This is a genomic window from Cupriavidus phytohabitans, from assembly GCF_000426345.1.
Taxonomy (GTDB): domain Bacteria; phylum Pseudomonadota; class Gammaproteobacteria; order Burkholderiales; family Burkholderiaceae; genus Cupriavidus.
In genome coordinates, this window is record NZ_AUFE01000001.1 from 110947 (window position 1) to 223992 (window position 113046).

General features: G+C 66.6%; 103 protein-coding genes and 5 pseudogenes (2 of these 108 cut by a window edge). 48 read left to right on the forward strand and 60 right to left on the reverse strand.

Annotated features, from left to right (window positions below):
* Positions 1-74 carry the 3' portion of a cupin domain-containing protein gene (locus K309_RS0100550; protein WP_029044593.1) on the forward strand. It extends 379 nt beyond the left edge of the window, so only the last 74 of its 453 coding nucleotides appear in the window; the start codon falls outside the window, past its left edge; it ends in the stop codon at positions 72-74.
* 326 nt (positions 75-400) lie between these two features.
* Here K309_RS0100550 and K309_RS0100560 read toward each other — a convergent pair whose 3' ends face one another.
* Together K309_RS0100560 and K309_RS0100565 are read right to left on the reverse strand one after the other, a co-directional pair.
* Positions 401-1702, reverse strand: a complete 1302-nt coding sequence (locus tag K309_RS0100560; RefSeq protein WP_029044594.1) for a UDP-N-acetylglucosamine 1-carboxyvinyltransferase — start codon at positions 1700-1702, stop codon at positions 401-403.
* A 188-nt stretch (positions 1703-1890) separates the two neighbouring features.
* A complete protein-coding gene (locus K309_RS0100565) occupies positions 1891-2955 on the reverse strand; it encodes a VWA domain-containing protein (protein ID WP_029044595.1) in 1065 nt (354 codons plus the stop codon).
* Between the two features lie 74 nt (positions 2956-3029).
* Here K309_RS0100565 and K309_RS0100570 point away from each other — a divergent pair, with 74 nt between their 5' ends.
* Genes K309_RS0100570 through K309_RS0100585 form a run of 4 tightly spaced genes read left to right on the forward strand, consistent with a single transcriptional unit; the run spans position 3030 to position 7042 of the window.
* Entirely contained in the window at positions 3030-3953 is a 924-nt protein-coding gene (locus tag K309_RS0100570; RefSeq protein ID WP_029044596.1) for a S1C family serine protease, read from the forward strand.
* Positions 3954-3976: 23 nt separating this feature from the next.
* A complete protein-coding gene (locus K309_RS0100575) occupies positions 3977-4990 on the forward strand; it encodes an AAA family ATPase (RefSeq protein WP_029044597.1) in 1014 nt (337 codons plus the stop codon).
* Positions 4968-5966 carry a DUF58 domain-containing protein gene (locus K309_RS0100580; RefSeq protein ID WP_029044598.1) on the forward strand — a complete coding sequence of 333 codons (999 nt, stop codon included), beginning with the start codon at positions 4968-4970 and terminating at the stop codon, positions 5964-5966. Before K309_RS0100575 ends, K309_RS0100580 begins: the two co-directional genes overlap by 23 nt.
* Positions 5963-7042 (forward strand): VWA domain-containing protein, encoded by a 1080-nt coding sequence (locus tag K309_RS0100585; RefSeq protein WP_029044599.1) that lies wholly within the window; start codon positions 5963-5965, stop codon positions 7040-7042. The genes K309_RS0100580 and K309_RS0100585 overlap by 4 nt, the downstream gene beginning before the upstream one ends.
* Before the next feature lie 28 nt (positions 7043-7070).
* Here the strand turns inward: K309_RS0100585 and K309_RS0100590 are convergent, their stop codons facing one another.
* The 3 genes from K309_RS0100590 to K309_RS0100600 are packed head-to-tail and all read right to left on the reverse strand — an operon-like array spanning position 7071 to position 10638.
* A complete protein-coding gene (locus K309_RS0100590) occupies positions 7071-8072 on the reverse strand; it encodes an NAD(P)H-dependent flavin oxidoreductase (protein ID WP_084402319.1) in 1002 nt (333 codons plus the stop codon).
* A 28-nt stretch (positions 8073-8100) separates the two neighbouring features.
* Positions 8101-9651 (reverse strand): AMP-binding protein, encoded by a 1551-nt coding sequence (locus K309_RS0100595; RefSeq protein WP_232232283.1) that lies wholly within the window; start codon positions 9649-9651, stop codon positions 8101-8103.
* A 27-nt stretch (positions 9652-9678) separates the two neighbouring features.
* The gene (locus K309_RS0100600) at positions 9679-10638 is read right to left on the reverse strand and encodes a Bug family tripartite tricarboxylate transporter substrate binding protein (RefSeq protein ID WP_029044602.1); all 960 of its coding nucleotides are present in this window, start codon (positions 10636-10638) and stop codon (positions 9679-9681) included.
* Positions 10639-10868: 230 nt separating this feature from the next.
* Between K309_RS0100600 and K309_RS35660 the strand changes: the two genes are divergently transcribed.
* The 4 genes from K309_RS35660 (at position 10869) to K309_RS0100620 (ending at position 15357) form a co-directional block, all read left to right on the forward strand.
* A complete protein-coding gene (locus tag K309_RS35660) occupies positions 10869-11516 on the forward strand; it encodes a TetR/AcrR family transcriptional regulator (protein WP_051320267.1) in 648 nt (215 codons plus the stop codon).
* Between the two features lie 343 nt (positions 11517-11859).
* Entirely contained in the window at positions 11860-13161 is a 1302-nt protein-coding gene (locus K309_RS0100610) for an MFS transporter (RefSeq protein ID WP_029044603.1), read from the forward strand.
* Positions 13162-13163: 2 nt separating this feature from the next.
* Complete coding sequence (locus K309_RS0100615) at positions 13164-14396, forward strand: metal-dependent hydrolase family protein (RefSeq protein WP_029044604.1); 1233 nt, start codon at positions 13164-13166, stop codon at positions 14394-14396.
* Positions 14397-14454: 58 nt separating this feature from the next.
* Complete coding sequence (locus K309_RS0100620; RefSeq protein ID WP_029044605.1) at positions 14455-15357, forward strand: LysR substrate-binding domain-containing protein; 903 nt, start codon at positions 14455-14457, stop codon at positions 15355-15357.
* On the opposite strand, the gene K309_RS35665 is transcribed toward K309_RS0100620, so the two are convergent.
* Both K309_RS35665 and K309_RS0100630 read right to left on the reverse strand, forming a co-directional pair.
* Positions 15354-16574: a M20 aminoacylase family protein gene (locus K309_RS35665; protein ID WP_051320280.1), complete on the reverse strand. Its 1221-nt coding sequence runs from the start codon at positions 16572-16574 to the stop codon at positions 15354-15356. The genes K309_RS0100620 and K309_RS35665 overlap by 4 nt on opposite strands.
* Before the next feature lie 8 nt (positions 16575-16582).
* Positions 16583-17587, reverse strand: a complete 1005-nt coding sequence (locus tag K309_RS0100630; RefSeq protein WP_029044606.1) for a Bug family tripartite tricarboxylate transporter substrate binding protein — start codon at positions 17585-17587, stop codon at positions 16583-16585.
* A 126-nt stretch (positions 17588-17713) separates the two neighbouring features.
* Between K309_RS0100630 and K309_RS0100635 the strand changes: the two genes are divergently transcribed.
* Positions 17714-18625, forward strand: a complete 912-nt coding sequence (locus tag K309_RS0100635; protein ID WP_029044607.1) for a LysR family transcriptional regulator — start codon at positions 17714-17716, stop codon at positions 18623-18625.
* 32 nt (positions 18626-18657) lie between these two features.
* On the opposite strand, the gene K309_RS0100640 is transcribed toward K309_RS0100635, so the two are convergent.
* Positions 18658-19554, reverse strand: coding sequence for a LysR family transcriptional regulator ArgP (locus K309_RS0100640; protein WP_029044608.1), 897 nt, complete (start codon positions 19552-19554; stop codon positions 18658-18660).
* Positions 19555-19628: 74 nt separating this feature from the next.
* Between K309_RS0100640 and K309_RS0100645 the strand changes: the two genes are divergently transcribed.
* A complete protein-coding gene (locus tag K309_RS0100645) occupies positions 19629-20288 on the forward strand; it encodes a LysE/ArgO family amino acid transporter (RefSeq protein WP_029044609.1) in 660 nt (219 codons plus the stop codon).
* Between the two features lie 67 nt (positions 20289-20355).
* Here the strand turns inward: K309_RS0100645 and K309_RS0100650 are convergent, their stop codons facing one another.
* The 10 genes from K309_RS0100650 to K309_RS0100695 form a co-directional block, all read right to left on the reverse strand.
* Entirely contained in the window at positions 20356-21366 is a 1011-nt protein-coding gene (locus K309_RS0100650; RefSeq protein ID WP_156914270.1) for a transketolase family protein, read from the reverse strand.
* Positions 21363-22208 carry a transketolase gene (locus K309_RS0100655; RefSeq protein ID WP_029044611.1) on the reverse strand — a complete coding sequence of 282 codons (846 nt, stop codon included), beginning with the start codon at positions 22206-22208 and terminating at the stop codon, positions 21363-21365. Before K309_RS0100655 ends, K309_RS0100650 begins: the two co-directional genes overlap by 4 nt.
* A gap of 83 nt (positions 22209-22291) precedes the next feature.
* Complete coding sequence (locus tag K309_RS0100660; RefSeq protein ID WP_029044612.1) at positions 22292-23620, reverse strand: MFS transporter; 1329 nt, start codon at positions 23618-23620, stop codon at positions 22292-22294.
* A gap of 83 nt (positions 23621-23703) precedes the next feature.
* Entirely contained in the window at positions 23704-24453 is a 750-nt protein-coding gene (locus tag K309_RS0100665) for an SDR family NAD(P)-dependent oxidoreductase (protein ID WP_029044613.1), read from the reverse strand.
* 172 nt (positions 24454-24625) lie between these two features.
* The gene (locus K309_RS0100670; protein WP_029044614.1) at positions 24626-25513 is read right to left on the reverse strand and encodes a LysR substrate-binding domain-containing protein; all 888 of its coding nucleotides are present in this window, start codon (positions 25511-25513) and stop codon (positions 24626-24628) included.
* 89 nt (positions 25514-25602) lie between these two features.
* Positions 25603-25941 (reverse strand): copper-binding protein, encoded by a 339-nt coding sequence (locus tag K309_RS0100675; RefSeq protein WP_029044615.1) that lies wholly within the window; start codon positions 25939-25941, stop codon positions 25603-25605.
* Positions 25938-29108: an efflux RND transporter permease subunit gene (locus K309_RS0100680; RefSeq protein WP_029044616.1), complete on the reverse strand. Its 3171-nt coding sequence runs from the start codon at positions 29106-29108 to the stop codon at positions 25938-25940. The genes K309_RS0100675 and K309_RS0100680 overlap by 4 nt, the downstream gene beginning before the upstream one ends.
* A complete protein-coding gene (locus K309_RS0100685) occupies positions 29105-30652 on the reverse strand; it encodes an efflux RND transporter periplasmic adaptor subunit (protein ID WP_029044617.1) in 1548 nt (515 codons plus the stop codon). The genes K309_RS0100680 and K309_RS0100685 overlap by 4 nt, the downstream gene beginning before the upstream one ends.
* Positions 30649-31950, reverse strand: coding sequence for a TolC family protein (locus K309_RS0100690; protein ID WP_029044618.1), 1302 nt, complete (start codon positions 31948-31950; stop codon positions 30649-30651). The genes K309_RS0100685 and K309_RS0100690 overlap by 4 nt, the downstream gene beginning before the upstream one ends.
* Positions 31951-32018: 68 nt before the next feature.
* Positions 32019-32282, reverse strand: coding sequence for a hypothetical protein (locus K309_RS0100695; RefSeq protein ID WP_369796384.1), 264 nt, complete (start codon positions 32280-32282; stop codon positions 32019-32021).
* Positions 32283-32749: 467 nt separating this feature from the next.
* Here K309_RS0100695 and phaP point away from each other — a divergent pair, with 467 nt between their 5' ends.
* The gene (gene phaP, locus K309_RS35670) at positions 32750-33145 is read left to right on the forward strand and encodes a TIGR01841 family phasin (protein WP_051320268.1); all 396 of its coding nucleotides are present in this window, start codon (positions 32750-32752) and stop codon (positions 33143-33145) included.
* A gap of 172 nt (positions 33146-33317) precedes the next feature.
* Here phaP and K309_RS0100705 read toward each other — a convergent pair whose 3' ends face one another.
* Both K309_RS0100705 and K309_RS0100710 read right to left on the reverse strand, forming a co-directional pair.
* On the reverse strand, positions 33318-34304 hold the full coding sequence (locus K309_RS0100705) for a Bug family tripartite tricarboxylate transporter substrate binding protein (protein ID WP_029044620.1): 987 nt from the start codon (positions 34302-34304) through the stop codon (positions 33318-33320).
* Positions 34305-34409: 105 nt separating this feature from the next.
* Positions 34410-35318: a LysR family transcriptional regulator gene (locus K309_RS0100710; RefSeq protein WP_029044621.1), complete on the reverse strand. Its 909-nt coding sequence runs from the start codon at positions 35316-35318 to the stop codon at positions 34410-34412.
* A 196-nt stretch (positions 35319-35514) separates the two neighbouring features.
* Between K309_RS0100710 and K309_RS0100715 the strand changes: the two genes are divergently transcribed.
* The gene (locus K309_RS0100715) at positions 35515-37500 is read left to right on the forward strand and encodes an aconitase family protein (protein WP_029044622.1); all 1986 of its coding nucleotides are present in this window, start codon (positions 35515-35517) and stop codon (positions 37498-37500) included.
* An 8-nt stretch (positions 37501-37508) separates the two neighbouring features.
* On the opposite strand, the gene K309_RS0100720 is transcribed toward K309_RS0100715, so the two are convergent.
* Complete coding sequence (locus tag K309_RS0100720) at positions 37509-38039, reverse strand: hypothetical protein (protein ID WP_029044623.1); 531 nt, start codon at positions 38037-38039, stop codon at positions 37509-37511.
* A 28-nt stretch (positions 38040-38067) separates the two neighbouring features.
* Positions 38068-38883, reverse strand: a complete 816-nt coding sequence (locus K309_RS0100725) for a DUF2092 domain-containing protein (protein WP_029044624.1) — start codon at positions 38881-38883, stop codon at positions 38068-38070.
* A 285-nt stretch (positions 38884-39168) separates the two neighbouring features.
* On the opposite strand from K309_RS0100725, the pseudogene K309_RS0100730 reads away from it, so the two are divergent.
* The 5 genes and pseudogenes from K309_RS0100730 to K309_RS0100755 form a co-directional block, all read left to right on the forward strand.
* A pseudogene (locus tag K309_RS0100730) lies at positions 39169-39382 on the forward strand (chromate resistance protein ChrB domain-containing protein); the annotation flags it as partial.
* A gap of 19 nt (positions 39383-39401) precedes the next feature.
* Positions 39402-40060, forward strand: a pseudogene (locus K309_RS39665) (chromate transporter); the annotation flags it as partial.
* A 217-nt stretch (positions 40061-40277) separates the two neighbouring features.
* Positions 40278-41567 carry an MFS transporter gene (locus K309_RS0100745; RefSeq protein WP_051320269.1) on the forward strand — a complete coding sequence of 430 codons (1290 nt, stop codon included), beginning with the start codon at positions 40278-40280 and terminating at the stop codon, positions 41565-41567.
* 178 nt (positions 41568-41745) lie between these two features.
* Positions 41746-42015 (forward strand): metal-sensing transcriptional repressor, encoded by a 270-nt coding sequence (locus K309_RS0100750; protein ID WP_029044629.1) that lies wholly within the window; start codon positions 41746-41748, stop codon positions 42013-42015.
* 11 nt (positions 42016-42026) lie between these two features.
* Complete coding sequence (locus tag K309_RS0100755) at positions 42027-43367, forward strand: MFS transporter (protein WP_029044630.1); 1341 nt, start codon at positions 42027-42029, stop codon at positions 43365-43367.
* A gap of 90 nt (positions 43368-43457) precedes the next feature.
* Here K309_RS0100755 and K309_RS0100760 read toward each other — a convergent pair whose 3' ends face one another.
* The 8 genes from K309_RS0100760 to K309_RS41485 form a co-directional block, all read right to left on the reverse strand.
* Positions 43458-43844 carry a hypothetical protein gene (locus K309_RS0100760; RefSeq protein ID WP_029044631.1) on the reverse strand — a complete coding sequence of 129 codons (387 nt, stop codon included), beginning with the start codon at positions 43842-43844 and terminating at the stop codon, positions 43458-43460.
* A gap of 52 nt (positions 43845-43896) precedes the next feature.
* Entirely contained in the window at positions 43897-47001 is a 3105-nt protein-coding gene (locus K309_RS0100765) for an efflux RND transporter permease subunit (protein WP_029044632.1), read from the reverse strand.
* 9 nt (positions 47002-47010) lie between these two features.
* Positions 47011-48135: an efflux RND transporter periplasmic adaptor subunit gene (locus K309_RS0100770; RefSeq protein WP_035876462.1), complete on the reverse strand. Its 1125-nt coding sequence runs from the start codon at positions 48133-48135 to the stop codon at positions 47011-47013.
* Between the two features lie 8 nt (positions 48136-48143).
* Positions 48144-48701, reverse strand: coding sequence for a hypothetical protein (locus tag K309_RS0100775; protein WP_029044634.1), 558 nt, complete (start codon positions 48699-48701; stop codon positions 48144-48146).
* Positions 48698-49921: a TolC family protein gene (locus K309_RS0100780; protein WP_051320270.1), complete on the reverse strand. Its 1224-nt coding sequence runs from the start codon at positions 49919-49921 to the stop codon at positions 48698-48700. Before K309_RS0100780 ends, K309_RS0100775 begins: the two co-directional genes overlap by 4 nt.
* Positions 49922-50020: 99 nt before the next feature.
* A complete protein-coding gene (locus K309_RS0100785; protein WP_029044636.1) occupies positions 50021-50374 on the reverse strand; it encodes a hypothetical protein in 354 nt (117 codons plus the stop codon).
* Positions 50375-50675: 301 nt separating this feature from the next.
* Positions 50676-51164 carry a GNAT family N-acetyltransferase gene (locus K309_RS0100790; protein WP_029044637.1) on the reverse strand — a complete coding sequence of 163 codons (489 nt, stop codon included), beginning with the start codon at positions 51162-51164 and terminating at the stop codon, positions 50676-50678.
* Between the two features lie 165 nt (positions 51165-51329).
* Complete coding sequence (locus K309_RS41485) at positions 51330-51521, reverse strand: hypothetical protein (RefSeq protein WP_156914271.1); 192 nt, start codon at positions 51519-51521, stop codon at positions 51330-51332.
* A gap of 259 nt (positions 51522-51780) precedes the next feature.
* Here K309_RS41485 and K309_RS0100795 point away from each other — a divergent pair, with 259 nt between their 5' ends.
* From K309_RS0100795 to K309_RS39675, 5 genes and pseudogenes are all read left to right on the forward strand, one after another.
* Positions 51781-52758, forward strand: a complete 978-nt coding sequence (locus K309_RS0100795) for a tripartite tricarboxylate transporter substrate binding protein (protein WP_029044638.1) — start codon at positions 51781-51783, stop codon at positions 52756-52758.
* Positions 52759-53038: 280 nt separating this feature from the next.
* Positions 53039-54286 carry a serine hydrolase domain-containing protein gene (locus tag K309_RS0100800; RefSeq protein WP_029044639.1) on the forward strand — a complete coding sequence of 416 codons (1248 nt, stop codon included), beginning with the start codon at positions 53039-53041 and terminating at the stop codon, positions 54284-54286.
* Between the two features lie 76 nt (positions 54287-54362).
* Positions 54363-55382, forward strand: a complete 1020-nt coding sequence (locus tag K309_RS0100805) for an NADP-dependent oxidoreductase (protein WP_029044640.1) — start codon at positions 54363-54365, stop codon at positions 55380-55382.
* Positions 55383-55426: 44 nt separating this feature from the next.
* Entirely contained in the window at positions 55427-56287 is an 861-nt protein-coding gene (locus K309_RS0100810; RefSeq protein WP_029044641.1) for an SDR family NAD(P)-dependent oxidoreductase, read from the forward strand.
* Between the two features lie 36 nt (positions 56288-56323).
* Positions 56324-56533: pseudogene (locus K309_RS39675) on the forward strand (EthD family reductase); the annotation flags it as partial.
* A 77-nt stretch (positions 56534-56610) separates the two neighbouring features.
* Here the strand turns inward: K309_RS39675 and K309_RS0100820 are convergent.
* The 3 genes from K309_RS0100820 to K309_RS0100830 all read right to left on the reverse strand — a co-directional run bounded on the left by K309_RS0100820 (position 56611) and on the right by K309_RS0100830 (position 59393).
* The gene (locus K309_RS0100820; RefSeq protein ID WP_029044643.1) at positions 56611-57669 is read right to left on the reverse strand and encodes an AraC family transcriptional regulator; all 1059 of its coding nucleotides are present in this window, start codon (positions 57667-57669) and stop codon (positions 56611-56613) included.
* A 72-nt stretch (positions 57670-57741) separates the two neighbouring features.
* Positions 57742-58470 (reverse strand): SDR family NAD(P)-dependent oxidoreductase, encoded by a 729-nt coding sequence (locus tag K309_RS0100825; protein WP_029044644.1) that lies wholly within the window; start codon positions 58468-58470, stop codon positions 57742-57744.
* Positions 58471-58544: 74 nt separating this feature from the next.
* Positions 58545-59393: a TauD/TfdA dioxygenase family protein gene (locus K309_RS0100830; protein ID WP_029044645.1), complete on the reverse strand. Its 849-nt coding sequence runs from the start codon at positions 59391-59393 to the stop codon at positions 58545-58547.
* Positions 59394-59522: 129 nt separating this feature from the next.
* Here K309_RS0100830 and K309_RS0100835 point away from each other — a divergent pair, with 129 nt between their 5' ends.
* Positions 59523-60539, forward strand: a complete 1017-nt coding sequence (locus tag K309_RS0100835; protein ID WP_029044646.1) for an AraC family transcriptional regulator — start codon at positions 59523-59525, stop codon at positions 60537-60539.
* Positions 60540-60701: 162 nt separating this feature from the next.
* Here the strand turns inward: K309_RS0100835 and K309_RS0100840 are convergent, their stop codons facing one another.
* Positions 60702-63401 carry a winged helix-turn-helix domain-containing protein gene (locus K309_RS0100840; RefSeq protein WP_029044647.1) on the reverse strand — a complete coding sequence of 900 codons (2700 nt, stop codon included), beginning with the start codon at positions 63399-63401 and terminating at the stop codon, positions 60702-60704.
* Between the two features lie 382 nt (positions 63402-63783).
* Between K309_RS0100840 and K309_RS0100845 the strand changes: the two genes are divergently transcribed.
* From K309_RS0100845 to K309_RS0100855, 3 genes are all read left to right on the forward strand, one after another.
* A complete protein-coding gene (locus tag K309_RS0100845) occupies positions 63784-64728 on the forward strand; it encodes a hemerythrin domain-containing protein (protein ID WP_232232284.1) in 945 nt (314 codons plus the stop codon).
* Between the two features lie 92 nt (positions 64729-64820).
* Positions 64821-65876, forward strand: coding sequence for a beta-keto acid cleavage family enzyme (locus K309_RS0100850; protein WP_029044649.1), 1056 nt, complete (start codon positions 64821-64823; stop codon positions 65874-65876).
* Between the two features lie 188 nt (positions 65877-66064).
* Complete coding sequence (locus K309_RS0100855) at positions 66065-66823, forward strand: SDR family NAD(P)-dependent oxidoreductase (protein ID WP_029044650.1); 759 nt, start codon at positions 66065-66067, stop codon at positions 66821-66823.
* A gap of 86 nt (positions 66824-66909) precedes the next feature.
* Here K309_RS0100855 and K309_RS0100860 read toward each other — a convergent pair whose 3' ends face one another.
* From K309_RS0100860 to K309_RS0100880, 5 genes and pseudogenes are all read right to left on the reverse strand, one after another.
* A complete protein-coding gene (locus K309_RS0100860) occupies positions 66910-67722 on the reverse strand; it encodes an SDR family NAD(P)-dependent oxidoreductase (RefSeq protein WP_035876468.1) in 813 nt (270 codons plus the stop codon).
* Between the two features lie 204 nt (positions 67723-67926).
* Positions 67927-68418 (reverse strand): annotated as a pseudogene (kdpC, locus tag K309_RS35680) (potassium-transporting ATPase subunit KdpC); the annotation flags it as partial.
* A gap of 17 nt (positions 68419-68435) precedes the next feature.
* Positions 68436-70256, reverse strand: a complete 1821-nt coding sequence (kdpB, locus tag K309_RS0100870) for a potassium-transporting ATPase subunit KdpB (RefSeq protein WP_029044652.1) — start codon at positions 70254-70256, stop codon at positions 68436-68438.
* 379 nt (positions 70257-70635) lie between these two features.
* On the reverse strand, positions 70636-71334 hold the full coding sequence (locus tag K309_RS0100875) for a potassium channel family protein (protein WP_029044653.1): 699 nt from the start codon (positions 71332-71334) through the stop codon (positions 70636-70638).
* Positions 71324-72712, reverse strand: coding sequence for a TrkH family potassium uptake protein (locus K309_RS0100880; RefSeq protein ID WP_255360094.1), 1389 nt, complete (start codon positions 72710-72712; stop codon positions 71324-71326). The genes K309_RS0100875 and K309_RS0100880 overlap by 11 nt, the downstream gene beginning before the upstream one ends.
* 249 nt (positions 72713-72961) lie before the next feature.
* On the opposite strand from K309_RS0100880, the gene K309_RS0100885 reads away from it, so the two are divergent.
* Entirely contained in the window at positions 72962-74353 is a 1392-nt protein-coding gene (locus K309_RS0100885) for a hypothetical protein (protein WP_029044655.1), read from the forward strand.
* A gap of 33 nt (positions 74354-74386) precedes the next feature.
* On the opposite strand, the gene K309_RS0100890 is transcribed toward K309_RS0100885, so the two are convergent.
* The 7 genes and pseudogenes from K309_RS0100890 to K309_RS0100925 all read right to left on the reverse strand — a co-directional run bounded on the left by K309_RS0100890 (position 74387) and on the right by K309_RS0100925 (position 82835).
* Positions 74387-76753 carry a DNA polymerase II gene (locus tag K309_RS0100890; protein ID WP_029044656.1) on the reverse strand — a complete coding sequence of 789 codons (2367 nt, stop codon included), beginning with the start codon at positions 76751-76753 and terminating at the stop codon, positions 74387-74389.
* A gap of 41 nt (positions 76754-76794) precedes the next feature.
* Positions 76795-77832 (reverse strand): hypothetical protein, encoded by a 1038-nt coding sequence (locus K309_RS0100895; protein WP_029044657.1) that lies wholly within the window; start codon positions 77830-77832, stop codon positions 76795-76797.
* Positions 77833-77885: 53 nt separating this feature from the next.
* Positions 77886-79073 carry a monovalent cation:proton antiporter-2 (CPA2) family protein gene (locus K309_RS0100900; RefSeq protein WP_029044658.1) on the reverse strand — a complete coding sequence of 396 codons (1188 nt, stop codon included), beginning with the start codon at positions 79071-79073 and terminating at the stop codon, positions 77886-77888.
* A gap of 368 nt (positions 79074-79441) precedes the next feature.
* A pseudogene (locus tag K309_RS41490) lies at positions 79442-79558 on the reverse strand (CoA-transferase); the annotation flags it as partial.
* Between the two features lie 46 nt (positions 79559-79604).
* Complete coding sequence (locus K309_RS0100915; protein WP_051320281.1) at positions 79605-80555, reverse strand: tripartite tricarboxylate transporter substrate binding protein; 951 nt, start codon at positions 80553-80555, stop codon at positions 79605-79607.
* 329 nt (positions 80556-80884) lie between these two features.
* On the reverse strand, positions 80885-81427 hold the full coding sequence (locus K309_RS0100920) for an SRPBCC family protein (protein WP_051320271.1): 543 nt from the start codon (positions 81425-81427) through the stop codon (positions 80885-80887).
* Between the two features lie 196 nt (positions 81428-81623).
* Entirely contained in the window at positions 81624-82835 is a 1212-nt protein-coding gene (locus K309_RS0100925; RefSeq protein WP_029044662.1) for an NAD(P)/FAD-dependent oxidoreductase, read from the reverse strand.
* A gap of 226 nt (positions 82836-83061) precedes the next feature.
* On the opposite strand from K309_RS0100925, the gene K309_RS0100930 reads away from it, so the two are divergent.
* Genes K309_RS0100930 through K309_RS0100940 form a run of 3 tightly spaced genes read left to right on the forward strand, consistent with a single transcriptional unit; the run spans position 83062 to position 84971 of the window.
* Entirely contained in the window at positions 83062-83712 is a 651-nt protein-coding gene (locus K309_RS0100930; RefSeq protein ID WP_232232285.1) for a TetR/AcrR family transcriptional regulator, read from the forward strand.
* Between the two features lie 56 nt (positions 83713-83768).
* A complete protein-coding gene (locus tag K309_RS0100935; RefSeq protein ID WP_029044664.1) occupies positions 83769-83990 on the forward strand; it encodes a DUF2798 domain-containing protein in 222 nt (73 codons plus the stop codon).
* A 30-nt stretch (positions 83991-84020) separates the two neighbouring features.
* Positions 84021-84971 carry an alpha/beta fold hydrolase gene (locus K309_RS0100940; protein ID WP_064737417.1) on the forward strand — a complete coding sequence of 317 codons (951 nt, stop codon included), beginning with the start codon at positions 84021-84023 and terminating at the stop codon, positions 84969-84971.
* Positions 84972-85047: 76 nt separating this feature from the next.
* Here K309_RS0100940 and K309_RS0100945 read toward each other — a convergent pair whose 3' ends face one another.
* Positions 85048-85620 (reverse strand): DUF2939 domain-containing protein, encoded by a 573-nt coding sequence (locus K309_RS0100945; RefSeq protein ID WP_035876525.1) that lies wholly within the window; start codon positions 85618-85620, stop codon positions 85048-85050.
* A 241-nt stretch (positions 85621-85861) separates the two neighbouring features.
* Here K309_RS0100945 and K309_RS0100950 point away from each other — a divergent pair, with 241 nt between their 5' ends.
* Complete coding sequence (locus K309_RS0100950) at positions 85862-86263, forward strand: hypothetical protein (protein ID WP_369796385.1); 402 nt, start codon at positions 85862-85864, stop codon at positions 86261-86263.
* A gap of 60 nt (positions 86264-86323) precedes the next feature.
* On the opposite strand, the gene K309_RS0100955 is transcribed toward K309_RS0100950, so the two are convergent.
* Positions 86324-86692, reverse strand: a complete 369-nt coding sequence (locus tag K309_RS0100955; protein WP_029044668.1) for a VOC family protein — start codon at positions 86690-86692, stop codon at positions 86324-86326.
* A gap of 327 nt (positions 86693-87019) precedes the next feature.
* Here K309_RS0100955 and K309_RS0100960 point away from each other — a divergent pair, with 327 nt between their 5' ends.
* Positions 87020-87208 (forward strand): hypothetical protein, encoded by a 189-nt coding sequence (locus K309_RS0100960; RefSeq protein WP_029044669.1) that lies wholly within the window; start codon positions 87020-87022, stop codon positions 87206-87208.
* 66 nt (positions 87209-87274) lie between these two features.
* Here K309_RS0100960 and cyoD read toward each other — a convergent pair whose 3' ends face one another.
* The 4 genes from cyoD to cyoA all read right to left on the reverse strand — a co-directional run bounded on the left by cyoD (position 87275) and on the right by cyoA (position 91490).
* Positions 87275-87700: a cytochrome o ubiquinol oxidase subunit IV gene (gene cyoD, locus K309_RS0100965; protein ID WP_029044670.1), complete on the reverse strand. Its 426-nt coding sequence runs from the start codon at positions 87698-87700 to the stop codon at positions 87275-87277.
* Positions 87697-88353 carry a cytochrome o ubiquinol oxidase subunit III gene (gene cyoC / locus K309_RS0100970; RefSeq protein ID WP_029044671.1) on the reverse strand — a complete coding sequence of 219 codons (657 nt, stop codon included), beginning with the start codon at positions 88351-88353 and terminating at the stop codon, positions 87697-87699. The genes cyoD and cyoC overlap by 4 nt, the downstream gene beginning before the upstream one ends.
* Entirely contained in the window at positions 88346-90349 is a 2004-nt protein-coding gene (gene cyoB, locus K309_RS0100975; RefSeq protein ID WP_029044672.1) for a cytochrome o ubiquinol oxidase subunit I, read from the reverse strand. The genes cyoC and cyoB overlap by 8 nt, the downstream gene beginning before the upstream one ends.
* 91 nt (positions 90350-90440) lie before the next feature.
* Positions 90441-91490: a ubiquinol oxidase subunit II gene (cyoA, locus tag K309_RS0100980; protein WP_029044673.1), complete on the reverse strand. Its 1050-nt coding sequence runs from the start codon at positions 91488-91490 to the stop codon at positions 90441-90443.
* A gap of 143 nt (positions 91491-91633) precedes the next feature.
* On the opposite strand from cyoA, the gene K309_RS0100985 reads away from it, so the two are divergent.
* Entirely contained in the window at positions 91634-92953 is a 1320-nt protein-coding gene (locus tag K309_RS0100985; RefSeq protein WP_029044674.1) for an MFS transporter, read from the forward strand.
* A gap of 485 nt (positions 92954-93438) precedes the next feature.
* Here K309_RS0100985 and K309_RS0100990 read toward each other — a convergent pair whose 3' ends face one another.
* Positions 93439-94389, reverse strand: coding sequence for a GlxA family transcriptional regulator (locus tag K309_RS0100990; RefSeq protein ID WP_029044675.1), 951 nt, complete (start codon positions 94387-94389; stop codon positions 93439-93441).
* A gap of 434 nt (positions 94390-94823) precedes the next feature.
* On the opposite strand from K309_RS0100990, the gene K309_RS0100995 reads away from it, so the two are divergent.
* Positions 94824-95174: a hypothetical protein gene (locus K309_RS0100995; protein WP_029044676.1), complete on the forward strand. Its 351-nt coding sequence runs from the start codon at positions 94824-94826 to the stop codon at positions 95172-95174.
* A gap of 129 nt (positions 95175-95303) precedes the next feature.
* On the opposite strand, the gene K309_RS0101000 is transcribed toward K309_RS0100995, so the two are convergent.
* On the reverse strand, positions 95304-96212 hold the full coding sequence (locus tag K309_RS0101000) for a LysR family transcriptional regulator (protein WP_029044677.1): 909 nt from the start codon (positions 96210-96212) through the stop codon (positions 95304-95306).
* A 154-nt stretch (positions 96213-96366) separates the two neighbouring features.
* Here K309_RS0101000 and K309_RS0101005 point away from each other — a divergent pair, with 154 nt between their 5' ends.
* The 4 genes from K309_RS0101005 to K309_RS0101020 all read left to right on the forward strand — a co-directional run bounded on the left by K309_RS0101005 (position 96367) and on the right by K309_RS0101020 (position 100300).
* Positions 96367-97548, forward strand: a complete 1182-nt coding sequence (locus K309_RS0101005) for a M20 aminoacylase family protein (RefSeq protein WP_029044678.1) — start codon at positions 96367-96369, stop codon at positions 97546-97548.
* 24 nt (positions 97549-97572) lie between these two features.
* A complete protein-coding gene (locus K309_RS0101010; protein WP_029044679.1) occupies positions 97573-98589 on the forward strand; it encodes a tripartite tricarboxylate transporter substrate binding protein in 1017 nt (338 codons plus the stop codon).
* Between the two features lie 73 nt (positions 98590-98662).
* Entirely contained in the window at positions 98663-99571 is a 909-nt protein-coding gene (locus K309_RS0101015; RefSeq protein ID WP_029044680.1) for a DMT family transporter, read from the forward strand.
* A 156-nt stretch (positions 99572-99727) separates the two neighbouring features.
* Positions 99728-100300: a hypothetical protein gene (locus K309_RS0101020; RefSeq protein ID WP_369796387.1), complete on the forward strand. Its 573-nt coding sequence runs from the start codon at positions 99728-99730 to the stop codon at positions 100298-100300.
* A 19-nt stretch (positions 100301-100319) separates the two neighbouring features.
* Here K309_RS0101020 and K309_RS0101025 read toward each other — a convergent pair whose 3' ends face one another.
* The gene (locus K309_RS0101025) at positions 100320-101249 is read right to left on the reverse strand and encodes a 2-hydroxyacid dehydrogenase (RefSeq protein WP_029044682.1); all 930 of its coding nucleotides are present in this window, start codon (positions 101247-101249) and stop codon (positions 100320-100322) included.
* 24 nt (positions 101250-101273) lie between these two features.
* Positions 101274-102044 (reverse strand): class II aldolase/adducin family protein, encoded by a 771-nt coding sequence (locus K309_RS0101030; RefSeq protein ID WP_029044683.1) that lies wholly within the window; start codon positions 102042-102044, stop codon positions 101274-101276.
* Between the two features lie 121 nt (positions 102045-102165).
* Between K309_RS0101030 and K309_RS0101035 the strand changes: the two genes are divergently transcribed.
* Complete coding sequence (locus K309_RS0101035; RefSeq protein ID WP_232232287.1) at positions 102166-102858, forward strand: Crp/Fnr family transcriptional regulator; 693 nt, start codon at positions 102166-102168, stop codon at positions 102856-102858.
* 212 nt (positions 102859-103070) lie between these two features.
* Here K309_RS0101035 and K309_RS0101040 read toward each other — a convergent pair whose 3' ends face one another.
* The 4 genes from K309_RS0101040 to K309_RS0101055 are packed head-to-tail and all read right to left on the reverse strand — an operon-like array spanning position 103071 to position 106980.
* Positions 103071-104027: a Bug family tripartite tricarboxylate transporter substrate binding protein gene (locus tag K309_RS0101040; RefSeq protein WP_029044685.1), complete on the reverse strand. Its 957-nt coding sequence runs from the start codon at positions 104025-104027 to the stop codon at positions 103071-103073.
* Positions 104028-104072: 45 nt separating this feature from the next.
* Complete coding sequence (locus K309_RS0101045; protein ID WP_035876473.1) at positions 104073-105227, reverse strand: L-talarate/galactarate dehydratase; 1155 nt, start codon at positions 105225-105227, stop codon at positions 104073-104075.
* A gap of 2 nt (positions 105228-105229) precedes the next feature.
* Positions 105230-106174 (reverse strand): 2-hydroxy-3-oxopropionate reductase, encoded by a 945-nt coding sequence (gene glxR, locus K309_RS0101050; RefSeq protein WP_156914272.1) that lies wholly within the window; start codon positions 106172-106174, stop codon positions 105230-105232.
* Entirely contained in the window at positions 106174-106980 is an 807-nt protein-coding gene (locus K309_RS0101055; RefSeq protein WP_035876482.1) for an HpcH/HpaI aldolase family protein, read from the reverse strand. The genes glxR and K309_RS0101055 overlap by 1 nt, the downstream gene beginning before the upstream one ends.
* 824 nt (positions 106981-107804) lie before the next feature.
* Here K309_RS0101055 and K309_RS0101065 point away from each other — a divergent pair.
* The 8 genes from K309_RS0101065 to napA form a co-directional block, all read left to right on the forward strand.
* On the forward strand, positions 107805-107999 hold the full coding sequence (locus K309_RS0101065) for a hypothetical protein (RefSeq protein WP_029044690.1): 195 nt from the start codon (positions 107805-107807) through the stop codon (positions 107997-107999).
* Between the two features lie 117 nt (positions 108000-108116).
* Positions 108117-108638 (forward strand): hypothetical protein, encoded by a 522-nt coding sequence (locus K309_RS0101070; RefSeq protein WP_029044691.1) that lies wholly within the window; start codon positions 108117-108119, stop codon positions 108636-108638.
* A gap of 153 nt (positions 108639-108791) precedes the next feature.
* Positions 108792-110015, forward strand: a complete 1224-nt coding sequence (serA, locus tag K309_RS0101075) for a phosphoglycerate dehydrogenase (protein WP_029044692.1) — start codon at positions 108792-108794, stop codon at positions 110013-110015.
* A gap of 201 nt (positions 110016-110216) precedes the next feature.
* Positions 110217-110543: a hypothetical protein gene (locus K309_RS0101080; protein ID WP_232232288.1), complete on the forward strand. Its 327-nt coding sequence runs from the start codon at positions 110217-110219 to the stop codon at positions 110541-110543.
* 97 nt (positions 110544-110640) lie between these two features.
* On the forward strand, positions 110641-110889 hold the full coding sequence (locus K309_RS43755) for a response regulator transcription factor (RefSeq protein ID WP_255360095.1): 249 nt from the start codon (positions 110641-110643) through the stop codon (positions 110887-110889).
* 102 nt (positions 110890-110991) lie between these two features.
* Positions 110992-111156 (forward strand): periplasmic nitrate reductase, NapE protein, encoded by a 165-nt coding sequence (gene napE / locus K309_RS0101090; protein WP_029044694.1) that lies wholly within the window; start codon positions 110992-110994, stop codon positions 111154-111156.
* Positions 111157-111240: 84 nt separating this feature from the next.
* Positions 111241-111567, forward strand: coding sequence for a chaperone NapD (locus K309_RS0101095; protein WP_029044695.1), 327 nt, complete (start codon positions 111241-111243; stop codon positions 111565-111567).
* Positions 111564-113046, forward strand: the 5' portion of a protein-coding gene (napA, locus tag K309_RS0101100; protein WP_029044696.1) for a periplasmic nitrate reductase subunit alpha. Its footprint extends 1013 nt past the window's final position; the window shows 1483 of its 2496 coding nt (coding positions 1-1483); its start codon is at positions 111564-111566; its stop codon lies beyond the right edge, outside the window. Before K309_RS0101095 ends, napA begins: the two co-directional genes overlap by 4 nt.

Consider the following 113046-nt stretch of genomic DNA (forward strand, 5'->3'; position numbering starts at 1 on the left):
GCGCGCCGGATTTCGACAAGCTGCTGGCCGTGGCGCAAGCGTGCGGCGTCACCGTGCCGCCCCCGGAGCGCTGATGCCGCTGATCCCGCTGCTGCGTTGCACCGTTCCCGAGTCCATCACAGCCGGCATATAGTTCCGCGCAAACCTTGGTTCCTGTGCCGCCATGGCTGGACTATGGTGGAAGCGTTCCCCCGCGCATGCCAGTTGCCGGGGGCCGCAAGGAGGGTTATGGACCTGCTCGACTGGATCACCGCCGTGGCAACCGTGGTCCTGGTGTATGCCGCGCTGCGTCATCCGCTTTATCCGCCCGGCTGGAACCGCCGGAAAGACGACCGCTCGTGACGGGGCCGCCGCCAGGCGATCCCTTAGTTCGTCGCCGGGAATGGCGCGCCCAGGAGGATCATTCCTCGCTGGTCCACTCCACATGGACGCCGAGGCTGCGCAGGTTCTCGACAAAGCGCGGATGCGCGCGCCGGATCGGCGTGGCGTTGCGGATTTCAGAGCGCCCTTCGATGCTGGCCGCGACCATGAACAGCGCGATCGCGACGCGGATGATGTACGGGCTTTCCACCACCGCGGGCGTCAGCGGATTGCCGCCGAAGGTGATCAGCCGGTGCGGGTCCGACTGGAACACATGCGCGCCGAACTTCGACAGCTCGCCGGTCCAGCCGAGCGCGCCGTCGTAGATCTTGTTCCAGAACATCGCATTGCCCTGCGCACGCACGCCCAGCGCGATAAAGATCGGCAGCAGGTCGACCGGGAAGTACGGCCACGGCGCGGCCTCCACCTTGGTCAGCACATTGCTGGTGAAAGGCGTCTGCACCTTCAGCGGCCCCTGCAGCAGCGCGCGCGACCAACCGTCTTCATGCACCACCTGCACGCCAAACTTGGCAAAGGTGCGGTCGATCAACGGGAAATTGCCCGGCGTGCTGTTGCGCACCACCACGTCGCCGCCGGTGATCGCGCCCAGCGCGAGGAAAGTGGTGATCTCGTGGAAATCTTCCTCGAAGGTGAACTCGCCCCCACGCAGCCGGCCGCCGCCGCGCACGGTCAGCCGCGAGGTGCCGATGCCGTCGATGTCGGCGCCGATCCTCTGCATGAAGCGGCAGAACTCCTGCACATGCGGCTCGGACGCGGCATTGGTCAGCGTCGATTCGCCTTCGGCGGCGGCGGCGCACAGCACGAAGTTCTCGGTGGTGGTCACCGAGGCATAGTCGAGCCAGTGGTGCGTGGGCTTCAGCGGGCCGCCGCTGCGCACCAGCAGCGAGCCACTGGCGCGCTCCACCTCGCCGCCGAACGAGCGGAAGATGTCGACGTGCGGGTCGATCTCGCGCACGCCCAGCGTGCAGCCCTTGACGTTGTCTTCCAGCCGCGCCACGCCGAAGCGGGCCAGCAGCGGCGGCACCAGCATGATCGACGAGCGCATTTCTTCGGGCAGCCGGTGCGTGGCCGCGTCGAAGGTGGTGTCGCGGTGGTGCAGGTCGAGCGTGCCGGTCGCTTCATCGAGACGGACGTCGCTGCCCAGCATGCGGAAAATATCGAGGATCTTGCGGACATCGGTGATGTCCGGCACGCCGTGCAGGCGCAGCGGCTGGTCGGTCAGCAGCGTGGCGCAAAGCACCGGCAGCACTGCATTCTTGTTGGCCGAGGGGATGATGCGGCCGCGCAGGGGCGTGCCACCGTGGACGATGAGATTGGACATGGGCGATGCGTGGCAGTCGGATGGCGGTTCGGGTGCCGAAAAAGGCAGATCCGGTATATCGAGCGTCCGGCATTGTACTGTCCCTGCGCGCCGCGCCGGCTCGCGCGGAGCAACGCGCCCGATCCACAGGCCATGAAGTGACCGGTACGCCGCCACGGCGTGACGCGGCCTGCGCTTGCCGGCGCCAGTCAGCGCCGGAACCACAGTATCGACAACCCGGATGCCAGTACCAGCAGCACCGCCGCTGCCGCCGACAACAGCGCGCTCACCTCGGTCTCGCGGCGCTCCAGCGCGAAACGGGCACTGAGCTGGCGATAGACCTTGGTCAGGTCGGCGGCCGATCCGGCCTGGAAGTACTCGCCGCCGGTCAGCGTCGCCACCGCGCGCAGGACTGGTTCGTCGAGCTGCATGAAGTACGCCAGGCTCGACTCCGGCTCGCCCCCGCCCTGGGGCGAGCCGAAGCCCACGGTATAGACGCGCACGCCGCGCTCGGCCGCCATGCGCGCGGCGTCGATCGGGTCCGGACCGGTGGTGCGGCGGCCGTCGCTGAGCAGGATCACCGCGCCATGCCGGTATGCGCCCGGCTGCATCGGCTGGCGCTGCTGCTCGCGCTTGCGGGCGGCCTCGGCGGCGGCGGCCTCGTCAAGCGACGGCGCGCGCCCGCCGAAAAGCGTCGCGCTGTCGCCGAAGAGAATCGCCTCCAGGTCGATGCCGTCGTCGGGGAACAGCACCGCCAGCGCCTGGATCAGCCCGCTGCCGGTGGCGGTCGCGCGCTGCAGCTGCATGCGATCCAGCGCGTCGAGCATGTCCTGGCGATTACTGGTCGGCGGCAGCACCACGGTCGCGGTGGCGGCGAAGGTCACGATGCCGAGCCGCACGCTGGCCGGAAGTCCCACGATCAGGTCACGTGCGGCCTGCTTGGCAGCGGCGAGCCGCGTGGGCGGCACGTCGGTGGCGTCCATGCTGCGCGAGGTGTCCATGGCCAGCACCAGCGTGACGGTGTCGGACGGCAGGGTGACGGTGGCGGTGGGCCGCGCGCACGCCAGCAGCGCCGCGCCCAGCGCGACCAGGAACAGCAATGGAGGGATGTGGCGCCGCAGGCGTTGGCGCCGGCCCAGCGCGGCGCGGGGCAGCGCAAGGCTGGCGTACAGCAGGGCGGATTTCTTGCGCCGCGCGAGCAGGTACAGGTAGGCGGCTGCCAGCACAGGAAGCGCCAGCAGCAACCAGAGCATCTGCGGCCAGAGAAACTGCATGCCCTGCTCCTTGGCGCGTGGTTAAGGGGATGGTACTGTATTTTTTAAGGCGGGACGGGACCTGGGGGGCTGCGATGAAACGGGTGACGATCTACGGGCTGGTCTCGGCGGCGGTGGTCGTGGTCATCGCAGCGGGCGCGGCCATCGCCTGGTGGTCGCAGCCGCCACCCCGCGTGCTCAAGCAGGCAGACATCGACGCCGCGGTACTGCACACGCTGCAGACCAAGAGCCTGCCGTCGCGCACGGCCAGGGCTGCGGAGGCGGTGCGCGAATCAGTGGTGGAGGTCCGCAGCTATACGCCGGAAGAGAAACCCGTGGAAGCCGCCTCGGCGCCGAAGGCCAAGCGTGATCCCCCTGCCACACGGCGCAAATCTACGCCGCCCGCCCAGCCCGCGCCACAGGACGAACTCGCCAGGCGCGACCCGGCCGACGGCAAGGATCCGGCCGGCGGCACGCGCGAAGCGCGCCACGTCGGCTCTGGCGTGGTCGTGACCGAAAGCGGCATGGTGCTGACCAGCTATCACGTCGTCGCCGATGCCAAGCGGGTGGAGGTCAGGTTCCACGACGGTCACATGGCCGAAGCCACCGTGGTGCAGGCCTTCCCCGAAAAAGACCTCGCCGTGCTCCGGCCCAAATCGATTCCCGACGACCTGCCGGCGGCGACACTCGGCTCCAGCCGTGAACTGGCGCCCGGCAGCGAAGTCGTGGCGGTCGGCTTCCCCTTCGGCATCGGCCCGTCGGTGTCGGCCGGCGTGGTCTCCGGGCTCGACCGCCATTTCGTCTCGCCGGACCGCAAGCAGAGCCTGGACAAGCTTATCCAGTTCGACGCCGCCGCCAACCCGGGCAATTCGGGCGGGCCGCTGGTGAACATGGACGGCGAAGTCGTCGGTATCGTCACCGCCATCCTCAACCCTAACCAGAGCGGCACTTTCCTCGGTATCGGCTTTGCCGTCACCATCGAGAGCGCCGGCGTTGCCATCGGATCTTCTCCTTTCTGAAACTTCCTGAAACGTGGGGGCCTATGAACGACCAAGCCAGGGGCGCTGCCGACAGCGCAGACTTGATGGAACGCCTGCTGTACGAGGTAAAGCGCGTGGTCGTGGGCCAGGACCACTTTCTCGAACGTGTGCTGGTGGCGATGCTCGCCGGCGGGCACCTGCTGGTCGAAGGGGTGCCGGGGCTGGCCAAGACGCTCACGGTCAACACGCTGGCGCGGACCATGAGCGGCACGTTCAAGCGCATCCAGTTCACGCCCGACCTGCTGCCCGCCGACCTGATCGGCACGCGCATGTATAACCAGGGCACCGGCGAGTTCTCCACCGTGCGCGGCCCGGTGTTCGCCAACCTGCTGCTGGCCGACGAGATCAACCGCGCGCCGGCCAAGGTGCAGAGTGCGCTGCTCGAAGTCATGCAGGAGAAGCAGGTCACCATCGCCGGCGAGACCCACCGCGTGCCCGCGCCCTTCCTGGTCATGGCCACGCAGAACCCGATCGAGACCGAAGGCACCTACCCGCTGCCCGAGGCGCAGGTCGACCGTTTCATGATGAAGGTGCTGGTGGGCTACCCGAGCGAGGAAGAAGAGGTCGTGATCGTCAACCGCGTCACCGGCCCGCGCATCAACGTGGGCGCGGTGGCCACGCCCGAGCACCTGGCCGAGCTGCAGGAGGCGTGCCGCAAGGTCTATGTCGATCCCGCGCTGATCCAGTACGCGGTGCGCGTGGTCGCGGCCACGCGCAAGCCCGGCAGCTACGGCGTTGAAGACATGGACCGCTACATCGCCTTCGGGGCCAGCCCGCGCGCCACCATCGGCCTGATCGAAGGCGCGCGCGCGCTGGCCTTCCTGCGCGGCCGGCACTATGCGCTGCCGGAAGACGTGACCGACCTGGTGCCTGACGTCTTGCGCCACCGCCTGGCGCTGTCCTACGAGGCCATGTCCGACGGCGTCACCGCCGACCAGCTGATCGGCCGCATCCTGCAGGCACAGCCGGTCCCCGAGCGGCCGCTGGAATCCCATGTTCGGGCGGCTGAGCGCTAGGCGCCGCCGACAGGCGGAGGCCGCGGCACCTGCCCCCGCAGCCGCCAGCGCGGCAGTGGCCGCGGTCGGGTCGAAGCAGACCGAAGCGCTGCTGCGCCGGCTGGAATGGACGGTAGTGCGCCGCCTCGACGGGCTGCTGCAGGGCGATTACCGCACGCTGTTCCGCGGCTTCGGGCTTGACCTGGCCGACCTGCGCGAATACCGCCCCGGCGACGACGTGCGCCATATCGACTGGAACGTGACCGCGCGGCTGCAGACCCCGCACGTGCGCGAGTTCCAGGAAGACCGCGACGTCTCGGCGTGGTTCGTGCTAGACCTGAGCGGGTCGGTCGAGTTCGGCTCGGGCACCGTGCGCAAGCGCGACCTGCTCACCGACTTCACCACCGTGATGGCGCTGCTGCTGACGCGCTACGGCAACCGCGCCGGCGCGGTGCTCTATGGCGGCGCCACCGACAAGGCGGCGACCGTGATCCCGGCGCGCTCGGGCCGGCGCCAGCTGCTGCACTTGCTCGACCGCATGCATGCCACGCCGGCGGCCTGCCCGGGCGATACCCGCCTGCGCGACCTGCTGGAGCAGGCGCGCCTGGTCGCCAGGCGGCGCTCGGTGGTGTTCGTCGTGTCCGACTTCATCAGCGCAACGGGCTGGCAGGCATCGCTCGGCATGCTGGCGCGGCGCCATGAAGTGGTCGCGGTGCGGCTGGTCGATCCACTCGAACTGGCCCTGCCCGACCTGGGCCTGGTCGTGCTGCAGGACGCCGAGACCGCCGAGCAGATCTTTGTCGACACGCATGACCCGGCCTTCCGCAAGCGCTTCGCCGCCGCGGCCGAGGCGCGCGAGGCCGAGCTGCACCAGGCCTTCGCGCGTGCCGGGGTGCAGTGCCTGACGCTGTCGACCTACGCCCGGCTGGACCTGGCGCTGCTGAATTTCACGCGCCAGCGGCGCCACCGGCAAGGAACCGCCAGGGGGGCCGCATGACCGATGCGATCAGCCGCTTGCCCGTCTTCAGCTTCCTGTGGCCGAGCATGCTGTGGGGGCTCGCGACCGTGCTGGTGCTGGCGGGGGGTTACCTGTGGCTGGATGCGCGCCGCCGGCGCGCGACCGTGCACACCCCCGCGCTGAAGCCTGTCGGCGTGCCCGTCCGTGGCGGTCCGGGCTGGCGCCGCCACGTGGCGCCGGCACTGACGCTGCTGGCGCTGACGGCGCTGATCGTCGCCATCGCCCGGCCCCAGGCCCTGCTGACGCTGCCCTCGCGCATCAAGACCGTGATCCTGGTCATCGACCTGTCCGGCAGCATGCGCGCGCAGGATATCAAGCCCAGCCGCATCCGCGCCGCGCAGCAGGCCGCCCGGGTCTTGCTCGCAGACCAGCCCGCCAGCGTCAGCGTCGGCGTGGTGGCGATGGCGGGCACCGCGGCCGTGGCGCAGGCTCCCAGCCGCAGCAAGGACGACGTGGCTGCCGCCATCGAGCGCCTGAAGCCGCAAGGCGGCACGGCGCTGGGCAATGGCGTGCTGATCGCGCTGACTGCGCTGCTGCCGGAGGCTACCAACGAAGCCGAGCGCCTGATGAACGACGACATCCCGCAGTCTAGGAAGCCGCCGGGCAGCGCCTCCTCGTCCTCCGGCGACAGCGACACGGATGCCGTCACGCCCGGCTCGTACGGCGCGGGCGCGATCGTCTTGTTCTCCGACGGCGAGAGCAACGCCGGCCCCGGCGCGCTGCAGGCCGCGCAGCTTGCCGCCACCTACGGCGTGCGCATCTATACCGTGGGCGTCGGCACGCCTGAGGGCGTGGTGCTGTCGGTCGACGGCATGTCCTCCCGCGTCCGGCTGGATGAGAAGGTGCTGAAGCAGGTGGCCGACGCAACCGGCGCCGAGTATTTCCGGCTGGAAGATACGGCCCAGCTGAAGAAGGTGTACAGCGCGCTCAGCGCAAAGCTGTCCCTCGACAAGCGCGACCAGGTGGAGGTCACCGCGTTCTTCGCCGCGCTGGGCGCGCTGCTGGCGGCGATGGCGGGGCTGCTGTCGCTGTGGTGGTTCGGCCGGGTGATGTAGTGCGGCGGCTTGCGCCAGGCGTAGCTGGTCAGGCGCAAGCCTCCGGTGCCAGTGCCCGGCATGCCGCGGCGCGCGCCGCATCAAATTCGCGCCGCGTGCGCGCGACCAGTTCCGCCACCGGCTCCACCTGCGCGACACCCGACACCGAGTGCCCCGCGCTCCAGATATCGCGCCAGCGTCTGATGCCGGCCGAGCCCTGGCTGCCGTAGAGCGCATTGGCGCGCTCCTGCGTCATGTCGGTGGGCAGGTTGGCCGGGTCGAGGCCGCTGGCGATGATCGACGGGCGCAGTGTGTTGGTCTCGAGCCCGGTGAAGGCGCGCGACAGCATCACGTCGTCCAGCTCGCTGCTGACCAGCATGTCCTTGTACCCGTCGACGGCCATGCTTTCACGCGTGGCGATGAAGCGCGTTCCCATGTAGGCAAGGTCGCAGCCGAGCACCTGTGCCGACAGCAGGCCCACGCCGTCGGAGATGCCGCCCGCCAGCACCACCGGCCCGTCGAAGAAACTCCGCACCGCGCGCACGAAGGCAAAGCCATTGGCCCACCCGGTCTGTCCGCCCGCGCCGGCGGTCAGCAGGATCAGGCCGTCGGCGCCGGCCGCCACCGCCTTGCGCGCATGCCGCACCGATGCCACGTCGGCCAGCACCAGGCAGCCGATCTCGTGCAGCGGGCCGACCACGGCATCGGGCGCGCCCACGCTGGTGATGACCATCTCGACCCGGTGCCGCAGCAGGCAGTCCAGCTCCTGCTGCAAGGCCTCGCGGCGCATGATCAGGTTGGGACAGACCGGCGCGTCGTCGCGGGTCAGCTCAGCGCCGAAGCGCGTCATCCACGCGTCGAGTTCTTCGGTCGAGCGGCAGTTCGCAGTGGGGAACGATCCGATCACGCCGGCACGGCACGCGGCCAGCACGAGCTCCGGTCCCGAGACGCGGAACATCGGCGCGGCAATCAGCGGCAGCGACAGGCGGCGGGTGATCGATTGCGGCAGGCGCCGGCCGGCAGCAGCGGCGTTCACAGGGATGGCGTTCATATCGATGCAGGCAGAAGAGTTTGCGGGGTCAGGCAACGTTGCGGCCTTGGCCGTTCCAGTGGCGCGCGCGCAGCGCCTTCTTGTCGAGCTTGCCCAGCGCCGTCAGCGGCAGGGCCGCGACGATCTCCACGCGCTTGGGCGTATTGACGCTGCCCTTGAGCGCCTTGACATGGCCAATCAGCTCGTCCGCCGTCGCCGACTTGCCGGCGCGCAGCACCACGTAGGCGGTCACGGCCTCGCCCCATTTGGCATCCGGCACGCCGATCACCGCGCCCAGGCTGACCGCGGGGTGGGTGGCCAGCGCGTCTTCCACCTCGCGCGGATACACGTTGAAGCCGCCGCTGACGATCATGTCCTTCTTGCGGTCCACGATGTAAAGCCTTCCGCATTCATCGGCCACGGCAACGTCGCCGGTATGGAGCCAGCCGCCGGCAAAGGCCTGCTCCGTCAGTTCCGGGTCGCGCCAGTAGCCGCTCATCGCGGCGGGGCTGCGCACGCAGATCTCGCCGTGCTGGCCCGGCGCCACCTCGCGGTTGTCGTCGTCGAGCAGGCGCACTTCGCAGCCGGCCAGCGGAAAGCCGCAGGCATCCATCAGCGCCGGTTGCGACAGGTCGTGGTCTTCCTTGCGCAGCGCGGTCATGGGCGAGCATTCGGACTGGCCATAAAGCTGGCAGAACACCGGCCCGATGCGCTCGATGCCCTCGATCAGGCGCTGGCGCGAGATGGGCGCGCCAGCGTACAGCAGCGTTTCCAGTGAAGACAGGTCGAAGGCACCCAAGCGCGGATGGTCGAGCAAGCCATACACCATGGTCGGCACCATCATGGTCGCGTTGATGCGCTCGCGCGCGATGGTGGCGGCCATCTCCTCCGGGTCGAAGCGCGCCATCAGATGGACCGTGCCGCCGCGCAGCAGCGTCGGCACGACATTGGTGCCGGTGACGTGGGTGATGGGCGCCACCGCCAGGAAGCGCGGCGCCCGCGGCATGTCGAAATGGGCCAGCATCTGCAGCGCGACATGGCCGTTGGCGCCACCCGACTTCATCACACCCTTGGGCCGGCCGGTGGTGCCGCCGGTATAGGAGAGCGTGGCCATGGCGCTGGCCGACGACTGGTCGACCGGGGCGGGATCGCCTATCGCCTCCGCCAGCGCCGCCAGGTCGGTGCCGGTATCGCAGGCGCCCAGCGTCAGGATGCGGCTGCCCGGCAGGCGCGCGGCAATCTCGCCGGCGCGGTGGCCGTAACCGGCGGCGTCGACGATGACCGCCGCGACGTCGGCATCCTCGACCTGGAAGCAATGCGCGTCGAGCGAGCCCATCGGATGCAGCCAGCTGGCGGCGGCGCCCAGGCCCTGCACCGCGATGCCGGCGCACCAGCTGTCGGCGCGGTTGGCGCTGAGCAGGGCCACGCGCGTGCCGGCGCCGATGCCATGCCGCGCCAGCACGGACTGGTAGCGGCCGATCAGGCTGGTGGCCTGCCGGTAAGTCAGCCGGCCGCCGGCCCACTGGAACGCGATGCGATCGGGATAGCGGCGCAGTGCCGCCAGCGCCAGCGAGAAGAATGAAGGCGAAGCGTGGATCATGGTCATGGTTCCGAAGCAGTCGGCGCCTCAGTCGGCGCGGATGGCGGCATTGGTAATGACGGTGCGCCACTTCTCTTCGTCGCGCCGCAGCTTGGCGGCGAACTCGTCGGGGCTGTTGCCGACCACGGTCACGCCCAGCTCTTCCATGCGCCGGGACACATCGGGGTCGCGCAACGACTTGCCCACGGCCGCCGACAGCTTCTGCACGATGGCCGGATCGGTCTTGCCCGGCGCCAGGATGCCGAACCAGCCTTCGAGGTCGAGCCCGCGGATGCCGAGTTCGCCGAAGGTCGGCGTCGACTTGAAGTGCGGCGAGCGCTCGCTGCTGGTGATCGCCAGCATCTTCATGCGCTCGTTGCCGGCATTGGCGCGCGCGCTGGCGAAATCGAGGAATGCCACCGGGATATGGCCCGCCTGCAGGTCCGACAGCAGCGGCGCGCCGCCGCGGTACGGCACATGGACCATGCTGACGCCGGCGCTCTGCTTGAACAGCTCGCCGAGGATATGCGACGAGGTGCCGTTGCCGTACGAGCCATAGCTGTACTGGCCGGGGCGCTGCTTCGCCGTCGCGATGAAATCCTTGACGCTGCCGGTCTGCGCCGACGCGGCGCCGATCAGCACGAAGCTGGAGCGGGCCACTTCCGCGACCGGCGCCAGGTCGGTAAAGACGTCGTATGGCGGTTTGGCCTTCTGCACCGACGACTGGATCAGCGCGGTCCAGGTGAACAGGATCGTGTAGCCGTCCGGCTGGGCGCGCGCCACCGCCGTGGTGCCGATCACGCTGCTGGCGCCGGGCTTGTTCTCCACCACCACGGGCTGGCCCAGCGTCTTGCCGAGCTTGTCGGCGACCAGCCGCGCGAGGATGTCGGCGCCGGCTCCGGCGGTCGACGGCACCACCATGTGGATCGGCTTCTTCGGGTAGTCGCCCGCCTCGGCCGAGGTGGCCAGCGCCGGGTTGGTGCCCCATCCGAGCGCGCATGCCGTCATCGCCACGGCACAGGTTTTCCTGCTTGAAACGCTAACGGTCACGGCTGTCTCCTGGTGTTCTTGTCATGACGGGCTGGTCTGTCCGTGGGTCGGGCATGCCCGCCGGAGAAGCTTATAACTTGCTTGTTGATAAGCAAGTAAGTGAAATCCCGAGGCGTCGCGGCAGGGTTATGCCCGCGTCACTGCGTTACCATCGGCGTGTCCACGGCGGATTCCCACGGAGAACCCAGATGACGACCGAAGTCGGGGCCGCGCCGGCCCCCGCCCGGCGCCGCACGCAAAAGGAGCGGCGCGACGAGGCCGCGCGCCGGATCATGGACAGCGCCATGGCGCTGGTGTGCGAGAAAGGCATCGCCGGCCTGACGCTGGGCGAGGTGGGCGAACGCGCCGGCTATAGCCGCGGCCTTGCCGCGCACCACTACGGCCACAAGGAAGGGCTGCTGGTGGCGCTGGTCGAGCAGATCGGCAAGGATGTGCGAGACGTGCGCCAGCAGGTGGCCAACTGGGCCCCGGGGCTGGAAAGCGTGCTGGGGATCGTCGGCTTCTACGTCGGCCGCCACCCGTCGCTCGACACCGCGCTGCGCGCGCTGCACGTGCTGCTGTCGGAAAGCGTGGTCACCCGCGGGGCGGTGGCGGACGCGCTGGACCGGCTCAACCGCGAGTCGGTCTCGATCCTGGAAGGGCATATCCGGCGCGGCGTCGAAGCGGGCAATATCCGCGCCGATGTCGACCCGCTGGCCGAATCGGTGGCCATCATCGGCGCCATGCGCGGGGTGTCGGCGCAGTACCTGTTCGGCATGAGCGATGCCAGTGCCAGGGCGGTACGCAATGCGCTGGTGGAGACGTTGCGGCGAGGACTGCGGCGCGAGCCCGGCTGACCGCCTGCGTCCCGGGCCGAGGCATGCGCGGCGCGCATGCCCTGCGCCGGCATCAGGGCAAACCCTGATATTCCCTGTTTCGTCCATGCCGGCGGCGTGGCACAAGGCTTCCGGCCTGCTCCCCGCCAGCCCTGCGCCAGCGCGGCCGGGCCGTGGTCCACCGCAGGCCTCGGCCGCTCCGCCATGCGCTACGCGCATGGCTCCATGCGCAGATATCGTTTTTTTCATCATCGGGCCGACACCTATCATCGGTTTGCCTACCGATGCCTGCCGCCCTCGCCCCGGGTGCAAGCGCGCCCGGCATTCCCGTAGCCCCCTGATCTGTCGCCTGGAGTGGAGTGACATGCAAGCCAACCCAACCCTTGACCGCCTGAGCGCGCCGATCGGCGCCAGCCAGCGGCGCCGCGCCATCGTTGCCACCGTGATCGGCAACGGTCTCGAGTGGTTCGATTTCACCGTCTACAGCTTTTTCGCGGTCATCATCGCCCGGCTGTTCTTCCCCACCGGCGACGAACTGTCGTCGCTGCTGCTGGCCGTCGCCACCTTCGGCGTCGGCTTCTTCATGCGGCCGGTGGGCGGCATCATCATCGGCATCTATGCCGACCGCGTCGGCCGCAAGGCGGCGCTGTCGCTGACCATCCTGCTGATGGCGGTGGGCACCACGCTGATCGGCATCGCGCCGACCTACGAGCAAGTGGGCCCGTTCGCGCCGATGCTGATCGTGCTCGCGCGCCTGCTGCAGGGCTTCTCCGCCGGCGGCGAGATGGGCGGCGCCACCGCCTTCCTGACCGAATACGCGCCCGAGCGCGAGCGTGCCTACTACTCCAGCTGGATCCAGGCCAGCATCGGCGTGGCCGTGTTGCTGGGCGCCGCGGTCGGCACCTTCGTCACCTCGTCGCTGCCGCCCGAGGCGCTCAACAGCTGGGGCTGGCGCCTGCCCTTCCTGATCGGCATGCTGATCGGCCCGGTGGGCTATTACATCCGCCATCACCTCGATGAGACGCCCACGTTCCAGCAGACCAAGGACAAGACCGATTCGCCGCTGAAGGAAGTGCTGCGCGACTACCCGCGCCAGACCGCGGCCAGCTTCTCGATGGTGATCCTGTGGACGGTGTGCACCTACGTGCTGCTGTTCTACATGCCGACCTATGCCGTCAAGGTGCTGAAGGTGCCGCAGTCGTCGGGCTTCGTGGCCGGCATGGTCGGCGGCATGGCGATCCTGGTGTTCGCGCCGCTGGTGGGCCGCCTGGCCGACCGCTTCGGCCGCCGCATCCTGCTATCGGGCTCGGCGGCGCTGATCTTCGTGCTGGCCTGGCCGATGTACGTGTATATCAACCAGGTCCCTGGCCTGTTCTCGCTGCTGGTGTTCCAGCTGGTCTTCGGCGTGCTGATCGCCGGCTATACCGGCCCGATCCTGGCGGCCTTCTCCGAACTGTTCCCGGCCAAGGTGCTGTCGACCGGCCTGTCGGTCGCCTACAACCTGGCGGTCACCATCTTCGGCGGTTTCGCCTCGTTCATCATCACCTGGCTGATCGCCACCACCGGCAGCACCATGGCGCCCGCGTTCTACGTGATGATCGCCGCCGCCATCAGCTTCGCCGGCACGCTGCTGGTGCGCGAACCCGCCTACCTCCGCAAGCAATGACCATGAACCAGATCCTGTTGAAGGGCGGCAACGTCCTGGACCCCGCCCGCGGCACCGCGCTGCCGCGCGCCGACGTGCTGATCGAGGGCGAGCGCATCGTCGAAGTCTCCGCGCAAGGCATCGTGGCGCCGCATGCGCGGCAGATCGATGTCGCCGGCAAGACCGTGATGCCCGGCCTGATCGACTGCCACGTGCACGTGCTGGCGTCGCTGGCCAACCTGGGCCTGAACGCGGTGCAGCCCAACGTGCTGGTGGCCTTCCGCGCCATGCCGATCATGAAGTCGATGCTGGGGCGCGGCTTCACCACCGTGCGCGATGCCGGCGGCGCCGACTGGGGCCTGTCGCAGGCGGTCGCCACCGGGCTGATCCCCGGGCCGCGTATCTTCCCGTCCGGCAAGGCGCTGTCGCAGACCGGCGGGCATGGCGACTTCCGCCCGCGCGCCGATGTGCTGGAGCCCTGCTCGTGCGCCTTCCGTGCCGGCGCCATCGCGCGCGTTGCCGACGGCGTCGACGCGGTGCGCCTGGCCGTGCGCGAAGAGATCCAGAAGGGCGCCACGCAGATCAAGATCATGGCGTCGGGCGGCGTGGCCTCGCCGACCGACCCGATCGGCAACACCCAGTACAGCGAGGACGAGATCCGCGCGATCGTGGCCGAGGCCGAGGCCGCGCAGACCTACGTGATGGCGCACGCCTACACCGGCCGCGCCATCACCCGGGCCATCCGCTGCGGCGTGCGCACCATCGAGCACGGCAACCTGGTCGATGCCGCGGCGGCGCGCGTGATGCGCGAGCACGGCGCCTTCGTGGTGCCGACGCTGGTCACCTACGATGCGCTGGCGCGCGACGGCGCGCGCCTGGGCCTGCCGCCGGAGTCGGTCGCCAAGATCGAGACCGTGCGCGAGGCCGGCCGCAACTCGCTGGCGATCTACGCCGAGGCCGGCGTGCCGATGGCCTTCGGCTCCGACCTGCTGGGCGAGATGCACCACTACCAGTCCGACGAGTTCCGCATCCGCGCCGGGCTGCTTGGCGCGCTCGAGACCATCCGCTCGGCCACCTCGATTGCCGCCGCGGTGCTGCAGCGCGAGGACGAGCTGGGCACGGTCAGGGCCGGCGCGCTGGCCGACCTGCTGGTGGTCGACGGCGACCCGCTGCAGGACATCGGCCTGCTATGCGGCCAGGGCGAGCATATCTCGCTGGTCATGCAGGCTGGCCGCATCCACGCGCGCCAGGGCTGAGCCTTCTGCTGGCTTTCCCTTAAGATGGGCGGCTGGTTCCCCGATGTCCGGCCGCCCCATGCGCATCTCCCCGCTTCCTCCCCTTCCCTGCCTGGTCGCCTTCGAGGCGGCCATGCGGCACGGCAACTTCACCCGCGCGGCCGCGGAACTGCATCTGACCCAGAGCGCGATCAGCCGGCAGGTGGCGCAACTGGAACGCTTCCTCGGCAAGAAACTGTTCGAGCGCGGGCCGCGCGCGCTGAGCCTGACCGTCAGCGGCCAGCAATACGCCGAGCAGGTCCAGCGCCTGCTGGTCGACTGCGCCGAAGCCACCGAAAGCGTGATGCGGCGCAAGGGCAGCACCGAGCTGACGGTGGCGGCGTCGTCGGGCGTTTCCACGCTGTGGATCGCGCCGCGGCTGGCGCAGTTCCGCGCCGAGCATCCCGACGTGCAGGTGCGGCTGTTCGTCAGCGATGGGCTCGCGTCGCTGGTCGACACCAGCTTCGATGTCGCGCTGTACTACCTGCGCGAAGGCCCGCCGCAGGGGCTCGCCGCGCAACGGCTCTATGACGAGGAAGTGATGCCGGTCTGTGCGCCCGGCTACCTGCGCGGCCGGCGGCTGGCGGTGGCCGACCTGCCGGGCGAGACGCTGCTGGTGCTGGAAGACGCGCAGCGCCAGTGGATGTCGTGGCCGGCGTGGCTGGCGCAGAACGGGCTGGGCAAGGCGCGCGTGCAGAACACGGTAGTGTCGAACGCCTACCCGATCCTGGTGCAGCTGGCGATCGAAGGCCACGGCATCGTGCTGGGCTGGCGCCACATGATCGACGGCTGCCTGAAGGACGGCCGGCTGGTGCGCGCGTGCGAGGCCAGCGCCACGCTCGGCGGCGGCTACTACGCGCTGTGGCACCGCGACCGGGTCGAGACGTCGGTCGCGCGCACTTTCCGCCAATGGCTGGTGCAGCAGAGCGGCAGGCCGGCCTAGGCGTGCACCGCGTTCACCGCGTGCACCGCGTGCGCCGGCCAGGGCTGGTCCACCAGGAAGCGCTCGCATAGCAGCGCCCAGTACGCCGCGCCAACCGGGATATTGCCGTCGTTGAAGTCGTAGCCGGGGTTGTGCACCATGCAGCCGCCCTCAGCTCCCTCGCCATTGCCGATCCACAGGTAGCAGCCGGGCACCGCGTCCAGCATGAAGGCGAAGTCCTCGCTTGCAGCGATCGGCGGCGCCTGGCAGTCGACGTGGCCGGGGCCCAGCAGCTCCAGCGCGACCTGGCCGGCAAACGCCGTTTCCGCCGGCGTATTCACCAGCACCGGATAGCCGCGCTCGTAGTCGATCCGCGCCGTCACGCCATAGCTTTGCGCCTGCGCGGCAACCAGTTCGCGGATGCGCTGCTCGAGCTGGTCGCGCACACGCCGGTCCAGCGCGCGCACGCTCAGGCTGAGCACGGCCTGTGCGGGAATGATGTTGGAGACGGTGCCAGCCTGGAACGCGCCCACCGTGACCACCGCTGTCTGCAGCGGATCGACGTTGCGCGCCACGATGGTCTGCAACGCCATCACGATCGAAGCGCCGGCCACGACCGGGTCGGCCGCGTTGTGCGGGAACGCCGCATGGCCGCCGATGCCGGCCAGCGTGATGGTCACGCTGTCGGCCGAGGCCTGCGCCGCGCCCTGGCGCAGCAGCAACCGGCCCGGCGCCGTGCCGGGGACGTTGTGCATGGCGAACACGGCATCGCACGGGTACTTGTCGAACAGCCCCGCTTCCATCATCCGCCTGGCGCCGCCCAAGCCCTCCTCCGCCGGCTGGAAGATCAGGTTCAGCGTGCCGCTGAAATTGCCTTGCCGCACGAGATGCCTGGCGGCGCAAAGCAGCATGGCGGTATGTCCGTCGTGCCCGCAGGCATGCATCACGCCGGGATGGCAGCTGGCATAAGGCAGCCCGGTGGCCTCGGCCATCGGCAGCGCGTCCATGTCGGCGCGGATGCCGAGGCGGCGGCCGCCGCTGCCCCGCCGCAACCGGCCAACGACGCCGGTGGTGCCGAGCCCGCGCTCCACCTCGTAGCCCCATTCGGCGAGCAGGCTGGCCACGATGTCGCTGGTGCGGTGTTCCTCGAAGCCAAGTTCCGGATGGCGATGGATATCGCGGCGGATGGCAACGAACGCTTCTGCGCTGTCCCGCATGGTTGCCAGGAGGGGATGCATGGCGGCCTTCATTGCGGCTGCAGGCCGATGGCACGCGCGATGCCGCGGTACTGGTCGATACTCTGCTGATAGGCCTTCTGGCTTTCCGCCAGCGATGCCGGACGGGATGCGGGCAGGTTCGCGGCATCCAGGCTGGCACGCACCGCCGGGTCGGCCAGCGTCTGCGCCAGCGCCTTGTGCAGCGCCTGCACGACCGGCTCGGCGGTGTCCTTCTTCACGAAAACGCCGGCCCAGGTCGAGTAGTTGAAGCCGCGCAGCGCCCTGCTTTCATTGACGCTCGGCACGGACTTGACCGCGTCGAGCCGCGCCGGCGACAGCACCGCCAGCATCCTGACCTGGCCGGTGCGCATGCGCTCGATGTCGGGCTTGCCGAACGGCGAGACAAAGATATCGACGATGCCGCCCACCAGGTCCTGGATCACGGGCGCGCCGCCCTTGTAAGGCACATGCGTCATCGGCGCGCCGATGGTCTGCGACAGGTGCGCCCCCAGCAGGTGGTAGAGCGAGCCGACGCCGACGCTGGCATACGTCAGCGGCTTGCCCGCCCGGGCCGCCTGCGCGGCATAGGCCGCGAGTTCATCGACATCCTTCACCGGCAGGTCCTTGCGCACCAGGATGGCCAGGTCGACCGCGCCGACCATGTGGACCAGCCGGAAGTCCTCGCTCTTGTACTTGATCGCAGCGTTCGCCAGCGGCGCCGTGATCAGCTCGCCGGGACCGGCCTGGAGCAGCAGGTGCCCGTCGGCCGGTGCATGCAGGACCTTCTGCGCGGCGATCGCACCGCCGGCCCCGCCCAGGTTTTCGACGATGACCGGCTGGCCGAACTGCCGGCCCATTGGCGCATTGAGGTTGCGGGCGACCACGTCCGACAGCCCGCCCGCCGGGAACGGCACCAGCAGCGTGACCGGCCGGTCGGGATAGGCGTGGGCCGGCGCCAGGCCTACGCACAGCAGGCTGGTCACCATCCCGCGCAGCAGCCGGCGGGCAATGTTCTGGAATCGGATTCGGGTCATGGCAGTCTCCTCGGCGCCTTGCGTCGCTTTGTGTGTTGTGCGACCGGATCGTATCGGGCAGCTTGCTATGTGTCCAATGCATTACTCGTCTAAAATTTATTCGTAAAACTCATTCAAAAGGCATCGATGCACCTCAAACACCTGCGCCACCTGCTCATGGTCGCGGACGTGGAATCGTTCAGCCGCGCGGCGCAACGGCTGCACCTGACCCAGTCGGCGCTGAGCCGCAGCATCCAGGCGCTGGAGGACGAACTCGGCGGCAAGCTCATCGACCGCCATGGCCGGCGCAATGTGCTGACCCCGCTGGGCGAACTGATCGCCGAGCGGGCCCGCCGCATGCTGTTCGAGGAAGCCGAGCTGCATCGCAGCGTCGAACTGTTTCACCGCCATCACCTTGGCGCCATCCGCGTCGGACTGGGCGCCGGCCCTGGCGCGGTGCTGATGACGCCATTTCTGCGCCACATGGCCATGCACCACCCCGGCATCCAGGCGGCGGTGTCGCTCGGCACTTCCGACGCGCTGCTGATCCAGCTGCGCCAGCGCACCCTGGATGCGGTCATCGTCGAGGTCACCAGCGTGGCGCCGGCCACCGACCTGCGCCACGAATTGCTGGCGCAGCTTCAGGGCCGTTTCATCTGCCGCGCGGGCCATCCGCTGCTATTGCAGGCCGCTGCCGGCCAGGCCGTGACCTTCGACGATGTCATGCGCTATCCGCTGGCGTCGGCACCGCTGAGCCCGGAAGTCGCGCGCGGGCTGGTCAAGCGCTTCGGCCCGCGCGCCGACCCCGAGCATTGCCTGAGCCTGCGCTGCGAGAACGTGCGCAGCCTGGTGGAGGCCGTGCTGGTTTCGGACGTGATCCTGTTCAGCATCGTCGCGGCGGTGCGGACGGAAATCGCCGAGGGGAAGCTGTGCGAGCTGGCGACCACGCCGGCGGTCGACGACGGCCCCCGCTACGCGTTCTTCACGCTGGCGGGCCGGACCGAGGCGCCGAGCATGGCGTTGTTCCGGCGTTTCGTGGACGAGCACCTGCACGACTGACACCGGCACGCCGGCGCATTGCCGCAGGCAAGTCAGGGCGCCAGCAACGCGGCGCGGCCGGCGGCCAGCACCTCGCGGCTCAGGCCGTCGAGCAGGCCGGACGCGGCGCGCGCGTATTGCCAGTGCAGCGGCACGTCCAGCGGTGTGCCGGGCACCAGTTCGACGAGCGAGCCATCGGCAAGATGCTGCGCGACCAGCGACTGCGGATGCAGGCCCCAGCCCATGCCGGCCAGCGCCGCGGTCACGAAGGCCTGTGACGAAGGCAGCGTGTGCCGGGGCAGCTCCACGTGCCGATGGCACAGCCGCCGCGCCCAGCGCGCCTGCAGTTCGTCCTTGGTGTTGAACACCAGGCTGGGGGCCTTCGCCAGCGTGCCGGCCCCCACCCCGCCGGCAAAATGCTCGCGCACGAAAGCCGGGCTGGCGGCCGCCAGGTAGCGCATCGCCCCCAGCGGCTGGCTGTTGCAGCCCGCCGCCGGGCGTGCCGTCGCGGTCACGGCTGCCAGCACGGCGCCGCTGCGCAGCCACTCGGTGGTGTGGTCCTGGTCGTCCACGGCCACTTCCATCAGCACGGGGCTGGCCGCCGCGAAGGCCGCGATGGCCGGCGCGGCCCAGGTCGCGAGGCTGTCGGCATTCACCGCGATCGGCAGCGCGACGCGCGCGATTCCTTCGGGTGCCAGTGCCGGCAGCGCGCCCTGCAGATCCTGCTCGAGCAGCCGCACCCGGTCGACGTGCTGGCACAGCCTGCGCCCCGTCTCCGTCGCGCGGCAAGGCTGGTCGCGCACCACCAGCGCGCAGCCGAGCCGCTCTTCCAGCAGCCGGATGCGCTGGGAAATGGCCGATGGCGTGACATGAAGCGCGCGCGCGGCACGCTCGAAGCTGCCTTCGCGCACCACGGCGGCCAGTGCGGAGAGCGCGGAATAATCCAGCATTGCCTTAAGTTTTCCTAAACCAGATAAAGGAAAGATAGTTTGTCTTCATTGGCGCAGGCAGGCAAGCTGCGCCAATGATGACGCCATTCGCCACCTCTTCTTTCCCTCTTCTCCCGTTGTCGGTCTCGCTCCAGGGCATGGCCCTGGGCCTGGGCCTGATCGTCGCCATCGGCGCGCAGAACGCGTTCGTGCTGCGCCAGGGCCTGCGCCGCGAGCATGTCAGCAGCGTGGTGCTGTTCTGCGCCGTTGCGGACGCCTTGCTGATTGCGGCAGGGGTCATGGGCATGGCGCAAGCACTGGGCGAAAGCCCCGGCCTGGCGCGCGCGCTGGCGCTGGCCGGTGCCGCGTTCCTGGCGCTATACGGATGGCGCGCCCTGAAGCGCGCGCGCCAGCCGCACCAGCTGCGGGCGGCGGCCGGACAGGACGGGCTGAGCCGCGGTGCCGCGCTGGCGCAGGCGGCGGCGTTCACGCTGCTCAATCCTCATGTCTATCTCGACACGGTGCTGCTGGTCGGCAGCATCGGCGCGCAGCAGCCGGCGGCGCTGCGCGGCTGGTTCGTGGCGGGCGCGAGTTCGGCCAGCCTGTTCTGGTTCGGGCTGCTGGGATTCGGGGCGCGCTGGCTGTTGCCGTGGTTTGCGCGGCCGTGGGCCTGGCGGGTGCTGGACGGGTTGATCGGCGTGACGATGTTCGTGCTGTCGGCACTGTTGCTGCGTCACGCCCTTGGCGGGATCTGAAGGTCATTCCCGCGCAAGCGGGAATGACGATGGCCTATGGCGATATGAACGACGGGCAAGACGGCCGTCAGGCTATCCAGTTGCGGATCGATTGCGCCATCACGCCCGCCGAGATGCCATAGCGGTCGTGCAGCGTGGGCAGTGCGCCGGCATCGAGGAATGCGTCGGGCAACCCGACCTGCCGGAACGGCACCATGGTGCCCGCCTGCATCAGCGTGGCCGCGACCGCCTCGCCCAGGCCGCCGACCAACGTGTGGTTCTCGGCTACCACTACCAGGCGCCCTTGCCGCTTGGCTTCGCGCAGGATGGTCTCGGTATCGAGCGGCTTGATGGTCGGCACATGCAGCACTGCCACGCCGATGCGGTCCTTCTCCAGCGCCTTGGCCACCTCCAGCGCGCGCATGGTCATGATGCCCGACGAGATCACCAGCACCTCGGCGCCGTCGCGCAGCAGTTTGGCCTTTCCAAGCTCGAACTTGTAGTCGTATTCGTCCAGCACCACCGGCACGTTGCCGCGCAGCAGGCGTGCGTACACCGGACCGTTGTGTGCGGCAATGGCCGGCACCATCTGCTCGATATCGATCGCATCGCACGGGTCGATCACCGTCATGTTGGGCATGGCGCGCATCAGCGCCAGGTCTTCGGCGGCCTGGTGGCTGGGGCCGTAGCCGGTGGTCAGGCCGGGCAGCGCGCAGACGATCTTCACGTCGAGGTTGTCCTCGGCAATGGTCTGGTGCATGAAGTCGTAGGCGCGGCGCGTGGCAAATACCGCGTAGGTGGTGACGAAGGGCTGCGCGCCTTCATGCGCGAAGCCGGCGGCGGCGCCCATCAGCAGCTGCTCGGCCATGCCCATCTGGTAATAGCGCTCCGGGAACGCCTGCGCAAAGATATGCAGGTCGGTGTACTTGCCCAGGTCGGCGGTCATGCCGATCACGTTCTGCTTGTGGCGGCCCAGTTCCACCAGCGCGTGGCCGAACGGGGCGGACCGGGTCGCCTGTCCTTCGCCGGCGATGGAGGCGATCATGGCCGAGGTCTTCAGCTTCGGCTTGGCGTTGGTGGTGGCGATGGTATTGCTCATGCTTGTCTCCCGGCTTCCAGGGCCTGCAGTGCGAGTTGCCATTCGTGGGCATCCACGCGGATAAAGTGATTCTTCTCGCGCTGCTCGAGGAACGGCACGCCGCACCCCATGCGCGTATCGCAGATGATCATGCGCGGCTGCGCGCCGCGGTGCCCGCGCGCCGCGCGGAAGGCGGCGGCGACAGCGTCGATGTCGTTGCCGTCGACGCGCTGCGTGAACCAGCCGAATGCTTCCAGCTTCGGCACCAGCGGCTCGAACGCCATGATCTGCGTGGACGGGCCGTCGGCCTGCTGGTTGTTGACGTCGACGATCGCGATCAGGTTGTCCAGCTTCCAGTGCGCGGCGGACAGGATGCCCTCCCAGATCGCGCCCTCGTCCAGCTCGCCGTCGGAGAACAGCGTGTAGACGAAGTTGTCGGAGCCCTTGCGCTTGAGGCCCAGGCAGCGGCCCACGGCGATGGTCAGGCCCTGGCCCAGCGAGCCGCCGGACATTTCCATGCCGGGCGTGTAGCTGGCCATGCCCGACATCGGCAGGCGGCTGTCGTCGCTGCCATAGGTCTCCAGCTCCTCGGCGGGCAGGATGCCGGCCTCCAGCAGCGCCGCGTACAGCGCGATGGCGTAGTGGCCGTTGGACAGCAGGAAGCGGTCGCGCCCTTCCCATTCGGGGTCTTCCGGGCGGTAGCGCATGGCGTCGAAGTAGGCCACGGCGAGCACGTCGGCGATATCGAGCGCCTGGCCGATATAGCCCTGGCCCTGGACTTCGCCCATCAGCAAGGCGTTGCGGCGGATGCGGTAGGCGCGTTCCCGCAAGGACACGGCCTTGTCGGTGGTTGCTTGTTGCATGATGTCTCCAGCAATCGGTTCGATCAGAGTTTCAGAAGGTCGGCAAAGAGGGGGGCTTCAGCGGTTCACTTCAGCGGTCCACTTCAGCGGTTCACGGACCTGGCCGGGACCAGGAGCACCAGCATCGCCCCGAAGACCACGGTGCCCGAGATGAACACCAGTCCGGCGGTGGACTTGCCAGTCAGGTCGTTCAGCCAGCCTACGATGGCGGGCGAGAAGAAGCCGGCCAGGTTGGCGACGCAGTTGACCGCGGCGATGCCCGCTGCCGCCGACATGCCGCCAAGCAGCGCGGTGGGCAGCGCCCAGAACTGCGACGACGAGGCCAGGATGCCGGCGGCGGCGATGCACAGGCACACCAGCGACGCGCTGACACTGCCCAGCAGCGGCAAGGTGGCAAAGCCGGCGGCGGCGACCACCATCGGCACGATCAGGTGGAAGCGGCGCTCGCGGCGGCGGTCGGCGCTCATGCCCACCAGCGGCAGCGCCACGATGGCGCACAGGTACGGCAGCGCGGTGTAGATGCCCACCCACAGCGGATCGGCAACGCCGGCCTTGCGGATGATCGTTGGCAGCCAGAAGGTCAGCCCGTACTGGCCCAGCACCACGCAGAAGTAGATCGCTGCCATCAGCCACAGGCGGCGGTCGCCCATGAACGAGCGGATCGACATGTGCTCCATCTTGTGCGCGTTGTCGCCTTCGATATTGCGCTTGAGCAGCGCCTTCTCGGCGTCGGTCAGCCAGTGCGCCTGGTCGATGCCATTGTCGAGGTAGTACAGGATCGCCACGCCCAGGCACAGCGAAGGCAGCGCCTCGATCAGGAACAGCCACTTCCAGCCGGCCAGGTCGCCCACGCCGTGGAAGGCATGCATGATCCAGCCCGACAGCGGCCCGCCCACGATGCCGGCCAGCGGAATCGCCATGAAGAACATCGACAAGGCCTTGGCACGCCGCTCGGACGGGAACCAGTACGTCATGTACAGGATCACGCCAGGTGCGAAGCCGGCCTCCGCCACGCCGAGCAGGAAGCGCAGCACGTAGAACTGGGTTGGCGTGGTGACAAAGGCGAAGCACGCCGAGATCACCGCCCAGGTCAGCATGATGCGCGCCAGCCAGCGCTTGGCGCCGACCTTGTGCAGGATCACGTTGCTCGGCACCTCGAAGATGAAGTAGCCGAGGAAGAAGATGCCGGCGCCGAGGCCGTAGATGGTTTCGCTGAACTGCAGGTCGCTCAGCATCTGCAGCTTGGCGAAGCCGACATTGACCCGGTCCAGGTAGGCGCCCAGGTAGCACAGCATCAGGAACGGGATCAGCCGCTTCACCACCTTGGCGTAGGTGCGGGTCTCGAAGGTGGCGGAATCGGCGTGCAGCGTCGCTTCGCCGCCAATGGGCGAAGCCGCGTATTTGGTCTTCATCGGTTGTCTCCTGCCTGGTGGCGCCGCGCTGCGGTGCCCCGGCTGTTGAAGGTCCCGCCTCTTTCGGGCGGCTTCACTTGAACTTAGTGGATCAGCATGCCGCCGTTGACGTCGAGCGTGATGCCGGTCAGGTACGCGGACATGTCGCTCGCCAGGAACACGCAGGCGTTGGCCACGTCGGCGGCATTGCCCAGGCGGCCCAGCGGGATGCCCTTGATGATGTCGGCGCGCATCTCTGGCGTGAGCTTGTCGCCGGTGATGTCGGTCTGGATCAGGCCCGGCGTGATCGAATTGACGCGGATGCCGTCCGGCCCGAACTCGCGCGCCATGGCGCGTGCCAGCCCCAGCACTCCGGCCTTGGCGGCGCTGTAGTGCGGCCCGCCGAAGATCCCGCCGCCGCGCTGCGCCGACACCGACGACATGCACACGATGCTGCCGCGCTTCTGCTCTCGCATCTGCGGCAGCACCGCCTGCGACATGTACAGCGTGCCGCGCAGGTTCACGTCGAGCACGGCGTCGTAGTTGGCCGCCTGGATATCGAGCGTGCGCACCGGCTGGGTGATGCCCGCGTTATTCACGAGGGCGTCGATGCGGCCGTAGCGCTGCAGCACGGCCTGCGCCGCGCGTTCGCAGGCGGCCTTGTCGGTCACGTCGCAGGCCAGGCCCAGGTGCCGGTCACCGAGCTCGCCGGCGGCGGCCTGCGCGTCTTCAAGGCGCAGATCCAGGATCACCACGGTGGCGCCCTGCGCGGCGAAGGCCCTGGCGGTGGCCTTGCCGATGCCGCGCGCCGAGGCGGCACCGGTGATGATGACTACGTTGTTCTCGACCAGCATCTTTGTCTCCTTGCAATTGGACTTGGGATGTGTCGAGTTTTGTCGCTGGCGGCCTGACGATCAACGCGGTCTGCCTCAGCTATTGCTGAGAAATTTTCAAATGTCGGCGAAGGCGCCCGGAAGAGTGAGACGCTTCATTCACTTCACTGGCCCCGCAGGGGGCGTCGCGCGTTCAGCGCGGCGCCGGCAGCTGGCGGTCGAGCCAGGCCAGGAAGCGCGCCACGCGCGGCAACTCCGCGTTCTGCGCCGGGCAGACCAGGTGGTGGCTGCCCACCTCCAGCGCGTGGCTGTCGTCGAACACCGGCACCAGCGCGCCCTTGCGGATCTGCACCGATGCCAATAGCGTGCTCTCCAGCGCCACGCCCAGTCCCAGTGCGGCAGTCTCCAGCGACATGTAGGAGCGGTCGAAGCTGAAGTCGAAGGTCTTGTGCGAAGCCGGCACGCCGAACCGCGCGAACCACTGTTGCCACTGCACCAGCGGCGTTTCGGAATAGATCAGCCGCTGCGCGAGCAAATCCTCGGGTGTACGGATCGGATGCTTTTCGAGATAGGCGGGAGAAGCCAGCGGCGCAATCGTCTCGCGCCGCAGCGTCTTCACCTGCAGATCGCGCCAGTGCGCGTAGCCGTGGCGGATATCAACATCGTAGTAGCCGCTTGTGAACGACACGTCTTCATACGAGCAGGACAGGTTGAGCTGGATATCGCCATTGTCGGCCTGGAACGATTCCAGCCGTGGCAGCAGCCACATCAGGCCGAAGCTCGGGCTCGAATGGACACGCAGAATCTCGATATTCGCGGGGCTCGAAGCGCGTTCGGTAGCGCGGTTGAGATCGGCAAGCACGCCGGTGATATCGCGCAGATACTGCTCGCCAACCGACGTCAGCGCCAGCCCGCGTCCTTGCCGGAAGAACAGCGCCTGGCCAAGGATCTCTTCCAGATTGCTGAGCTGGTGGCTGACGGCGGACGCCGTCAGGCCGAGTTCCTCCGCGGCGCGGCTGACGCTCTTTGTCCTGGCGACGCTTTCGAAGGCGATAATGGCCTTTACCGGAGGAATCCGCATGGCATGTGGTTCGGCATGGAGTCGCAGCGATTCTACTGGGTGTTGCGGGCCGCGTGCCGCCGAATGCGGCGGTCCGCGGTCCGCCGCGGTTACTTGCGCTGCATCCCGACCACGGTCGGCTTGCCGTCGACATTGTCGAATGTGGCCCACACCGATTCGCCTTCCCGGAAATGCTGCAACGAGGCGCGATCCTTGACCGGGAACGCCATGGTCATGGCGGACATGCCGAGGTTCTCGATCGGGTCATGCCTGAGCGTGACTTTGCCGGCCTTCATATCGATCTTCTTGATTTCCGCCGCAACGGGGCGGGGAGCCTGCTTCGACCCCGCCGACGGCTTCATGTCCATGCCGTCCATCGATCCCGCAGCGAATGCCGCCGGGGTGGCGGCGAGGGCCAGCACGATTGCGAGAGTCTTGACGCGTTTCATCTTGATTCCTCCTGAAGCGAGGGTTGAGTGGAAAGTGGAGTGGATCCTGGCTTGCGCCTGCGCATCAGCAGGTACGCCGCCGGCACGACAAACAGGGACAGCAACGGGGCAGTCACCATGCCGCCGACCATCGGGGCGGCAATGCGCTGCATGACTTCCGAGCCGGTGCCGTGCGACCACATGATGGGAACCAGGCCTGCGAGAATAACCGCGACCGTCATGGCTTTGGGGCGCACGCGCAGTACCGCGCCTTCCTGGATGGCTTCCATGAGGGCAGCCGAGCCGGTCTCGCCACGGTCCTCGCGCAGGCTCCAGGCCTGCTTCAGGTAGAGCAGCATGATTACGCCAAACTCCGCCGCAACCCCGGCCAGCGCAATGAAGCCGACGACGCCGGCCACCGACAGGTTGTAGCCCAGCAGGTAAAGCAGCCAGAACCCGCCGATCAGCGCCAGCGGCAGCGTGCCCATGATGAGCAGCGCTTCGTCGAGACGGCCGAACACCAGGTAGAGCAGCACGAAGATGATCAGCAGCGTGAACGGCACTAACACCTTCAGCTTCGCCGTCGCCCGCTCCAGGTACTCGAACTGCCCCGACCAGCTGAGCGAGTAGCCCGCCGGCATCGGCACCGCCTTTGCCACCGCGGCCTGCATGTCCCGGACGGCCGAGCGCAGGTCGCGTCCGCGGATATCCACGTACACCCAGCCGGACAGGCGGGCGTTTTCGCTGCGAAGCATCGGCGGCCCCTGCACCACCTGGATGCGCGCCACGTCGGCCAGGACGATCTGCTGGCCCCTGTCGGTGACGATGGGGAGGTTGCGCAGCTGCTCGACCGATTCGCGGTAGTCGCGCGGATAACGGACGTTGATGGGAAAACGCGCCAGCCCGTCGACGACTTCCCCCACGTTGTCGCCGCCGATCGCCGACGACACGATGCGCTGGACATCCTCGATGTTCAGGCCATACCGGCCGGCCGCCATGCGATCGATGTCGACGTCGATATAGCGCCCCCCGGTCAGCCGTTCGGCGAGCGCCGAGGTGACGCCAGGCACCGCCCTGACGGCGTCTTCGATGCGCGTGGCGAGGCGGTCGATTTCCTTCAGGTCAGCGCCGGCCACCTTGATGCCCACGGGACTCTTGATGCCGGTGGCGAGCATGTCGATGCGGTTGCGGATCGGCGGCACCCAGATATTGGACAGGCCCGGCACCTTCACCACCCGGTCGAGTTCCTCCACCAGCTTGTCGGCAGTCATGCCGGCACGCCACTGGTCACGCGGCTTGAACTGGATGGTGGTCTCGAACATCTCGATCGGCGCCGGATCGGTCGCGGTATCGGCGCGGCCCGCCTTGCCGAACACGGTGGCCACCTCGGGCACGGTCTTGATCATGCGGTCGGTCTGTTGCAGCAGCTGCGCTGCCTTGCCGACGGACAGCCCCGGCAGCGCCGATGGCATGTACAGCAGGTCGCCCTCGTCGAGGGGCGGCATGAATTCGCCGCCGATCCGCATGACCGGCCACGCGCTCACAAGCAACAGCAGCGCGGCGATCGCCACGGTGGCCCGGGGAAAGGCAAGCACCCTGGCGAGCACGGGCCGGTAGGCGCAGATCAGCCATCGGCTGAGCGGATTCGACTGCTCGGCAGGGATCCTGCCGCGGATCAGGTAGCCCATCAGGACCGGCACCAGGGTCACGGACAGTCCCGCCGCCGCGGCCATGGAATAGGTCTTGGTGTAGGCCAGCGGCGAGAACAGCCTGCCCTCCTGCGCTTCGAGCGCAAACACCGGGATAAACGACAGCGTGATGATCAGCAGCGACAGGAACAGAGCGGGCCCGACCTCGGCTGCCGCCGCGCCGATCACGCCCCAGCGCTCGTGCCCGCCCAGTTCGCGGCCAGGATTGTCCGCATGCCAGTGCTCCAGGTGCTTGTGCGCGTTCTCGATCATGACAACCGCGGCATCGACCATGGCCCCGATGGCGATCGCGATGCCGCCCAGCGACATGATGTCGGCATTGACGCCCTGGTATCGCATGACCAGGAACGCGGCCAGCACACCCAGCGGCAATGAAACGATGGCCACCAGCGCGGAGCGCAGGTGGAACAGGAAAGCCAGGCAGACCAGGGCGACGACGATAAACTCTTCGGCCAGCTTGTGCGCCAGGTTTTCCACCGCCCGGTTGATCAGCGCAGAGCGGTCGTAGGTGGTCACGATCTGCACGCCAGCCGGCAAACTCTGCTGCAACGTGGCGAGCCTGGCCTTGACCGCCTCAATGGTTTCCAGTGCGTTCTTGCCCGAGCGCATCACGATGACACCGCCGGCAACCTCGCCCTGGCCGTCGAGCTCGGCAATGCCGCGACGCATCTCTGGACCGAGCTGGATGACGGCGACATCGCCCAGCCGCACCGGGATGCCGGCGTCGCTGGTCACCAGCGGGATCTGCCGGAAATCGTCGAGCGTCTTCAGGTACCCGCTGGCGCGGACCATGTACTCCGCTTCCCCCAGCTCCAGCACCGAGCCGCCGGTTTCCTGGTTGGCCCCCTTTAGCGCCGCCAGCACCCTGGCCTGCGACAGGTTGTAGGCGCGCAGCCGATCCGGCATCAGCACGATCTGGTACTGCCTGACCATGCCCCCCAGCGAGGCGACCTCGGCGACATTGGGCAGCGATTTCAGCTCGAAGCGCAGGAACCAGTCCTGCAGCGCGCGCAACTGGCTCAGGTCATGCTGCCCGGACTTGTCCACCAGCGCGTACTCGTAGATCCAGCCGACGCCGGTGGCGTCCGGCCCCAGTGCCGGCCTGGCTGCGGCGGGCAGGCGCGACTGCACCTGGTTCAGGTATTCCAGGACCCGCGACCGTGCCCAGTAGAGGTCGGTGCCATCTTCGAACAGCACATAGACAAAGGAGTCGCCAAAGAACGAATAGCCGCGCACGGTCCTGGCCCCGGGCACCGACAGCATGGTGGTGGTCAGCGGATAGGTGACCTGGTTCTCGACAATCTGCGGCGCCTGGCCGGGAAACGGCGTGCGGATGATGACCTGCACGTCGGACAGGTCCGGCAATGCATCCAGCGGCATGCTGCGCGCCGCCCACAGTCCCCATGCGGTCAGCAGGATCGTGGCCAGCAGTACCAGGAAGCGGTTGCGGATGGACGCAAGAATAAGCCGGGCGATCATGGCTTGGCCTCCTGGGTGACGCCAGCCGGCTCGACCGAAGACAGGATCGCCATGCCGTCCTTGTCCAGGTGGAAGCGGAACCGGATGCGGTCACCGGGCTTGAGCCCTTTCGGCAGGCCCGCAGGCGGCGCGGCGAAATCCATGGTCATCGCGCCCCACTGCACCGAGGGGATGGGGCCGTGCGAGATGGTCAGGCTCTCGGTGCCACGATCGCTGCCGTTGACTGCCTCGATGCGGCCGAGGCCCTCGTGCCCGGGCGCGGCTGCCGCCGGCGCGGAAGCCGCCGGAGAAGCACCCATGCGCTCTGCGGTGCCGCGCAGGCTGGCCTCCGAATCGATCAGGAATTGTCCGGAGGTGACCACCTTCTGGCCAGCCCGCAGCCCATCCAGCACCTCGACCATGCCCGCGGCCTCGCGTCCGGTCCTGATGTCGGTTGCCACAAAACCTGCCGTGCCGGCATCCACCATGACGATGCTGCGCCGGCCGGTGCGGATGACGGATTCCAGGGGAATCATCAGCACCTCTTTCTGCTCGCCGCTGTCGAAACGGGCCGTCACGAACATGCCCGGCAACAGCTGCCTGCCCTTGTTGGGCAGGACAATGCGCACCTTGACGGTACGCGTGGCCGGATTGACGTCCGGCAGGACGGTGTCGATCGTTCCGGCCAGTGGCTCGGTTGCGCCGGCGGGCAATACCTTGACCGCCTGGCCGGGAACAATGGCGCGGGCCTGGCCCTCCGGGATCTCGGCAATCACCCAGATCCGGCTCAGGTCGGCCAGGCGGAACAGTGTCGTGCCCGGGGAAACCGTCATGCCCTCGCGGACCGCGACCTCGGTCACGACGCCGTCGACCGGACTCACGATGCCAGCATGGGGCTGGAGCTTGCCGGACGACTCGACCGCGCTCACCTGGCCTGGCGTCATGCCCGCCTGCAGCATGCGGGCCCTGGCCGCACCGAGCAGGTCAATCCGGCCATCGGCGGCCGTGCGGGACACGGCGAGGTATTCCTCCTGCGCGGCGATCCAGTCGGGGGAGTACACCGTCACAAGGACTTGCCCGCGCCGAACCGGGTCGAGGGTTGCCTTGACGGCAACATGCTGAACGAAGCCAGTGGTTCGTGCCTGAATCACCTGGACACTGCGTTCGTCGATGGCGACATTGCCTGGCGCCTCGAGCACGGCGCTGAGCCGGCCGGTCCTGGCCTCGGACGTGCGGATGCCCAGATTCTGCGCGACACGGCTGTCGACCGTGACCCCGCCGCCCGCGCCTTCCCCATCGGCGTAGACCGGCACGAGCTGCATATCCATGAAGGGAGACTTGCCCGGCTTGTCGAAGCGCTGGCCGGGCACCATCGGATCATGCCAGTACAGGATCTTCTTGCCGGTCTTCGGATCGATGTCACCTGCCTTGAGCGCGGGCCCGGCGCCGGGTGTCCGCGACTGGGCAAGTTGTGTCCCGCGCGTGACGCCGAGATGATAGGCGCTATAGATAGCGGCGCCGGCGAGAACGAGGGCGGCGGCCGCTGCAATACGTGCTTTTTTCATTGGAGATCCTTGATGGCCGGCCCGGTCTGCGCGGTTGGCAGAGGGACCAGGAAGGTCAGCTCGGCCCAGAGCCTGGCCGTCCTGGCCTCAAGCGCCAGCCGTTCCGCCGCCATGTCGATGGCGCGATGGCTGGCCTCGGCGACAGCGGGCAGCGACCCGGTATTGGCCCGGTAGGCCGTGAGCGCGGCATCCGCTTGCGCGCGGGCCAACGGCAAGGTCTTCTCGTCGTAGCGCTTGAGCCGCTCCAGGTTGCGCTGCAGTTCGGCAAGCCTGGCGCCCACCATGGCCTGCGTGTTGCGGCGGATGATTTCGGCCCTGGCGCGCGCCTCGTTGGCCTGTGCGAGCCTGGCTGCGACATCGCGGTCCTGGCGATTACCGCGGTCCCAGGGTACCGGGAAGCTGACGTTGAGCGACCCCATATTGGAGTAGGCCGGGCCGCGCTGGCTGTACATCAGCTCTACCGTCACATCCGGTTTGCGGGCTTCTGTCGCCACCTGGATCTCCGACTCCGCCAGGGCCACTTCACGCTGCGCCGCCGTCACCTCAGGCACCGCGTCGAATTCGCCTTGCAGCAGGTGCTGAATGCCTTGCGGCACGTCGAGCGGCGGGCGCTCCGACAACGGGCGCCTGGCCGCGGGCCCGACCCAGCGCTCGAGATTGAGCATGGCCGTTGCAATAGCGGCACGGTTTTCGTCCTGGCGGTCGTGCAGCTTCTCGATTTCAAGCTCCATCGCCAGGACATCCGCACGCGAGCCACGCCCGCTGCGATAGGCGGCCGTCGCCGCCTGGAGCGCCAGATCCAGCGGGTGGACGTGATGGCCGAGGAGGACGGCGGTCTGCTCGGCGTACCACAGGTCAAGCCAGGCACCGACCGCATTGCGCTGCACGCCGGCCAGTCCGACGGCTCGTTTCGCCTCGGCGGCGGTCGCCTCGGCCGCGGAACGCGCCGCTCTTGCGCGGCGCTTGTCCGCGCGCGTGAATTCCTGCATCACGCTGACCGACCGCATGGTCATGAAGTCCCGGGTCAGCGAGAACTGGTCCGGCCCGTTCAGGGGGACGTTGTTCAGCCCGAGCTTGAGCACCGGATCCGGCAACTGGCCGGCGGCGACCGCCATTTGCGCGGCCGACTCGACGGCGCCGGGAGAAGATTCGGCATTGCCCGCGTGGGCCGTCGCGAGCGCGACGGTTTCCTCGAGGGAAAGAGTTGGAGCGGCTTGCGCGGCTGCGGCGTGCAACCACGCCGGGCCCAGGGCAGGCGCGCACAGCAGCGCCAGTGCCAGGCGACGAAGAGAAAGCATAAAGCCTCCGTGAGCGACGACAGCTGCCCGGTCTGGCGGGCAGCGCTGAATGGACGTCGATCCGGAGGCTACGTTTGGAAACTGCAGTGAAGGATGTTCAGGGCCGGTGGGCCGCGGGCTTCCACTTCCGCGCGCAGCGCGACGCGGATATCAGCGAGGACCACGCGCGTGGGTTCCACGATGCTCCTCAGCACCGGCAGGAATGCCGGCAGCTGCGCGTGGGCATGGTCCGCACTCCTGGAATCGGCCTGGCAGTGCGCCTGGCATAGCCCGCTCTGGTCAATCCCCTGGTAGTCGCTGCCAGGCGCCATGTCGGCGCACGATTCGGTCATTGCCGCTGCCGTGCCACTGCCTTCCATCTGGTAGCGGATGCCGGTACAGGCGTACGCGGCCGCTGCCAGTTGAACTGTCAGAAATACAACAAGCAGGAGGCCGGCGAAGACGGGATGCCGGCGGACAGCGTGGCGCAAGTGATGTGTCGGTGGCGTGCGCGGTTGCGTACGTGAGGAAGGATACTGCGTTTTCGGGTGATCGACGTGACTCTTGGCGGATTGCAGGGCGTGTCAACAAGAATGCACACAGAAACGAAAACGAAAGCACAAAATCGTGCAAAAACGCTGAAACCATCGGGGAATGCCCCTAGGGCACCGGGCAACATTGTTTAGAGTGCTTACTCTAGAATGGGTCGCGAATGATGCAACGCAGCACGCCGGGCGTCTCCTTCGACGCACACGGTCGTGCGTCCACCAGCTACCGTCGTCGGGCAACCGTGCCCAGGCGGATCCAAGGAAACCATTGCATGCCCGTTTTCGCGCCCGATCAGCTCGCTGCCACCCACGGCAGCGGCTTCGCTGACTGCTTTGCCTACTCCAGCATCCTGTTTGCCGGCTTCCAGCGGATCGCCGAGCTGAACCTGCAGACCGCGCAGGCGGCCTTCGAGGAAAGCCAGCAACGCATGCAGGCGCTGCTGGCCAGCAAGGACCTGCGCAAGGTCCTCGACATGCAGAACGGCCTGACACCCCTTGCCGCCGACAAGGCCTGCGCCTACACGCGGCAGGTGTGCGAAATCGCGTCCGAAACGCAGGCCGAACTTGCGCAGCTGGCGCAGGCTCGCTTCCAGCAAGCGGTCGAACTTGCACAATCCAGGCTGAGCCACGCCACCGCGTCGGCTTTCGCCGGGCGAGTCGCTGCATAAACCACGGCCGCCGGGCGCGCCGCGCCGCATGCCGCCCCTGCCGCGGCCGCGGCGCCGCGTCAGTGCACAAGAGAGAAGCGTGCAATGAAGGTGCTGTTGATTGAATCCCACGCTTTGCTACGGGTGGCGTTGCGCAGGACGCTTCGGCGGGCCGGGTGTCAGGCACGTTGCCTTAGTTCAGCGTCGCCCCCGCCTGCTTGACGATCCTTGCATGCTTGTCCAGCTCGCTGCGGAAGAACGGCACGGCCGCGTCGGCACCGGTGGCCGCCACGACCACGCCCTGCCCCGCCAGATGCTCCTGCACCTCGCGCTCCTGCAGCGTGGCCTGGATCCTGGACTGCAGCGCCGATACATTGGCCTTCGGCAAGCCCGCCGGACCCACGATCGCCAGCCAGGCATCGAAGCTGTAGCGCGGCAGGCCGGACTCCGCCAGCGTCGGCACCTCCGGCAGCGCCGGCACGCGCTGCGCGGTCGAGACGGCGATGGCCTTCAGCTTGCCGGCCTTGAGCAGCGGCAGCACCGCCTGCACCGTCAGGAAGCCGACCTGTACCTGGCCGCCGACCAGGTCCGTGGTGTAGTTGCCGGAGCCCTTGTAGGGCACATGCCGGATATCGACCTTCGCTTCGCTGGCAAACAGCTGGCCAGCTAGATGCAGCACCGTGCCGTTGCCAGACGAGCCATAGTTGAGTTCGCCCGGCTTCGACTTGAGCAGCGCGACCAGTTCGCGGGTGTTTTGCGCGTTGACCGAAGGATTGACGACCAGCACCAGCGGCAGCGTGCCGATCACCGTGATCGGCGTGATGTCCTTGAGCGAGTCGTAGGGCAGGTTCTTGTAGATAAACGGGTTGATCACGTGGTTCGACGAGATCAGGCCCAGCGTCGACCCGTCTTTCGGCGCCCTGACGATCTGCTGCGTGCCCGGCACGCCGCCGGCACCGGCGATATTCTCGACCACCACCGACTGGCCCAGGTGCTTGCCCAGCGGCTGGCTCAGCGCGCGCGCCACGGCGTCGGCCTGCGATCCCGGCTGGGTCGGCACGATCAGCCTGACCGGCCTGGTTTCCTGCGCATTGACCGCGCCAGGCAGGCCGCCCAGCACGGCCAGTGTGGTGATGCCCGCAAGCGCATGGCGCGCCCGCCGAAACAGCGTTGTCCGCATTCCTTGTCTCCGTTTATTGAAATCGCACCGTGGGCGGTGGCCTTGGGTCGGAGTGTAGGGCTGCGCCGCTGCACGGCAGAGTGCTAATCCGCTGGACCGGATATCTCAGGCCGGCATAGCCTCGGCGGTGCCTGGCTGGAGCGCGCGGATCATCGCCGCGATCGCGCGCAGCCGTGGTTGCTTGTAGGGCGCATAGATCAGCAGCTGCCGCTCGCGCCACGGCTCGTCGAGCGGCACGCGCACAAAGCCGCGCGTGCCGGCATAGGCCGCGCCGGCGCTGGCCGGCAGCACGGCGATGCCCAGGCCGGCCTCGACCATGCGGCATGCGGCTTCGAAGCTCGACACCGTCACGCTCTGGTTGAACGGCAGGCGCAGGTTCGCCGCCTGTTCGCGCAGCTCCTGGTCGAGCGCGCCGCCAGGCTGCACCACCACCAGGGGATGCTCCAGCACTTCGGCATAGCGGATGCGCTTGCGCCGCGCCAGCCGGTGCGACGACGGCAGCACCACATTGAGCGGATCGCTGGCGAACGGCCACGACTCCAGCCCACCAGGCGTCTTGGCCGCGACGCCGATGCCGATGTCGACGCGGTCATCGAGGCAGGCGCGGATCGATTCGGCCGTGGAGCGTTCGTACAGCGCGATCTCGACCAGCGGATGCGCCGCCTTGAACGCATGCAGCCGCTCCGGCAGGAAGCCGATGATGGCCGATGGGCTGGCCGACACGCGCACCACGCCGGCAACCTGGTCGCCAAGATCCTGCACTTCGCGCGCAAAGCTGGCGATGTCTTCGTTGAGCTTGCGGCCCAGTTCGAGCGCGCGGGCGCCGGCATCGGTCAGCACCACGCCGGCGGGCGAACGCACGAACAGCACCACGCCGAGGCTGCGCTCCAGTTCCGCGATGCGCCGGCTCAGCGCCGACTGCGCAATGTGTTCGGTTTCCGCCGCGCGCTTGATCGAGCCTTCGCGTGCCGCGGCGAGGAACAGCTGGATATTGACGGGGTCGATGCGGTGCATGGTCTTCAGGATGCCGGGCGGCGTGTCGCGTGTCGCCCGATACTAACGCCTGCGCACATGCCTGCCGCATGCACAACACGGGGATAACGGGTTAACCCTGATATGCCATCCACAGATAGCAGCCATGCCGGATCAGCGCTTCGTGCCGGCGCGATGCAGCCAGTAAAGTGCCGCCAATATGCCACTGGAGACCCGCATGAGCGCCCCCGATTTCCCAGGCCGCATCCTGTTCCTCGCCGACTCGGCGGATGCCATGGCGCGCCAGCTGCACGGCGAGGCCCTCACGCTTGAGCAAGCCGGGCCCTTGCGCGACGACGTGTCCACCGACGAGATCACGCCGGTGCCGATCCTGACGCACTACGACGACAAGCTCGGCCGCTATCCCTATACCGGCTACAAGGTCGGCGGCACCTGCCCGGTCGCGCCCGGCGCGATCCGCGAGGGCGGCTTCTCGGTGACGGTCGCGGGCAACCGCTACGGCAAGGGATCGTCGCGCGAGCATAGCCCGGCGGCAGAGAAGCTCGCCGGCATCCGGCTGGTGATCGCGCGCAGCTTCGAGCGCATCTACCGCCAGAACGCCGACAACATCGGCCTGTTCACCTCGACCGACTTCGGCCTGCTCGCGCGCCTGCAGGCCGGCGAGCCGATCGCCGCGGAAACGCTGGTGGCCGGGCGCGACGCGCTGGCCGCCGCCATCCTGCTGAGCGGCGGGTTGCTGAAGTTCGGCCAGCAATACCTGGGCAAGGTCGAACCGGCACCAGCGACGCCGCCCGCGGCGCCACAAACCCTGTTCGAGAAGATCGTCCACCGCCACCTGCTGATGACGCCCGTGACGCCCGTATCCCCGGCGGGCCCGCAACCGGGCGACGGCATCTTTGTGCGCGCAGACTGGCGCTTTATCCACGAGTACTACACCGGCATGTGCGCCCACATGCTGCACGCCACGTTCGGCAAGCCGCTGCGGCTCAAGGATGCCGATCGCATCGTGGTATTCGAGGACCATACCTCCTACGTCAATGAAAGCCCCGCGCATGTGCGTGGCGGGCTGGTCGACAACATTGCGCGGATGTGCGCGGCGCAGCGGGAGTTCGTCGACGCCTACCGGCTGCGGTGCCACCGCACGCTGACGGAGGAAGCCTCACTCAGCGGCGACGGCAGCGACGACGGCAGCCATGCCGCGGGCATCTCGCACGCGATGATGGCCGAGCGCTATGCGCTGCCGGGACAGGTCGTGGTGGGCACCGACTCGCACACCCCGCATAGCGGCGCGCTCGGCTGCGTGGCCTTCGGCGTCGGCACCACCGACATGGCCAATGCGTTCGTGACGGGTGCGGTCCGCATGACCATGCCGCAGGGCATCCGCGTCGCGCTCCACGGTGCGCTTGCGCCGGGCGTCACGGCCAAGGATGTCGTGCTGCATCTGCTGGCGCGGGCCGAGATCAAGGCAGGCGCCGGCGTCGGCAAGGTGTTCGAGTTCACCGGCCCCGCCGTGCGCGCGATGTCCATCGACGAACGCGCCACGCTGACCAATATGTGCGCCGAGCTGGGTGGCTTCACCGGCATCGTCGCGCCGGATGCGCAGACCGTGCGCTTCCTCAGGGAGCGCCGCGGCATTGATCTCGTGATCGAGCCGTGGATGCGCAGCGACGACGATGCCGCCTTCGCGGCCACCATCGAACTCGACTGCGGCACGCTCGGCCCGATGGTGGCGCGCCCCGGCGATCCCGGCAACGGCCTGCCGCTGGCCACGCTGGACCAGCGCGTGCGGGTGGATATCGCCTATGGCGGCTCCTGCACCGCCGGCAAGCGCGAGGATTTCGACCTGTACCACGAGGTGCTGCACTGGGCGGTGCAGCGCGGCCTGCGGCTGCCGTCGCATGTCACGCTCTACCTGCAGTTCGGCACCACCGACGTGCGGGACTATTGCATCCGCCAGGGCTACATGGAGACGTTCCATGCGGTCGGCGCGCGCATCTTGCAACCGTCGTGCGGGGCGTGCGCCAACTGTGGCCCGGGTTCGTCGGAACGGGCCGAGCAGGTGACGGTGAGTTCGATCAACCGGAATTTCCCCGGGCGCTCGGGGCCCGGGCAGGTGTGGCTGGCCAGCCCGCCCACCGTGGCCGCCAGTGCGATGGCGGGCGAACTGCTGTCATTCCATGACCTGCAGCGGCGCCACGGGTAAGCGCGCCATCAGTACGGAGGATTGACCACGACGTACTGCGCGCCCTGCGGCATGTACCAGGTACTGCCGCACTGCTGGTAGACCATGCCGCCGTAGTTGACCGGCACGCAGCTCGGCGGGACCGTGCGCACCATGGATCCCACCACCGCCGACGTGACGGCGACGGTGGCCGTCACCGCGGCGGCCGTCGCCACCGGGTGGTAATCGTTGTCCCAGCCGCAGCAGCCGCCATTTTCGACGTTCACGTTGACGTTGCGGCTCGTATTGACGTTGACGTCGCGGCTGGCGTTGACGTTGTTGACGCTGGTGTTGCGGACATTGTTGGTGCGCGCGTCGGCACGCTGGTTGTTCACCTGCCGCGTTTCGCGGCTGGCGCCGCCGGCAGCGGCGCGCTGCCCGCCCGCGGCATGTCCGCCGGCAGCGGCATGTCCGCCCCCCCTGTCGCCGCGGGCGGCCTCGGCCACCGATGTCCAGCCGGACGCCACCAGCATGAGCGCGGCCGTGCACACCGCGAGCGGCTTTGCGAATGTGTAGCTCATGGCAATGCTCCTTTTGTCCATGGCCCCGTTACCGGGTGGCCTTCAGGGGAACGAACTCCGCCTTCCTGGCGTCCTTGGGCGGCGTGAAGGCGAACGCTGAATTGCTGAATTTCGGATTCAGGTTCCACTTGTACAGCGTGACCGATTGCGGCCTGGCCTCGTCGGACCGGTTGGTGATGACGAGCTTGCGCGGCACCGGACGGTTGCCGGCGGCGATCCAGATCTGCCAGTCGAGCTGCCCCTGGCGGAAGGCATAGTGATCGCACAGCTCGCCGCCAACGATGTCCTGCCCGGCATTCATCGCCGATTCGATGTTGTCCACCGGCGCCGCGGGCGTGCCCCACAGGAACAGGTCGGCCGAGGGGATTTCCACGCCGAAGCGTTCGCGCAGCCGCTGCGCCAGCACGCCCAGGTTGTCGCTGAATTCGGCCTGCGAGTATACCTTCTGCGTCGGGGAATAGAGCGTGACCTTCTTGCCGTCATAGATCAGGTCGCGCTGCGAGCGCGCGCTGCGCATCAGCGCGCGCAGCCGGTCCGGCCGCTGCACATCCAGGTCCGCGGTGGCGGTGTGCTGCAGCTTCTGGCCGTCCTGCAGCACCCGTTCGCCAGACAGGTCGATAAACACCTCGAACTGGCGCAGCGACTGCAGGTACTTGCCCATGTCGTTGAGCGCCTGGATCGTTGCGGGGTCGACAGCGTTCGGCTGGGGCTTCGCCTGTGCCTGCGCCGGTGCCGCGGCGGAGGCGGCCGATGTTGCAGGCGTCGCGGGTGGCGGCGCGGGCGGCGTGCTGCTGCAGGCCGCCAGCGCGATGACGAGCAGGGTCAGGGCCGGTATGCGTGCCATGGTGAACTCCCGGTTGACTGGACAATCGCCCGGCCGCGTGCGGATTCAGGCCGGCGATGGAGATGCTGGGGAATCTTCTATGACGGGAAGGGGGAAGTGAAGTGAATCTTTTTGTGGGTGCGGTAAGCCGTGTTGTAGGGCGCTGGAATTGGCTGTCCTGGCGGCGGGGGCCGGGAATCGGAGATGGACTGGATATTCCGCATGGGCGTAGCCCGATGTGGCGAAGAGACCTCTGCTTGCTTGATCCGCATGGTTGTCTCCTATGTTTTTTTGGGATGCCGCGGCTTCGGCCTCGAATCCGACCACGGGCTCAGCCGGCTTGGCACCATGGTGCATGCGCTCGACATTTGCGGCATTTCGGTGCCGGAAGCCAGCGGCTTTGAAGCCGTACTGGCCGGCGCACGGGCCCGCCTGAAGGATGATGACGCGCTGCTGGCGGAAATCGGCACGGTTGCTGGATTCACTTTACGCGCACTTCTCGGCCAACAAGAAGACTTGATTTCCATTTTCAACCCGCCATGAGTCGCATGCAGCAAGCCGGTATAGCACCACCGGAAGTCTCGGAACGGCCTGCCTATACTCTTTGGCAGACTCGTGCTCTATTTCCTCCGCCTTGGCACCTTCGGCTTTGGCGGGCCGGTCGCGTTGGCCGGCTATATGCATCGCGACCTGGTCGAGCGGCGGGGATGGATCGCAGAGGGCGACTACAAGGAAGGCATCGCGCTGGCGCAACTGGCGATTTATCTCGGCTACGTGCACTACCGCATCCTCGGTGCCACGCTGATCGGCCGGCCGCCAGCGGTCTGCTCAGCACGCTGGACTGGCCGCTGCTGACCCAGATCGGTGTTTTCTTCGCCAAGGCCGGCGCCTTCGTCTTTGGCCGGGTCTTGCCATCGTGCCCTTCCTTTACGGTGGCGTGGTGACGGAATACCAATGGCTTAACGAAAAGCAATTCGTCGATGCGGTGGCCGTGGCCATGATCACGCCCGGCCCCGTCGTGATCACGGTCGGCTTTATCGGCTACCTGGTGGCCGGGCTGCCCGGCGCCTGCGTGGCGGCCCTGGCGACCTTCCTGCCGTGCTACCTGTTCACGGTATGGCCGGCCCCTTACTTCAAGAAGTACGGAAAACTGCCGGCCATCCTGGCCTTCGTCGATGGCGTCACGGCGGCTGCAATTTCCGGCTACGGGCGAAACCGGCGCTGGATGGCAAGCTGCACATCGACACCTCGGACGAGCATATCCCGGGTGCCGGTGCCATCGGCGTCTGGACCAGGGCCGACAGCGTAACCCTCTTTGCTGCCATCTCGTCTGGCAGTAACAACACCGGATAAGGCGGCAGGCACCATGTCAGGCTGCAACATACATAGCAGTCCGCCCTCGCCAACTGGCCTCGATGCCAGATCGACAAGTCAGGCTCGCCGTGGCAGTACATAAGGACCACCCCCCCACCGCCAGCAGTAGCTGGCTCGAACGCATCACGCTGCCATCCGGTGTTCGCCCCGACGCCCTGCCGCTGCTTGCTGGCCGTGCGCTGCGTGGTATCTGTGATGGCTATATTGCCGTGCTGTTGCCGTCCTACCTGCTGGCCCTTCGCTTCGACTCGCTGGCCGTTGGGCTCATAAGCAGCGCGACCCTGATCGGCTCTGCCCTCGCCACCATTCTGATCGGGATCGCCGGGCACCGCTACCCGCAACGCCGCTTGCTGATGCTGGCGGCGGCCATGATGTTTGCGACCGGCCTCGGCTTTGCTGGCTTCTCCACGCTGTGGCCGCTTCTGGTCATCGCATTCGTCGGCACGCTTAACCCTGGCTCCGGCGATGTCAGTATCTTCCTGCCCTTGGAGCACGCGCGCCTGGCGGAATCAGCATCGCCTGACACCCGGACGGCGCTGTTCGCCCGCTACGGCCTGGTCGGCGCATTTTCCTCCGCTTTAGGGGCACTAGCAGCGGCGATTCCGGCATGGCTGGCCGAGCAATCCCGGCTGTCCCCGCTCGATGCGATGCGCCTGATGTTCGTTTTCTACGGAATCATAGGACTGCTGCTGTGGCGTCTCTATGCGCGCGTACCTGCCACGCAGCCATGTGGGTCGGCAACCACGGCGACCACACCATTGGGTCCGTCCCGTCCGATCGTATTGCGCCTGGCGATGCTGTTCAGCGTGGACGCGTTCGCGGGCGGGCTCGTGGTCAATTCGCTCCTGTCGCTGTGGCTGATGCAGCGGTTCGGCCTGAGTCCTGCCGCGACCGGCCAGTTCTTCTTCCTCGCAGGAATACTGACGACGTTCTCGCAACTCGCCGCGGTGCCGCTGGCGCGAAAGATCGGCCTGCTCAACACGATGGTATTTACGCATATCCCGTCCAGCCTGTGCCTGATTGCCGCCGCCTTCGCGCCCACGCTAACGCTTAGCCTGTCCTTGCTGCTTGCTCGCAGCGCGCTGTCGCAGATGGATGTGCCGACACGGACGGCTTATGTGATGGCGGTTGTGACCCCGCCGGAACGGGCGGCGGCCGCAAGCTTGACCGCCGTGCCGCGCAGCCTGGCTGCGGCACTCAGTCCCGCGCTCGCCGCCGCATTGATGGCGTGCGGCTATGCCAGCACGCCGCTGGTCGCCTGCGGCCTGCTGAAGATCGCCTACGACCTCGCGATGCTGCGCGCGTTCCGTCGGGTCAAGCCACTCAACTGACCGGCCAGAGCGGGATGTGGACTTGCCAGACTGGATCACAGCAGTACTGGCCGCAATCGTCGTTGTCGCGGCGCTGAACTGTCCGATCCATGGTGAAGGCCGAACGGATGACCAGGAGCACTGGCTTCACCGGAGCGACAGCCATCATGCTATCCTCCCCCCCAGGATAGGAGAAGTTATGTCGATGCATGCCACGCACCCCGATATCATCAAGCGCCTGAAGCGCGCCGAAGGCCACCTGAGGCGCATCATCGGCATGCTTGAAGAACAGCGGCCGTGCGTGGAGGTCGCGCAGCAGCTGCAGGCGGTCGAATCCGCCGTGGCAAGCGCCAAGAAAACGCTGGTCCATGACCATATCGACCATTGCCTCGACGATGCGATTCGCGCCGGTACCCGCACTGCGGACGAGGCGTTGCGCGAGTTCAAGTCCATCAGCAAGTATCTATAAACGTCACCGTTATGCTGGATGTCCTGACCAATCGCACCTACCGGCACTTGTTCCTTGCGCAGGTCATCGCACTCGTCGGGACGGGACTGGCAACAGTGGCGCTGGGGTTGCTCGCTTATGATCTGGCTGGCGCGAACGCCGGCACCGTTCTCGGCACAGCGCTTGCCATCAAGATGGTCGCCTATGTCGGTGTTGCCCCGGTCATCGGTGCGTACGCGAACCGGCTGCCCCGCCGCGCGTTCCTGGTGTCGATGGACCTGGTCCGTGCCGGTGTCGCGGTCTCGCTACCGTTCGTGACCGAAGCCTGGCAGATCTATCTGCTCATTTTCCTGCTCCAGTCGGCGTCGGCGGCGTTTACCCCCACGTTCCAGGCGACGATCCCCGACGTGCTACCCGACGAGAAGGACTACACCCGCGCATTGTCGTTGTCGCGGCTGGCCTATGACCTGGAAAACCTTGCCAGCCCTGCGCTGGCCGCCGCGCTGTTGACGGTGATCGGTTTCCACTGGCTGTTTGCCGGCACCGTCATCGGCTTCCTGGTTTCGGCTGCGCTGGTGGTATCCGTGCGACTGCCTCAGTCACGGGCAGTCGAGCGATCGGGCGGCATCTTCGCCAAGACAACCCATGGCATGTCGATCTATCTTCGGACGCCGCGCCTGCGTGGCCTGCTTGCGCTGAACCTTGCCGCTGCGGCGGCGGGTTCGATGGTCATCGTGAATACCGTCGTCTACGTGCAAAGCAAGATGCAGCGGCCTGCCACCGACGTTCCGATTGCATTGGCCGCGTTCGGATGCGGATCGATGCTCGTGGCGCTGCTGCTGCCAAAGTACCTCGACAAGCGGCCCGACAGGCCCGCCATGCTGACCGGTGCTTCGGTCATGGCGCTGGGCTTGCTGGCGGGCATCGCAATCGCGGAGCTGGGAGGATCGGCCGAATGGCCCGCATTCCTCGCTGCCTGGTTCACGATCGGCATAGGTTATTCGATGACGCTGACGCCCAGCGGACGCTTGCTGCGGCGCTCGGCAAGTTCGGCCAACCGGCCGGCAGTCTTCGCGGCGCAGTTTTCCCTGTCGCATGCATGCTGGCTGGTCACATACCCGCTGGCAGGGCAGCTTGGTGCGAGACTGGGCATGGCGCCGACCTTTGCCGTCCTCGCTGCGCTGACCCTCCTTGGCGTGGGGATTGGCTGGCGGATGTGGCCGGCCGCAGACCACGATATTCTCGACCACAGCCACCCAGCGGGAACGGCGTTCGAGGAGCACCTGTCTGAAGGCGAGCGTACGGGCAGCCGAAGCCACCGCCACGCCTTCACCATCGATGAGCTGCATCCGAGATGGCCGGATCTTTTGTAGTCACCGCCTTTGTACTTCCGGCCATGACCGGATGGCGACGCCCCTGCGCACCCGGCTTGCCATGGTGTGATCGACGGGGTTCCTACTGTGTCACTTCGCTACAAAGCGCGCCGTGACGGTCTTGCCGTTGGCAAACTTGATTGTCGCGACCAGCTTGGAGCCGGCTTTGAATTGCAACTTGTCGGCCGCCACCAGCGCATTGTCCGTTCCCGGGTTCAGCACCGTTTCCGTCTTCTGGGCGCCGGTCAGCACCGTCAGCTTGCCGCTGGCGCCGGCCACCGGCAGTTTCCGGTCATGGTCGTCGACATAGATGGTGACCGCGCCATCCTTGTTGACCAACTCGAACTGCAGGTCACTGGCGGTCTGCACGATGCCGCCGTACTGCGCGGGCTTGGCGCCGTGGGCCATGGCCAGACCGGAAAGGCCGGACAGTGCGAGGCTGCCGGCAAACAACATGGCTGAAATCTGTTTCTTCATCGAATACTCCGTTGATGCAGCGACTTGGGGGCGTCGCTGCCAAAGCCCGTAGTCAGTACGCGTCGCCCTGCTGTTGCGACAGAATCCGTTCCAGCGGGCGGCGCCCGAACAACCAGAATGCCAAGGGTGTCAGCACGGAATCCAGGATGGTCGAGCTGACCAGCCCGCCGAAGATCACCACCGCCACCGGATGCAGGATTTCCTTGCCGGGCGCGTCGGCCGACACCAGCAGCGGCGTCAGTGCGAACGCCGCAACCAGCGCGGTCATCAGCACTGGCGTCAGCCGCTCCAGCGACCCGCGCACGATCATCGGGATACCGAAGGTCTCCCCTTCGACGCGGCACAGGTTGATGTAGTGGCTGACTTTCAGGATGCCGTTGCGGGTGGCGATACCCGTCAGCGTGATGAAGCCGACCATGGACGCCACAGAGAGGGTCAGCCCTCCCAGCCACATCGCGATTACGCTGCCGATCAATGCCAGCGGGATATTCGCCATGATGATCAACGTGAGAGTCGCGGAGCGATAGCGCGAATACAGCACCAGGTAGATCAGTGCCAGCGACACCAGTGACAGCAGCACGATCAGTTGCGTCGCCTGCTCCTGTGCCTGGAACTGACCCTCGATGCTGACGAAATAACCACCGGGTAGCCCGGCGCGCGCGACCGCGCTGCGCACCTCGCCGATGACCTTCGACATATCCGAGCCATCGGTATTGGCATAGACCACGATGCGCCGGCGGCCATTCTCGCGCCCGATCTGATTCGGGCCGTCGCCATCCTCGACCGTGGCGACTGCCGACAGCGGTACCGCGCCCCGCGGCGAATCGAGCATGACGCGGGACAGGTCCTGCGGTGTACGGCCCGTATCCGGCAACCGCACCACCAGGTCGTAGCGGCGCACGCCCTCGATCAGCTGCGTCACCCGCGTGCCGTCCGACAAGGTCTGCAACGCCTTCAGCGCCTCGCCAGCCGGAATGCCGTATTGCGCGGCCTTGCGGTAATCGAGCCTCACATTGACTTGCGGAATCAGCACCTGACGCTCGACCGTGATATCGACGAGCCCCGGTATGGCGGCAAGCCGCCCGCGCACTTTCTCCGCCAGGCCGCGCAGCGTATCGAGATCGTCGCCATAGATCTTCAGCGCGATCTGTGCCCGCACCCCGGACAGCAGGTGGTCCAACCGGTGCGAAATCGGCTGGCCGATCGCCACCGACGCAGGCAGGCTGGCAAGCTGGGCGCGGATGGCGGCCATCACTTGTTCACGACTGCGGTCGGAGCGCTTCAGGTCGACGTCGATCTCGGAGGAATGCACGCCTTCGGCATGTTCATCGAGTTCGGCGCGGCCGGTGCGCCGGCCGACCTGCATCACTTCCGGCACCTGCCGGATCAGCGTTTCCGCCAGCGCGCCCATGCGGTTGGCTTCGGCCAGCGAGGTGCCCGGATTGAACATCAGCGACATCACCAGCGAACCTTCGTTGAAGGCCGGCAGGAAGGCGCGCGGCATGAACGGCACCGTGGCGGCCGCCAGCGCCACGGCGATGGCAGCCGCGGCAAGCAGCGCCTTTGCGCGCGGAAACGACCAGTCCAGCACCCTGCCGTCGACCCGCTTGAGCCATGCCACCAGCGGGCTGTCCGGATGCTCGAGCCGCTTCATCCGCGGCAGCAGGTAGTAAGACAGCACCGGGGTCACCGTCATCGACACCAGCATCGAGGCCAGGATCGACACGATGTAGGCGATGCCCAGCGGCGCGAACAGGCGCCCTTCGATACCCGGCAGCGCAAACAGCGGCACGAACACCAGCACCACCACCAGCGTGGCATAGACGATGCCGGAGCGGACTTCGACCGAAGCGCGCCAGATCACCTCAAGCACCGACGGCGGATTCTCCTTGCCGGCCCGCTGCCTGAGCCGGCGCAGGATGTTCTCCACGTCGACCACGGCGTCGTCGACCAGTTCGCCGATGGCAATGGCCAGGCCGCCCAGCGTCATCACGTTGATCGACTGGCCCAGCAGGTGGAAGGCCAGCGCGGTGACGGCCAGCGATAGCGGAATCGCCACCAGCGAGATCGCGGTAGTGCGCGCGCTCAGCAAGAAGGCGAACAGGATGACGGTGACCATGATGGCGCCGTCGCGGAGCGCTTCGACTACGTTGCCGATCGAGGCCTCGATGAAGTCGGCCTGGCGGAACAGCACCTGCGGCGCGGACAGCCCCGGCGGCAGCCCCTGTTTCAGCTCCCCGAGTGCGGCCTCAAGGTCGCGCGTCAGCCGCACCGTATCCGCCGCCGGCTGCTTCTGCACGCTGACGATCACTGCCGGCTTGCCATTGAAGCCAGCGTCGCCGCGCTTGAGTGCCGGGGCATAACGCACGCCCGCCACCTGCTCCAGCAGCACCGGCATGCCGTCCTTGTAGGCAACGGCCAGCCCCTTGAGGTCGTCGAGCCGGTTGGTGCGCCCGAGATTGCGGATCAGGTATTCGCGCCCATTCAGGTCGATGAAACCACCGCTGGTATTGGCCGCGAAGTCGCGCAACGCGCTCTCCACCTGGGGCAATGCCACACCAAACTGCGCCATCCTGGCGGTGTCCGGTTCGACCCGAAGCTGGCGCACCTCGCCGCCGATCGGGATGACCTGCGACACGCCAGCCACCGACAGCAGGCGCGGCCGCAGCACGAAGTCGGCATATTCTCGCGCCTGCATCGGGCTGGCTTTGGCCGGATCGATCGGCAAGGCGATCAGCATGATCTCGCCCATGATCGACGACACCGGCCCGAGAATGGGCGTCAGCCCCCCGGGCAACTGCTCTTTCACCAGCGCCAGCCGCTCCGACACCAGCTGGCGGTTGCGATAGATATCGCTGCCCCAGTCGAATTCGGCATAGACAATCGACAGGCCCACGCCCGAAACCGAGCGGACCCGCGTGACGCCGGGCATGCCATTCAGTGCGGTCTCGATCGGGAACGACACCAGCAGCTCCACTTCCTGCGGCGCCATGCCGCCAGCTTCGGTGATTACGGTCACCAGCGGCTTGTTGAGGTCCGGGAAGACATCCACCGGCGTGCGCCAGGCGGTGAAGGCGCCGTATGCCATCAGGATGACGGCAACGGCAAGGACCAGCAGCCGATTGCCGAGGCTCGCGCGAACAATCCAGTTGAACATGCGCGCCCCTCAGCGGATCTGGTTGATCAGCGCCGCCCCGGACACTACCACCCGGTTCTCCGGCGACAGGCCTTTGACCACGACCACGGTGCGCGCATCGAGCACGCGCGCTTCCACCGGCTGGGCGATAAAGCGCTGCGTGCCGGACTTGATCCACACCACCGGCAGGTTGCTGGCGTTGCGGACCAGGGCCTCGCTGGGCAACGCGATGCCCTTGACGGTATCGGTCAGCGTGGCCACCACCGTTACGGGCTGCCCGACGGCAAGCGGCACCGCATTGCCCGTGAGCCGGAACGTCAACGGCACGGCGCCATTCTTCAAGCTGCGCCCGGCGCCGATGAAATCCAGCTTGCCACCGTCCGATCGACCCAGGGTACCAGCCTGGATACGGTTGGCCAGCGAGGCATCCGCGGTGTTGGCCTCGATCAGCATCCGCGCCGGGTCAACCACTTCATACAGCACGTCGCCAGCAGCGACTACCTGGCCGGCCAGCACATTGGCGGTGGCGATGACGCCACTGGCTGGCGCGGTCAGCGTGTTGGTAAGGTGCAGGCTCTTGCCCACTGCCTCGCGCTGGCCGGAAAGGCTCTGGACCTCGGCGCGGGCGGCTTCGATCTCCTTGCGCGGGATGCTGTCCTGCAGCGATTCCAACCGCTGCAGCCGTTGCCGGGCCAGGTTCAGGCTGGCGCTCAGGTTGGCCAGCTGCGCCTGCTGGTTGCCGATATCGAAGGGCTCGCTCTTGTGCCGTAGCACGGCCAGCACCTGGCCTTTGGTGACACGCTGCCCGAGTACCGGGAAGCCACCGGGTGGCGGCTCGATCCAGCCCGGGTGTCCCGCCTGCAGCCGCCCGCCCGCATTGGGGTCGATCGCCACCACGGCATTCAGCTCCACGGTCACGGGGTGCAAGGCTTCCTGCGGCATCGTCGTCCGTATGCCCATGCGCCGTTGCGCGAGCTTAGGCACCTGGACACTACCGTCGGGCAACCGGGCCAGGCCGCCGCTGCCGGACACCGCCCCCGGTGCATCAAGGTGTTCGCCACCGGGCCCGTGTGCACCGGGCCCGGCCAGTGCCGGCATGGCTGCACAGGCAGCCAGCGCGACGGCGATCGTTGCGAATTTGGTTGTCTTCAGCATGTCGGGCCTCAGTTTTTCTTATGGATGTTGCGGCGCCTTACGCCCCAGGCTGCGGCAACCAGGACAACCGCCACAAGCAAGACGACCCACGGCCAGCGCGCTTGCCAGAAGGCCCCGAGGCCATGGGTGTGCGCGTCCGCGGCAACATTGAGAGTGCCCTCGATCAGGTCCGACTCATTGCCCGCAACAAGGGTGAACACGAGTGCATGGTTGCCCGGCTGGTGCAGTGCCTTGAGGAGTTTCTCGTCGGTAAAGGCGTAGTCGCCGAAGTCGGCGTGCAGCTTGCCTTGCGCCTGGATGCCGTTGAACTCAACCTCCAGCGTGCCGTTCAGCACCGGCTCGTTGGTGGCGTAGCGGTCGATCATCACCGACAGCTCATCCGCGGCCAGAGTGCCAACCAGTTCGAACGCCTCCGTATTGGCTTCGATGCCGGGCTGGGCATTCGCCGCGGCGCCGGTGCTGGTGGGCGCATCGAGGTGTTCGCCATTGGGGCCGTGGGCGCCCGGAGCGGCATGCGCGGCGCAGGCGAGTGACAAGAGCAGGGTGAGAAAGAGCTGGCGGATCATGGCAGGACTCCGAGAGCCTGGTTCAGGTTGGCAGTGGCGATGCCGCGGCGGGCGCGCTGGCGCGCCAGGTCGCTTTCGGCTTCAAGGGCCTGGTTTTGTGCGCGCAGCACTTCAGGCAAGCCGATTTCACCGGCATTGAAAGTCTTGCGCAGCAGTGCCGCCCGCTCGGACAGCGTAGCGCTGCGCTCTTCCGTGAGCTTGAGCTGCTGCCCGGCGAGCGACAGCGCCGCCTGTGCCGCGTCGATCTCAGCGCGGACGATGCGTTCAGTGCGATCGAGCTCGGCCCGGGCTGTCATCAGTTCAGTCTGCGCGGCGGTCTCGCGCGGCAGATTACGCGCGTCGGTTGCGAATGGAATTTTGACGAAGAGGCCGATGGTCTGGTCGCTGGGCATGCCGCCGCCGGCCCGGTCGTTGCGGTACAGCACACCAACTTCCGGCGGATCGCGGCGCGATTTGCGCAAGTAGCCCACCTGCCGCTCGCTGCGCAGCACGGCTCGCTGGGCTGCTTCCAACCGCGGATGGGTCGGCACGCTGGCAGCCGGATCGCCCACGGCCGCTGCCGCTGCCGCTTCGTCATACCGCAGCGGCAGGGCAGATACGCCGGTCGCTTGCAAAAGCCGCGCCCTGGCGTCCACCAGCCGGGATTCGCTGTCAGCCAGCAGCCCCTGTGCAGCCAGATAGTCCTGCTGCGCCAGCAGCAGGTCGGTGCGCGCAAGGTCGCCAGCGCTGACGCGCCGCCGCACGTCGTCGCGCAGGGAAGCGGCGATCTCGGCGCGGCGTCGTAATACATCGTGCTCACCCTCCGCAGCCACAAGCTGCCAGACGCGCTCGCGCACCTCAGCGGCGACGTTCAGCCGCGCCAGAGCGGCGCCGGCCTCGGCCTCGGCGGCCTGCGCGTCAGCCAGATCGCCGCGGGCCGCGCGCTGACCTGGCATCCACACCGGGACACCAAGCTGGACCTCGCTCTCGCGCAGGCCCCGCTTCTCGGTCCAGCGGTCGTCCCGGTGCAGCAGGCCCAGTGTGGGTGGTCCGGCGATCAGCGCATCCGCCTGTACCCGACTGGCCGCCGCCTCCAGGCGACGCCCTTCGGTCGCCTGGAATGCCACGGACCACTCCCACGCGGTATTGAACAGCGCGTGCAGATCCGCCGGCGCAGGCTGGCCATGGGCCGCCGGCATCAGCAGCGCGGACGCAACAATGGAAAAGAAGAACTTCTGCATGGAATCCCCAACGCAAATCGCGATAGCACAGGTAATGCGGCGGGGCGCGGCGCAAGTCTTTGCGCCACGGCATGGAATCAGGAGGTCAAGGCCCCGCCGTCAGGCGGGCGCGTGAGGCGGGCGTAAGGGGGGACTGCCCCGAGGGTCGGGCATGCGGCCGCCAAGAAACAACGGCTCGGACTGGGTCCGCTGCGACAGCGGCGGCAGCAGGCTCGCGGGCAGGGGCGCCTGGAAGTGAGCGCCGTAGTCGAAGTCGAGTTGGTGTGACGCCGACGCTGTGGAATCGTCGAACGCGATCTCCCCGTCGTCATCGTGGTGATGGGGGATATGTTCGGCGTGCGCCGCCATATGCTCCGAGGGGAAGCCGACCGAATGCGCGAGTTGCCGCTGCGCTGCGGCCAAGGCCTGCAGCGGCAGGATCAGCATCAGGAGGATGGCAATTGCGCGCGACATAGGCTGGATTCTACCTGACCGGTAGCAGGTAGCGCGAAGACTGACGGGACACCGTGTAACTGAATGTGGCAAGGCTAACGACCGGGGGCATTTACGAAGAATTCTTCCCCACAAGCAAGCCATCACGCTCGACACTGGAGGGGAGGAACAGGCAGATCATGCGCAGGCAGACTCATGAGGGATCGGGAGAGGATGGTCCTTCCGCCCTCGACTTCAGGCAGGGCGAGCAGCACTTCTGCTCCCTCCGCCGAACGCCCGGCATCGGTCCGAAAAGAGACAACCGGACCGCGGCAACAGCCTGCTAGAGACCAAGCGCCCAGAATTCTTGTTGAAATGTCTGCCCAAACGCCTTTTGTCCAGGCACTATCTCCGTCGTATGGAACCCCAGGCGTCGATAAAGCGCCCTTGCGTCTACGAGGCAGCTATAGGTTTCGAGCTGTACCTCCTTCAACGAGTGCGCGCGTGCATGATCGAGGGCTATCTTCATCAAGGCATGCCCGGCGCCTCTGCCTCTATACTGCGGCAGGACCAGAACGAAATTGAGAAACGCCACATCGCCAGGTCTGTCGGAGATTGCAATCGACGCCGCGCGCTTGTCCCCTATCCATCCAACCCAGACGCGATTGAACGTGCTTGGTAGCTGGAGAAATGCATGCATCTTCCGGGCGATGCTGTCCTGGAAACTTCCGTCAAAGCCGAACTCCGTGGCGTAGACTTCTCCATGCGCAGCAACGATCCATTCGTGGTCGCCCTCTTGCGCTGTTCGTACCATTAATTCGCTGGCTGTCACTCGTAACCCCCATTTGCTTGTGTTGGCATTATCTACCTGCCGGCTTGCACTTCAATACACAACGCATCTCCCTTGTCGGGTCGGTGCACCGCCGCGAATCCACAGAAATACACGGAGCCCTTATTCCAGGTGCGCGCGAGAAGGTGCCGTCAGGTTTGAATCAATTCATTGATCGCAAACCGCCGGGCGAATACGTACGGTCTGGCGAGATGAAATCCCCCCAATTCGAGTGGTCTGTTTATGCGCCTGCACGGCGACACTATGGGGAATGGCGAAATCGCTTCCGCCATTGCGGCATGACTGCAATCGGGTACGCCAGGGCGTCACGGTCTCCACCCCGCGGGTCTGCTCGATCATGTGGGACTTTGCGCTCCGGGATGGATTCCGGGGCGCTTTTTCTTTTTTGGGCTGCTTCCAGTGAGATACGAAGAAGGCCGCCGCCGGCGCCAGCCAAGCACAAGGCCCGCCCACATTGGGCTTTCCCTAACTGTCCCGAAATGTCAAATTTTTGCCCCCGAATGTTAAAGCGCTTTGCCTCGACCGCCCATACTTCTGCCACGACTTCCGTCGTCAATGGCACCCATTTCCAGCCCACACTTATAACGGGGAGACACTTATGCCAATCCGCCCTGCCCTGACCTGCATGCGCCGCGCCGCTGTGTGCGCTGTCCTGGCCCTGTCCATGCCCGTCGCCATGGCATGGACCAGCAAGCCGGTCCGGGTACTGATCCCTGCGCCTGCCGGCGGCACCATGGATGTGCTGGCACGCGTGCTGTCCGAAGCGCTCACCGCCGAACTGGGCCAGCCCGTGGTGGTCGATAACAAGCCGGGCGCCGGCGGCAGCATTGCGATCAACACGATGCTGGCGGCGCCGGCCGACGGGCAGACCATCCTGGTGTCAACCACCAATGTGCTCACGGAGATCCCGCATGTAGTGAAGGTCTCCTTCGATCCGATGAAGGATGTGAAGCCCGTGGCCGCGGTGGCCAGGTCGACCCTCGTGCTGGTCGGGTCGACGAGCCTGCCGGCCAAGGACCTGCCGAGCCTGGTGAGCTATGTGAAGGCCCATTCGGGGCAGCTCAGTTTTGCTTCCTACAGCGCGGGCACGGTCGCCCACTATGCCGGCCTGATCATGAACCAGAAAGCCGGCATGGATCTGCAGCACGTGCCTTTCGCCGGCTCTCCGCCGGCGCTGACACAGGTCATGGGCGGACAGATCGCCGTGATGTATGACGGCATGGTGACCTCGCTGCCGATGATCAAGGCCGGCAAGCTGCAGGCCTATGCCCTGGCCGCGAAACAGCGTTCGCCGCTGCTGCCGCAGGTTCCGACCTTTGCCGAGCTGGGCTATCCGGACATTGACTTCAACAACTGGGCGGGCGTGTTCGTCTCGTCCAAGGTGCCGGCAGACGTGGTCCAGAAGATCCAGGCGGCCGTCTACAAGGCGGCCTCGACGCCCAAGGTGCAGGAACGTATCCTCGGGCTCGGCTTCGAGACAGTACCGGCGCAAGCCCCTGCCCAGCTTGGCCAGGCCTTGCGCGCCGAATACGATCGCAATGCCGCCATCGTGAAGGCCTATAGCATCCAGCCCTGACGGTCCGCGGCTCCGGCGGCGTTGGCTGCTGCCTTCCCGCCGGAGCTCGCTCCTTCGCGGCCATCGCGACGATCGGCCGCGATCATCCAACCTTCGCTGGTTGCTCCCCTCCTCCCCGATTCCCGTCGCCACCCGCTGACGCAATGTCCCCGGCGGTCACGAGAAAGACCCCTACCATCAATCGCCAAGCCGACCGCCTGCCTAGAATCGGCACACATACCTCACCGGCACAGCGCACCGCGCCGAACCCTCGATCCGCCGAAACTTGCAGGAGCCTGCATTGCCTCTCACCCGTGCCCTCGAACATGCTGATACCCCTGAAGGGGTGGGACTGTCCGCGCGGCGGCTGCAGTCGCTCTCGGCGGTGATCCATGCCGATGTCGACCGGCGCAAGATCCCGGGCGCGGTCGTGCTGGTTGCGCGCAAGGGCCGGATCGGCTGGTTCGAGGCGTTCGGCTTCGAGCATGCGGATACCCCGTCGCGTCCGATGCAACGCCATTCGGTCTTCCGCATTGCCGCGATGACCCGGCCCATCGTCGGCGTGGCAGCGCTGACATTGATGGAAGAAGGCCGACTGGCCCTGAGCGACCCCGTCGAACGCTACATCCCCGAGTTCGCCCGCCTCCAGGTCGGCGTCGAGTCAGTCGACGCGAATACCGGCGAGCGCCGCCTTGCGCTCGAGCCCGTGCGCCGCGCCATGACCGTTCACGACCTGTTCCGGCACACGTCCGGGCTGACATACGGGCAGTTCGGCGACTCGCTGGTGCAGCGCCAGTATCGCGAATGCGGCCTGATGGATCCCCGACAGACCAATGCCGAGATGATCGCGAAGCTGGCGGCCATCCCGCTGCAATGCCAGCCGGGCGAGGTGTTCGAATATGGCATGTCCACCGACGTGCTTGGCCGCATCATCGAGATTGTCTCGGGCATGGACCTCGCTCGGTTCGTCGCGGAGCGTGTAACGCAGCCGCTGCGCATGCATGCAACGGGCTTCGGGCTGATCAGGCAGGACGGCGCGGGCCTGGCGCTGCCAGCCGGCGCATCCGGCAAGTCCTCCGCCCTGTTCGACTACGACGAGCACAACCCGCCTCGCTGGCATTCCGGTGGCGCCGGCCTGCTGTCCACGGCCGGCGACTACGCGCGCTTCTGCCAGATGCTGCTCGATGGAGGCGTGCTCGATGGCGTGCGCGTGCTCTCGCGCAAGACCATCGAACTGATGCTTGGCAACCATCTGCCGCGGGGCACGCGCTATGGCGGTTCGACAACCGGGCTCGGCATCAACGCGCCATTGCCCGATCTCGGCCAGGGCCATGGCCTCGCCGTGGGCGTGCGCACTGCGCAGGGCTTGAGCCCGGTGCCCGGTTCCATCGGCGATTTCTACTGGGGCGGCGCGCTCGGGACCTATTTCTGGGCAGATCCGCAGGAACAGCTGGTCGCCATCCTGATGCTCCAGGAGAACGACCTGGCGACGCGCGCCGGGTACCGGTCCCTGTTGCGCAACGTCGTTTATGGCGCGCTGGAAGACTGAACCGGCGAGCGATTTGTGGCGACCGGCGGCGCGGCCCGCGCACTCGGCGCCAGTCACGAATTTTGGAGGAGAAAGCATGAAGACAATGAACCGGCGCTGGATCCTCAGGCAGCGCCCCGTCGGCGATATCGGCGACAACGACCTGCAGCTCGTCGAAGCACCGATGCCACGGCCGGAGGACGGCGAAATGCTGGTGCGTAATATCTATCTCATGGTGGCGCCGACCAACCGCGTCTGGATGAGCGAGATCGACCAGTACATGGCACCGGTGGCACTTGGCGAAGTCATGCGCGGGGTCACCATGGGGGTGGTCATCGAGTCCCACCATCCGGACTTCAGGCCAGGCGACATTGTCGAGGGCGGCATGGCCTGGGAAGAGTATTCGGTCACGAAGACTGCCAGGCGCGTCCCGGTGGAGCACGGCCTGCCCCTGCATGCCTTTGCGAGCGTGCTGGGCAACTCCGGCATGACCGCCTATTTCGGCATGCTCGACATTGCCAGGCCCAAGGCTGGCGAAACCATTGTGGTCTCTGCCGCCGCAGGCGGCGTCGGCTCGATCGCCGGCCAGATCGGCAAGATACTCGGCTGCCGGGTGGTCGGCGTTGCGGGCGGCCAGGGCAAATGCCGGCTCGTCAGGGAAGAGTTTGGCCTGGATGCCTGTGTCGACTACAAGGCAGGCAACGTGCTTGCCGATCTTCGCGCCGCCTGCCCGGACGGCATCGACGTCGATTTCGAGAACGTGGGCGGCGACACCATGGATGCCGTGCTCGCGCTGATCAACCCGGGCGCCCGTATTGCCCTTTGCGGAATGATATCGACTTACAACGCGAGCGGTGACTGGTGGAGCCCGAAGATGTTCCGCAACGTCATCATGAAACGCGCCCGCATCGAGGGTTTCCTCATTGCCGACTACCGTTCGCGGTTCCACGAAGCCGTGGAAGTCATGGCGAAATGGGTCAGGGACGGCCAGCTCAGGTACCGGGTCGACATCGTTGACGGCATCGAGCAGGCGCCCGCCGCCCTGAACCGCCTGTTTACCGGCAAGAACATCGGCAAGCAGCTCGTCCGCCTTGCTCCGGAACCTGCAATCCACTGAGGGCCGCAGCCGCGCAGCCCCGCACCACTTAACCGCCAATATCCATGATTCATCCAGACATAGACAGCAACGATTCCCGGCCGGACGCCCGACCCCGCCTTCTGGACTTTCAGGGCAAGGCGGCAATCATCACCGGCGCCGCGTCCGGCATCGGCCTCGAACTGGCCCAGGCACTGGCGGCGCGCGGTGCCGACCTTGCGCTGGCCGACATCGACGCGCACGGGCTGGACGCCGCACGCGCGCGCCTTGCACCGACCGGCAGGCGCATCTGCACGCGCGTACTGGATGTTTCCTCCGATGCGGACGTGCGCGATGCGGCGGAGGAGTTCGAAGCGAAGCTGGGACGCATCCATCTGGTCTTCAACAATGCCGGCATCGATATGAGCGGCGAACTGTCGTCGCTGTCCGAGCAGGACTGGACCCGCGCGTTCGGCGTCAATGTGTTCGGCGTGATTCACGGCATCCGTCATTTCCTGCCGCTGCTGCGCCGGCACGGCGAGCCCGCGCATTTCGTCAGCACGGCGTCAGGCGCGGGCTTCTGGGTGAACGGCGACTTTCCCATGGGCGCCTACGCGGCCACGAAATACAGCGTCGTGGCCCTCTCCGAGGCACTCGAGCAGGAGCTTCGCGGCACCGGCATTGGCGTATCCGTGCTTTGTCCTGGTCCAGTGAAGACTCCGATCGCCGAACGCTCGAACCATGCCGGCGAATCGTTCAGGGCCGCTGTTGCCGCCGGCACGGCGCCGCAGCTGGTGGCCAGTCACACGCTGGAGGCGATTCTGACAGGCGAGTTCTACATCTTCACGCCAACGCGCATGCGGCCGCGCCTTGAGGCGCGATTCACGCGGATTCTCGATGCACTGGAACGCGCGCCCAGCGTCACCGCCGGAGTGCCCACGACATGATCCATCTCATCTTCCTGAGCGTGCGGCGCCCCCGGCATGGACCGCCAGGAGTACCTGCGTTACTGGCGCGACGTGCATGCGCCGCTGGTGGAGGGCCTGCCCGGTGTGCGGCGCTACGTCCACAGCACCGTCCGCGCGGCCCCCGGTCAGGCTGCGCGCTACGATACCGTGGACGAGATCTGGGTCGACGATGCCGCGGCGCTCGATGCGCTCCTGCATTGCGCGGACTATGTCCGTTCGGCGCTGGCAGGCGCGGGCAACCTCGTTGATCCCGGCCACTGCGTGCGTCTGCAGATTACGGATCACGTCGGAGCGATGCCGTTCTACACGCGCTGCTCCGGGCTCGCCGCCACCAGCTGTTGCCGTGGAAGGGGCCCGGCCGACTGCGCGCCATCGCTGCGCCATGCACTGGGGCTGCAGCCAAAACGGCCGCGGAACCAGCGCGAGAACGCGCTCTGCATCGAGAATCCGAGCAACACGGCAACGTAGCTGACCGGGCGTTCCAAATGCCCGAGATACTGCACCGCCAGCGAGGCACGGACCTCATCGAGAATGCTGCTGAATGTCGAGCCTTCCTGCAGCAGCTTGCGGTGGACCGTGCGCCGGTCGACGCCAAGCTGGCTGGCGACACGTTCCACGCTGCAGGTTCCCGAAGAGAGCAAGGACAGCACCATCCGCCGGACTTTCTCGCTCATGGACATGGTCGCACGCGCGGCCAGCGAGTCCAGGTACGCATGCGCATACCGCGCCAGTTCCGGGCGCGCGGCGGGCAGCACTGCCTCCATGTCCTTCAGCTCGCAGACAATACCGTTGAAGTCGCAACCGAATTCGACGGGTCGGCCAAACACGCGCAAGTGGGATGCCAGGTTCCTTGGCGCCCTGTACGAAAGGCAGATGCGCCGCGCACGCCAGCCTGGGCCCATCAGTTCCTGCAGCATTCGGTAAACCGAGACCAGCACCATTTCGTCGGCCTGGCGTGTCGAACCGGAATGCTCGACCATCAGGGACAAGCGGATGACAAGAGCGCCCTCCCGTTCTTCCACGCCGAGGAACAGTGCCTCGCTGTGCAGCGTGATGTAGCGCGCCATCGCACCAAGCGCATCGCGCAGCGTCCGTGAATCTCGAACAGCCATGCCGAGAGGCCCGAGCGCCGAAAGTTGACGGCCTTCCCCGAGGCGCAGGCCGAAGTCTTCGGCATCGGAGGCTGCCGCGGACATTTCGAGCAGCCGGCAGACTGCGCTGGCGGAGACCAGGTTGTCGCCGGCGTCCAGGCAGGTCCCGGGCAGCCCGACCTCTGCCAGGATCCGCAGCGGATCCAGCCCAACCGAGCGGGCCACCTCGGTGTAGCGCGACAGCGTGGCGCTGCGGACTAAACGGCTCATGGGCCTCCTTGCACGGGCTGCGGCTGCAAGGCCGTTGCAGCCTTCGGTTGTCGGTCGGGTTGTCGTCTGGCGTCAGGCGCGGCGCATCAGGCTGTAGCTCTGCGCGCTGGGTCCGAAATCGGGCATGCCGGCCAGGAACAGGGCAAGCGGGACAACGTCCGCGGGATCCTTGAACCATTCGCCGGGCGGCACCGGAACATCGCGCGTCATGTCCGTCCTGACCGGCCCCGGTATCAGCTCATTGACGCTGATGCTGTCCTCCTGCAGTTCCGTCGCCAGCGACTGGGTCAGCATCCACAGGCCGCTCTTCGAGCACGAGTAGGCAGAAAAGCCCGCGGCAGGCCGCTTGCGCTGGCCCGAACCGATCATGATTATCTTGCCGGCCCCGCGGCGGCGCAGATGGGGAATGGCGGCATGGGCGGTGTGGTAGGCACCGGTCAGGTTGATATCGATGGTCTTGCGCCAGAGCGCGGGATCGCCGTCAGCGATCCTGCGCTGCTCGAGCGCGACACCGGCATTGGCCACCACGATATCGACACCGCCGAAGGTATCGCTGGCGCGCTGGAACAGCGTCGCGACGGTCTCGTAGTCCGCCACGTCGGCGGTCCGGGCAATGGCCCGGCCACCCGCTTCACGAATCAGCGCGGCTGTCCGCGCAATGTCGGCCTCGCTGCGGGCGCTGCATACCACCGCGGCACCGGCGCTGGCATAGGCCATTGCAATGGCGCGGCCGATGCCGCGGCCCGCGCCGGTGATCACGGCTACCTTGTCCTTGAGCAGGTTGGGGTCGATCTGGCTCATTGTCAGTCTCTCAGTCTCGCTTTGGGTTGCAACGGGGGTGGAAGGAAGCAGGACGCAGTGCCCGGGCGTGTCGCTCAGAACGGGCGGTCCCCGATCACCGTGGCCCGGTCCATCCGGCGATGACATGGCGGGTAGTCCATGACCGCGTAATGCTGGGTAGAGCGGTTGTCCCAGATCGCCACGCTGTTCGGGCTCCAGCGCCAGCGCACCTGGTACTCGGGAATGCAGGCTTGCGTGATCAGGAAGCGCAGCAGGTCACATGCGCCCGGGTTGAAGTCCTGCCCGAAGCGCACGCGCCCGGGCGTATGGAAATTCGTAAAGTGGGTGGTGAAGCCGTTCACGAACAGCACCTTCTCGCCAGTCTCCGGATGCGTCCGGACGACGGGATGCTCGGCGTCCGGGAACTGCGCCTTCAGCGCGTGGCGCTTTTCGATCGGCATCGCCGCGCCGAAACTTGCCTCGATGCTGTGGCGTGCGCGCAGGTCAGCGATCTGGTCCTTGATTTGTTGCGGCAGATTCTCGTAAGCGAGCACCATATTGGCCCACATGGTGTCGCCGCCGACAGGCGGGCATTCCCGGCAACGCAGGATGCTGGCAAGCGGCGGGGCCTCGCGCCAGGTGGCATCCGTGTGCCAGGAATTCTCGTAACGCGGAGTGGGCTCGTCGGGACTCTTGTAGATACGGACCAGCCCCGGATGCTCAGGATCGCTGCCCGCCACCGGATGGTCTTCGAGTTCGCCAAAGCGGCGCGCAAAGGCGACGTGCTCGCCGGCTGTGATGTCCTGGCCGCGCAGGAACAGGACACGGTGCCTGAGCAGTGCTTCACGGATGCCGGCGAAGACGCCGTCATCGTGGATCGCATCGGCGAGGCTGACGCCGACCAGTTCGGCTCCAATGGAACAGGTAAGTGGCTCGACTCGCATTGCGACTCCAAGAGATTGTAGGTAGAGGTCGAAGCAGGAGGGTCGATGCAAGTATTGAAGAACCGCCGCGCGATGCGTTGACATTCCGGGGCAGCGACTTTACATTTTGGGGCACCTGGGGGAACTCCTATGTCTACGCTGCTGCAACAGGTGAACCTCACCGAGTTTGTCGACGTAGCCCGCCAGCTCGGCCTGGATCCCTACCGGCAACTGCGGCAGGCGGGTATCAGCCCGACTGCCCTGGTGGACCCGGAAATGCGGGTGCCCGCGAAGTCGGTCATGCAACTGCTGGAGGATTCGGCACAGCTGGCCGGCCTGGAAGACCTTGGGCTACGCGTGGCGGAAGCCCGGCAACTGACAACGCTGGGGCCCTTGTGGGTGGTGATGCGCGAGGGCGCCACCCTGCGCAACGCACTGGGTGCGATGGCGCGCTATCTGCATTTGCTCAATGAAGCGCTCGATTTGCGCATCGAGGAGGTCGGGGACACCGCGGTTGTCAGGCTTGAATTCCTGGTGTCCCGGGAAAGCTCCATGCGGCAATCGACGGAGTTCGTCATCTGCCTCTGGTTCCGGTTGTTCAAGCTGCTCGCGGGGACGGCATGGAGACCGCGCAGCGTCTGCTTCACCCACGCCGCGCCAGCCAGCCTTGCCACGCATCGGCGCCTGTTCGGTGTGCCGGTGCGATTCCGCCAGGATTTCGATGGCATCCTGCTGCCCGCCGCGGATCTCGACGTGGCCGGCGCGACGTCGGATGCGGCGCTGGGCCGCCATGCGCGCGAATTCCTGGATACCAAGCTGGCGCAATCCGATTCCACCATGCCGGACAAAGTGCGGAAGCTGGTATTCGCGCTGCTGCCCACCGGCGAATGCGGGGCCGAACAGGTGGCCCGGCAGCTTGGCATCGACCGCAAGACGATGCATCGCCACCTGGCTGGCTACGGACAGAACTACATGTCAGTCGTCGATGCCGTCAGGGTCGACCTTGTCACGAGATACCTGAAGAACAACGAACGAGCGTTATCGGACGTTGCGATCCTGGTGGGGTTTTCCTCGCTCAGTGCCTTTTCCCGGTGGTTCTCCACCCGCTTCGGCTGCAGCGTGTCGGCGTGGCGGCGTCAGCAAGCGGCGCTGGAAAGTACGCGCTAGGCGCCGCGCGTCACGGGCCGCTATAGAGTCTGCGTTTCGGTGTCATGGACACGTGTCGGGTCCGGTTGGCGCACCGTGGTTGGGACTTTCCGATCATCCGGAGAAGGCGGCCAGGCGCCCCCTGCGCGAAGGAGGAGGCAAAACGCACACGAAAGGGCGGGACTACCCGAGACCCTCCAGCAGCCCCAGCAACTGGGCGCGCCGCACGGCGTGCTTGCGCGAGCCGGCGCTGAGCTTGCCGAACAGGTTCTTCACATGCCACTTTGCCGTGACCTCGCCCACGCCGATGGCCTGCGCGATCTCCTTGTTGGAGAGATTGCGCGCCAGCAGCTCAAGAACCTCGCGTTCCTTGGGGGTCAGCACCGTGCTGGCCACGGCACGCGGCTCCGTCGCCGGGCGTTCGGCGCGGCGCGGCACGCGCGCCGCCGGCAGCGGCTGGCCGGCGCCTGATTCCGCGGCCCCCTCCTCCATCAAGCGCCTGGTCCAGTCGGCCAGCGCCGGATGCGCGTCGGCGAAGGTGCGGGCCAGGCCATAGGTCTGCGCGAGGTTCATGGCTTCCTGCATGAGCCGGCGGCTGTCCTCGCCGCCGCGATGGCGCACGAACGCCTCCAGCGCCATGATCTCGATACGCTTGCGCCCGAGCTTCATGGCCTGGGTCGCAGGCGCCGCGCGGTGCAGCGCATCCAGCGCAGACGGCCAGTCCTGCGCGGCGATCGCCGCGTTGGCGTGTGCCATGGCTTGCATCAGCGCCACATCGCGGCGCCACAGCGGGCCGTGGCCCGCCTCGGCCCCGGCGACCAGTTCGTCAAGGCGGACGATCAGGGCCCGGCATGTCTCGGCACGGAAGCGCCCGGCATGCATCCGCACCTGGTCCGCCAGGCTCGCAATGCAAAGCCGCGGCATCCCGCGCGCGGCGCCCACCGCGTACAACGCTTCGAGCAGGTCGAGTGCGCGGTGCTCGACGCCCTGCACGGCTGCCACGCGCGCAGCGCTCAGATAGGCCAGCAGCGACGTCTCGGCCGTGCCGGCCCGCTCCAGCACGTCGAGCCGGTTGGCGAGCAGCGCTGCCGCCTCCTCGACCCGGTCGCACTCGTAGACCGCCGCGGCCAGCAGCGACGCGAGCATGCAGGCGAGCGGATGGCGGCGGCCGAGATCGGCTTCCGCGCTTGCCAGGGCGGGCCGCAGGATGGCTTCGCTCAACATCACCTGCCCTTCGCGCAGGTAGCTCAGCCCGGTCACGAACTCTCCCCAGCGCGCCGCGTAGCGATGCCCCTCGCCCAGGTCGCCGCGGGGCGCGAGCTGCAGATGGCGTCGCGCATTCCCTGTCTGCCCTTGCAGGATCGCCGCCATTGCCAGGCGATTGGCATGCATCTGGGCGAGGCGCGGGTCGCGCGCGGCGGGTGGCTGGAGCCATGGCTCCAGCAGCGCAAGGCAACGGTCTGGCTGGTCGGCGTAGTAGGCCGCGATGCTCAGGATCAGCGCGCATTCATAGCGCAGGACGGTATCGTCGCCTGCCCCGTCAAGCATGCGCGCTACCAGCGACTCGGCCTCCGCATGGCGCTCGCCCAGCGCGAGCACCCAGGCAGCGGCCAGGCGCAGGCCCGGGTAGCGGTCCAGTTCCGCATCCGGCAGGCGTTCCAGCCATTCGAGCACGGTACCCAGCCGCCCCTGCATCACGGCGTCATATAGCGAGCGTCCTGCCAGCTCGTAGGCAAGCGCATGTTGGCCCGCCGCGTGTGCGTGACGCGCAGCTTCCTCGGTGATGCCGCGCGCGGCGAGCCAGCGCAACGCCCGCATATGCAGTTCGGTCTGCTCCGCGAGTGGCAATTCGGCCAGGCGAGCCTGCAGGGCACTGTGCGCAAGCGCGTGCAGCCGGCACCAGTCGCTGTCGTCCCCGGACACGAAGATCGGTGTCTCGCGGATCAGCCGCGCCAGCTGCTCCGGAGCCTGCCCGGCGCCTGTCAGCGCACGGCACAGGTCCGGATGAACGTGATCCGCGACGGCGATGCGCGTCAGAAAGCTGACGTCGTCGGGCGTGAGCTTGGCGATCAGGCCACCGACCAGGTGCTCGCCTTCATCGGCCGGGCGGGCTGCCATGGCATCCACGACGCTGCGCGGATCTGCGCCGCGCTCCATTGCGGCCAGGAGGAGTTGCAGGCCAAGCGGCCATCCGTCGGTCAGCTCATGCAGGCGCGCGCAACTGTCGGCATCGACCCGGTCGCCGAAGCGGCTGCGCACGAGGGTCATGGTTTCATCGAAGCGGAAACGCAGCGCTTCCGCGCCGATGCCGGTGCATTGGCCGTACGCCGTCAGGTCAACGACGGCCGTGTCGAACCCGCCGCGCGCCGCGACCACGATGCGCAGATTGGGCGGCGCATTGTGCAGCAGGTAAAGCAGTGCGGCAAATCCGTCCTGCGAGAGGCGTTCGGCTTCGTCGACGATCAGCACGAGATCCAGCGACGTCTGGGCCACCTCGGCAAGCCAGGCCGTGAGCCCTTCGGTACTGCCCGGCGCTGCGGCCGCGCCTTCGAGAAGGGTGCGGCCAAAGCCGGGCCGCGCGCAACCTGCGCGGACAGCGAGCACAAGGCACTGCAGGAAATGCAGTGGATCGTCGTGGGTGTCCGCGGAAATCCAGGCAACGGCCGTGCCGCGCGCCAGGAACTCGCGGCGCCATTGCGCAAGCAGCAGCGTCTTGCCGAAGCCCGGCGGTGCCTGCACGACAACCGCGGGCCGGTCGCGCAGCGCTTCGCTGTCAAGGCTGAGGCGCACGCGCGCAAGCAGGTGCCGCGGCGCGCGCGGCGGCATGGTCTTGAGCGCAAGCTCGGAAAACGCGGCACCCGAGCCGCGGTTCACGGAGGTCATCTGGCAGGTACCTGTTGGCTTGGATGCGACGCTCGCCGGGACGCGCATGCCGGGCTGCGTGCGTGGCAATGCATTGTCCGTGGCTTCGCCCTGCCATTGGGGGCGGCGTGCCTGGCTCGAAATGGTGTCTGATTATAGGCACACGACGGGCCTGGCTGGCAATCGCCCCCTCCGCCGAGGAGGGGGCGCATGAGGCGTGCCGCGGCTAGCATGCGTCCAGGTCGAAACGGAACACGAGGTATTCGATGCAATGCATGGACGTGTGCGCGCTGGAGCAGGAATGTGTACTGGCCGGGGTGCCGACATGAGCCGCCCTTGTTCCGATGCCGATGCCGTCACCTGCCGCCATCTGCTGGTTCCTCTCGACGAAACGGATGCATCCATGGCCACCGTGATCGGGGCCATCGAGCTGGCACGCATCGCGGGCGCACGGATCACGTTCGCCTATACGCCGCTCCTCGCTACAGTGCCGCGCGACCATATGAGCCGCGGCCGCGAGCTGCTCGGAAAGGCCGAGTCGGTGGCTCGGTCGCAAGGGGTGCCATGTGCATCGGCTGGCGCACCCGGCGGCGGCGTAGAAGCCGCCATTGTCGCGGCAGCGCGCGAGGCCGGTTGCGACCTGGTCTTCATCGGCAAAGCGAGGACCAGACCGCTCGTCCAGGCGGTGCTCGCGGCCGGTATCCCCGTATTCGCCATGCCGGATCCCGCGGCGATGACGCCAGCGCCAGCCGTCCGCGGCATCCGTGACGAGCACCGCGCTCTCAGTGCCATATTGCGCGCCTGGCTGGACATGCTAATGGCCGCGAACGACCAGCGCGCTACCGCGGACGTGTCGGTGATGCGGGGCATGATCCGGTTTATCGAGACCTTCCCGGTCGCGCGCCAGCATCCGCGCAAGCAGGCCTGCCTCTACGGCAGGCTGCGCCGGCGCACCGCCAGGGCCGACGCCGAACTCGACGAACTGGAACGCCAGCATGAACGCGATGCGCAATGGGTCGGCGCACTCGCCGAAGCCGTTGAGCGATTTGCGACAGGCGGCCCGCTGGCCGAACTGCTGGACAGGGTCGATCAGTATGCGCAGTTCGTCTGGGCGCTCATGGGACGCGAGGAAGGCGTCATCCTTCCGGCGGCGCAGCGCTACCTGACTGACGCGGACTGGGACAAGCTCAACGCCGCGTACTGTACAGCGAACACCGGCACCGCGCCCGGTGGGCATGAGGATCGCCCCTTCGACACACTGCTTGCCTACCTCGCCGGCCTTCCGGATGCCGATTGCGTTGCCCGCATTTGCGCGCAAGCGGAAAGCGAGTCAACGCGGGTCACTTGAAAGCGCGGCCACGCGCATCGGCTCTTGGCCATTGGATCAAGGCTGTCAAACGGGCGTCTACGGACGCGCAATTCATCATCAGGAGGATGAGCATGCAATTTCTCGACGATTCCCTGCACCCGGAGAACCAGGACAAAGTGGTGATCACCGTGGCCCCATATGGCCCTGAGTGGATGCCGCAGGACTTTCCGGAAGACATCCCGGTGACCATGGCAGAGCAGGTGCAGAAGGCAGTGGATTGCTACAACGCCGGCGCCACCGTGCTGCACCTGCATGTGCGCGAACTTGACGGCAAGGGCTCCAAGCGCCTGTCCAAGTTCAACGAGCTGATCGCCGGCGTGCGCGCCGCCGTGCCCGACATGATCATCCAGGTCGGCGGCTCGATCTCGTTCGCGCCGGAAGACGAAGGCGAAGCCGCCAAGTGGCTGTCCGACGACACCCGTCATATGCTCGCGGAGCTCACCCCGAAGCCCGACCAGGTGACGGTGGCGATCAACACCACGCAGATGAACATCATGGAGCTGCTCTATCCCGAGTACCTGAAGGGTACCTCGCTCGAGCAGCCCGCCTACCAGGCCGCCTACCGCGAAATGACCGTGCCGGCCGGCCCGGGCTGGGTCGAAGAACACCTGCGCCGCCTCAGCAACGCCGGTATCCAGCCGCACTTCCAGCTCACCGGCATCCATGCGATGGAAACGCTCGATCGCCTGGTGCGCGCCGGCCACTACAAGGGCCCGCTGAACCTGACCTGGATCGGCATCGGCGGCGGCTTCGACGGCCCCAACCCGTTCAACTTCTTCAACTTCGTCCACCGCGCGCCGGATGGCTGCACGCTGACCGCGGAATCGCTGCTGAAGAACGTGCTGCCGTTCAACATGATGGCGATGGCGATGGGCCTGCACCCGCGCTGCGGCATCGAAGACACCATCATCGACCAGCACGGCAACCGCATGACTTCGGTGCAGCAGATCGAACAATGCGTGCGCGTGGCCAGGGAACTGGGCCGCGAGATTGCCTCGGGCAAGGAAGCGCGCGAGATCTACCGCATCGGCACCTGGTACGACAGCGTTGAAGAAACGCTGGCCGCCCACGGCATGGCGCCCAACCGCCAGGCTGGCATCAGGAACCTGCCGCTGCGCGCCGCCTGATGCGCAAGGCCGCCCGCACGCAGCGGCTCGACTGCGGCCAGGGCGGGCGGCTATCCTGTCCCAACAAACCGGGTGCGCATGCTGGCGCGCGGGGCACCACCGCCTTGTACGCCTTGACGCATAACGATCACGGGGCGACGTGTTCATGGCACGATCGCCCCGAACCCATTGCCGGAATCGGAGAGATCATGGACCTGAAGTTAAAAGGCAAGCGTGCAATCGTGACCGGCGGCAGCCGCGGCATTGGCAAGGCGATTGCGCTGCAGCTAGCACAGGAAGGGGTGGATGTCGTGCTCGCCGCGCGCGGGAAAGAAGCGCTGGATGCGACTGCCGCGGAGCTCGCGGCGCTGACCGGCCGCCGCATTGTGCCGCTGACGGTCGACACCGCCGACAAGGCCTCTGTCGACGCCATGGTGGAGCAAGCGATTGAAGCCCTGGGTGGCATCGATATCCTGGTCAACGCCGCGGCTCTGCCAGGCGGCATCTCGCCGGCCACACAGCTGGACCAGATCGTCGATGCGCAGGCACTCGAGGATATCGACATCAAGGTCATCGGCTATCTTCGCACCGCACGGGCGCTGGCTCCGCATCTGGCCGCAAATGGCTGGGGCCGCATCATCAATATCGGCGGCCTGGCGATCTACCATACGGGCCGTCCCGTCGCCACGCTGCGTAACGTCGGCGTGGCGGCAATCACCAAGAACCTCGCTGATGAACTCGGGCCCAAGGGCATCAATGTCACGGCAGTCCATCCCGGACCCACCCGCACCGAGAAGACCGACGCGGCAACCGAGGCGTGGGCGGCGGCCCGGAGTAGCCTCGGCCGCATGGTCGACGCCAGCGAGGTGGCCTGCGTGGTGACCTTTCTTGCGTCACCACTGAGTGTGGCAATCAACGGCGAAGCCATCCCCGCCGGCGGCGGGACCCCCGGCATCATCCACTATTGAACGAACCCTGAACTGCCGACGGCAGTCTCGCCGTGCTGGCCCGCTTCAGATGGGGCCAGGCCGGCAGGCTGCCAGTTGCGCTGACGTCAGTGGCCCTGTTCCTCCTGGAGCCGCTGGCGCAGTACCGCGCGCAGATCCTCGCCGTAGCCGGTGAGGGTGCCGCCATCCACCGCCAGCATCTGGCCTGTGATCATGTCTGCACGGTCGCTGGCAAGGAAGGATACCGCTTCGCCGATCTCCTCCGGCTTGCAGAACCTGCCCAGCGGTACCGTCCGCCTGATCAGCGCCTCGCGCTCTTTCGGGCTTGCATACGCTTCAATGGCTGGCGTCAGGATGCCGCCGGGGCACACCGCATTGACGTTGATACGCTGGTCCGCCAACTCCCATGCGAGGTGCTGCGTCAGTCCCGTGACCGCATGCTTTGACGCGGTGTAATCCACGCTGCTGAAGTAAGCCATGCGGATGCCGGCGATGGAGTCAATATTGACGATCTTGCCTTTTCCCTGCGCCTTCATGGCGGGGATGACCGACTGGCAGCAGAACAGGATGCCCTTGGCGTTCACCCCCATCACGCGGTCCCAGTTCTCTTCCGTGACGTCGCACACCAGCGCGGAGGCGCCGCCGACGCCCGCGTTATTGACCAGGATATCGATGGCGCCGAACGCCTCCAGCGTCTGGCGGGCCATCGCCTCCGTGTCGGCCTTCTTGCTGATGTCGGCGCGGATGGCAATAGCACGCTTGCCGTCCGGATCGATGCTGGACGCGACGCGCCTGGCGGCGTCAAGGTTTATGTCCACCACGGCGATCGTGGCCCCTTCACGCGCCAGCACGCGCGCTATGCCCTCGCCGCCGCCCTGTCCGCCGCCCGTAATGATTGCAACCTTGTCCTTCAGCTCCATTGTCATCTCCTTGCGATCTTGCGTCGGATGTCGATACCGTCGGCCTCTGGGCCGATCTCGGCAAGTATCTAGCAACAACACGGAGCGTTTTGACAATCCGGGGCATCAGATTGACATTTCGGGGCGGCTAGGGAAATCACGAAGCTCAATCCATCGCTTCCCGATCCTATCCCGCGAAGCGGTAACCCAATCCGACCTCAGTCAGGCTACCCGCGCCGCCTGGTATTCGGCGGCAGCCGGACTGATATGCGGATCCAGGCCGCTGCCCGATGCCGTGACCAGGTCCACGGGCACCGGGGCCTGGTTATCCGGCTCGGCGGCACGCAGCGCCTCAATGCGGGCGCGGGCAGCATCGGCCTGCGCGGGATTGCCGGGGCCGAGGTTTGACCCCGCCGACGCCGAGGCGTTGAACGGCATCGGCGCCGTCGCGGACAAGCGGCCCCAGAAGTATTTGGGGTCTGAGAACGGCTGGCCAATCAGTTCGGATCCCATTATCTTGCCTTTATTCTCGATCAGCGAGCCGGCGGCCTGGTGCGGGAACACGGCTTTCGCGATGCCGGTGATCACGCCCGGGTAGAGCAGGCCCGTAATCAGCGACAAGGCGACAAATACCACGGCCATCGGCCGGACCGGCCCGCCCTGCACCGGCGCCGGGGACGCCGAAGTCGGCTGTGGAGAATGCGCTTGAGGATTCATGAGAGCTCCAGGAGGAATCAGACCCAGCCGAACAAGGCAAGGACCAGGTCGATCAGCTTGATCCCGGCGAACGGCACCAGGATGCCGCCGAGCCCATAGATCAGCAGGTTGCGGCGCAGCAGCACGGCTGCGCCTAGCGGGCGGTACACGACGCCCTTGAGCGCCAGGGGGATCAATACGACGATAATCAATGCGTTAAAGATCACTGCCGACATGATGGCCGATGCCGGCGTCGCCAGGCCCATGACATTGAGCAGGTTGAGCTGCGGATACGTGGTGGCGAAGGCCGCCGGGATGATCGCAAAATACTTGGCGATGTCATTGGCGACGCTGAAGGTCGTCAACGATCCGCGCGTCATCAGCATCTGCTTGCCGATCTCGACGATTTCGATCAGCTTGGTCGGATTGCTGTCCAGGTCGACCATATTGCCGGCCTCTTTGGCAGCCTGCGTGCCGCTGTTCATCGCCACGGCAACGTCGGCCTGCGCCAGCGCGTCGTTGGTACCATCCCCGGTCATCGCGACGAGGCGCCCTTCCGCCTGGTACTGCCGGATCAGCTTCAGCTTGGCTTCAGGCGTCGCCTCGGCAAGGAAGTCATCCACGCCCGCTTCGGCGGCAATCGATGCCGCGGTCAGGCGGTTGTCGCCGGTGATCATCACCGTCCTGATGCCCATCTTGCGCAGCTCGCCAAAGCGTTCGCGGATGCCGGTCTTGACGATGTCTTTCAGTTCGATCACGCCCAGCACGCGTACCGCATCGCCGCTGGCGTCGGCAACCACCAGCGGCGTGCTGCCGGCACGGGCCACCTCATCCACGGCTTGCAACACCGCATCGGGGAACTTGCCGGCCCGTTCCGTGACGTACCGGCGCACTGCATCGGTGGCGCCCTTGCGCACGTGGCGCTCACCGCCGCCATCGCGCAGATCCACGCCGCTCATGCGCGTCTGCGCGCTGAACGGCACGAATTCAGGCTTCAGGCTTGCCATCGACGGCGCAGCCTGCCCGGGTAACCGGCGGGCCAGCGTGATAATGCTGCGCCCTTCCGGCGTTTCGTCGGCCAGCGACGACAGCCACGCCGCTTCCGCGAGCTGCAACGGCGACACGCCCGGCGCCGGGATAAAGCGCGAAGCCTGGCGATTCCCATGGGTAATGGTGCCGGTCTTGTCGAGCAGCAGCACGTCAACGTCCCCGGCGGCCTCGACCGCGCGGCCCGAGGTCGCGATCACGTTCGCCTCCATCATCCGGCTCATGCCGGCGACGCCGATGGCAGACAGCAAGCCACCGATGGTCGTGGGTATCAGGCACACCAGCAGCGCCACCAGTACGGTGATCGTCACTGGAACACCGGCCTTGGTCACCAGCACGGCATAGAGCGAGAATGGTTGCAGCGGGGCCGTGGCCAGCAGCAGCACCAACGTCAGGCCGACCAGCAGGATGGTCAGGGCCAGCTCGTTCGGCGTCTTCTGACGCTTGGCGCCTTCGACCATCGTGATCATGCGGTCGATAAAGCTTTCGCCGGGATTGGTGGTGATGCGCACCACGATCCAGTCGGACAGCACGCGCGTGCCGCCGGTCACCGACGAGAAGTCGCCACCGGACTCGCGGATCACCGGCGCCGACTCGCCGGTGATGGCGCTCTCATCGACCGAAGCCCCGCCGTCGATGACCTCGCCATCTATGCTACGCGAAGCCGGCCGATGTGGATGATGATGGTGGTGATGGGGAGCGTGCTGCTTGCCAGCGGCCGCCGCTTCCTGCGCTTGCGCAGCCCTGGAAGCGGCGGTGTCTCGCGCCTCGCCTTTACCCTTGGCCGTTGGGGCCATCGAATCGTGTTGCATGGTTTCTCCGCAATCCTCCGTAAGCGCCGCCACCTAGCCTGTCCGGCCGTACTGGTGCCAGGCGCGCAGGAATGCTTGATATCTCTTGGTAGCGAGAGGGGCGTAAAAACTGGGTATAAAGGCGGCGCGAACGTATAAAGAACGCGTAAAGATTGGGCCTGCGTGTAGCGAAAAGTGCCGACAGGAGCATCTTGCGGATTGTCACTACGGCACTACGGAGCCGAAGGGGAGCAGAAGGCCGTGAAGGGACGAGCGGATCGTTAGATTCGCTCCTATGGCCGAGTCGCTGGGGAATGGCTTGCTTGACCTGCGTGGACCAGCATCAGCTCAAGCTGAGGGGAATTCAGTGGCCGTCCGGTCTCTGTGGCGCGCGCTCGCCCTACCCCTTCTCCGAACTGCCGGCAAAGCGCTCGATCTTGCTGGTCAGGCCCGACACCACCAGCAGGTCGCCGGGCAGCACCATGGTAGCCGCCGTGGCGTGCTCGAACTCCGCGTTGCCTCGCTTGATGCCCACCACCGTCACGCCGAATTGCTCCCGTACATGTGACATCAGCAAGGTCTTGTTATGGGTGGATGCCGGCGCATGGATCCGAGCGATGGCGAAGCCGTCGTCGAACTCGATGAAATCGATCATCCTGCCCGTGATCAGGTGGGCCACCCGCGCGCCCATGTCCGCTTCCGGGTAGACGACGTGGTGGGCACCGATGCGCTGCGCGATCTGCCCGTGCTCGGCTGTAAAGGCCTTGACCCAGATGTCCTGGATCTGCAGCTCGGTCAGCGCCATCAGCGTCATCAGGCTGGACGACATGTCGGTGCCGATGCCCACGATGGCGTGTGAAAAATCCGCCACCCCCAGCTGGCGCATGACATTGACATCGGTCGAGTCGGCCTGGATCGCACAGGTCAGCACATTGGACCAGCGCTGCACCAGGTCGGGATCCTTGTCGATGCCCATGACGTCATGGCCCAGCCGCATCAGCGACTGCGCCACGGAACCGCCGAAGCGCCCCAGCCCGATCACGGCCACGCTATCGCCTGCTGAAAAGGCGAACTGTTCGGAAAACAATCTAGCCAACAATTGGATGCTCCTCGGGGTAACGGTACGGCGTACGGCGCTCGCCCATGGCGAGCGATACCGCGAGCGTGATGGTGCCAACCCGGCCGGCATACATCAGCCCGGCCAGGATCAGATGGGCAGAAGCCGGGAGGTCGGCGGTGATCCCGGTCGACAGGCCCGCGGAACCAAAGGCCGCGATGACCTCGAAAATCACCTGGTCGGTCGGGAATTCCGTGACAAACAGGATGGCCAGCGTCCCGATCGTCGTCAGCGCGCTGCCGAGCACCAGCACCGTGATCGCCTGCCGCTGCGCCGAACTGCTGACGCGGCGCCCGAAGGCTTCGCTGTCGCCGCGCCCGCGGATCTCGGCAATCACCAGCAGCGCCAGGATCGCGATGGTGCCGACCTTGACGCCGCCCGCGGTACTGGCGCTGCCGCCACCGACGAACATCAGGAAGTAATGCAGCGCCATGCTTTCATGGGTCAGGCCGCCGATGTCAATGGTATTGAAGCCGACGGTGCGCGCGGAGACCGAGGCGAAGGCCGCCGACAACAGCTTCTGCCCCGTGGCCATCTGGCCGAGCGTGCGTGCGTTGGCCCACTCGAACATCAGCAGGCCGGCCAGGCCCACCAGGAACAGCACACCGGTGGTGGCCAGCGTCAGCTTGCTGTGCAGCGACCAGCGGTGCGGGCGGAAGGGCTTGTTGCGCAGGTCGTGCAGCACCGGGAAGCCGATACCGCCGACCAGCGCCGCCACCATTACCGGCAGCAGCACCCAGTGGTCGGCCGCATAGCGGACCAGGCTGTCGGCATGTGTCGAGAAGCCCGCATTGTTGTAGGCGGAAATGGCATGGAACAGCCCGTTCCAGGCGGCGTCTCCCCACGGCGCCCCGTAGGCGAAATGCAGCCGCCACGCCAGCCAGGCGGCCAGCAACAGTTCCATCCCGATCGTCACCACCAGCACCAGCCTGGCCACGCCGACGATATCGCCCAGCCCGATCGCGCGGGTCTCGGCCTGGGTCATCAACCTGGTGCGCAGCCTCAGCGAGCGGTTGACCATCAGCCCCAGCAGCGTAGACGCCGTCATCATGCCGAATCCGCCAAGCTGGAACAGCACCATGATGACCGCCTGGCCAAATCCGGACCAGTACGTGCCGGTATCGACCACGATCAGCCCGGCCACGCACACCGCGGACACCGCCGTGAAGAACGCGGTCAGCCACGGCACGCTGCCGCCGCCGGCGCGCGACCAGGGCAGCATCAGCAGCACGCTGCCCGCCACGATGGCCAGCAGGAACCCCATGGCGACGGCGCGGGCAGGATGCATGGAAGCTCTCATGCAGGCATTGTGTGCCTTGGCACGCCACAAATCCATGTGTGCAGCGCAGCACCGCAACACCGCACACCCTTTGTCAGGCCTGTAGATTGCCAGACGGCCGCCCGGCGCACCTGGTCAACGAAGGCCGGATGGCTGAACTGCACCGGCGACACATTGACCTCCGGCGACGCGCCGCATGTCGGAAATCCGGCATTACGTACCGCGATCCCTCTTCACGATGGCACGATGGACAAACCTTTGCCGATTGCCGAGACTTGACCAGTCCGGCGAGCATCGCCCCTGTGCTGCCTCTTTGTGCCACCCCTCGCCATGCCACCGTTGTCCGCGCCCCTTTTACTCGATGCAACGCTTCGCACCGTCGCCCGCCGCTATCGCCTGCCGGCAAGCGCCGCCGCGATCTCCAAATTGCACCCAGCTAGCCCGGCAACGACGCTCGCGCTTGCGATCGAACAGGCCCGCGCGGCCACTGCACGCGGCGAAACGCCAGCCGCGGCCCTGAAAGACCGCTTCATCGACGCGCTCGCGCAACTGATCCGCGAAGCGCTGCGCGCGGGCGCTGGCGACCCGGTGTTCCAGGCCATGGTCATGCGGCACCGCGCGGCGCATGTGCGCGAGTATGCGTCGCTGTCCGCGGGCGCCGGCCAGGATGGCCGCCAGGTCCGGCAGGCGGTCAATGCGATCGCCCATCCGGGCCGCCAGCAACGCATCGCGCCGGGTCCGCAGCGCGAGGCATTGGCCCGGCTTCACGCGTCCGCCTCGGCGTCATCGTGGTCCGCGCTGCACGACACCGCGCGCACTCTGCTCGATATGCAGGGGATAGCGAACGAAGCGCCGGGCCTGACACGGCTGCTCGACGATCCCGCGCTGAAGCGCTTGCAGCGCCTGGAAGCGCTGGCGTCGGATGATCTGGTTCGCCAATACCAGACGCTGTGGGACCGGCATGCCCCCCGCGCCGGAAGCGCCGGCGCCAATGCGCAAGGCGTCACCGCGCGCCAGCGTGGCGCTGCCACCGAAGCACTGGCCGCACAGGCACTGCGGGCGCTGGCGCAGCGGCTCAACGAGGCCGAGAAAGCGCAGGTTTCATACCGCGTCGTGACTTCGATGCGCGTACCGGCCTCGATCCCCGCCACGCATGAACGCGCCAAGACCGAATGGGATGTGGTGCTGCTGCGGCAAGTGCTGCCGATCGCGGAAACGCCAGCGTGGGACATCTGCCTGCTCGCGGAAGCCAAGGCTTCGGTCGATGCCGCCACCACTGACCTGCCCAAGCTGCTGCGCGGCTTGCGCTTGCTGGCGCATGCCGACAAGGACGTCGTCTATGCGTTCGAGACGCAGCAAGGGACAGTGCGCCTGCACGGTGCCGCGCTCAGCGCGCTGCGCGCCGACGCGGACGGCCTTGCCGGCACGGTGCTGTATTGCTGCGATGCGCCTGCCGAGCCCAGGCCACGCCTGCTCGGCGCTGCCAGCCGGATGCAACTGCTGTCGGCACAGGCCAGTCTTGAATTTGCCAGCGCGCTGGCGCACGCGCAAGCCGCGGATCCAGCCGCGCTTGCGCCGGTCTGGCACCAGCTTTTGGAGTCGCCCCGCTGGCGCAGCGTGCTCAACCAATATCCGACACTGCGGCAAGTGCGCGAACTGATGGTTCATCCTGACGACCTGATGGCCGCGATAAATAGGGCCGGCGACGGGACCGGCGCCTGACGTGCCAGGGTGCCAGGGTGCTACGAGGCTGCCCTACTGCGCAAACAAGGTCATCTGCCCCGACAACAGCCGCTCGAAATCGTCGTTCAGGAACGGCAGGATCGCGTCGGCAATCGGCTGCAGCTGCTTGCCGACGTAGTGCTCATAGTCGATCGGCGCGGATCGGCATTCGAGCGGTTCGGGCCCGGCGATGGTCATCACATAGCTGATCCAGCCGCCGTGCTGGTACTGGCGCGGGCGCCCGTGGCGCTCGTTGTAGTCGTCGGCGATGCGGGCAGCCCGCACGTGCGGCGGCACGTTGCGCTCGTACTCTTCCAGCTTGCGCCGCAGCCGCTTGCGATAGACCAGTTGGCCGTCGAGCTCTCCCGCCAGCGTGCGGCGCACGATGTCGCGCACATAATCCTGGTACGGCTCGCGGTTGAAGACCTTCTCATAAAGCGTCTGCTGGAAATGCTGCGCGAGCGGCGACCAGTCCGTGCGCACCGTCTCGAGCCCCTTGAACACCATCTCGGCCGTGCCGTCTGGCCGCTCCACCTGGCCCGCGTAACGCTTCTTGCTGCCAAGGTCGGCGCCGCGGATGGTCGGCATCAGGAAACGGCGGAAGTGCGTCTCGAACTGCAGTTCGAGCGCGCTTTCGAGGCCATAGACCTGCCACAGGTGGTCGCGCCACCAGTCGTTGACGTAGGCCACCAGGCTGCGGCCTATCTGCTGCGCGTCGGCCTCCGTGCGCGCGCGGCGCAGCCAGACGAAGGTGGAATCGGTGTCACCGTAGATCACCTCGTAGCCGCGCGCCTCGACCAGCGCGCGGGTCTGCCGCATGATCTCGTGCCCGCGCATGGTGATCGACGAGGCCAGTCGCGGATCGAAGAAGCGGCACCCGCTGGAGCCCAGTACGCCATAGAACGCGTTCATGATGATCTTGAGCGCCTGCGCGAGCGGCTTGTTGCGGTCGCGCTTGGCCGCCTCGCGGCCCTGCCAGACCCGCGCGACGATCGCCGGCAGGCAGTGCCTGGTCCGCGAGAAGCGCGCGCCGCGGAAGCCGGGGACGGAATCGGCATCGTCAGGATGCGCCAGCCCCTCGACCAGGCCGATCGGGTCGATCAGGAAGGTGCGGATGATCGACGGGTAGAGGCTCTTGTAGTCCAGCACCAGCACCGATTCATAGAGCCCCGGCCGCGAATCCATGACAAAGCCGCCGGGGCTGCCCTCCGGCGCCAGCTCGCCGAGGTTGGGCGCGACATAGCCCTGGCGGTGCATCAGCGGCATGTAGAGATGCGTGAACGCCGCGACCGAACCGCCGCTGCGGTCGGCCGGCAGGCCCGTGACCGTGGCGCGCTCCAGCAGGAACGACAGCAGTTCCGCCTTCTCGAAGATCCGCGTCACCAGTTCGCAATCGCGCAGGTTGTAGCGCGCCAGCGCCGGCTTGTCCTGCTCGAACATGCGGTCGATGGCATCCATGCGGTCGTACGGGTTGTCGATCGCCTTGCCCTCGCCAAGCAGCGTCTGGGCCACCGATTCGAGACTGAACGACGGGAAGCTCCACGTGGCGGAACGCAGCGCCTCGATGCCATCGATGATCAGCCGGCCCGGCGCGCTGCAGAAATAGTGCTGCTGCGCGTTGTGCTCGCGCCATTCGATTTCCGCACCGCCGCGGCCGAGGCGCAGCGGCAGCTGGAACCGTCGTGCATGCTCGACCAGCACGCGCAGGTCGAACTGGACCAGGTTCCAGCCGATGATCGCATCGGGGTCGTGGTGGGCCAGCCACTGGTTCAGTTTTTCCAGCAACTCTGGCCGTGTCGCGCAGTATTCGAGCGAGAAATCGACAGCGGCCGGCTCCCGCGGCGCAGCGCCAAGCATATAGACCTGGCGCTGGCCGCAGCCTTCGAGTGCGATCGAATACAGCTCGCCGAATGCGTTGGTTTCGATATCGAGCGAAGCCAGCCGTAGCGTGGGGCGGTAGTCCGCCGCGGGCTTCAGTTGGGCGTTGCACAGCACGCCGTCGCCTTCCGGCTCGCCCTCGAACCAGACCGGGGCCGTGATGAAGCGCTCCATCAGGTAGCGCTCGGGCGGGCGGATATCGGCCTCGTAGACATCCACGCCGGCATCGCGCAGCGATCGGCCAAGCTGGATCAGCTGCCGATGCTGCTGGCAATACAGGCCCATGACCGGCCTGCCCTTGAAGTCATGCAGCTTGAGCGGACGCAGCTCGGCCGCGCGCTCGCGGCGCAGCAGCGCCTCGGCACGCTCGCGCTGTGCCTCAGGGATAAATGCAATCGATGGCTGGTACGGCAGGCGCAGCCGGCGCGGCCCGTCGTCGGTGGCCAACCAGACTTCGACCTCGGTGCCGGCGGGGGTATCGCGCCAATGTCGGGTCAGGATGAAACCCTGCTGGTGTGCCACGCTTAAGCCTTCCGGAAACCATTATCGGGATGATTTTAGCGTTACAGCATGCGCGCCGCGTCATCGAGCAACTGCATCGGCGACAGCATCCCGGCGCGGGACACGCACACCAGCGCAAAGGTGCGGACCAGCGGCGGATCTCCAGGAACCCGCGCGGTTATCAGCTGGAGCTCAGCGCCGGGCCCGGCGCTGCCGGGCGGCAGCACGATGTTCATCGGACTCAGCCGCACCGCTTCCCGCTCCACCGTGAAGCTGGCTTCGGCATGCGTCAGCACGTCGACCAGCACCTGCAGTTGCCTCTCCGGCATGCCGGCCCGGCCGCCCTGTGCCCCTGCTGCGCCAAGGGCGGCGAGCGCGGCCTCGTTCTGTGCCACCTGCTCCCGCAGCCGCTCGGACTCGCCGGGTTGCGTGTCGCTGCTTTCGCCAAGTACGCTGCGCATGCCAAAGCCCTGCTTTTCCAGCAGGTGCAGCCGCGTGGTCAGCAGTGTCTGCTCGTGCTCGATGCGGTCGCGGCGGGACGTGCCGCTGGCGACGTCGGCCAGCGCCTGCAGCGCGAACTGGTCCAGCATGCGGCTGGCGATTTCCTCGCGCAGCGCCGCTTCGGTCGCCGCGCAGATCCGGACCCGGTGATCGGTGAAACTGACCGTGGTCTGCGGCACCTCCGTGCGCATGACGTCGCCCTCCAGCGCGACGCCCAGCGTACGGCGCTCATGTTTGTCCATCCCCAGCACGCAATAGGCCTCGGCGGCGGCCGAGGAACTGCCGAAATAGTCGCGCAGGTCCGGCGACCGGCTGAACACCGGCATGACGTCCTGTGCCGTGCCAAAGAAAGCATGGATATACGGATCGCTGTTCCACGTGGCCTCGCTTGCCGCCGACGCCGGCGGCAAGCCCGCCAAGACATCGCGCACGTACCGGTCTGCGATGGCCAGCGCCGGGACAAGCCGCTTGCGATAGCCGCTTACCAGCCGCACGTACGGACAGAGCCTGGTCACGCGCTCCACCAGCGCGGCGCGCCCTGCATCGCGCGCCCCGTCAGGATGCTTGCCGCGACGGCGCAGCCAGTTGAGGACAGTCATCGCTCGGCATCTCCCAGGATCGGTTTGCTTGCGGCGCTGGCGAACTCAGGCCGCTACTGGCCATCCGCCTCAGCCTCGCGCGGTGCCGCGCGGGTGCGCGGCAGCTTGCGGTTAGCGAGCAGCAGCAGCGGTGTCGTCGCCATCGACAGCGCAACGACGACCGTGACGACGGAGAGCTGCTCGGCATCGATCAGGTTCGCCGCCTGCGCAGCGCCCATCACGACAAAGGCAAATTCACCGCCCTGCGACAGCAGGATGGCGAAGTAGATGCGATGCTGGCGCGGCAATTCGATCCGCTTTGCCAGGTACATCAGTGCCAGGAACTTGCCCACGACCAGGGCAACCACCAGCACCGCCACCAGCAGCGGCTTGTTGCCCAGCACCGAAAAATCGATCGACATGCCGACCGCGATAAAGAACAGGCCGAGCAGGATGCCCTTGAAGGGCGCCATGTCCGATTCGATCTCGTGGCGGCATTCGGAGCCGGCCAGCAGCAGCCCGGCCACGAACGCGCCGAGCGACATCGACAGGTGGACCACGTGCATCAGCAACGCGATGCCGATGACCCAGAGCAGCGCGAAGATGGTAAAGATCTCGCGCGTGCCACTGCGCTGGATCATGCGCAGCACATATTTCAGCACGAAGCGCCCGACGACGACGACCGCTGCCAGCATGGCCAGCGCCTTCGCCGCGGAAGCCCAGCCGCTCGACATGCCGGCGTCCGCCTCAACCGGCGCAAGCAACGGTAACAGCGCGATCATCGGGATCGCGGCAATGTCCTGGAACAGCAGGATGCCAAAGCTGGACTGGCCGACGGGCGCGTCCATCAGCCGGTTCTGTTCCAGGATCGCGATCACCATCGCCGTGGAAGACAGCGACAGCGCAAACCCGGCCGCCACGCCAACCCGCCACTGCACGCCGAAGACAATGAAGATCAGCGCCAGCAACGCCGCGCACAGCGCGACCTGGATCCCGCCGTAGCCGAAGATGGAGCGGCGCATCGCCCACAGCTTCTCGAATTCCATTTCAATGCCGATGATGAACATCATCAGCACGATGCCCAGTTCGGACACGTCCATGATCGAGTTGACGTCCGTGACCAGCCTCAGTCCCCAGGGGCCGATCACTGCGCCGGCGATCAGATAGCCCAGCACGGAGCCGAAGCCGAAGCGCACCGACAGCGGCACGGCAATCAGTGCCGCGGCGAGGAAGATTACCGCGTCAACCAGCAGTTGTTCCATCAATCCCCTCCCGAGGAAATGACGGGGCGATAGCCCGAGTCGTTTGGCGGTCCCTCGCTGCCGGGCGAACAAAAGCCGACTTTCTGCGCGAGGCCATGGCCTGGATATGTATTACATCATCCACGCCGAAGTGCAAGCCGAGCGCCGCTCACCGGCCCGCCCCGCGCGCGCCCGGAGGCACACGCAGCAGCAGGATGCACCGACGCCGTGCAATCTGCCCAGGCCACGCGCCGCCATCGGGCTTGACCTTGAGGCGGCGCATGGCTTTTGCCGACTCCGCTTCGACATATCTGCGCAGCGCCGCCCGGTTCAGCAGCGAAAACCGCCAGGCGGGCGCCCGGCAGGGCGAACGCCCGCCCGAACCAGCGCGCGTCAAGCAACGCACCGGGAATGCCGGAGCCGCCGAAGCCGCTCACCAGCACGGTGGCTCCGTCAGTGATGCCCGCCACCGCTTGCTCCAGTGAGGCCACAGTCTTGTCGATCATGTTGATGGTCTCGTGGCAGCCAACGTAGCCCCGTCGGCCTGTTGGCTTATTGCTGCGGAATGCCGGTGTCCCTGACCACGCGTGCCCAGCGCTCGCGCTCGCTCTTGATGAAGTTGCCGAAGTGGGCAGGCGTATCGCCGCCGGAGATACCGCCCAGCTCCGACAGCCTTGCCTTGACCTGAGCCTCGCCGAGGATGCCGGCCACGGTCTTCTGCAGCCGGTTGATGACCTCCTGCGGCGTGCCGGCCGGCGCCACCAGGCCGAACCATGCCGTCACCTGGAAGTCGTCCACGCCGGCTTCCTTCATGGTGGGCACATCAGGCAGCTCGGGCACGCGGCTGGCGCTGGTCACAGCCAGCGCGCGCAGCTTGCCCGACTGGATATGCGGCAGCGAACTGGGCAGATTGTCCACCATCATGGTGACCTGTCCGGCCACCAGATCAGCCACGGCCGGTGCTGCGCCTTTGTAGGGCACGTGGATGAGGTCAGTGCCAGTGCGCTTGCGGAACAGTTCGCCGGAAAGGTGGACCGACTGGCCGGTGCCTGAGGAGGCGAAGGAATACTTGCCGGGCTGCGCCTTGGCCAGCGCGACCAGTTCGGCCACGGTACGGGCCGGCACGTTGGCATTGACTACCAGTACATTGGGCACCGACACCACCATGGTAATCGGCGCAAAGTACTCTGCGCGGTAGGGCAACTGGCGGTAAAGGCTGTAGTTGATGGCATTGGGCCCGATATTTCCCATCATCAGGGTATAGCCATCGGCGGCAGACTGCCTGAGCGCCTGCGCGCCGATGATGCCGCCTCCGCCGGCGCGGTTTTCCACCACCACCGGCTGGCCAAGCAACTCGCCCATGCGCTTGCCGACCAGGCGCGACGCGATATCCGTTGTGCCTCCCGCAGCCGCCGGCACGATCAGCCGGATCGGCTTGTCAGGATATGCTGCCAACGCTGCGGCCGGGGCTACCATAACGGTCACGCCGACCGCCCCTGCCATCCGCGTCGCCACCAGTGCCAGGCTGGCGCGCGCCAGCCGCAGGACATCCAGAGTCTGCTTCATTGCGTCTCCTTTATCGGTCACGCCGTGTTTCTATGATGTGGCGCTATCACGGCACCAGGGACGATAAATCGACCGTGCGGGCAATGTGAATTCACGATTCGCAAAAGAAGCCTTCGCTCTGACAAAACCCGTGGGTACGCTGTGGCACGTTACCCGTACTTCTTGCGAAAAATCTGGCGCTTTGGTCTGTGCATCAACTTTTCTTCGCGTTTTGACACCGATTTCTGGCCTCATTACCGCGATTTCTGCAACTGCGGAGCGCGCTACTACTCCAGCCGCGCGCCGCCGTCGAGCTTGGCCTTGAGGCGCCGCACGGCTTCCGTCGACTCGGCATCGACCTGCTTGCGCAGCGCGGCCCAGTTCAGCAGCGAGAACAGCAAGGTCGGCGCCTGGTAGGTGAACTCGCGCTCGAACCGCGTGCCGGTACCGGACGGTGTCAGCGTATATGTCACTGTCCCCGCTTTTCTGCCATCGATCGTGCCGTCGATGCGCCAGAGGGTCGGCGGCCGTCGCTCCGCCACCTTCCAGACCACCGTCCCCTCGCGCCCCGCCACCCTGAAGTCCTCCGTCACCTCATCTCCAATTTCCAGCGGATGGTCGGTGGCGCTGCGCACGGCCAGCGACGACGGATGCCACGCCGGCCAGGTGGCAGGGGTCGAGACATAGGCGAACACCTCAGCGGGTGGCCGCTGGATCGTGACTTCGCTGTGGATCCTTGTCATCGGCTGCCAGGGGAGTGGCGCGAAGAGCAGCACGGCAATCACGCAGATCGCCGCCAGGGCGCGGAAGGCAGTCTTTCGGAGGGGCATGACATCCAGAGCCGGGAGCGGTGCCGGCTTCCACTATAGGCGCCCCGGCAGCTCGCCCCGGACTTGCACAGGCGCAATACTACGATTGAAAAAAATCTTAGTTATCCCTGTCCTTCATCAGCGCGCGCAGATGCTGCGCGGATGCAATGCCAAGAGGGCGATCCGCTGGATCACCCTCTTTCCTTCCTGCGCCGGGTCAGGCAACAACGATCCGGCGCGGGTCAGCCAGCGCCAGCGCTTCCGCACGATCCGCGCTCGGCGGGTAGATCCACTCGGTATTGATCCGTGTCTTCAGCGCCTTGGCGACGCCTCCGGTCAGCTTTACCTGCCGGTCCCAGCCTTCCGTGTAGACAGCGCCCCACGGCCCCAGGTCCAGGCAGGTCACATACTTCGGTTGGCTATACGGGATCAGCGTCTCGCCCACGAGGTCCGCTGCCACATTGTGTCCTGCCGATCGGCCGAGGTTCATCGCGTGCTGGCACGACATCGCCGCAAAGTTGCCTTCGTCATCGGTCGCAGCATAGGCGCAGTCACCGGTGGCGAACACCGACTCCACACCCCTTACCCTCAGATCGCGATCCACGTGCAGCCGGCCAAAGCCATCGCGCTCGGCCGGAATCTGCGCGGTAAGTTCGCTGGCGCGGGCCCCGGCGGTCCAGATCACCGTGGCCGCCTCGATGCGCGCGCCGTTCTCGAGGGTGACGCCGGCCGCGTCGACCGCCGCTACGCCGGAGCCGAGCTTCCAGGTCACGCCCAGCTCCGTCAGCGCCTGCTTGATCACCGGCCGCGGCCCCGCGCCCAGGTCAGGTCCGATCTCGGCATTGCGCTCCACCATGATCACGTTCACGGCGGCGTCCTCGCCCAGGACTTCGCGCAGGCGGGCCGGCATTTCCGCGGCAGTCTCGATGCCTGTGAAACCGGCGCCCGCGACGACTACCGTATTGCGCCCGGCGCCTTCCGGGCAACTGGCCAGGCCATGGAGATGCGCTTCGAGCCGCGCCGCGTCGGCGACCTGGTCGACATTGAACGCATGCTGGTCCAGGCCGGGAATCTGCGGACGGAACAACCGGCTTCCCGCGGCGAGCACCAGGCGGTCATAGCCGAGTCGGTGGCGCGAGCCATCCGCGCCGACGCCCGCAATGCTCACTGCGCGGTTCGCGACATCGATGTGTTCCACCCTGCCCTGGATAAACCGCACGCCGACGGCCTTGAAGATTTCCTGCAGCGGCGCCTTCATCCCGTTCGGATTCTGCTCATAGAGACGCGGGCGGACATGTAGTTCGGGTTCCGGCGCGACCAGCGCGATTTCCACGTCGGTGCGCCCGACCTGGTCAAGCAGACGGGCCGAAGCCAGTGCGCTCCACATGCCGGCAAAGCCGGCGCCGATGACAAGAATGCGTTGGGACATCTTCAAGCTCCTGAATCAAACCTCGGTTTTGGTAACAGGGCCGAGCCAAAGCACGACCCATAACTACGATCATATTAGTCGTAGTTTTGAAGTGCAAGATTTTTTTATCGCCAGTGACGCGAAGCGAACGCGCGCACCAGGCTGCGCGTTGGTGAACGCATCTCCAGGCGGCATGAAGCCATCCGGCAATGTCTAGGGGTACAGCCGTCCAGCCCGTGCGTGAGGGATGAACCATCCATCACATGGGCGTGCGGCCCTTGACAAAAATACCGATTGGTATATTCTGGGCTGCATGAATAAAGCCGAACGCACCCGCCAGCTGATCGTCGAGAAGACAGCGCCCATTTTCAACACAAAGGGCTATGCCGGAACATCACTGGCCGACATGACCGAAGCCACTGGCCTCACCAAGGGCAGTGTCTATGGCAACTTTGCCAACAAGGAAGAGGTGGCGCTGGCAGCATTCGACCACAACTGGAAGCAGGTGCTATCCGCCGTGCGTGATGAAATGGCTTCCAAGGGCACCAGCAAGGAAAAGCTGCTGGCATTGACCGGCGTGTATGGGAATCTTCCTGAGTGTTTCCCGAAAGGCGGCTGCCCCCTTCTTAACACGGCCGTTGAGGCCGACGACACCCACCCTGCCCTGCGGGAAAAAGCGATGGCGGCCTTCCGGGGCTGGAAAGCAAACCTCGTGTCGGTCATCAAGGCAGGCATTACCGCCAGGGAGTTCCGCAAAGACGTCGACCCTGAGGAGACTGCCGTCACGCTGATCGCACTGATCGAGGGCGCGATCATGATCTCCCGGCTCACCGGCAACGCGGCGTACAACCAGGCCGTCATGTCGGCGGTGAAGAAAACCATCGCCGATCTCGCTTGATTTTTTTTGAGCAAGAATATACCAATCGGTATTTTTTCAAAGTAAAGGAAGTAGCCATGAACGTGCAACTGAAACGGAAAATCGCCTTCGCGCTGTCGATGGGTGTCGTCACCACGGGAATCATCTCGTTCGCCCTGCTCGCTCTCAATATGGGATTCTCCGATGGCTTTGCGCTGACCTGGCTGCGCTCCTGGGGCATCGGCTATGTGATCGTGATCCCCGCCATCCTGCTGGTCGGCCCGCGCCTGCAAGAGCAGGTCGAGCGCTGGGTCCATTGATGTGCGATACCATTTCCACGAACTGCTGACATGTCCAGATCCTTGCTGCAGCGGCTGCTTGCATTCGCTCTCATCCTTGGCGCTGCCGCCATCGCCCAGGCCGCCCCCTCCACCCAGCCACGACAGCCCGATATCGGATGGATCGAGATTGACGCGGACATTTCGCTGAGACGGATGATCGTGCACCACCCCGGCGCGAAAGGGACCGTCCTGTTCCTGCACGGATTCCCCGAAACCCTTTACGCATGGAAGGACATCGCCCTGTCGCTGGGCGATAGCTTCGAAGTGCATGCCATCGACTGGCCTGGCTACGGGCTCTCATCGCGTCCAACGGCGGACAGGTTTTCCTATGCGCCCCGGGACTATGCCCGAGTCCTGGAGGCATACATCCGCAAGGCCGGCATCGACACGTCGCAGCTGACCATCTACGCAACCGATATCGGCGCGCTGCCGGCCTTGCTTCTGGCGCTCGACGCACCGGACATTGCGAGAACGATCATCGTCGGCGACTTCGCCCCGCTCGACAGGCCACAGTACATGTACGAAAGCCTGCAAAGCCTGAAATCTCAGCCGTCGGCCGAACTGGCTCGCGCGCAGCTGAACCGGAATCGCGACGATGTCCTCCAGAACGCCTACCGGCGCGGCCTGCCAGCGCAAGCGCAGTTCGACATTTCGCCCGAACTCCAGGAAGACATGGCCCGCGGATGGAGCCAGGGCGCCATGACGTCTGCCGACGCCTTCTATCACTACTACTCGCACTTCACGCGGGACCAGGCGTATCTGGAGGCGAACCTGCACCGGCTGAAGACACCGGTCAAGGTGGTCTGGGGTGAGAAGGACATCTATATCCGGAAAGAAATGGGCATCGAATTCGCGCAGAAGGCGCACGCCGAGTTCACCGCTCTGCCGGGCATCGGGCACTACCCGCACCTGCAGGATCCCCGGCGCACCATAGAAGACATTCGCGCCGCATTTCGTTGAATCACATTGCAGGCGGCGCACGCCGGCCGTCCGACCCAGTCCGCTTGCATCGCGCTAAACGCCCAGGCACAGCCAGTTATGGCCTTGCCAGATCGGGGATCTTGATCCCGACCCACTTCCACGACCAAAGCCCATCGCGCCGCAAATCGGCAACGATCGCGTCGCCGTTGTCTTTCGTAGCCGTCGCCTGAACCAGGTTCCAGCTCCGATAGGAAACGTCGTACTTCAAGGTATCTCTTGCCGCTTCCTTGCGAGGTGCTTCCGGCGCCGGCGCCGACGCCTGTGGTTGCGGTGCCGAGGGTTGGGCGGCCGGCTTCTCACCAGCCATCAGCGCCATGACGCCAGCGGGCGATACCATGGTATCCACCAGCGTGTTGACCATGGCGAGGCCGATCATTTGTCCGAGTCCGGCAAACGGGTTGCCCTTCAACTCCGGAGATTGCAGATGAGCATTGATCGACAGGAGCAGTTGGGCCTTGAGGTTTTCGCGCAGCGCGGGGTAGTCGACGTAGCGTGAAAACTTCTCCGGATCCCGGGTTTCAATGGCGGACCGCATTTGGTAAATGGTCCAGTACGGGCTCGCGTAGCTCGTGACTGCGCCAATTGCGATTGCGGCTGTCGCTCCAACCAACATCTTCTTGTTCAACATGACTTCCCGGGCGTTATGGTGTTGTCTGGGCGTGGAACCGGCCTTGCGGGCAAGCCACAATTGTAGCGTGGCGCCAGCGACCGGTTGATCCGCAGCCGCCCTCATCCAGGTCCGAGATGGAGTCCTATGGTAAGGTTGCCGGGATGAGTTCATGGACTTTAACTGGTGATGCATGTGCCGCATCCGTGTGGTGCCGGGAGGGTGATGCAGCGTGAGAAATGCGAAGCAGGAACCGCGGCGCATGTTGCAGGCTGAGAGAGTTTCAATCAGCAGGGCTTTGCGCCTGAGCGTGCCCCCAGAGGCCAGGCCTGCGCCGGTCAACCGGAAAGACTGGCTGCGGCAGAGGAAAGAGCAATTGCAGGCTGCCCGTGCCGCTGCCAGGCAAAGGCGCGATCTGCTAAGAGCCGAAATCATGTCGGCCGTGCAGGATGTTGCCCGAGAGGAACGCACTGCCGCGCGGCTGGAAGCTGAACGCCTGAAAGCGGAAGCGAGAGCCGCGCAGACCTACGCGCGGGAGGACGCACGTGCCGCCGCCAAGTTTGAGCGCGGCCAGCCAACCCGCCCGGTGTCCAAACGAAAGGCGCTTGCTAATGAGGAACGCAAGCTGGTCTCTTACGCCGATCTGTTGCGGATGCGTGGGTGATCTGGCGCAAGTTCCCCTGGACGAAGCGGCTGAACGCGTGGTGGAACGTTACGTTATGGCTCAAGGTTCGTGGCAAACCACTTCGATGTTGTGCCCGTCCGGGCCAATGACGAAAGCCGCATAGTAGTTCGCGTGGTAGTGCGGGCGCAGACCGGGCGCACCATTGTCTTTGCCACCCGCCTCCAGAGCCGCGCGATAGAAGGCTTCGACCTGCTGGCGATTCTCGGCCATGAATGCCAGGTGAAGGTGCGCCGGCTTCTCTTCGGTTTGGTACAGGCACAATGAAGCCTTGCGCTTTGAGCTCAGCTCGACACCGTACGTCGGCGGCCCTTCCGAGACAACGGCTACGCCGAGCGGTTCGAGTGCCTTGAGAAAGAACGCTTTGCTCGCTGCATAATCGCTGACTCCGAATTTGACGTGGTCGAACATGCTTTCTCCTGAGGTGTGCGGACCTGAGCAAGGATCCTGGCCTGTCCATCGAGGGGCGTCCGGTTTGAAGGTGGCTTCAGTGGTCTCGAAGGCATTGCGATTGCGGAAGGCGAGGATTTGATGGCTTCCGGATTGGGGATGTTGGTATTGCTCCCCGTACCGATCGCACTAGTGTGCGGCGCCGCCCAACACCGTGCAGGATGCGCCGCGCCGTCGGCGTCACGCCCCAGCCGTTCCCATGCTGAAAGCTGCGCCCGCCCCCGACAGGCACGATGGTTGCAAAGCCCTGTCAGAGCACGCCGCTCACCAATCCTTGGGAGAAATGTCATGAGCACCCTGACCATTCGCGACCTTGCCGGTCACCGCACCCTCGACGCCAGCGCCATGTCTGCGATACATGGCGGCATCTATCGCACGCCGCAGCAGATCCTGGCGTTTGAGCTCACCAATTTGCCGGCGACGCCGGATGGTCGTGTGCTTGGCACTGATGGCCAGTTGCATGTCCCTGTGATCTGAGGACACTTGGCGGGGGCGGGTATCTATGCTGGTCAGTCAGGAACGTCCTGCCCTCTGCCCTGCCTGTTACGGCGCCTTGGGCGGCACGATTGCCGCACCGGGTTCAACGGTGCGCTCGTGACGCATCTTCGGCATCATGTTGCTGTTCAGGTGGAACATCACCCACAGCGATCCGGTCAGCGTGATCACCACCAGCGTCAGCGTGAACATCAGCGACAGCATGTTCCATCCACCCTCTGATCTGGCGTTCATATGCAGGAAATAGATCATGTGGACCACGATCTGCACCGCGCCGATCAGCAGGATGACGATGGCGGTGGTGGAAGACTTCTCGAACACCCCGCCCATTACCAGCCAGAACGGGACCGCGGTCAGGAAAACCGACAGCACGAAGCCGGTCAGGTAGCCGCCCAGCGTGGCATGAGGCCCTACGTCTTCCTCGTGCTCGTGGCCATGCCCGTGGCCGTCCAGCGTCTCGTCGTGTGCGCTCATGGCAGCGCCCCCATCAGGTAGACGAAGGTAAAGACGCCGATCCAGACGACGTCCAGGAAGTGCCAGAACATTGACAGGCACATCAGCCTGCGCTTGTTGGCGGTGATCAACCCGTGCCGCGCCACCTGCGTCATCAGCACGATCAGCCAGATGATGCCGAAGGTCACGTGCAGACCGTGCGTGCCAACCAGCGCGAAGAACGAGGTCAGGAACGCGCTGCGCTGAGGCCCGGCGCCCTGGTGGATCAGGTGCGCGAACTCATACAGCTCGACCGCCAGGAAGGCCGCCCCGAAGACGCCGGTGATCGCCAGCCAGATCTGCGTGCCGGCGATGCGGTTCTGCTGCATCTGCAGCATGGCAAAGCCATAGGTGATCGACGACAGCAGCAGGAAGGTGGTGTTCAACGCCACCAGCGGCAATTCGAACAGCTCGGCCCCGCTCGGCCCGCCTGCGTATTCGCGGCCCAGCACGCCGTACGCGGCGAACAGGCACGCAAAGACCAGGCAGTCGCTCATCAGGTAGAGCCAGAACCCGAGCAGCGTGCCATTCTGCGGGTGGTGCTCTTCCGCCAGGTGGAAGGTGAAGCCCCCCGGCGGCACTTCATCCGCCTCGGAGGTGCCGCTCACGTACTGGGGATAGGTGGTCTCAGCCATGGCCCGCCATCACTTGTGTGCGCGCCGACTCCGTCCGGACCACTTGGTCGGCCGGAATGTAGTAGTCGCGCTTGTAGTTGAAGGTATGGATGATCGCGCCGATGATGATCGCGGCGAAAGACGCCACCACCAGCCACCAGATATGCCAGATCAGCGCGAAGCCGCACAGCGTCGACAGCCCCGCCAGCACGATGCCGGCCGCGGTGTTCTTCGGCATGTGGATGGGGTTGAAGCCCTGCAGCGGACGCGTGTAGCCGTTCTGTTTCATGTGCCACCAGGCGTCGGTGTCGTGCACCACTGGCGTGAAGGCGAAGTTGTATTGCGGCGGCGGCGACGAGGTGGACCATTCCAGCGTGCGGCCATTCCACGGATCGCCGGTCAGGTCGCGCAGCTCCTCGCGTCGCAGGAAGCTGACCACCAGCTGGATGATGAAGCAGGCGATGCCGATGGCGACCAGCGCTGCGCCGAAGGCGGCGATCTGGAACCAGATCTGCAGCGACGGATCGTCGAAGCGGTTCATCCGGCGCGTCACGCCGAGCAGCCCGAGCCAGTACAGCGGCATGAAGGCAAAGTAGAAGCCGGTCAGCCAGAACCAGAACGAGGCCTTGCCCCACGACGAGACCAGGCGATAGCCGAAGGCCTTGGGGAACCAGTAGTGGATGCCGGCCATCAGCCCGAACACCACGCCGCCGATGATCACGTTGTGGAAGTGGGCGATCAGGAACAGGCTGTTGTGCAGCGAGAAGTCCGCCGGCGGCACCGCCAGCAGCACGCCGGTCATGCCGCCGATCACAAAGGTGACCATGAAGCCGATGGTCCACAGCATTGGCGCCTCGAAGCGGATCTTGCCGTGGTACATCGTGAACAGCCAGTTGAAGATCTTGGCGCCGGTCGGGATCGAGATGATCATCGTCGTGATCCCGAAGAAGGAATTGACGCTGGCGCCCGAGCCCATGGTGAAGAAGTGGTGCAGCCACACCAGGTAGGACAGCACCGTGATCACGACCGTGGCGTAGACCATCGACGCATAGCCGAACAGGCGCTTGCGGCAGAAGGTGGCGACCACCTCGGAGAAGATGCCGAACACGGGCAGCACCAGGATGTAGACCTCGGGGTGGCCCCAGATCCAGATCAGGTTGACGTACAGCATGGCGCTGCCGCCCTGGTCGGCGGTGAAGAAATTGGTGCCGACGTAGCGGTCGAGCGACAGCAGCGCCAGCGCCGCGGTCAGCACCGGGAAGGCGGCGATGATCAGCACATTGGTGCAAAGCGCGGTCCAGGTGAAGATCGGCATGCGCATCAGCGTCATGCCCGGCGCGCGCATCTTGACGATGGTCACCAGCAGGTTGATGCCGGATAACAATGTCCCGACCCCGGCCACCTGCAACGACCATATGTAGTAGTCGACGCCGACGTCGGGACTGTGGATGATGCCGGACAGCGGCGGATACGCCAGCCAGCCGGTGCGCGCGAATTCGCCAACGAACAGCGACATCATCACCAGGATGGCGCCGCCCGTGGTCATCCAGAAGCTGAAGTTGTTGAGGAACGGGAAGGCGACGTCGCGCGCGCCGATCTGCAGCGGCATGACAAAGTTCATCAGCCCCGTGACCAGCGGCATGGCCACGAAGAAGATCATGATCACGCCGTGCGCGGTAAAGATCTGGTCGTAGTGGTGCGGCGGCAGATAGCCGGCGTTGTCGCCGAAGGCAATGGCCTGCTGGATGCGCATCATGACCGCGTCGGCAAACCCGCGCAGCAGCATGATGATGCCCAGGATCACGTACATGATCCCGATCTTCTTGTGGTCGATGCTGGTGAACCACTCGCGCCAGAGGTAGCCCCACAGGCCGTACTTGGTGACCGCGCCGACCAGCACCAGCCCGCCCAGCACGACCGCGATGAAGGTGCCGATCAGGATGGGCTCATGCAGCGGGATGGCTTCCCACGTCAGCCGTCCGAAGATCAAATTGGCGAGTTCCGAGCGCTCGGGCATGTTTGTCACCTGGGGCCTGAAGTAACCAACCGTGGCCGATGGTAGCTGGCCAGTACCGCTGGGAGAAATGAAAAACCGGGAGATCCGCGCCTTACTGCAGCAGCAGCCGGCCCTCGTTGCGGGCAACGCCGGCCGCGAAGGCAGGCGCAACCGCCTGGGTGTTGCTCGCGGTGCAGATCTCGCGTGACGGGTCGAACTTGCCGCGGCTGCGGTCGAGTGCCATGGTATCGGCCATGCACCGGCCACCGCTCACGCAGCGGTTCAGGATCAGGTCATAGAGGCCGGGCGCCACGTTGGCATAGCGCTGCACCGGCACGCGCTCGCTGGGCTGCGCGAGCTGCAGGTAGGCATCCGTCGACAAGCCCTGGCCCGAGGACTTGACCTGCTGGATCCAGCGGTCGAAGTCTTCATTCGACAGCCCGTGGAACTTGAAGCGCATGTTGGTGAAGCCCTCGCCGCTGTAGTTGGCCGACATGCCCTCGTACTCGCCGGGCTTGTTGATCACAGCGTGCAGCTTGGTTTCCATGCCGGGCATGGCGTAGACCATGCCGGCCAGCGACGGCACGAAGAATGCGTTCATCACCGAGGTGGCGGTGATGTGGAAGGCGATGGGCCGGTCCACCGGCGCTGCCACCTCGTTGACCGTGGCGATGCCCTGCTCCGGATACAGGAACAGCCACTTCCAGTCCATGGCCACCACCTGCACCGGCAGCGGCTTGACGTCGGCGGTAACGGGCCGGTTGGCGTCGATGCGCGTGAGCGGCCGATAGGGATCGAGCTGGTGGGTGCTGACCCAGGTCACCGCGCCCAGCGCGATGATGATCAGCAGCGGCGCGGCCCAGATGGCGAGCTCCAGCACCGTGGAATGGTCCCAGTCGGGGTTGTAGGGCGCGGTCGCGCTTTCACGATAGCGCCACGCGAATACCAGCGTGAGGATGATCACCGGCACGATGATCAGCAGCATCAGGCAGGTGGCGATGATGATCAGGTCGCGCTGTCGCACGGCCATGTCGCCGGATGGCGAAAGCAACACTGCCTGACAGCCGGACAGGCACGCCAGCGCGGCTACCGCGCCACATCCTTGCAGTAGTCTTCTTCTTGGCACACGGAAATGCGGTACGGCAGCGTCGAAGTGGCCCATAGTCACTAAAGTGGCGTCTGAGGAATGTCGGCAAGCACCGATGAATCCACCTTTCGATTTTCTAAGGCAGTTTAGGCGCTATTCTTGTGACTGTGCGAGATTAAGTGCAGTATCGAAGCACTCCTGTCGAGAGGAGACTGACGATGGCCAGCCTGACCCACCAGCATCGAGCGTCGCCGACTGCACCTCCGGCCCCCGGCCACCATGAGGTGGCCCCTGCCGAAATCGCCACGGGCGTGGTGATCGGGCGAGCGTCTGAGTACTTCGATTTCTTCGTGTACGGCATCGCTTCCGTGCTTGTCTTCCCGGCGGTCTACTTTCCGTTCGCGAGCGAGCTGGCCGGGCTGCTGTACAGCTTCACGATCTTTTCCTTCGCCTTCATCGGGCGGCCGTTCGGCACGGCGCTGTTCATGCGCATCCAGCGGCGCTGGGGCCGCGGCATCAAGCTGACTGCGTCGCTGTTCCTGCTCGGCACCGCCACGGTGGGGATTGCGTTCTTGCCGTCGTACGCGTCGATCGGGGCCGTATCGATCTACCTGCTGGCACTGTTCCGCTTCCTGCAGGGCATTGCCTTCGGCGGTTCATGGGACGGCCTGCCGTCGCTGCTGGCGCTGAACGCGCCGGAAGACAAGCGTGGCTGGTATGCGATGGTGGGCCAGCTTGGCGCGCCCTCCGGTTTTATCATCGCCGGGTCGCTGTTCCTGTTCCTGCATGTCAGCCTGACCCCGCAAGAGTTCATCGAATGGGGCTGGCGCTATCCGTTCTACGTGGCCTTTGCCATCAACGTGGTGGCGCTGTTCGCGCGGCTGCGGCTGGTGGTCACGCACGAATACACGCAGCTGCTCGAAGAAGACGAACTGGAGCCGATCAGCACGCTGCAGATGGTCAATGCGCAGGGCTTCAACATCTTCCTGGGCGCGTTCGCGGCGCTGGCCAGCTATGCGCTGTTCCACCTGGTCACGGTGTTTCCGCTGTCGTGGGCGGTGCTGCACCAGGAGCAGACCATTTCCGAGGTGCTGGCCGTGCAGATCGCGGGCGGCTTTATCGCGTTTATCGGCACTCTTATCTCGGGCTGGCTGGCGGACCGCATCGGCCGCCGCACGACGCTGGCGACGATGGCGGTGCTGATCGGTGTCTTCAGCCTGGTCACGCCGTGGCTGCTGGGCGGCGGCGCCACTGGCCAGAATATTTTCATCCTGGTCGGATTCGGCCTCCTGGGGCTGTCGTACGGGCAGGCGGCGGGCGTGGTGACCTCCAACTTCGAACGCCGCTTCCGCTACACCGGGGCGGCGCTGACCACGGATTTCGGCTGGTTGTTTGGCGCCGCGTTTGCGCCGCTCGTGGCACTGGGGCTGTCGTCGCTGTTCGGACTGGTGGCGGTGAGTCTTTACCTGCTGTCCGGGGTGATCAGCACGCTGGCGGCACTGCGTATCAGCCGGGCGCTGGGAACGCCGGAGTTGTAGGGCGCGCCCGGTACGCGCCCCGTTGAGGACATTCAGGACAAAAAGAAAGAAAAAGAAGAACGAAAATGCCGGCGCTGCGGACGCGGTGACAAGCCGCCGCAGCACCAGGCGATGGTCAGCCATCGATCAGCGCAGGCCGAAGAAGCTGAGCACCGCGAGGATGATGACAACCGCGCCAACTAGCCAGACGATATTCATGGCGGCTCCTTTGTGATGTCCGTAGGGACGTGGACGAGGTGACGGGCCGGATGGCTCACCTTCCCTTTGTCCAGCAACAAACGTGCCGTGGAGCCGTATGCACTTTTCCATGGAGCGCGGGCAGTATGCTGCGCCGGGATAACGGAGGGGCCGCCGGCGCGCCAGTGACCAGTGCAATTCCGCCAGGTGGTTATTACAAGAGGGTTTCAACGTGCGTGAAGGATGCCTGCAGGCTCATGCGGCAGGCCTGCGTCTTCAGCGTGCTTTGCCGCCCGCTATGCCGCCCGCTATGCCGCCGGCGTTTCGACGCCTCGCGCCAGGCGTCGGATCGCCTGCGGCGGCTGGCCAAAGGCCCGCAGGAACGCCCGCCGCATGCGCTCGCGGTCGCCGAATCCGGTGTCCCGCGCCACCACGTCGATGGCATGGCGCCCGCTCTCCATCATCAGCCTCGCGGCTTCCACGCGCAGGTGCTCGACGGCCTTCGCCGGCGTCTGGCCAGTCTCGTCCCGGAAAGCGCGCGCGAACTGCCGCGGGCTCAGGTGTGCCGCCTCTGCCAGCTGCTCCACGGAGAGCTCGCTTTGCAGGTTCTGCCGCGCAAAGTCCAGCGCGGCGCGGATGCGGTCGGAGCGCGGCTCCAGGTCGAGCAAGGCCGAGAACTGCGATTGCCCGCCGGCACGGCGGTGGTACACGACCAGCTTTTTCGCCACGTCGCGCGCGACCGCGCCGCCGGCGTCTTTCTCCACCAGCGCCAGTGCCAGGTCGATGCAGGCTGACATGCCGGCCGACGTCCATACCGGGCCGTCGATGATGAAGATGCGGTCCTCTTCCACGCCCACGTTGGGAAAGCGCCGCCGCAGCTGCTCCGCGTAGTACCAGTGCGTGGTGGCGCGGCGGCCATCCAGCAGCCCGGCCTCCGCCAGGTTGAAGGCCCCGGTGCAGGTGGCGCCAATGCGCCGCGAGGTGCGCGCCGCTCGCTGCAGGAACCTGACCAGCGCCGGCGGCGTGGGCGTGATGTCGTTGTCGCCGACCACCAGCACGGTATCGAAGCGGCGCCTGCCGAACGGCTCGGTGCTCACGGCGAAACCGCCGGAACACATCACCGGCCCGCCCTGCTCCGACAGCAGGTGGACCTGGTACAGCGGCGTGCCGAGCGTCCGGTTGGTGAACTCCAGCACCGTTGTAACCGCCAGGTTCATCGCCTGGAAGCCAGGGTACAGGGCGAGCGCTACGTGATGCATGATCGGACGTCCTTGTGTGGCAGAAAAGGTGGCATCCTCGGTTTTTGATGCCACGCCATTGTGCCCCGGATCATGGGGTCGCGTGCGACGAACCCTTTGCTTCCCATTGAGTTCCGGACGGCCGGGCCATCGAAGCTGCGCGCGGCGCACCTGAGCCCGGATCTTTCGTGTGACGGGCCCGGCGCCCGGCACGGGCGTGGCGCGGCTGACTGCCGCTCGCAAACGGCATCCCCGGGCACGCGTTTGTACCGCTTTGTATCCGCGGCAAACATCGATACGTGTCCAGACAGAATCGCCGCTGACCCGCTACAGGGCAGATACACCGGTCTCCTTTAATTCCTCTCGTGGCCCGGCGGCAAAGACGACGAAGACGACGCCCCGGCCGCGCAGATACGCAAACCGAGACAGATCCACTGACATAAAGGAAACCGATCATGGCTACCCAATTCACCCGACGCCTCGTCCTCGCCATCGCCCTCGCCGCTGCCGCCGCTGGCGCACAAGCCGCACCGAGCGCGCGCGACCCGTTCAGCGAAGGCGCCCGCGCCGTCCAGGACGCACGCAGCCCGTTCGCCGATGGCGCGCGCAGCGTGCAGGACGCACGCAGCCCGTTCACCGATGGCGCTCGCGGCGTGCAGGACGCGCGCAGCCCGTTTGCCGACGGCGCGCGCAACGTCGACCCATACAGCGACGGCGCACGCACCCTCGCCGGCCTGGACCGCACCGGCCCCTCCGCCGACCCGGCGCGCGCAATCGATCCCTACCTGGACGGTGCGCACGCGTGAGGATGCGGCATGCCGCCGCTACGCCAGCAATAGCCGCGCGAGGCCGCAGCGCCACCGCTCCGCTTCCGGCGCATGACAAGCGAGCAGGCTATCCGTTGCACTGGATGCAACGATGCCCTGCCCGCTTGATCAGATCAGCGGGAAGGCCTTCATCACATGCCGCAGCATGCTGCTGGCCACCGGCGAAAGGTGCCTGCCCGCCCGCGAAATGATATGGATGCGGCTGTTGTTCAGAATCGGGTTGGCCAGCGGCAGCGACACCAGTTGCCTGAACTGCGCCCCTTTCAGCGGCACCGAGCGCGGCGTCAGGATGTAGCCCAGCCCCATCGCGGCAAACTCCCACAGCACCTTGAATGAGTTGGTCACCAGCATCGGCTTAAGCGTGATGTGCTCGTCCAGCTCCGCCGCCTGCACGTGCTTGCGCACGCCAAATGATTCAGCCAGCGCCGCACCCTGGTGCGCAGCCAGGTCCGCCAGCGTCAGCGCGCGCCGGCGCCGCGCGAGCGGATGGTCCTTGCGCACATGCACGCGGATCGGCGACAGCCGTGAATAGTGCGAGCGCAGGCGCACATCGTCGGGCGGCTGGAAAACAAAGCCGATATGCGCCAGGTCTTCCAGGATATGGCGGACGGTTTCGTCGGTGCCCGCCACCTGAATGCTGCAGGTGACGTCGGGATGCTTGCTCAGGAACCCCTGCAGCACCGGCTCGAGCACCAGGTCGACGAAGCCCTCGCCGAAGACGAGCTCGACATGGCCGCGCCTGGCGTTCTTCAGGTTGTTGACCTCGGCCAGGAAGGTGTCGTTCAGATCCTGCTGGCGCCGCGCGAACAGCGCCAGCAGGCGCCCCGCGTCGGTGGCGACCACGCCGCGCCCGCGCCGCTCCAGCAGCGTCAGGCCGGTGTCCTGCTCCAGCTTGGCCACGGCGCGGCTTACTACCGAAGGGTCCAGCTCGAGCACCTCGGCCGCGCCGCGCACCGTGCCGGTCTCAATGATCTGCAGCAGGCACAGCGCCCGCTTGCGGTCCAGCACGTCATCCATGTCTTTGCTCCTTCTTGCCTGATCCTGCCTCCCGGTCGAGCGAGGCTTTTTTTTGATTGTTGCTATTTATACAACGTTTCTTCCCAAACCTTGTCATGGATGCCGCGACCAAGGGCGTGGAGAATAGGCCGGAATACCACGTACGCCGACATTCATGACCCAGTCCCCCACCGCCAGCCTGCGTCAGGCCGTCCAGGCCATTGCGCCCGAGTTCGTCCGGATCCGCCACCAGATCCACGCCCATCCCGAGCTCGCCTTCGAGGAGCGCCGCACCAGCGACCTGGTCGCCGAACAGCTGGCGGCGTGGGGTTACGCGGTGCATCGCGGCCTGGGCACGACCGGCGTGGTCGGCACCCTGCGCAAGGGCGACGGCGGCAAGGCACTCGGCATCCGCGCCGATATGGATGCGCTGCCGATCCAGGAGCAGACCGGCCTGGACTATGCCAGCACCATCGCCGGCAAGATGCACGCCTGCGGCCATGACGGGCACACGGCGATCCTGCTGTGCGCGGCGAAATACCTGGCCGAGTCGGTCGATTTCAACGGCACGCTCAACCTGATCTTCCAGCCGGCCGAGGAAAACGAAGGCGGCGCGCTGCACATGCTGGAGGACGGCCTGTTCGAGCGCTTCCCGTGCGACGAGGTCTACGCGCTGCATAACTCGCCGGGAATGCCGGTTGGCCAGATCGGCGTGATCGCGGGCCCGGCCATGGCATCGTTCGACCGCGCCACGGTCACGCTGCACGGCCGCGGCGCGCATGGCGCCATGCCGCACCACGGCATCGACCCGATGCAATGCGCGGCCAGCATCGTGCTGGGCCTGCAGTCGATTGTCAGCCGCGAGATCGATGCGCTGAAGTCGGCCGTCATCACGGTGGGCTCGATCCAGGCCGGCAGCACCTACAACGTCGTGCCGGAAAGCGCGACCATCAAGATCGGCGTGCGCACGCTCGACCCGAGGGTGCGCACCCTGGTGGAAACGCGCATCCGCGAGTTCGTCACCGCGCAGGCGCAGAGCTACCAGCTCCAGTCCGAGGTGGTCTATGAGCGCAAGTACCCGGTGCTGGTCAATCACGCCGTGCAGACCGAGTACGCACGCCAGGCCGCCATCCGGCTGGTAGGCACCGACAACGTGGTCGAGCGCCCGCCGGTCATGGGCAGCGAAGATTTCGCCTACATGCTGGAGCAGCGGCCCGGCGCCTATATCCGGCTCGGCAACGGCCTGGGCGAGGACGGCGGCTGCATGGTCCACAACCCCCAGTACGACTTCAATGACAAGGCCTTGCCCGTGGGCGCCGCATTCTGGGCGCACCTGGCGCAGAGCTACCTGGTTTGAGCAACGCTTTTTTCGGGAGTCCTCATGTATTCACTGAACCGCCGCCGCTTCCTGCAACTGGCCGGCTGTGCGGCCGGCAGCCCGGCACTGGGCGCACTGGCCTCCCTTCCCGCGCTTGCCGCGGAAAACTTCCCCGCCCGGCCGCTGGCGCTGGTGGTGCCGTACCCGGCCGGCGGGGCCAGCGATACCTCTGCCCGGATCTTCGGGGAATCGATCGGCAAGAGCGTCAGGCAGCAGGTCGTGGTCGAGAACTACGGCGGCGGCACCGGCCTGATCGGTGCCAACAAGGTGCTGGCCGCACCCGCCGATGGCTACACCTTCTTCCACGGCTCGATCAACGAGGTGTTCCTGGCCCCGCTGCTGAATCCGGCCGCGCGCTACAAGCCGCAGGACTTCATGCTGGCCGCGCCGATCAGCGATGCCAATATCGTGCTGATGGCCAGGAATGGCCTGGCCGCTGACAGCCTGGACAAGTTCCTTGACCTGGCGAAGCAGAGCAAGGCCAAGCCGCTGACCTATGCGACCGTCGGCATCGACTCGATCTATCACCTGATGGGCGACGCGCTGGCCGCCAGGCTCGGCGCACCGCTGCTGCACGTGCCATACAAGGGCGGCGCGCCGGCACTGCAGGGCCTGGCCGGCGGCGAAGTCGACTTTGCCATCCTGCCCTACCAGTCGAGCTTCGACGCCATGCAGCAGCAGGGCCGGCTGCGCATCCTGACCAGTTTCTCCAGGGCACTGCCGCCGGCGCTGAAGCATGTCCCGCTGATCTCGCAAAGCAAGCAGATTCCCGACTTCGAATACACCATCGGCGGCGGCTACTTCGTCAAGGCCGGCACGCCCGCGGACCGGGTAGCGGTGCTGCGCAAGGCGATCGGCGAAGCGCTGGCCAAGCCGGATATCCTGGCCAAGCTGGAGGCGGAAGGACGCACCGTCGCCAGACCCATCGACAGCCAGGCGCAGGCGAACCAGGCGTTCGACCAGTACATGACGCGGGTCACGCAGCTGATCCGCAGCGTGGGACGCAAGACCAACGCCTGATTTTCGGCCCCGCCGCTGCGGACCATGCCGGTGTTGGCGGATAATGCGCGATTCGCCCAACATCGCCTTCGCCATGCAAGCAAGCCGCGCCGGCTCCGGACGCATCGACTGGACCACCCTGTTCCTGCTGACTTTTCCGCCGCTGAGCTGGGCCGGCAACGCCATCGTCGGCCGCCTCGCCGCCGGCACGATTCCGCCGATCACGCTGAATGCTGTGCGCTGGGTGCTGGCTGGCCTGCTGCTGGCGCCATTCGCCTGGCGCGGCGTGCTGGAACATCGTGCGGCGCTGCGCCGGCACGCCGGCGTGATCGCGGCCATGGGCGTGCTGTCCATCGGCAGCTATAACGCGCTGCAGTACCTGGCACTGACCACGTCGACCCCGATCAACGTGACGCTGATCGGCGCGTCCACGCCGCTGTTCCTGATCGTGATTGGCGCGCTGTTCTTCCGCGAACGCGTCAAGCCAGTGCAGGTCGCCGGTGCGTTGCTGTGTCTGGTCGGCGTGTCCTTCGTGCTGGTGCGTGGAGAGCCGGCGCGACTGGCCCAGCTGGACCTCGTGCCCGGCGACCTCTACATGCTGGCCGCCACCATTGCCTGGAGCGCCTATACCTGGCTGCTGCGCAAGCAACGGCCCGACGTACCGCTGCCGGTACTGCTGTTTTCGCAGATCGTCGCCGGCGTGCTGGCGAGCGCGCCGGTGACGGTATGGGAACTGATGGCCCAGGACCAGCCGCTGCCATGGAACGGCAAGGTCGCCGCGATACTGCTCTACGTGGCGACGATTCCCTCGCTTCTGGCCTACTTCGCCTGGGACCGCGCCATTGCCCGGGCCGGCGCGCAGCTGCCTGTGTTCTTCATCACGCTGACGCCGGTGTTCGCGGCGCTATTGTCGACGCTGCTGCTGGGCGACTGGCCGCGGTGGTATCACGGGGTCGGGCTGGCGGCGATCGGGGCGGGGATCTGGCTGGCGCAGCGGCGGTGAGCGGCTGTGCGAGGGCTGTCGTGGGTCGAGTTGTGCCCTGCCCTGCAGGTGCGCACGGGAAAAGCCGTAGAATCCGCGGTGACCTATCGATCCGACCCCGTGAATCCGTTCAGCACCCTGATGATGAAGAAGGCTTTCCCTCACCGCGCCGCGCTGCTGGCCACGTTTGCAGCATTTGCCGCGCAAGCCGCGCCGCAGGCAACGGCCAATGCCACCGCCAGCGCCACCAACGCCACCGCTGCCGCGGCCAACACCGCGGCACCGCTCGGCCTGGAGCTTGGCAAGTCGAAATGCGCGCGGCTCGCCCCGGCGGAAAACCATGCCCGCACCGGCAGGTCAGAATGGGCCGGCGGCGATACGGTGGAGCTCAAGCGCCTGGAGCGCTTCCACCTCCCCGGCCTGACGCGCGTGACGCTGAACTGCGACGCGCAGGATACGGTGGCGTTGATCACCATGACCTTCGACCGTTCGGCGCTGGAAGACGTGCGCGGCAAGCTCGATGCCCGCTACGCCTCGCTGCGCAAGACCGAAGCCTCGGCGGAGAACGGCTATGCGGAATGGGCCGCGGCCAATGGCAGCCTGGAACTGCTGTACGGCCGTGACGGCAAGCACTTCACCGTGGCCTACTGGGCCCGCAACGCCAAGGCAAAGTACTTCTCCTACAGCGGCGCCGGCAGCAAGCCGGCCGCTGCGTCCGCACCGGCAGCGCCGCAGCCCGCGCCGCTGTAACGTAACCCGGGCGCGCCGCTCAGTAGCCGGCCTGCCGGTCGACCTGGTTCAGCAACGGGCGTCCGTCGCGCGCGCGGCGCAGGTTTTCGATGCACTGCTGCGCTACCAGCTCGTACGAAGGATCGGCGGCGATATGCGGCGTCGCTTCGATGCGCGGGTGGGTCCAGACCGGGTCGTCGGCCGCCGGCGGCTCCTTGGCGAACACGTCCAGCGCCGCGCCGGCAAGGTGGCCTTCGTCGATCAGCGCAAGCAGATCGGCTTCCACCACATGCTCGCCGCGCCCCACGTTGATGAAGTAGGCACCCTGCGGCAACCGCGACAGCGTCTTGCGGTCGAGCATGCCGTTGGTCTGCGGCGTCAGCGGCAGCGTGCAGACCAGGATATCGGTCTGCGCCAGCATGGCATCCAGCCCGTCGTCGCCGGTAAAGTCCGCCACGCCGGGAAGGTGCTTGGGGCTGCGGCTCCAGCCCGCCACCGGAAAGCCAATGGCCGCGAACATACGCGCCACCTCGCTGCCGATCTCCCCCAGCCCCAGCACGCCCACGCGGCAGCGCGACAGCGCGCGCCCGCGATGGCGCTTCCATTCGCCGCGGCGCCGCTGCTCGGCATACATACCCAGTTCACGCGTATGGCGCAGCGCCATGGCCAGCACGAAGTGGGCGATGCCGGTCTGCTGGCCCGGATCGACAATGCGCGTGACCGGCATGTCCTGCGGCAGGTCGGGCGCGGCCAGCAGCTTGTCGACGCCGGCGGTGGCGGCGCAGACCAGCCGCAGCTTCGGGTAGGCCGGCAGCACGCCCGGCTTGAGGCCCCAGGCGATGATGGCCTCGACGTCTTCCGGCACGGCGGCTTCGCGGCCGTTCCAGACGGTGATATCCGGCGCTTGCTCGCGCAGCAAGGCCGTGATGGGGACCGCCATGAACGACGGCAGGTGAACAAGGATGGCCATGGTCAGTTGCGGCTCGGTTGCGGCTCAGTTGCGATAGTCGGGGTTGATGCGATCGAGCCGGCGCAGCAGGCCCGGCCAGGCCAGGTTGGAGCCCTTGCCCTTGGTGGCCTGGCGCGCCTGCTGGCCCATGTTGGCGCTGGCGGATTCCGGCACCGTGGTCAGCGGCGTGCCGCCGCTCTGCGCCAGGATCTGGATGCGGCAGGCGGACTCCAGCGTGTACATGGTCAGGAACGCATCGGACACGGTGCGCCCGCACGTCAGCAGGCCATGGTTGCGCAGGATCATCTGCTTGCAGCGGCCCAGGTCGGCCACCAGCCGCGCCTTCTCGTCTTCGCGCAGCGCCACGCCTTCATAGTCGTGGTAGGCCAGGCCGGTCAGCGCGAACATCGATTGCTGCGAGATCGGCAGCAAGCCCGCCTGCTGCGCCGAGACCGCGACGCCGTGCGAAGTATGGGTGTGCATCACGCAGCCGACTTCGGGGCGCGCCTCGTGCACGGCACTGTGGATGATGAAGCCGGCCGGGTTGACGTCGTACGGCGTCTCCAGCACCGGCTGGCCCTCATGGTCGACCTTGACCAGGCTCGACGCGGTGATTTCGTCGAACATCATGCCGTACGGGTTGATCAGGAACTGGTCCGGCGCATCGGGCACGCGCGCCGAGATGTGCGTGAAGATCAGGTCGTCCCAGCCGAAGTGGGCCACCAGCCGGTAGGCCGCGGCAAGGTCGACGCGCATTTGCCATTCCGCGTCGGAAACGCGGTCCCTTACTGAATCGACGAGCTGGATCTGCGCCATCTGCGTAGTCTCCCGGGGGTGAGATATGTGACTGGACGCAGGCATTGTCGCGGCGCACCGTGCCAAAGTCTGTTAAGTATTGGACAATCTCGGCTCAACCGGAACGGCAATGAGAGATCAGGTGGCCAGCAAAGTGAAGCGCATCGAACCCGTGCGGGCGCTGCCGCGCGGCGTGCTGGCCAGCGGCTGGCTGCGCAATGCGCCGCCCGGTGTGCTCGACGCCGTGGCCGGCGCGGCACGCCGGCTGCGCTTTGCCGATGGCGAGATGGTCTTTGCGCGCGGCGACCCGCCGACTTACTTCTGCATGGTGGTGTCGGGACGCGTGCGCATGAGCCGCGTCAGCAGCGGCGGGCGCGAGTCGGTGTATTCGGTGATCGGGCGCGGCCGCTGGTTCGGCGAGATCTCGCTGCTCGACGGCAAGCCGCGCACGCATGACGCCTTCGCGGTCGGCAATACCGAGTTGCTGGTGCTGGACCGGCGCGCGTTCGACCGGATCCTGGCGCAGCACCCCGAGGGGATGCAGTTGATCGTGCAGCAGATCTGCGCGCGGCTGCGCGTGGCCTTCGACCACGCCGAGAGTGCAGCGCAGGCGCCGGTCGATGCGCGCATGGCGGCGCGGCTGCTGGAGCTGGCCGACCGCACCGACCATATCGTGCATATCAGCGCCGAAGACCTGGGCGACATGGTCAACCGCTCGCGCCAGACGGTGGCCAAGTATCTGCAGGCATGGGAAGACGCCGGGTGGATCCGGCGCCAGTACCGGCAGATCGAACTGCTGGAGCCGGGGGCGCTCAAGCGGCTGGCGCGGCGCTGAGCGCTGAGAATTGGAAACGGGCAAACGGGATGGCGCTTGCTGCCGCCCCTCGCAAAGGCTCCCCTCTCCCGCGAAGTGGGAGAGGGGTGGGGGTGAGGGTCGGAATACCCACGGAGTGACCCGGCATCGTGCTTGCCAAACGCCCACCCTCACCCCTGCCCCTCTCCCGCAAGCAGGAGAGGGGAGCAAACCAGGGGTCTGACCGCCTGCTCTCAGTCAGCCGTGATCTTGCCCACCTCGATCACCTTCTTCCAGCGCGCATACTCCGCCGCCTGGAACGCCGTGAACTGCTCCGGCGTATTGGCGACGATCTCGAAGCCCAGGTCGAGCAGCTTGGGCTTGACCGCGGGATCGTTGAGCGCCGCGACCACGGCCGCATGCAGCTTGGCCTTGATCTCCGGCGCCAGCCCCTTCGGCGCCGCCACGGCCTGCCACGAGTAGACCGTCACGCCCTTTACGCCCGCCTCATCCATCGTCGGCACGTCAGGCAGGATCGGCGAGCGCTTGCTGCTGGTGATGGCCAGCGCGCGCAGCTTGCCCGCCTTGATATGCGGGATCGCGGTGTTGATGTTCATGAAGGTGGCATCGACCTGCCCGCCCAGCAGGTCGTTCAGCGCCGGCGCGCCGCCCTTGTACGGCACGTGCAGGCCGGTGGTGCCGGTCTGCTGCCAGAACAGCTCGGCGGTCAGGTGGTCGCTGGTGCCGTTGCCAGCCGAGGCGAAGGTCATCTTGCTGGGATGGGCCTTCTCGTAGGCAATCACGTCCTGCAGGCTCTTGTGCGGCGAGCTGGCGGGGACGGCCAGCACATTGGGCGCCTGCACCGCCACGCTGATGTAGTCGAAATCCTTGAGCGGATCGTAGCCGGCGTTCTTGGTCAGGTGCGGCCCGATCACGAACGGACCCAGCGACGACACGAACACGGTGTAGCCGTCCGCCGGGGCGCGCTTGACCATGGCGGCGCCGATCATGCCGGCCGCGCCCGGCTTGTTGTCGACCACGAAGCTGCCGCCGAACTGCGACTGCATCTTGGCGCCCAGGATGCGGGCGACGTTGTCGCTTGAGCCGCCCGCGGGGAACGGCACCAGCAGCGTGACGGGTTTTTCCGGCCAGGCGGCGTGCGCGGTGGCCATGGCTGCGCCAAGCAGCAGGGATACGATCAGCTTTTTCATGGGTTGTCTCCTGTGTGCTGTGTGTCTTGTTTCTCTATGTCGTGCTTATGGCTGCTGGCCGAATTCCGCCTGCTGGCGCGTCCAGGCCCTGGCCTGCTCGCTGAGGCTCAGGCCGAGCCCCGGCGCGGTCGGCACCCGGATGCGGCCGTCGCTGATCTGCAGGCGCTCGTTGAAGAGCGGCTCGAGCCAGTCGAAATGCTCGACCCACGGCTCGCGCGGATACGCGGCGGCAAGATGTACATGCAGTTCCATCGCAAAATGCGGCGCAAGCATCAGCCCCGCGTGCTCGGCCAGGGCCGCCACCTTTAGGAAGGGCGTGATGCCGCCTACCCGCGGCGCATCGGGCATCAGGTAGTCAGCGGCGCGGTGGCGGATCAGGTCCCAGTGCTCGGCGGCGCTGGTCAGCATTTCGCCGGTGGCGATCGGGGTGTCGAACTGCGTCGCCAGCGCGGCGTGGCCTTCGTGGTCGTAGGCGTCGAGCGGCTCTTCGATCCACACCAGGTTGAACGATTCAAAGGTGCGGCACATGCGCTGCGCGGTCGGGCGGTCCCATTGCTGGTTGGCGTCGACCATGATCGGCACCGCGTCGCCCAGGTGCTCGCGCACCGCGGCCACGCGCTTGATGTCGAGGGCGCCGTCGGGCTGGCCCACTTTCAGCTTGATGCCGCCGATGCCGCGCTCGACCGATGCCGCGGCATTGACCATCAGCTGGTCCAGCGGCGTATGCAGGAAACCGCCCGAGGTGTTGTAGCAGCGCACCGCATCACGATGCGCGCCCAGCAGCTTGGCCAGCGACAGGCCGGCGCGCCGGGCCTTGAGGTCCCACAGCGCTACGTCGAAGGCGCCGATGGCCTGCGTCGACAAGCCGCTGCGGCCGACCGAAGCCCCAGCCCAGCACAGCTTGTCCCACAGCCGCGCGATATCGCTCGGGTCTTCACCGATCAGCGCCGGCGCGATCTCGGCCGCGTGCGCGAACTGGCCCGGGCCGCCCGCGCGCTTGCTGTAGCTGAAGCCCAGCCCCTCGTGGCCGTTGGCGGTGCGGATCTCGGCGAACAGGATCGCGACCTCGGTCATCGGCTTCTGCCGGCCGGTCAGCACCTTGGCGTCGCTGATCGGAGTGGCCAGCGGCAGGTAGCTGGAGGACAGCCGGATCCAGGCGATGCTGTCGGCGGGTTGAGGGGAAGCTGCGGTTGCGGTCATGTTCAGGATCCGATCTCGTGGTTGGCCATCAGCTCCAGCGCGCGCACCAGCGCGGAATGGTCCCAGCCGGCGCCGCCGTGGCTCGCGCAGGCGTTGAACAGCTCCTGGCAAGTCGCCGTGTTGGGCAGCGACAGGCCCATCTCGCGCGCATTGGACAGGGCGAGGTTCAGGTCTTTCTGGTGCAGCCCGATGCGGAAGCCGGGCTCGAAGGTGCGCTTGATCATGCGTTCGCCATGCACCTCCAGCACCTTGGACGAGGCAAAGCCGCCCATCAGCGCCTGGCGCACGCGCGCCGGGTCGGCGCCGGCCTTGGCGGCGAACAGCAGCGCCTCGGCCACGGCCTCGATGTTCAGCGCCACGATGATCTGGTTGGCCACCTTGGCGGTCTGGCCGGCACCGTTGTCGCCGACCAGCGTGATGTTCTTGCCCATCAGTTCGAACAGCGGGCGCACGGTCGCGAACGTGTCTTCCGGGCCGCCGACCATGATCGACAGCGTGGCGTTGCGCGCGCCGACCTCGCCGCCGGACACCGGCGCGTCGAGGTAGCGGCAGCCGAGCGCGTTGATGCGGCTGGCGAATCCCTTGGTCGCGATCGGCGAGATCGAGCTCATGTCGACCACGATCTTGCCCGGGCCCAGGCCGGCGGCCACGCCGTCTTCGCCGAACAGCGCCGCTTCCACGTGCGGGGTGTCGGGCACCATCAGGAAGATGATGTCGGCGCCCTGCGCCACTTCGCGGGCCGACGCGCAGGCGATGCCGCCCAGGTCGACCAGTGCCTGCGGCGCGCCGCTGCGGCTCGACAGCCTGACTTCATGCCCGCCGGCGATCAGGTTCTGCGCCATCGGGCTGCCCATGATGCCAAGGCCAATGAATCCGAGTTTCACGTTTTGCTCTCCTTGCGTGCGGTGCGGTTCGGTATTGTTTGGTGTTGTTTGGTGCCCGGCCACTAGTAGCCGGCGTTGTCGGGCGCCGGCGCTGCCGTCTGCCGTGGCTGTCCGGCGCGCATTTCGGCCATGACCTGCTGGGCCCCCGCGGCCATCAGGCGCGCATCGGAACTGACCGTGACGAAGCCGAAGCCTTGCCCGATGCGGCGCAACGCCGCCGCCGGCGCACCGTTATGGACGCCCGCGACACGCCCGTGCGCCCTGGCACGGGCAGCCACGTGCTCGATGGCCTGTGCCACCGGCGGGTCGACGTCGTCGAAGGTCGGCCGGCAGCCAAGCGCGAGCGACAGGTCGGACGGGCCGATATAGACGCCGTCGAGCCCGTCGACCGACAGGATCTCGTCCAGGTTTTCCAGCCCTTGGCGGGTCTCGATCATCGCCAGCACCACCACGGTGTCGTTGGCGTGCTGAGCGTAGTCGGCGCCGCCGTACAGCAGCCCGCGGATCGGCCCGAAGCTGCGCGTGCCCAGCGGCGGGTAACGCGTGGCGGCCACCAGGCGCTCGGCATCGGCGCGGGTGTTGACCATCGGGCAGATCACGCCGTATGCGCCAGCGTCGAGCACCTTCATCAGGATGCCGGGCTCGTTCCATGGCACGCGCACGACCGGCACGGTGTCCGTGGTCGAGATCGCGGTCAGCAGTGCCAGTGCATCGGCGTAGTCGAGCGCGCCGTGCTGCAGGTCGATGGTGAGCGAGTCCCAGCCCTGGTGGGCCATGGTCTCGGCGGCAAAGGCGCTGGGAATGGAAAGCCAGCCATTCACCACCGCCTGGCCTGCCGCCCACATCTTTCGGATCCGGTTTTCGCGCATTTGGGGTCTCTGTTGGCAGCGTAATACGTCGTCGTACAACATTCTACGAGACTGCGGAAAAGATTGCGCTGGGGATTACCCGGGATTCCCTAGGAATCTGCGGTGCAGTGTACGAAATATTGATTTTACGCCACCAAATCCAGCCGGATGTAAGGCGTTCCAGGCCAAAATGCTGTTTGCCACACCCATCCATGTCATAGGATGACTGACGAAAGAAGCAATAGCGGAGAGCCCTGCGCCAGAATGAAGACAGCGGGTGGCGGCCAATTAACAATCGATTACACCCATGACCCGGGAGCTCGACTATGCTCCCGTGGCCCGCACGAAGCCGCGACACATCTGTCTGCCGCGTGCCGTAGGGCACCGACGACCGGAACGTTCCATGCATCGCCTCCCTGCCCTTCCTCTTGTTATCGCCGCGTTGCTCGCGGCCTCCGCCACCGCCCATGCGCAGCACGTCACCGGCGGCATGGGCGAGCCCGTCAGGATCGGGGCATTCTCCGCGCCCGGGGAACGCATTGACGGCGAACGCCGGATGGCTGCGCCTCACGGTTCCAGGCAGGCCAAGGCCGGCACTGCGCGCCGGCAAGGCTCCGCCACTCAAGCTGCGCGACCCAACGGCGCGCCGGCGGCCCGGCTGCCCGGCAGGCACCTGCCGTAGTGTCGGACGCGGGGGTCTCTCCGCACGCATCTGCAGCACCGCATCTGCAGCCCCATTCCCGGCCCCACTCGTGGCGCAAGCCTATTCACGATTCCTTACAATTGACGCCAGATCAAAGCAGTATCCTCGGGCGCATCCAGATCCCCACAATAAGGAGAAATCAATGAAACCAGTCCTGGCCTTGCTCGCTGCCTGCAGCGTCCTGCTTGGTGGCTGCGTGGTTGCCCCATATGACACCTACGGCGGCGGGGGTCCCGGCTGCCCGCCGGGCCAGGCCAAGAAGGGCAATTGCCGTGTCGACCCGTACGGCAACGAATCCTTCTGCCCCCCGGGGCAGGCCAAGAAGGGCCGCTGCTGACCTGCCGGCGGCAACAGGCTTCCCGGCACGCGGGGTCCTGTTGCGCCGGCCATCGCACTAGTCGGAGAATGGCGGATGCGGGCATGACGCCCGCAGGAGAACGCCATGCAGCTTCGCATGCAACTTCGGCTGGCCGGCCGCCTGTGCGCGGCCGCATGGCTGGCCGGCACGCTCGGGGGCTGCGCCACGCTGCAGCCCGTACAGACCGGCCAGAAGTTGATCGGCAGCCCGGAAAGCGCCGTGCGCCAGACCTTCGGCCCACCCACCGAGACCTTCCGCCTGGCCGACGGCACCACCCGCTGGCTGTGGTCGCGCCAGCCCTTCGGGCATGAGGTCTATGCCGCCGATTTCGATGCCGGCGGCAAGCTGACCAATTACCGCCAGATGCTGACCGAAACGGAGGTCTATCGTGCCCAGGTCAATGTCTGGACCAAGAAAGACATGCAGGAGCATTTCGGCATGCCCCGCGAACCCATCCAGTACTATCCCCTGATGAAGCGCGAAGCGTGGTCGTGGCGGATGTACAAGGACGGCCTGCAGTCCGCGCATTTCAGCGCCTACTTCGATGACGGCGGGGTGCTGCGCCAGACCATGATCATCGTCGACCCGCTCGGCGGCGACTCGCGCCGCTCGCGCTGAACCGGCATGGGGCAACGCACGGGGCGCGTTGCCCCAACCCAAGTATGACGGTGTTAACGCCGGTGCCATTGCCGGCAGCAGGGACTCCCGTGGCCCCACGCTGTTTTGCGCGCAGAATGGAGGGGTACCCATCCCTCCAGGCGGAAGACGAACGTGACCACTGCGATCCTGCTCGAGAACATCCACCAGAGCGCCACCGCACGGCTGGCTGAAGCCGGCCTGCAGGTCGAGCGCCGTAACGGCGCACTGGCCGGTCCTGAATTGCACGAAGTGCTGGCCAGCCACGACGTGGTCGGCATCCGCTCGGCCACGCACCTGCGCGGCGACGATATCCACCGCGCCCCGGGCCTGCTGTCGATCGGCTGCTTCTGCATCGGCACCTCGCAGGTCGACCTGGAGGCCGCTACGCATGCGGGCATTCCGGTATTCAACGCGCCCTTTTCCAACACGCGCTCGGTGGCCGAACTGGTCGTGTCCGAAGCGGTGATGCTGCTGCGGCGGATTCCCGAGAAAAACACGCTGGCGCATGCCGGCAAGTGGGCCAAGGGCGCGAGCGGCGCCTTCGAGGCGCGCGGCAAGACCATCGCCATCATCGGCTACGGCAATATCGGTTCGCAGGTCGGCGTGCTGGCCGAATCGATGGGCATGCGCGTGGTCTACTATGACGTGCTGGCGCGGCTCTCGCACGGCTCTGCGCGCGCCGCGGGTTCGCTCGAGGAAGCGGTGTCGCAGGCCGAGGTGGTAACGCTGCATGTCCCTGCCACGCCGCGCACCAAGAACATGATCGACGCGAGCGTGCTGGCCGCGTTCAAGCCTGGCGCGATCCTGATCAATGCCTCGCGCGGCAGCGTGGTCGACATTGCCGCGCTGGCCGCGGCGCTGCGCGAAGAACGCCTGGGCGGTGCTGCCATCGATGTGTTCCCGCAAGAGCCCAAGACCAACAGCGATCCGTTCGTCAGCGAGCTGCAGAACCTGTCCAACGTCCTGCTGACCCCGCACGTCGGCGGCAGCACCGAAGAGGCGCAGGAGAACATTGGCGCCGAGGTCGCGGCCAAGCTGGCGCACTTCCTGGCGACCGGCGGCACCATCGGGGCGGTGAATTTTCCCGAGGTCGATCCAGGCCCGCTGCAGTCGCCGGCGCGGCTGCTCAACGTGCATGGCAACGCGCCGGGTGCGCTGGCCGCGCTCAACACGCTGCTGGCGCAGGAGGGGGTCAACATCACCGGCCAGCACCTGCAGACGCGCGGCACCACCGGCTATGTGGTGACCGATCTCGACCGCGTTCCATCGGAGCAGCTGATGCAGGCCCTGCGCACGCACGCCGGTTTCGCGCGCTCGCGCCTGATCCTGCGGGAAGGTAATGGCCAGGCTGGCTGAAACCATGCAGGGCGCCCTCGCGCCCTGCCCCGCTGCGGTGCAATAGTCACAGCATTGTTCCAAATCTCAAGTAATCACTATTGCGGCTACTAACATCAGGTGGCGCATGTACTGTCCCTTCCGGTCGCGCAGTGGCAGCACCGCATCGCGCGGGGGCTTGCATCCGCACTACACCGACAGCGGAGTGATGCCATGAGATCAATGAAACGAAGCGGGATGATAGCGGGTGGAGTTCTGGCGCTGGCATTGGCCGGCATCGCGACGGCGCAGACGGGTACGATCACGTTTCGCGGTGCTGTCGCCAATCCGTCGTGCGGCTTCACGCCAACGTCGGCACATGTGCAGGCGCGCTGTGTCGACGCTTCGGGGCGGACGGTCTCGGCGCCGGTTCCGATGCCGCCGGTGCGCGCCAAAGGGCATGCGCATGTCGCGACGGCGAAGATGCGCGTGGAGCCGGTGTTCCGCGGCCTGCCTGGGGGGCGGCGCGGCAGGCCGGATGGCTTCGTGATGGTGGTGACTTACCACTAGGCGTGGCGCGCGGGGCGGTGCGGACGCCCGTTCTCAGGCGCTCGCCTGGCTACGCCTGGATGCCGGCGGCAACAACCTGGAGCGCCTGCTGGCACACCTGGCACACCGGCCCTGGCGCCATTGCGCCGCAAACGCGGGGCGTCGGCCGAGCCGGGCGTCCGCGGCCCGCGGGCTCGAAGTCCTGCGCATGCTGTCGGCGGGATACCGCGATCGGGTGATTGCACAGAAACTGTTCGCCTCCGAACTGACAGTCAAGTCGCATTTGCGTCGCATCCACGCCAAGCCCGGTGCCCAAAGCCGCGCTGAAGCCGCAGCGCTGACGCGTGCGCGCGGGCTGATTGCATGAACCGCGCGAGTGCAGTCTTGACACCTTCGGCCGCACTTCCTTTAATGGTGTTACGCATCAGGTGCATTGCCTGACCACTTTCACCGATTACTTCAAGCCATGATGGAAACCGGGGAAGTCCACGATCCGCAGCGCAAGAAAGAAGAACTGCGCAGCTTCCTGTTCCTGACCGCCGTGATGGTGCCGGTGCTTTCCGTCATCGTCGTGGCAGGCTATGGGTTCATTGTCTGGATGACCCAACTGGTCAGCGGCCCCCCAACGCACTGAACGCGCGGCGCGCCGCTGGCGCGAATTGTGAGATAAGAACAAGCTGCAGCACAGACTGAAACGGCATTGAACCGGAGCTTGCGCATGCCCGCAGCCAGATGTGCGATCCCCATCCAGCCGCTGCCAGCCAGCGACGAGTGGCATATTGCCGGCATCGTCGTGCATGCGCATCCGGCCAGCGTGGCGCAGGTACGCAGCGCCATCGACTCCCTCACCGGCGCAGAGGTCCACGCCGCCAGCGATGCCGGCAAGCTCGTGGTCACCATCGAAGCGCCGACCTCGCGCGCCATTGCCGCGCACCTCTCATATCTCCACCAGCTCCCCGGCGTGCTGTCGGCCGCGCTTGTCTACCAGCACAACGAAGACGCCGAAGCCATGAGCGAGACCATCTACGAGGAGGGCGCAAGATGAACATCTCCCGCCGCGATTTCATCAAGCAGACCGCCGTCGCCGCGACGGCATCAGTGGCTGGCGTCACGCTGCCGGCCGGGGCCGCCAATTTTGTCACGGACAGCGAGGTGACAAAGCTGAAATGGTCCAAGGCGCCGTGCCGCTTCTGCGGCACCGGCTGCGGGGTCACGGTTGCGGTCAAGGACAACAAGGTCGTGGCCACGAACGGCGACCCGCAGGCCGAGGTCAACAAGGGGCTGAACTGCGTCAAGGGCTATTTCCTGTCGAAGATCATGTACGGCCAGGACCGGCTGACCAAGCCGCTGCTGCGCATGAAGAACGGCAAGTACGACAAGAACGGCGAATTCGCGCCGGTCACGTGGGAGCGCGCCTTTGACGAGATGGAGCAGCAGTTCAAGCGCGTGCTGAAAGAGAAAGGCCCGACCGCCGTGGGCATGTTCGGCTCGGGCCAGTGGACCGTGTGGGAAGGCTATGCCGCGTCCAAGCTCTACAAGGCCGGCTTCCGCTCCAACAACATCGATCCCAATGCGCGCCACTGCATGGCCTCCGCGGTGCAGGGGTTCATGCGCACCTTCGGCATGGACGAGCCGATGGGCTGCTACGACGATTTCGAAGCCGCCGATGCCTTCGTGCTGTGGGGCTCGAACATGGCCGAGATGCATCCCATCCTGTGGACCCGCATCACCGACCGGCGCCTGAGCCATCCGAAGACGCGCGTGGCGGTGCTGTCCACCTTTACGCACCGCTCCTTCGACCTGGCCGACATCCCGGTCATCTTCAAGCCGCAGACCGACCTGGCGATGATGAACTACATCGCCCACTACATCATCAAGAACAACAAGGTCAACAAGGACTTCGTCAACAGGCACACGGTCTTCAAGGAAGGCGTGACCAATATCGGCTACGGCCTGCGCCCGGAGCATCCGCTGCAGCAGGCTGCCAAGAACGCGGCCAACCCCGGCGCCTCGCGCCCGATCACGTTCGACGACTTCGCGCGCTTCGTGGCCAAGTACGATGCCGATACCGTCAGCAAGCTGTCGGGCGTGCCCAAGGCCAAGCTCGACCAGCTGGCCGAGCTCTATGCCGATCCCAACGTCAAGGTGATGTCGCTGTGGACCATGGGCTTCAACCAGCATACGCGAGGCAGCTGGGCCAACAACATGGTCTACAACCTGCATTTGCTGACCGGCAAGATCTCTACGCCGGGCAACAGCCCGTTCTCGCTGACCGGGCAGCCGTCGGCGTGCGGCACCGCGCGCGAGGTGGGCACCTTCTCGCACCGGCTGCCGGCCGACATGGTAGTGACCAATCCCAAGCACCGCGAAGAAGCCGAGCGCATCTGGAAGCTGCCCGCGGGCACCATCCCCGACAAGCCTGGCTACCACGCCGTGCTGCAGAACCGCATGCTCAAGGACGGCAAGCTCAATGCGTACTGGGTGCAGGTCAACAACAACATGCAGGCGGCGGCCAACCTGATGG

Bases quoted from the DNA above. Each gene is read 5' to 3' on its own strand.
- K309_RS0100560 (WP_029044594.1), bottom strand. From the start codon at position 1,702: ATGTCCAATCTCATCGTCCACGGTGGCACGCCCCTGCGCGGCCGCATC.
- K309_RS0100565 (WP_029044595.1), bottom strand. From the start codon at position 2,955: ATGCAGTTTCTCTGGCCGCAGATGCTCTGGTTGCTGCTGGCGCTTCCT.
- K309_RS0100570 (WP_029044596.1), top strand. From the start codon at position 3,030: ATGAAACGGGTGACGATCTACGGGCTGGTCTCGGCGGCGGTGGTCGTG.
- K309_RS0100575 (WP_029044597.1), top strand. From the start codon at position 3,977: ATGAACGACCAAGCCAGGGGCGCTGCCGACAGCGCAGACTTGATGGAA.
- K309_RS0100580 (WP_029044598.1), top strand. From the start codon at position 4,968: ATGTTCGGGCGGCTGAGCGCTAGGCGCCGCCGACAGGCGGAGGCCGCG.
- K309_RS0100585 (WP_029044599.1), top strand. From the start codon at position 5,963: ATGACCGATGCGATCAGCCGCTTGCCCGTCTTCAGCTTCCTGTGGCCG.
- K309_RS0100590 (WP_084402319.1), bottom strand. From the start codon at position 8,072: ATGAACGCCATCCCTGTGAACGCCGCTGCTGCCGGCCGGCGCCTGCCG.
- K309_RS0100595 (WP_232232283.1), bottom strand. From the start codon at position 9,651: ATGATCCACGCTTCGCCTTCATTCTTCTCGCTGGCGCTGGCGGCACTG.
- K309_RS0100600 (WP_029044602.1), bottom strand. From the start codon at position 10,638: ATGACGGCATGCGCGCTCGGATGGGGCACCAACCCGGCGCTGGCCACC.
- K309_RS35660 (WP_051320267.1), top strand. From the start codon at position 10,869: ATGACGACCGAAGTCGGGGCCGCGCCGGCCCCCGCCCGGCGCCGCACG.
- K309_RS0100610 (WP_029044603.1), top strand. From the start codon at position 11,860: ATGCAAGCCAACCCAACCCTTGACCGCCTGAGCGCGCCGATCGGCGCC.
- K309_RS0100615 (WP_029044604.1), top strand. From the start codon at position 13,164: ATGAACCAGATCCTGTTGAAGGGCGGCAACGTCCTGGACCCCGCCCGC.
- K309_RS0100620 (WP_029044605.1), top strand. From the start codon at position 14,455: ATGCGCATCTCCCCGCTTCCTCCCCTTCCCTGCCTGGTCGCCTTCGAG.
- K309_RS35665 (WP_051320280.1), bottom strand. From the start codon at position 16,574: ATGCATCCCCTCCTGGCAACCATGCGGGACAGCGCAGAAGCGTTCGTT.
- K309_RS0100630 (WP_029044606.1), bottom strand. From the start codon at position 17,587: ATGACCCGAATCCGATTCCAGAACATTGCCCGCCGGCTGCTGCGCGGG.
- K309_RS0100635 (WP_029044607.1), top strand. From the start codon at position 17,714: ATGCACCTCAAACACCTGCGCCACCTGCTCATGGTCGCGGACGTGGAA.
- K309_RS0100640 (WP_029044608.1), bottom strand. From the start codon at position 19,554: ATGCTGGATTATTCCGCGCTCTCCGCACTGGCCGCCGTGGTGCGCGAA.
- K309_RS0100645 (WP_029044609.1), top strand. From the start codon at position 19,629: ATGATGACGCCATTCGCCACCTCTTCTTTCCCTCTTCTCCCGTTGTCG.
- K309_RS0100650 (WP_156914270.1), bottom strand. From the start codon at position 21,366: ATGAGCAATACCATCGCCACCACCAACGCCAAGCCGAAGCTGAAGACC.
- K309_RS0100655 (WP_029044611.1), bottom strand. From the start codon at position 22,208: ATGCAACAAGCAACCACCGACAAGGCCGTGTCCTTGCGGGAACGCGCC.
- K309_RS0100660 (WP_029044612.1), bottom strand. From the start codon at position 23,620: ATGAAGACCAAATACGCGGCTTCGCCCATTGGCGGCGAAGCGACGCTG.
- K309_RS0100665 (WP_029044613.1), bottom strand. From the start codon at position 24,453: ATGCTGGTCGAGAACAACGTAGTCATCATCACCGGTGCCGCCTCGGCG.
- K309_RS0100670 (WP_029044614.1), bottom strand. From the start codon at position 25,513: ATGCGGATTCCTCCGGTAAAGGCCATTATCGCCTTCGAAAGCGTCGCC.
- K309_RS0100675 (WP_029044615.1), bottom strand. From the start codon at position 25,941: ATGAAACGCGTCAAGACTCTCGCAATCGTGCTGGCCCTCGCCGCCACC.
- K309_RS0100680 (WP_029044616.1), bottom strand. From the start codon at position 29,108: ATGATCGCCCGGCTTATTCTTGCGTCCATCCGCAACCGCTTCCTGGTA.
- K309_RS0100685 (WP_029044617.1), bottom strand. From the start codon at position 30,652: ATGAAAAAAGCACGTATTGCAGCGGCCGCCGCCCTCGTTCTCGCCGGC.
- K309_RS0100690 (WP_029044618.1), bottom strand. From the start codon at position 31,950: ATGCTTTCTCTTCGTCGCCTGGCACTGGCGCTGCTGTGCGCGCCTGCC.
- K309_RS0100695 (WP_369796384.1), bottom strand. From the start codon at position 32,282: ATGACCGAATCGTGCGCCGACATGGCGCCTGGCAGCGACTACCAGGGG.
- phaP (WP_051320268.1), top strand. From the start codon at position 32,750: ATGCCCGTTTTCGCGCCCGATCAGCTCGCTGCCACCCACGGCAGCGGC.
- K309_RS0100705 (WP_029044620.1), bottom strand. From the start codon at position 34,304: ATGCGGACAACGCTGTTTCGGCGGGCGCGCCATGCGCTTGCGGGCATC.
- K309_RS0100710 (WP_029044621.1), bottom strand. From the start codon at position 35,318: ATGCACCGCATCGACCCCGTCAATATCCAGCTGTTCCTCGCCGCGGCA.
- K309_RS0100715 (WP_029044622.1), top strand. From the start codon at position 35,515: ATGAGCGCCCCCGATTTCCCAGGCCGCATCCTGTTCCTCGCCGACTCG.
- K309_RS0100720 (WP_029044623.1), bottom strand. From the start codon at position 38,039: ATGAGCTACACATTCGCAAAGCCGCTCGCGGTGTGCACGGCCGCGCTC.
- K309_RS0100725 (WP_029044624.1), bottom strand. From the start codon at position 38,883: ATGGCACGCATACCGGCCCTGACCCTGCTCGTCATCGCGCTGGCGGCC.
- K309_RS0100745 (WP_051320269.1), top strand. From the start codon at position 40,278: ATGCCAGATCGACAAGTCAGGCTCGCCGTGGCAGTACATAAGGACCAC.
- K309_RS0100750 (WP_029044629.1), top strand. From the start codon at position 41,746: ATGTCGATGCATGCCACGCACCCCGATATCATCAAGCGCCTGAAGCGC.
- K309_RS0100755 (WP_029044630.1), top strand. From the start codon at position 42,027: ATGCTGGATGTCCTGACCAATCGCACCTACCGGCACTTGTTCCTTGCG.
- K309_RS0100760 (WP_029044631.1), bottom strand. From the start codon at position 43,844: ATGAAGAAACAGATTTCAGCCATGTTGTTTGCCGGCAGCCTCGCACTG.
- K309_RS0100765 (WP_029044632.1), bottom strand. From the start codon at position 47,001: ATGTTCAACTGGATTGTTCGCGCGAGCCTCGGCAATCGGCTGCTGGTC.
- K309_RS0100770 (WP_035876462.1), bottom strand. From the start codon at position 48,135: ATGCTGAAGACAACCAAATTCGCAACGATCGCCGTCGCGCTGGCTGCC.
- K309_RS0100775 (WP_029044634.1), bottom strand. From the start codon at position 48,701: ATGATCCGCCAGCTCTTTCTCACCCTGCTCTTGTCACTCGCCTGCGCC.
- K309_RS0100780 (WP_051320270.1), bottom strand. From the start codon at position 49,921: ATGCAGAAGTTCTTCTTTTCCATTGTTGCGTCCGCGCTGCTGATGCCG.
- K309_RS0100785 (WP_029044636.1), bottom strand. From the start codon at position 50,374: ATGTCGCGCGCAATTGCCATCCTCCTGATGCTGATCCTGCCGCTGCAG.
- K309_RS41485 (WP_156914271.1), bottom strand. From the start codon at position 51,521: ATGATCGAGCAGACCCGCGGGGTGGAGACCGTGACGCCCTGGCGTACC.
- K309_RS0100795 (WP_029044638.1), top strand. From the start codon at position 51,781: ATGCCAATCCGCCCTGCCCTGACCTGCATGCGCCGCGCCGCTGTGTGC.
- K309_RS0100805 (WP_029044640.1), top strand. From the start codon at position 54,363: ATGAAGACAATGAACCGGCGCTGGATCCTCAGGCAGCGCCCCGTCGGC.
- K309_RS0100810 (WP_029044641.1), top strand. From the start codon at position 55,427: ATGATTCATCCAGACATAGACAGCAACGATTCCCGGCCGGACGCCCGA.
- K309_RS0100820 (WP_029044643.1), bottom strand. From the start codon at position 57,669: ATGAGCCGTTTAGTCCGCAGCGCCACGCTGTCGCGCTACACCGAGGTG.
- K309_RS0100825 (WP_029044644.1), bottom strand. From the start codon at position 58,470: ATGAGCCAGATCGACCCCAACCTGCTCAAGGACAAGGTAGCCGTGATC.
- K309_RS0100830 (WP_029044645.1), bottom strand. From the start codon at position 59,393: ATGCGAGTCGAGCCACTTACCTGTTCCATTGGAGCCGAACTGGTCGGC.
- K309_RS0100835 (WP_029044646.1), top strand. From the start codon at position 59,523: ATGTCTACGCTGCTGCAACAGGTGAACCTCACCGAGTTTGTCGACGTA.
- K309_RS0100840 (WP_029044647.1), bottom strand. From the start codon at position 63,401: ATGACCTCCGTGAACCGCGGCTCGGGTGCCGCGTTTTCCGAGCTTGCG.
- K309_RS0100845 (WP_232232284.1), top strand. From the start codon at position 63,784: ATGGCCACCGTGATCGGGGCCATCGAGCTGGCACGCATCGCGGGCGCA.
- K309_RS0100850 (WP_029044649.1), top strand. From the start codon at position 64,821: ATGCAATTTCTCGACGATTCCCTGCACCCGGAGAACCAGGACAAAGTG.
- K309_RS0100855 (WP_029044650.1), top strand. From the start codon at position 66,065: ATGGACCTGAAGTTAAAAGGCAAGCGTGCAATCGTGACCGGCGGCAGC.
- K309_RS0100860 (WP_035876468.1), bottom strand. From the start codon at position 67,722: ATGGAGCTGAAGGACAAGGTTGCAATCATTACGGGCGGCGGACAGGGC.
- kdpB (WP_029044652.1), bottom strand. From the start codon at position 70,256: ATGCAACACGATTCGATGGCCCCAACGGCCAAGGGTAAAGGCGAGGCG.
- K309_RS0100885 (WP_029044655.1), top strand. From the start codon at position 72,962: ATGCCACCGTTGTCCGCGCCCCTTTTACTCGATGCAACGCTTCGCACC.
- K309_RS0100895 (WP_029044657.1), bottom strand. From the start codon at position 77,832: ATGACTGTCCTCAACTGGCTGCGCCGTCGCGGCAAGCATCCTGACGGG.
- K309_RS0100900 (WP_029044658.1), bottom strand. From the start codon at position 79,073: ATGGAACAACTGCTGGTTGACGCGGTAATCTTCCTCGCCGCGGCACTG.
- K309_RS0100915 (WP_051320281.1), bottom strand. From the start codon at position 80,555: ATGGCAGGGGCGGTCGGCGTGACCGTTATGGTAGCCCCGGCCGCAGCG.
- K309_RS0100920 (WP_051320271.1), bottom strand. From the start codon at position 81,427: ATGCCCCTCCGAAAGACTGCCTTCCGCGCCCTGGCGGCGATCTGCGTG.
- K309_RS0100925 (WP_029044662.1), bottom strand. From the start codon at position 82,835: ATGTCCCAACGCATTCTTGTCATCGGCGCCGGCTTTGCCGGCATGTGG.
- K309_RS0100930 (WP_232232285.1), top strand. From the start codon at position 83,062: ATGAACCATCCATCACATGGGCGTGCGGCCCTTGACAAAAATACCGAT.
- K309_RS0100935 (WP_029044664.1), top strand. From the start codon at position 83,769: ATGAACGTGCAACTGAAACGGAAAATCGCCTTCGCGCTGTCGATGGGT.
- K309_RS0100940 (WP_064737417.1), top strand. From the start codon at position 84,021: ATGTCCAGATCCTTGCTGCAGCGGCTGCTTGCATTCGCTCTCATCCTT.
- K309_RS0100945 (WP_035876525.1), bottom strand. From the start codon at position 85,620: ATGTTGAACAAGAAGATGTTGGTTGGAGCGACAGCCGCAATCGCAATT.
- K309_RS0100950 (WP_369796385.1), top strand. From the start codon at position 85,862: ATGTTGCAGGCTGAGAGAGTTTCAATCAGCAGGGCTTTGCGCCTGAGC.
- K309_RS0100955 (WP_029044668.1), bottom strand. From the start codon at position 86,692: ATGTTCGACCACGTCAAATTCGGAGTCAGCGATTATGCAGCGAGCAAA.
- K309_RS0100960 (WP_029044669.1), top strand. From the start codon at position 87,020: ATGAGCACCCTGACCATTCGCGACCTTGCCGGTCACCGCACCCTCGAC.
- cyoD (WP_029044670.1), bottom strand. From the start codon at position 87,700: ATGAGCGCACACGACGAGACGCTGGACGGCCACGGGCATGGCCACGAG.
- cyoC (WP_029044671.1), bottom strand. From the start codon at position 88,353: ATGGCTGAGACCACCTATCCCCAGTACGTGAGCGGCACCTCCGAGGCG.
- cyoB (WP_029044672.1), bottom strand. From the start codon at position 90,349: ATGCCCGAGCGCTCGGAACTCGCCAATTTGATCTTCGGACGGCTGACG.
- cyoA (WP_029044673.1), bottom strand. From the start codon at position 91,490: ATGGGCCACTTCGACGCTGCCGTACCGCATTTCCGTGTGCCAAGAAGA.
- K309_RS0100985 (WP_029044674.1), top strand. From the start codon at position 91,634: ATGGCCAGCCTGACCCACCAGCATCGAGCGTCGCCGACTGCACCTCCG.
- K309_RS0100990 (WP_029044675.1), bottom strand. From the start codon at position 94,389: ATGCATCACGTAGCGCTCGCCCTGTACCCTGGCTTCCAGGCGATGAAC.
- K309_RS0100995 (WP_029044676.1), top strand. From the start codon at position 94,824: ATGGCTACCCAATTCACCCGACGCCTCGTCCTCGCCATCGCCCTCGCC.
- K309_RS0101000 (WP_029044677.1), bottom strand. From the start codon at position 96,212: ATGGATGACGTGCTGGACCGCAAGCGGGCGCTGTGCCTGCTGCAGATC.
- K309_RS0101005 (WP_029044678.1), top strand. From the start codon at position 96,367: ATGACCCAGTCCCCCACCGCCAGCCTGCGTCAGGCCGTCCAGGCCATT.
- K309_RS0101010 (WP_029044679.1), top strand. From the start codon at position 97,573: ATGTATTCACTGAACCGCCGCCGCTTCCTGCAACTGGCCGGCTGTGCG.
- K309_RS0101015 (WP_029044680.1), top strand. From the start codon at position 98,663: ATGCAAGCAAGCCGCGCCGGCTCCGGACGCATCGACTGGACCACCCTG.
- K309_RS0101025 (WP_029044682.1), bottom strand. From the start codon at position 101,249: ATGGCCATCCTTGTTCACCTGCCGTCGTTCATGGCGGTCCCCATCACG.
- K309_RS0101030 (WP_029044683.1), bottom strand. From the start codon at position 102,044: ATGGCGCAGATCCAGCTCGTCGATTCAGTAAGGGACCGCGTTTCCGAC.
- K309_RS0101040 (WP_029044685.1), bottom strand. From the start codon at position 104,027: ATGAAAAAGCTGATCGTATCCCTGCTGCTTGGCGCAGCCATGGCCACC.
- K309_RS0101045 (WP_035876473.1), bottom strand. From the start codon at position 105,227: ATGACCGCAACCGCAGCTTCCCCTCAACCCGCCGACAGCATCGCCTGG.
- K309_RS0101055 (WP_035876482.1), bottom strand. From the start codon at position 106,980: ATGCGCGAAAACCGGATCCGAAAGATGTGGGCGGCAGGCCAGGCGGTG.
- K309_RS0101065 (WP_029044690.1), top strand. From the start codon at position 107,805: ATGAAACCAGTCCTGGCCTTGCTCGCTGCCTGCAGCGTCCTGCTTGGT.
- K309_RS0101070 (WP_029044691.1), top strand. From the start codon at position 108,117: ATGCAACTTCGGCTGGCCGGCCGCCTGTGCGCGGCCGCATGGCTGGCC.
- K309_RS0101080 (WP_232232288.1), top strand. From the start codon at position 110,217: ATGAAACGAAGCGGGATGATAGCGGGTGGAGTTCTGGCGCTGGCATTG.
- napE (WP_029044694.1), top strand. From the start codon at position 110,992: ATGGAAACCGGGGAAGTCCACGATCCGCAGCGCAAGAAAGAAGAACTG.
- K309_RS0101095 (WP_029044695.1), top strand. From the start codon at position 111,241: ATGCCCGCAGCCAGATGTGCGATCCCCATCCAGCCGCTGCCAGCCAGC.